The following is a 112818-nucleotide window of genomic DNA, read 5'->3' on the forward strand; positions in this document are numbered from 1 at the left end:
GAAGCCCTTCTTTCTGATCACTGGGTCAGAATTGCTCTTTAACAATTCGGATGAGATTGAAACACGAGATTGATTCTTCTAGTTCAGAGTCAATCTCAGCGATAACGATCAAGCGTTATCCGGTGTGTCGTTGAAGTGGTTGTTTATAGCTTCAGTCGGCTGTCTCTGAAAGCCATCCTTAACAGGATGATGACCTGGCTTGCCAGGGCATCGTTCGATTTAGGTTGGTGAACAGGTCAGTTGTCTTGGGGTTATATAGTCAAGCAACTAAGCGCATACGGTGGATGCCTTGGCAGTCAGAGGCGATGAAAGACGTGGAAGCCTGCGATAAGGCTCGGGGAGCTGGCAAACAAGCTGTGATCCGGGCATCTCTGAATGGGGAAACCCACCGACTTTCGGGTCGGTATCTTACACTGAATCCATAGGTGTAAGAGGCGAACCGGGGGAACTGAAACATCTAAGTACCCCGAGGAAAAGAAATCAACCGAGATTCCCTTAGTAGCGGCGAGCGAACGGGGACCAGCCCTTAAGCTGGACGACTGGTAGGAGAAGGTTCTGGAAAGGACCGCCATAGTGGGTGATAGCCCCGTATCCGAAACCTGAGTTCAGTGAAATCGAGTAGGACGGGTCACGTGTAATCCTGTCTGAACATGGGGGGACCATCCTCCAAGGCTAAATACTCCTGACTGACCGATAGTGAACCAGTACCGTGAGGGAAAGGCGAAAAGAACCCCTGTGAGGGGAGTGAAATAGACCCTGAAACCGTATGCGTACAAGCAGTCGGAGCCCCTTCGTGGGGTGACGGCGTACCTTTTGTATAATGGGTCAGCGACTTATGTTCAGTGGCGAGGTTAACCGTGTAGGGGAGCCGTAGGGAAACCGAGTCTGAATAGGGCGACTTAGTCGCTGGGCATAGACCCGAAACCGGGCGATCTATCCATGAGCAGGGTGAAGGTGCCGTAACAGGCACTGGAGGCCCGAACCCACTGTCGTTGAAAAGCCAGGGGATGACTTGTGGATCGGAGTGAAAGGCTAATCAAGCCCGGAGATAGCTGGTTCTCCCCGAAAGCTATTTAGGTAGCGCCTCGGACGAATACCACTGGGGGTAGAGCACTGTTTCGGCTAGGGGGTCATCCCGACTTACCAACCCGATGCAAACTCCGAATACCAGTGAGTACTATCCGGGAGACACACAGCGGGTGCTAACGTCCGTTGTGGAGAGGGAAACAACCCAGACCGCCAGCTAAGGTCCCCAAGTACCAGTTAAGTGGGAAACGATGTGGGAAGGCTCAGACAGCTAGGAGGTTGGCTTAGAAGCAGCCATCCTTTAAAGAAAGCGTAATAGCTCACTAGTCGAGTCGGCCTGCGCGGAAGATGTAACGGGGCTCAAACTGGTCACCGAAGCTGCGGCTGCATACGCAAGTATGCGGGGTAGGGGAGCGTTCTGTAAGCCTGCGAAGGTGTGCCGAGAGGCATGCTGGAGGTATCAGAAGTGCGAATGCTGACATGAGTAACGATAATGGGGGTGAAAAACCCCCACGCCGGAAGACCAAGGGTTCCTGCGCAACGCTAATCGGCGCAGGGTGAGTCGGCCCCTAAGGCGAGACCGAAAGGTGTAGTCGATGGGAAACGGGTTAATATTCCCGTACCTTGGGTAGCTGCGATGGAGAGACGGAGAAGGCTAGGTGAGCCGGGCGACGGTTGTCCCGGTTTAAGCGTGTAGGAAGGGGACTTAGGCAAATCCGGGTCCTCAATTCCGAGACGTGACGACGACTGCCCTTTCAGGGCGGGAAGTCATTGATGCCAGGCTTCCAGGAAAATCTTCTAAGCTTCAGGCTACTCGGGCCCGTACCCCAAACCGACACAGGTGGTCAGGGTGAGAATCCCAAGGCGCTTGAGAGAACTCGGGTAAAGGAACTAGGCAAAATGGTGCCGTAACTTCGGGAGAAGGCACGCCGGCGTTAGGTGAAACCCCTGCGGGTGGAGCCGAGGCCGGTCGAAGATACCAGGCCCCTGCGACTGTTTATTAAAAACACAGCACTGTGCTAACACGAAAGTGGACGTATACGGTGTGACGCCTGCCCGGTGCCGGAAGGTTAATTGATGGGGTTAGTCCTCGGACGAAGCTCTTGATCGAAGCCCCGGTAAACGGCGGCCGTAACTATAACGGTCCTAAGGTAGCGAAATTCCTTGTCGGGTAAGTTCCGACCTGCACGAATGGCGTAACGATGGGGGCGCTGTCTCTACCCGAGACTCAGTGAAATTGAAATCGCCGTGAAGATGCGGTGTATCCGCGGCTAGACGGAAAGACCCCGTGAACCTTTACTATAGCTTCACAGTGAACTTTGAGCATGTTTGTGTAGGATAGCTGGGAGGCTTTGAAACCGGGACGCCAGTTCCGGTGGAGCCAACCTTGAAATACCAGCCTGACATGTTTGAGGTTCTAACTTGGTCCCCTGATCGGGGATGAGGACACTGTGTGGTGGGTAGTTTGACTGGGGCGGTCTCCTCCCAAAGCGTAACGGAGGAGCACAAAGGTGGGCTAAGCATGGTCGGACATCATGCGGTTAGTGTAATGGCACAAGCCCGCTTAACTGCGAGACAGACACGTCGAGCAGGTACGAAAGTAGGTCATAGTGATCCGGTGGTTCTGTATGGAAGGGCCATCGCTCAACGGATAAAAGGTACTCCGGGGATAACAGGCTGATACCGCCCAAGAGTTCACATCGACGGCGGTGTTTGGCACCTCGATGTCGGCTCATCACATCCTGGGGCTGAAGCCGGTCCCAAGGGTATGGCTGTTCGCCATTTAAAGTGGTACGCGAGCTGGGTTTAGAACGTCGTGAGACAGTTCGGTCCCTATCTGCCGTGGACGTTGGAGATTTGAGGAAAGCTGCTCCTAGTACGAGAGGACCGGAGTGGACGAACCTCTGGTGTTCGGGTTGTCACGCCAGTGGCACTGCCCGGTAGCTATGTTCGGACGGGATAACCGCTGAAGGCATCTAAGCGGGAAGCCCCTTCCAAGATGAGATCTCCCCGGGCCCTCGAGGCCCCTGAAGAGCCGTTCAAGACCAGGACGTTGATAGGCCGGGTGTGTAAGCGCTGCGAGGCGTTGAGCTAACCGGTACTAATTGCTCGTGCGGCTTGACTATATAACACCCAAGACAACTGCGATAACCTTGATCGTAAAGCACTTCAATCTCATCCATCCCAGTGATCAACCGTTTTGCCTGACGACCATAGCGGTCTGGAACCACCTGATCCCATCCCGAACTCAGCAGTGAAACAGACCAGCGCCGATGGTAGTGTGGCGTTGCCCATGCGAGAGTAGGTCATCGTCAGGCTCTTAATCCCAAAACCCCGACAGCTAACGCTGCCGGGGTTTTTTATTGGCCGTTAGAAAGAGATGACCTACGAGAGTGTGAGCCTCGGTGCCCGACAGGGCAGGCGACGCGCAGCGTTGCCAGGGGCGAACGCCCGGAGCGTCTCGCGAAGGGCCGGGTCATCGTCGCAGCCCGAAGGGCTGCCGGTATCAGGTCACTTCGGATTCCAATTATGCGGTCCCAGGCCCGCTGACCGTGGAGCCTGAGCCGACGCGGTAAGGGGGGGCAGGACACGCCCGGCAAGTACATCCCAGGCCGATTCTTGCTCCTGCAACATCGGCATTTCCGCCATCCATGGCGGTCATAGAGCTCGACGAGCGCCTTCCCTGACGCTCGACGGTCCTGAAACCTCTTCCCCCGCCAGCTCTTCCAATCTTTTGAGATAACGCAACATCCAGAAAATAAAAAGCCCCAACACCAACCGGCATCAGGGCTTTACACTCCGTTAAAAGCAGCCTCTCAGTCCCGCAATCCCCCAAACCGCTTGTAAAAGCCCTCATTGGGCCCGGGCAACGGTCCTGAGGCATTCTCCAGGGTCTCGTCCAGCCAGGCTTCCGCTCTTTCATAGAGCTGCCGATAGAGGTTGCGACACAGTTGCCTGGCGCTTCGGCCTTCCCAATCACCGGGCAGCAGGGCGTCGGGCAGCAGTGGATCCCTCAGCAGGATCTTGCGGTACTCGTGGATCAGGAGTGTACGGGCGATGAGGCATTCCTCGGGCGAAAGGTTGTCTTCGTCCTTGAGTTCCTGCCAGAGGGGGCGGAACTGGTTCAGGAACCGTCGATAGCGCCCGCCCAGTTCATCCAGATTCCAGCTTTCTCGGACTTCCCGGCGCATGGCCCTTGAGCTTAGTGGTTCCACCGGATGGGTCTGCATCACGATGGTGTCATCGAACGCCTCCCATTCCTGGAGCAGAGGCAGGAGCTCCTCCCGGCGGATTCTGGGGTGAATCATCACGCCCTGTCCTATACTTCCAAAACTCAACCATTTCAGCTCTTCGCGAACCCGTCGTCGAGTGTCGCTGTCGAGCTGGGTCAGTAGTACCAGGGTCCAACTGCCGGTCCATTCCAGGCTGGACATGTCGTAGACGTTCTTGAAGGCCTGCTCAAACCGGCGTAGCCCCGGCCCTGTCAGGCTGTAATAGCTGCAACGACCGATCTTCTCCGCCTGCAGCCAATGCTCCTTGACCAGCCGATAGACGGACGTGCGGACCAGTCGCTCGTTGATACCGACGGGTTCAAGCAGACGGGCGAGGCTACCAAGCCATACGGTGCCGCCGCGGGGCACGATGGAGTCACCGTAAAGGGTGATGATAAGGGAGCCGGCCCGGATCGGGCGTTTTTTCTGGAACTGGTCAACCAACTGATCAAGCTGTTTTGTCGCGGACATAGGCTGGCACTGTGCTCAAGGGAAACTATGGCGAATTGGGTGCTTATTATCCTTATCTACCGGCCGCAGGTAAAACAGCCTCTTACCGATGGCCCTGATACGTCAGGTCTGAAACCGGTTGACACAAAGAATACGATACAATAACGTTAATTGTAAGTCTTGATATGTGTCAGGTATAGCAGGGGCCGAGTTGATCAGCATGCTTATTGGTATCTGGCAACTGACAAACAGGGCAATCTGTTTCAGGGCACCGCTGGGACTTTCTGGTGAGGAAAGTGAATCATAATTACAACCACAAAATCCTCATTCGGTAACAAAAACAAACCGGAGCATATGCTGCTCTAAAACCTGGGAGAAAAACAATGGCCAAGAAAAGCCTCTTGCGTCGTGCTGGTGTGTTGGCGGCTTCGCTGGCAACCAGTCTGCTTGTGTCCGCACAGGCCGCTGAACCCATCAAGATTGGTACGTTCCTGTCTGTAACCGGTCCTGCGTCGTTTCTCGGCGATCCCGAACTCAAAACCCTTGAGATGTACGTCGAGAAGATCAACGAAGACGGCGGCGTACTCGGTCGTCCCCTGGAGCTCGTTCACTATGACGATGTGGGGGATGCCTCCAATGCCCGTAACTTCGCGGGGCGCCTGATCCGTTCCGATCGGGTGGACATCATCGTCGGGGGGAGCACCACCGGAGCCACCATGGCGGCCGCACCGCTGGTGGAACAGGCCCAGATTCCCTTCATTTCCCTGGCGGGCGCCGTCACTATCATCGATCCGGTAAAGAAATGGGTGTTCAAGACCCCTCAGTCGGACCGCATGGCCGCCGAGCGTATCCTGTGGGATATGAAGCGTCGCGGTTTTGACAAGATCGGGTTGATCTCCGGCACCGGTGGCTTCGGGGCGTCCGGTCGCACCCAGACCCTGGCAGTGGCTGATGAGTATGGCATCGAGGTGGTTGCCGACGAGACCTATGGCCCGTCCGATTCGGACATGACCGCCCAGTTGACCAATATCCGCAACACCGAGGGTGTGGATGCCGTGCTTAACTTCGGCTTTGGCCAGGGCCCGGCTATCGTGACCAAGAACTACGCCTCGCTGGACATTCAACTGCCGTTCTACCAGTCCCACGGTGTTGCCTCCGATGCTTTCCTGGATCTGGCAGGCTCCGCCGCCGAGGGGCTGAGGTTGCCGGCGTCACCCTTGCTGGTGCCGGGCTCCCTGCCGGACGATGATCCCCAGAAGCCGGTCGTACAGGGCTACAAGGAAGCCTATGAGGCTCGCTGGGATTCCAAGGTATCCACGTTCGGCGGCTACGCCTATGACGGTCTGATGCTGGCTGTCCAGGCTATCGAAACCGCAGGTTCCACCGACAAGGCGGCGGTTCGTGATGCCCTGGAGGACATCGTGGGATACGTGGGCGTTACCGGTATCTACAACCTGGGGCCGGACGACCACAATGGCCTGACTCCGGAGTCCTTCCGCATTCTGGAAGTCAAGGATGGCGACTGGATGCTGGTCGAGTAACACCCTGACCAACCCTCAACCCCGGTTCCGGTCATGGGGCCGGGGGTGCCCGACGGTACGAATCCTATGCTCTCAGAATTCCTTCAATACCTGTTCACCGGTATCACCATCGGTGCCACCTACGCGTTGGTGGCCCTTGGTTTTACCATCATCTACAACGCCAGCCATGTCATTAACTTCGCCCAGGGCGAGTTCCTGATGATTGGCGGTATGGGAACCGTGGCCTTCATGGGCCTGGGCATTCCCATGTTCTTTGCGATCGTACTGGCCGTACTGCTGGCCTGCGCGGTGGGGGTTGCCCTGCAGCGACTGGCGATCGCTCCGGCCAAAAATGCCGATGTGGTGACTCTCATCATCATTACCATTGGTGCGTCCATCTTCATCCGTGGTATCGCACAGGTGATCTGGGGCAAGGATTACCATGTGGTGCCGCCGTTCAGTGGCGACGAGCCCATCCGCCTGTGGGGTGCCGTGCTTAACTCCCAGAGCCTCTGGGTGCTGGGGATTGGCGCCGTCCTGGTGGTGGCGCTGATTCTGTTCTTCACCCGGACCCTGGTGGGCCGGGCCATTCTCGGGACTTCCATGAACAAGCTGGCCGCCCAGCTCGTCGGTGTAAAAACCCAGATGGTATTAATGCTGGCGTTCGGGCTGTCCGCCCTGCTGGGCTCCGTTGCCGGGGTGACCGTGGCTCCGATTACATTTACTTCCTATGACATTGGCATCCTGCTGGCGCTCAAAGGTTTCGTGGCGGCGGCCATGGGTGGTCTCGGCAGCGGTCTGGGTGCCGTGGTAGGCGGCCTGCTGCTGGGCATCGTGGAAGCCATGACTGCCGGTTACATCTCTTCTGAGTACAAGGATGCCGTTGCCTTTTCAATGATTCTTCTGGTGCTGTTCTTCATGCCTCGTGGTCTGTTCGGTGCCCGTACCGTGGAGCGTGTGTAATGCTGGATCGATTCCTGAACTGGCGAATGAACTACGTGGTGGTTATCGCCATTGTGGTGTTCGTTCTCCCGCTGATGATGGAGAACCCGTTCTACTATGACATGGCAACGCAGATTGCCCTGATTGCCGCCACCGTGGTGGGCCTGAACCTGCTGGTGGGCTACGCCGGACAGATCAGCCTCGGGCATGCGGGGTTCTATGGCCTGGGCGCCTATTTCAGCGCCATTGCCACCGGCACCTATGGCTGGCCATCGCTGCTGGCGCTGGTGGTGGGCGCCGCCCTGGTAGGGTTGATCGCCTTTATCGTCGGGCGTCCCATCCTGCGGCTGAAGGGGCACTACCTGTCTATGGCGACCCTGGCGGTGGGCTTTATCATCGCCATTATCCTCAACAACGAGGCCGGGCTGACCGGTGGTCCCGATGGCATGCCGGTGCCGTCGCTGTCCCTGTTTGGGTGGGAGCTGAGTATCTTTGGCATGTATTCCGTGCTCGGCATGGAAGTGCCCGGGCATGTAGCCTGGTACCTGGTGGCGGGCGTGGTGTTGCTGGTGGCGGTCGTCCTCGCCCAGAACATCATTGACTCGCCCATCGGCCGTGCCTTGCGTTCCATCCACGGTTCCGAGATCGCCGCCCGCACCGTTGGGGTGGACACCGCCCGTTACAAGAGCATGGTGTTCGTCATCTCGGCAGTATTTGCCAGCGTGATGGGCAGTCTGTTCGCCCATTTCAGTGGCTTTATCACGCCGGCCATTGCCAGCTTCGATCATTCGATTGTGCTGATTACCATGGTGGTCCTTGGCGGCATGGCGAGCCCTCTGGGGGTTATTATCGGTGCCATCGCGCTCAAGCTGCTGCCGCAGTTGCTGTCCGGTTTCCATGAATACGAGACCGCGGTGTTCGGCTTTATTCTCATGGCCACGATGATCTTCATGCCCAAGGGTTTCTACCCGACCGTGTCCGGATTTGTCCGGAGCAAACTGGCCAGGCAATCCGGAGGTGGGGCATGAGTGCCATGATCGATGTGAAAGGGCTCGACAAGGAGTTCGGCGGTGTCCATGCCATCGAGGGTCTGGAATTCTCCGTGGAACAGGGCCAGGTCTATTCGGTGATCGGGCCCAACGGGGCCGGTAAGACCACCCTGTTCAACCTGATCACCGGGTTCTATACCCCCACCCGGGGGGAGATTACGCTCAATGGCGAGAGTGTTGTGGGCATGGATCCCAACCGGCTTGCGGAGCGGGGCATGTGCCGTACCTTCCAGCAGATGCAGGTCTGCATGAATATGACGGCATTGGAAAACGTTATGCTCGGCCGCCATCTGCAGATCCGTAGTGGCCTGCTGACGTCCATGTTCCGATTGCCCCGGCTCTACCGGGAAGAGCGGGCCTGCCGGGAGCGCTGCCGGGAACTGATGGAGTTTGTCGGGTGTGGTCAGTACCTGGAAACCGACGCGTCGGCCATGTCCTACGGCGCGTTGAAGCGACTGGAAATCGCCCGGGCCCTGGCCGCAGACCCCAGGATCCTGTTGCTGGATGAGCCGGCGGCGGGCCTGAACGCCACCGAAACCGCCGAGCTGGAGGAACTGATCCGCCGGGTGGCCAAAGAGGGTGTGACCGTGATGCTGGTTGAGCACGACATGAAGCTGGTCATGGGTATTTCTGACCGCCTGCTGGTGATCAACTACGGCCGCAAGCTGGCCGAGGGTACTCCCGAGGAAATCCGCAATAATCCGGACGTGATCGCTGCCTACCTGGGTGGCTGAGTGCAAGGGCTAGTCTTATGAATGAACAGAATCAAGGCAAGGTGCCTGCCCGGTCGCGCGGCGAGCAGGCGGTGGGCATTATCATCCGTGAACACCAGGGGTTGTGGCGGGTGCTCGACCTGCTGGATCAGCTCCAGCAGGATATGAATGTGAACGATCAGCGCCCGGATGAGGTGCTGTTCAGTACCATCTTCGACTACATCCAGCACTTCTCCAACCGGGTGCACAGCCAGCCCACGGAGATCGTGCTGTATCGGAAGGTGCGGGAAAAGTCCCCGGAAACCGGTCCGCTGCTGGACAAGCTGGAACGGGGTTACGTTATCGGGCATCAGAAGCTGAGCGAACTGCGGGAGCTGCTGGCCACCTGCATCGACCACTGGCCCGAGGGCCGGGAAGCGTTCAGCCACGCCCTGAGCCGATTCATCCAGGCCCTTCGCAAGCACATCAAGAAGGAAGAGGGCGTGGTGATTCCCCGTGCCAAAGAGGTGCTGGGCGAAGTTGACTGGCAGCAGATTGCCGATGCCCGTGACCAGCAGAACGATCCCCTGTTCGGTGATCGGGTGCGGGAGGAATTCCGGGAGCTTCGTCACCGGATTGTCAGCTACACCCCTGAGCAGTATGGAGGTCTGGGGCTGAGTCATGCCACCAGTAAGCCGGAAACCGGCCAGGAGATGTTGTCTTTATCCGGCCTGGTGTCGTCCTATGGTCAGATCGAGGTGCTGCACGATATCGACCTGACTATCCGTTCCGGCGAGATTGTGTCCCTGGTGGGCGCCAATGGTGCTGGCAAATCCACCCTGCTGATGGCGATTTCCGGTCTCCAGCCGCTGGACAGTGGGGAGATGGTCTTCGAGGGTCGGAATCTCCGGAAGATGTCTCCGGACAAGCGGGTATCCAGCGGGATTGTGCAGGTACCGGAAGGCCGGCAGGTGTTCAAGGATCTGAGTGTCCACGACAACCTGCGCCTGGGAGCCTATACCCGCAAGCAGGGGCCCGAGGTGCAGTCGGATTTGCAGAAGGTGTACGGCCGGTTCCCGATCCTGGAGCAGAAGCGCCACAATTTGGCCGGTGAGCTGTCCGGTGGGCAGCAGCAGATGCTGGCCATCGGGCGGGCACTGATGGCCAGGCCCCGGCTGTTGTTGCTGGATGAGCCTTCCATGGGGCTGGCGCCTTTGATTGTGGAGGAGATTTTCGGGATTATCCGGGAGCTCAAGGAGGAGGGGATTACCGTCTTCCTGGTTGAGCAGAATGCGTCCCAGGCTTTGGCTTTGGCGGATCGCGGGTATGTGCTGGAGACGGGCCGTGTGGTGCTTGAGGGTACCGGGCGGGAGTTGCTCAGCAATGAGAAGGTTCGGGAAGCGTACTTGGGTATGTGATCTCTAATGGGCCTGCTGATCCCTGCCTATGAACCTCTTAGATATCTCAACAAAAAGCCGGGCTGGGTTCTCCAGTCCGGCTTTTTTATTTGCGGCTCGCACATCCCAGTCCCCTCTCCCCTTGCGGGAGAGGGTTAGGGAGAGGGGAAGCGGTTAACTCCCCAACCCACTACTCACTGCTTCTTAGCCACCAACGTCAGAATGTCATAGCTGGCCACGAGCTCGTCGTTCTGGTTGGTCACTTCCACATCCCACATGACCACGCCCTGGGGATGGCCCTCGGGCGAGGTGCGGCCCTGGTCGATCTTGCGTTTGCAGGTCAGGCGGGCACGGATAGTGTCGCCCGGGGCCACCGGGGTGATGAAACGCAGGGTGTCCAGGCCGTAGTTGGCCAGTACGGGGCCTTCGCCCGGGTAGACGAACAGGCCGGCTGCGGCGGACAGCACGAAGTAGCCGTGGGCGATGCGCTGGCCGAACTGGGTTTTCTTCGCCGCAATCTCGTCGAAGTGCATGTAGAAGTGGTCGCCGGAGAGGCAGCCGAAGTTGGTGATATCGGCTTCGGTCACGGTACGGCGGTGGGTGAGCAGGGATTCGCCCACCTGCAGGTCGTCGAAGGTGCGACGGAACGGGTGGATATCGTTTTCGATCACTTTCGCGCCACGGACGTACTCGCGGGTGACCGCAGCCACCATGGTGGGGGAGCCCTGGATGGCGGTGCGCTGCAGGTAGTGGTGCACCGCACGGATGCCGCCCAGTTCCTCACCGCCACCGGCACGACCCGGGCCGCCGTGCTTGAGCATCGGCAGGGGGGAGCCGTGGCCGGTGGATTCCTTCGCCGCTTCCGCGTCGAGGATCTGCAAACGGCCGTGCTGGGCCGCCAGTACCGGGATCATCTCGGCGGCGATGGCGGGGTCCTTGGTGGTCAGGGTGGTGACTAGGCTGCCCTTGCCCTTGGCGGCAATGGTCAGAGCCTGCTCGATGCCGTTGTATGGCATCAGGGTGGCCACCGGGCCGAAGGCCTCGATGTCGTGGGCGCCGCCGTCTTCCATCGGGTTCCGGCTGAGCAGCAGGTGGGGGGCGATAAACGCGCCCTTGTCGGTACCGGCACCCACCGGCTTGAAGCCGCTGTCCCTGCCGAACAGGCAGTCACTGGTTTCCAGCAGGCGGTCGATGGATTCGGTTACGTCGCGGAGCTGATCCTGGGATGCCAGGGCGCCCATACGCACGCCTTCCTCGTTGGGGTCGCCGGCCTTGAGTTTGCCCAGGCGCTCCTTGATCCGTTCGGCGAGGGCGTCCACCTGGCCTTCAGGTACCAGTACCCGGCGGATGGCGGTGCATTTCTGGCCGGCCTTGGCGGTCATTTCCTTCACCACTTCCTTGGCGAAGATGTCGAACTCCTCGTCATCCGGCGTTACGTCCGGGGCCATGATGGCGCTGTTGAGGGAATCCGCTTCTGCGTTGAAGGGGATGCTCCTCGCCATGATGTTGGGGTGGTTCTTCAGCTTCCGGGCAGTGCTGGCCGAGCCGGTGAAGGTGACGAAGTCCTGTTCCTCCAGCCGGTCCAGAAGGTCGCCGGTACCGCCGATGACCAGTTGCAGGGCGCCTTCCGGCAGCAGGCCGGAATCGTTGATCACCCGTACCGCCGCTTCGGTCAGGTAGCTGGTGGCCGTGGCCGGTTTGACGATGCAGGGCATGCCTGCCAGGAAGGCCGGGGCGAACTTCTCCAGCATGCCCCAGATCGGGAAGTTGAAGGCGTTGATATGAACGGATACGCCACGCCTGGGCACCAGGATATGGGTGCCGTTGAAGTGGTTGTCCTTGCCCAGTTGCGTGACCGGGCCTTCGTGGGCGACGTTGCCGGAGGGCAGTTCCTTGCGACCGGTGGAGGCGTAGGTGAACAGGGTGCCGAAGCCACCGTCGATGTCGATCCAGGAATCGGCCTTGGTGCAACCGGTGTGATGGGAGATGGCATATAGCTCATCCTTGCGACCCTGGATATGGATCGCGAGCTCCTTGAGGATGGCGGCACGCTGCTGGAAATCCAGCGTCAGCAGGTTCTTCACGCCGGTGTTGCGGGCGTAGGCAACGGCTTCGCCGAAGTCGATGGTTTCCTCATGGGTATGGGCCACGGTCTCGCCGTTGATGGCGCTGGGCAGCGCTTTCGCTGCGGTCTCGCCGAACCACTGGCCGGCGATGTAACTCTGAAGGACTGACATTGAGCGTTCTCCCGGTAAACGTTGTTGTTAAGATGAACGAAGCCGGTCTCACGGGACCGGCTTTGCTGCAGGGGACTGGTTGCGTTTACATCTCGTCGAAGTCGAGCACGACTTTCTCGCTGACGGGATAGCACTGGCAGGACAGCACATAACCCGCCTCGACCTCGTAATCCTCGAGGGCGTAGTTGGCGTCCATTTCCACATCGCCCTCCACCACCTTGGCCTTGCAGGTGGAGCAGACGCCGGCCTTGCACGAGAAGGGCAGGTCGGCGCCCATGTCGTTGCCGGCATCCAGGATGCTCTTGGTGTTGCGGGTCAGGTCGAAGGTGAGGGCGCGTCCGTCGGCCCTGACGGTGACTTCGCTCACCGCCTCCGGGTCCACCCGGGTTTCGGTCCGGTCCTGGCGTGGGGCGGGGGCGCCACCGGCCGGCGTGAACAGTTCGTAGTGGATTTTGCTCTTGTCCATGCCATGGCTGAGCAGCGACTCGCGGACCGTTTCGGTCATTACCTGGGGGCCGCAGATGAAGGCAGCGGTCAGGGTGTCGACACTCACCCAGTGATCGAACAGGGCGTCGCACTTGCTGCCGTCGATGCGGCCGTTGTACAGGTCGATGTCCTGCTCCTCACGGCTGAACAGGAACACCAGGTTGAAACGACCCATAAACCGGTTCTTCAGGTCTTCCAGTTGCTCGCGGAACATGGTGTCGGCGGTGGACCGGTTGCCATAGAACAGGGTGACCCGGCTCTTCGGCTCGGTTTCCAGGGTGGTCTTGACGATGGACATGATCGGCGTGATGCCGCTGCCAGCCGCCACTGCCAGGTAGTCGCCCTCCCGCTGGGGATCCAGTTCCACGTAGAAGTGCCCCTGGGGTGGCATGACTTCCAGGGTCTGGCCGGGCTTGAGGCGCTCGTTGGCCAGGGTGGAGAAGCGTCCGCCGGGCACTTTCTTGATGGCGATGCGCAGCTCCCGGTCACCCACCCCGGTGCAGATGGAGTAGGAGCGGCGCACTTCCTCGCCGTCCAGCTCGGTCCGCAGGATCAGGTGCTGGCCCTGGTGGTAGCTGAACTGGTCCTGCAGGTCGTCCGGCAGGTCAAAACACAGTGAGACAGCGTCCCGGGTTTCTGACCGGACTTCGCGAATGGTGAGGGGATAGAACTTGTTCATATTGGTTCCGCTCTAGATACATTTGAAGTAGTCAAAGGGCTCGCGACAGTCCAGGCATCGGTACAGGGCCTTGCAGGCGGTGGAGCCGAATTCACTGAGCCGTTCGGTGTGGTCGCTGTCGCAATGGGGGCAACGGATGGTTTCGTCCACACCCTTGAGCGTCAGCTTGCTGGCGCTGCCCACGGGCGGGGCGATGCCGAACGCCTGGAGTTTTTCGCGACCGGCATCGGTGATCCAGTCGGTGGTCCAGGCCGGGGTCAGTACCCGCTGGACCCGGCCGTTACGGATGCCCGCCAGGCCCAGGGCCTCGGCGATGGCGTCCTCAATCATTTCTGTGGCCGGGCAGCCGGAGTAGGTGGGGGTGACGTCCACAACCCACTCGCCGTTTTCCTCGGCAATGCGTCGTACCATGCCCAGTTCCACAACGCTGACCGCCGGCACCTCCGGGTCTTTCACCTCGTCCAGGAGGTCCCAGAGTTCCTCCGCCGTGATCGGCTTTGACCGGTCGCGGGCGGGAAGGCGGTCGCTGGCGATCACCGGCTGGTCGTCCAGCAGGGATCGCGGTTCGGGTCTACCAGGTCGTTGCATCCGGATACGCCCTTTGCAGGAACTGCATCTCGGCCAGGATGAAGCCCAGGTGCTCGGTGTGGTGTCCCACCTTGGCGCCCTTGTACATCCAGGCATCTTCCGGCGGCGGGGTCAGGGTGGCCTCGGTGAGCACTTCGTTCACCAAGCCCTTCCAGTCCGCGGCCAGCTGTTCGGGATCGGGGCCGATGCCGGCCTGGAACAGTTGCTGCTCCACGGCATCCGCCTCGATCATCTCGCCGGTGAAACGCCACAGATCATCCACGGCGGTCTGCATGCGCTGATGGCTTTCCTCGGTACCGTCACCAAAGCGTTTGACCCACTCGGAGGAGCGGCGCAGGTGATACTGCACCTCTTTGGCAGCCTTGGCAGCGATGCTGGCGATGCGCTCGTCCGGCGCATTGACCAGCGCGGCGATGGTGAAGTAGTGCCAGGCGTCGAAGAAGAACTGGCGGCCCATGGTGACGGCATAGTCCCCGTTGGGCTGCTCCACCAAGAGGGCGTTACGGTAGTGCTGGGCGTCGCGGCGGAAAGCGAGGTCGTCCGCGCTGCGGCCGTCGTCCAGCAGTTCGGCGGCATACTCATACCAGTTACGGGCCTGGCCCACCAGGTCGAGGGCCACGTTCATCAGCGCCATTTCTTCCTCAAGTGCCGGCGCCTTGCCGCACAGTTCGCACAGGCGCTGGCCCAGGATCATGTCGGAATCCGCCAGGCGCAGCAGGTATTCCTGCAGTGCCTCTTTCTGTGTCATAGCCTTGCTCATGTGGCTCTCCCGTTACATATGGCCGACTTCGTCGGGCAGCTTGTAGAAGGAGGCGTGGCGATACACCTTGTCGTCCGACGGATCGAACAGCACTTCCTTCTCATCGGGGGATGAGGCGGTAATGGCGGAAGAGGGCACCACCCAGATCGACACGCCTTCGCTGCGACGGGTGTACAGGTCACGGGCATTTTCCATGGCCATGGCGGCGTCAGCGGCGTGCACGCTGCCGACGTGCTTGTGATTCAGGCCATGCTTGCTGCGTACAAAAACTTCGTAAAGGGGCCAGTCAGCCATAACTCTTCTCCTGTCAGGCAGCGTTCTGCTGTTTCTTTTGCTGTTTCTCGGCGTAGGCCCTGGCGGCCTCCCGTACCCAGGCGCCACCGTCGATGGCGTTCTTGCGGGTTTCGACACGCTCCTTGTTGCAGGGGCCGTTGCCCTTGAGCACGTCGTAGAACTCCTGCCAGTCGATCTCACCGAAATCGTAGTGGCCGCGCTCCTCGTTCCATTTCAGCTCCGGGTCCGGGGCGGTGCAGCCCAGGAACTCGAGCTGGGGAACAGTCTGGTCGATGAACATCTGGCGCAGTTCGTCGTTGCTCTTGCGCTTGATCTTCCAGGCCATGGATTGCTGGGAGTTGGGTGACTGGTCGTCGGACGGGCCAAACATCATCAGCGACGGCCACCAGAACCGGTTGATGGAGTCCTGCACCATCTGCTTCTGCTCCTCGGTGCCTTCCCGCATCAGGTCCAGCAGGATCTGGTAGCCCTGGCGCTGGTGGAAGCTCTCTTCCTTGCAGATGCGGATCATGGCCCGGGAGTAGGGGCCGTAGGAGGTGCGCTGCAGGATGACCTGGTTGACGATGGCCGCGCCGTCCACCAGCCAGCCCACGGTGCCCATGTCTGCCCAGCTCAGGGTCGGGTAGTTGAAGATGGAGGAGTACTTCACCTTGCCTTCGTGAAGCTTGTCGATCTCCTCGTCGCGATCCGCGCCCAGGGTTTCCATGGCGCTGTACAGGTACAGGCCGTGACCGGCCTCGTCCTGGATCTTGGCCATCAGCTGGAGTTTGCGCTTGAGGTTCGGCGCGCGGGTGACCCAGTTGCCTTCCGGCAGCATGCCCACCACTTCCGAGTGTGCGTGCTGGGAAATCTGGCGGACCAGGGTCTTGCGATAGCCCTCGGGCATCCAGTTCTTGGGCTCGATCTTGGTTTCCGCGTCGATCTTGAGCTGGAACTCGCGCTCCTCCGGAGACATTTCCTCCAGGGACTTGAGGCGCTTGGCGCCGGTTTCTACGAGTTGTGCGTACATGGTGTACCTCCGGTAAATAGGTTCTTGTTCCCGGGCAGGGTGGCTCCTTCTCGGGCTCACCGCGTTCCTGTGCCCACAAGACCTGCTGGACGATGACTCAATTATTTATGATACCTTATCAAATATCAAGTGGTTTGATTCTGTATCATGTTGTTTGTCGGATCATCTCCGAATAAGCAGCAATTCTTTAGTCCTGGTATGCCTAATGTGGCCCTTAGGCGTTGTCTTGATGATGGTTTTGACGCGATACGCCAGAAAGCATGATTTCCATTTACTGTGTTTATCGGTTTGAGTTCCGGGACGAAAAAAGCCCCGTAAAAACGGGGCAAGGGCTGTAGAGCTACCGATGGTCGCTCTTCTCCACGATGAAGCTTTACCGGTGCTTATTTGCGCCGGTCGAAGACCCGCTTCGCCTTGCCTTCGGAACGGGCCAGCCGTCCCGGCTCGGTAATGTCGATGCGGGTGCTGATACCAATGAAGGACTTGATGTTGTGGGCCAGCGTCTTGCTGATTGCCTCGCGCTGGTTGCTGTCGGCGCTGCTGTTGTCCGGTTTCAGTTCGCAGCGGATATCGATGCAATCCAGGTTGCCGTCCCGGTAGACCTCGATCTCGTAGTGCGGAGACAGTTCGTCCACCCGCAGGATCTGCTCCTCGATCTGGCTGGGGAACACGTTAACGCCACGGATGATCAGCATGTCGTCGCTGCGGCCGGTGATCCTGTCGATCCGGCGCATGGGGCGGGCGGTGCCCGGCAGCAGGCGGGTCAGGTCGCGGGTGCGGTAACGGAGAATGGGCAGCCCCTCCTTGGTAAGGGTGGTGAAGACCAGTTCGCCGTACTCACCGTCCGGCAGGACCTCGCCGGTGTCCGGGTTGATAATCTCCGGATAGAAGTGATCCTCCCAGATGGTCGGGCCGTCCTTGGTTTCAATGCACTCCATGCCCACACCCGGGCCCATGACCTCGGACAGGCCGTAGATGTCCAGTGCATCGATACCCAGGCGTTCCTCGATTTCCTGGCGCATGGCGTTGGTCCAGGGTTCGGCGCCGAAAATGCCCAGGCGCAGGGGCAGATCATGGGGGTTGATGCCCTGGCGCTCGATCTCGTCCGCCAGGTTGAGCATGTAGGACGGCGTCACCATGATGATGTCCGGCTGGAAGTCCTTCAGTAGCTGGACCTGTTTCTCGGTCTGGCCGCCGGACATGGGGATGACGGTGCAGCCCAGCTTCTCGGCGCCATAATGGGCGCCCAGGCCGCCGGTGAACAGGCCGTAGCCGTAGGCCACGTGGACCCTGTCACCGGCATGGCCGCCCCCGGCGCGGATGGACCGTGCCACCACGCTGGCCCAGGTATCGATGTCCTTCTGGGTGTAGCCCACCACGGTGGGCTTGCCGGTGGTGCCGCTGGAGGCGTGCACCCGGACAATCTGCTCCATGGGAGTGGCGAACATGCCGAAGGGGTAGTTGTCCCGCAGGTCGTTCTTCATGGTGAACGGAACCTTGGCCAGATCCTCCAGGCTGTTGATGTCCATTGGCTTCAGGCCGATGTCGTCAAACGCCTTCCGGTAGAAGGGCACATTGGTATAGGCGTGATTGATGCTCCAGCGCAGGCGCTGTAACTGCACATGGCGCAGTTCATCGAGGCTGGCGGTTTCCAGGGGGTCGAGGGGGCCGATTTTCTGCATGGGTATTGTCATGTTTGTTTTCCCGCTGTTGGACTTGTTAACAAATTCTGCTGGTCCGTCTGGCGTTTATTCCTGTGGATCGCCGGTATCGCGAACGCTGCCCTGGACCTGGTGGGACTTGCCCCGGAAGAGGGCGACGGTCCGGCCGTCCTGGTTGGTGATCTCGATGTCGTAGACTCCGGTGCGACGGCCCCGGGCCCGTTCGATCGCCCGGGCGGTCAACTGGTCGCCCTTGCGGGCGGAGGCCATGTACTCGATGCTGCAACCGGCGGCCACGGTGGCCAGGTCATAGGTGTTGCAGGCGAACGCGAAGGCGGAGTCGGCCAGGGTGAACATGTAGCCGCCGTGGCACATGCCATGGCCCTGGATCATGCGGTCGTCCACGGTCATGGTCAGGGTGGCCGTGCCCGGCCCGATGGCGACGATCTCCATGCCCAGGTTCTGGCTGGCGTAGTCCCGGCTGAACATGGCATCGGCGCATTCCCTGGCCAGGGTCTGGGGATCGGGTTGAGTCATTGTTCTGTGTCCCGTTGGTGCTTGTGGGCCCGCTGGCGGGGCTGTTGATTCGTCCGGGTGGGCGGATCAGCGCCCCTTGAACTCCGGCTGGCGCTTCTCCATAAAGGCGGCGACGCCCTCACGGTAATCCTCGCTCTGGCCTGCCTGGCGTTGCAGGTCCCGCTCCAGGTCCAGTTGTTCGTCCCAGGTATTGGTGGTGCTGGCGTTGAGTGCCTGCTTGATCAGGGCGAGGCCGGCGGTGGGCTGACTGGCAAAATGGGTGGCCAGCATATCGGTCTCCTCGGTGAGGGCTTCGTCATCCACGCAACGCCAGATCAGCCCCCAGTCTTCCGCCTGTTCGGCCCGGATTTTCTCCCCAAGCAGGGCCATGCCCTTGGCACGGGCCATGCCCGCCAGCCTGGGCAGGATCCAGGTGCCGCCGGAGTCCGGTACCAGTCCAAGCTTGCAGAAGGCCTGCACGAAGCTGGCCGAACGGGCGGCGAGCACAATGTCGCAACTCAGGGCGATATTGGCGCCAGCGCCGGCGGCAACGCCGTTGACGGCGCAGATGACCGGAACCGGCAGGTCCTTCAGGGTGCGGATCAGCGGGTTGTACCAGGTGTCGATGGAATGGCCGAGATCGGGGGCGTTGTCGCCGGGCGCCACATTGCGGTCACCCAGGTCCTGGCCGGCGCAAAATCCCCGGCCTGCGCCGGTGAGTATCAGTACCCGCACGGAGTCATCCCCCCTGACTGTATCGAGGGCCCTGCGCAGGGCTTCATGCATGTCGGCATTGAAGCTGTTGAGGCTCTGGGGGCGGTTGAGGGTGATGGTGGCTACCCCCTGCTCGATGGCAAGGAGGATGCTGTCTTCTGGCATGGTGTGCTCCGATTGTTCTTGTGGCTTTATACAAGCGCAGTATGTTTCTCAGTATAGGTCCTAATTGACACTAGTCAATAATCTTGAATCGAGATTGCGTATCGCTTTTGCTCTTAGTGTGTGGTTTTGATAATCGTCAGGAATAACAGGGGTTCCTTTAAAAGTGATTTTAAAACAATGACCTACGCTTCCATGGGTGAGGGCTTGTTCAGGGCGCTCAATGAGTTCGTGATACAGTATTGTGATCTTATTTTTGGTTACTGGTTGTTGTTTTCGGGAGTGGCGGGAGGGGTAACGGTGGACGGAGGGCGCTGCTATACTGATGGGCTGTTTCACGGCGTTGGTCGGCGTCGGACTGTTTGCGCCAGCGTCCCGGGGACACTGGACCAGGCGTATTGAGGAGCGAGGAATGAACGAAGCCCAGCGACAGTTTGCCATGGGAGTGGCCGGAGTCAGGCTCTGGTACGCCCGTGCGCCGTTGCCGGGGGCGGCCCCCAGTCCGGATTTCGACTTCGATGAACCGGGTGGGATCGCGATAGACGTGCCGGAGGCCGTGTCGGAGACACCGGTTGCCCGAGCAACCCGGCCCGCTTCGGAGGTATCCCGCCAGGGGCTGGCACGCCTGCAGGGGTTGATGGCGGATACGGCCAGTCGCCCTGGCGCCAGGACCGATAATGACAGCGCCCCTGCTGTTGATGGGGGAGCCGGGGTTGCGGCGGATTCCGGCGGGGAAGTGATCCGTCAGGAGGCTGACGCCGGACCGCAGGCTGATGCACCCGAGGAGCAGGCGTCACGGCACCAGGCCGGCGATGCCCTCGCCGGAGAGGCGGTCGCCTTCCACTGGCGATTCTGGCTGGGTGGTCAGTGGTTGCTGGTCAGTCGTTGCCCTGATAATGCCAGTCGCGCCCTGGAAGACCGGCTGGCGACCAACATCCTCAAGGCCCTTGGCGAGGACGTTGCGGGCCGGGAGGAAGTTCGCTGGCCGGTGTTCAGTAACCCGGCGGTGCCCGGGAACGATGCGGCCGGAGCGGTGGATGTGCTGTCGGCAATGGCTGAAACCGTGGCGCGGCCAAGGCAGGTATGGCTGGGGCTGGTGCCGGAGGACTCTGCCCAGGCGGCAACGGGTGTATGGGATAAGCTTTGCGCGCCGCTTGGCCAGGCGGCGGTGTCCTTTCCCCTGAGTCTGGCGGCCCTGTCATCGGATCCCGACGGCAAGCGGCGGCTATGGCAGGCCCTGCAACAGATCGGGCGGGCGTAATGTCCGCCCTGGTGCAGACCCTCGGCGATATGCTCCGCATGAGTGAGGGGGTGAGGGCTCTGACCGAGTCGGATGTGGACGATATCCTCGAGATCGAGCGTCTCGGCTATGCCAGCCCATGGGGCGAGGGTGTTTTCCGGGATAGTTTCCGTTCCGGCTACGCCATACTGGGTATCGAACGGGAAGGCCGGCTGGAGGGCTATGGGGTGCTTGCCGTGCTCCATGATGAGGCCCACCTCCTGAACCTGTGCGTGCGTCCTGCCAGTCGCGGTCGTGGCCTGGCCCGCAAATTGTTGCGGGTATTGCTCAGGGGCGCCAGTGAGCAGGGGCTGCAACGGGTGGTGCTCGAGGTACGGGTCAGTAATCAGGTGGCCCGTGGGCTCTACCTTTCCGAGGGATTCCAGGTGGTTGGCAAGCGCCCGGGCTACTATCCGGACGGCGTTGCCCGGGAGGATGCTCTGGTCATGGCCCTGGGGTTGGCCGGGCCAGCCAATCCGGTTGCCTGAAGCGTTTGTATCCTGGTGCCTGATCGGCGAAAATGCGCGCCTTTTGACCAGCTCCGGAAGTTCCGGTCTCTATTCCAGAATCACCCGTTAACGCAAGTGTGAGGCTATGTCCGACAGTAAGATTGCCAGCGAAGTATCAAACCGGCGCACGTTTGCCATTATCTCGCACCCGGATGCCGGTAAGACCACCATTACCGAGAAGGTGTTGCTGTTTGGCGAGGCGATCCAGAAGGCGGGCACGGTCAAGGGCAAGAAATCCGGCCAGCACGCCAAGTCGGACTGGATGGAAATGGAGAAGGAGCGGGGCATCTCCGTGACCACCTCGGTCATGCAGTTCCCCTATGGCGGTCGCCTGGTCAACCTGCTGGATACGCCGGGGCACGAGGATTTCTCCGAGGACACCTACCGTACCCTCACGGCCGTGGACTCCTGCCTGATGGTGATTGATGCGGCCAAGGGTGTCGAGGACCGGACCATCAAGCTTATGGAGGTCACCCGCCTGCGGGATACGCCCATCCTCACCTTCATGAACAAGCTGGACCGGGATACCCGCGATCCGGTGGAGCTGATGGATGAGGTGGAGGACGTGCTGAAGATCGCCTGCGCCCCCATTACCTGGCCCATTGGCATGGGCAAGAGCTTCAAGGGCGTCTATCACCTGCTGCGGGATGAAGTGATCCTTTATCACACTGGCCAGGGGCACACCATCCAGGAGAAGCGCGTTATCTCCGGTCTGGATAATCCGGAACTGGATGAGGTGCTTGGCAGCTACGCGGACGACCTGCGGGACGAAATCGAGCTGGTGAAGGGGGCGTCCAACGAGTTCGACCATGAGATGTTCATGGCCGGACAACTGACCCCGGTCTTCTTCGGTACCGCCCTGGGCAACTTCGGTGTCGATCATATGCTGGACGGGCTGGTGGAGTGGGCGCCGTCGCCGCTGCCCAGGGAAACCGACAGCCGCACCGTGGAGCCCGCCGAGGACAGCTTCTCCGGTTTTGTGTTCAAGATCCAGGCGAACATGGATCCCCAGCACCGGGACCGGGTGGCCTTCCTGAGGATCGTCTCCGGCAAGTACGCCCAGGGCATGAAGGCAAGGCATGTACGCATCGGCAAGGAGGTGCGGTTTTCCGATGCCCTGACCTTCATGGCCGGTGACCGGGCCCATGCCGATGAGGCCTTCGCTGGCGATATCATCGGGCTCCATAACCATGGCACCATCCAGCTCGGCGATACCTTTACCGCTGGAGAAGACATGAAGTTCACCGGTATTCCGAACTTTGCGCCGGAGCTGTTCCGCCGCATCCGCCTGAAGGATCCGCTGAAGACCAAGCAGTTGCAGAAGGGGCTCATCCAGTTGTCCGAGGAAGGTGCCGTTCAGGTATTCCGGCCCATGCGCAACAACGACCTGATTGTCGGCGCCGTAGGTGTGCTGCAGTTTGATGTGGTGGTTGCCCGGCTGAAGAGTGAGTATAAGGTGGATGCCATCTATGAGCCGATCAACGTGGCCACCGCCCGCTGGATAACCTGCGACGACCCCCGCAAGCTGGATGAATTCGAGCGCAAGGCCAACGACAACCTGGCGCTGGACGGGGCGGACCGGCTGGCCTACATTGCTCCCACCATGGTCAACCTGCAACTGGCCCAGGAGCGGCACCCGGACGTCCGGTTCCACAAGACCCGGGAACACTGATAGCGGCAACCACGCAATCCGGAGGGATGCATGCGACTGGTGGATGCCCACTGCCATTTCGATTTTCCGGCGTTTGACGGGCGCAGGTACGGGGTCTGGGAGCGGGCCCGTCGGGCGGGAGTTGAGCGGCTGGTGATCCCTGGCGTCCGTCGCGCCGACTGGGACCGGGTTATCCGGGTGGCGGCGGAGTGCGACCAGTGGTGGTGCTGCCTGGGTATCCATCCATGGTTTGTGGGTGAGCATGACCAGGCCGCCATGGACGACCTGGAGCGTCGTCTGCGTCAGGCCGAAACTGGTTGCATCGCCGTGGGGGAATGTGGCCTTGATCGTCTGCACGGGGATCTGAATAGCCAGATGCCGTGGTTCGAAGCCCAGGTCGACCTGGCGAAATCCCTCGATATGCCCCTGGTTATCCATTCCGTCCGTACCCATGACGAGGTGGCTGCCGTCCTCAGGCGCCGGCGCCCGGATGTGCCGGTGCTCGTACATGGCTTCTCCGGCAGCTATGAACAGGGGAGGGCGCTGGTGGACCTGGGCTGTTTCCTGGGTATCGGTGGGGTGATCACCCACGACAGGGCCCGCAAGACCCGTGATGCGGTGGCCCGGTTGCCCGTGGATCGCCTGGTTCTGGAGACGGATGCGCCGGACATGGCGCCGGCTGGTGTCGGCAAGGATCGGAACGAGCCCGCTAACCTTCGGCAAATACTGACAGCCCTGGCGGGTCTCGTGGGCCAGCCGGAGGTGTCGCTGGCCGCGGCCTTAACGCGCAACACCGGTCGGCTCTATCGGTGGTCTGGCTATTGCGGAGAGGCTCCCTAAAGGCTTGGAATCGGCAACAGGTTCGTATATACTCCGCGCCCTGGCTTTTCATGGGGATAATGTCGGCTCAGCCCCGAACGACATTGTCCCGGTCCGGGAGCGCCCAAGGCGCCCCGGCCAACAGGTATAAAACCTTGTCTGGCGTCACTCCCACATCGCCGGCATAGAGGTTTTTAAACGTTTATTTTTGTAGCGTTCAAGGCGGATTCAATGAAGACTCTGAGTGCGAAACCAGAAACCGTAACGCGTGACTGGTACGTTGTAGACGCAGCCGGCAAGACGCTGGGTCGTCTGTCAACCGAGATCGCCCGTCGTCTGCGGGGCAAGCATAAGCCTGAGTACACCCCTCATGTCGATACTGGCGATTACATCGTGGTGATCAACGCCAGCCAGATCCAGGTCAGTGGCAGGAAGGCTCAGGCCAAGATGTACTACAGCCATACCGGCTTCCCCGGTGGTATCAAGTCCATCAACTTCGAGAAGCTTGTAGACAAGGCGCCGGAGCAGATTATCCAGAAATCTGTGAAGGGTATGCTGCCGAAGGGTCCCCTCGGCCGCGCCATGTTCAAGAAGCTGAAAGTCTATGCCGGTGCTGAGCATCCCCATGCAGCCCAGCAGCCCAAAGAACTCGACATCTAACGGAAGGCGGATATGTCTGTAACACAAAATTACGGTACTGGTCGCCGCAAGAACTCCACGGCTCGCGTCTTTATCAAGCCGGGAAGCGGTAACATTACGATCAATGGTCGTACCATTGAGCAGTTCTTCGGTCGTGAGACCCTGCGCATGATCGTTCGTCAGCCGCTGGTAGTGGCTGAGTCCACCGATCGCTTCGATATCCAGATCACCGTTGCCGGTGGCGGCACCAGTGGTCAGGCCGGCGCGATCCGTCACGGGCTGACCCGTGCGCTGATGGATTACGACGAGACCCTGCGTCCGGCACTACGCAAGGCCGGCTACGTTACCCGTGATGCCCGTCAGGTAGAGCGGAAGAAAGTGGGTCTGCGCAAGGCGCGTAAGCGTCCGCAGTACTCCAAGCGTTAAATCCGGTCCACGGATTTTTCGGAAAAACCCGGTCCCGTGCCGGGTTTTTTTATGGTTGGTCGAGAGCAGGTGCTAGCATGGCTGCAGGCTGGCTTTGTGGCCTGGCTGCCGGTTATCCGCTTGTAAGGTGCGGGTAATTTCATTACCATTTGTGCGCTTATAATTTTGGGTTGTGAAGTCCTTTTTCAATGTGTGAGCGGCCTGAAGGGCGGTAATCGCATTGCCTGATGGGAGAAAACCATAATGAACAATGGCGACGTTAGCCAGGGCCGACGCCGTTTCCTGATCGGCGCGACTTCGGTGGTTGGGGGTGTCGGCGTCGTCGGTGCGGCCGTTCCGTTTGTGGCGTCCTGGAATCCCAGTGCCAAGGCGGAAGCTGCTGGCGCACCGGTCACCGTCAATGTCAGCAAGCTTGAGCCTGGTCAGCAGATGACCGTTGAATGGCGTGGCAAGCCGGTCTGGGTTGTCCGCCGCACCGATGAGATGATCGAGCAAATCCGCGAAATGGACGACCGGGTCAAAGACCCGCTGTCCGAGGATGCCGCTCAGCCAGACTATATCGAGGGAGAACTCCGCTCCCTGAAAGATCAGTACTCCGTGCTGGTTGGCATCTGTACACACCTGGGTTGCTCTCCCCAGTTCCGTCCGGAAGTGGCTCCGGCCGATCTGGGGGAGAACTGGCTCGGCGGTTACTACTGTGCCTGTCACGGTTCCCGGTACGACCTCGCCGGTCGGGTTTATCCCAACCAGCCGGCTCCGGCCAACCTGGAGGTGCCGCCCCATCGTTTTGACGACGAAAACACCCTGACCGTCGGTCTGGATCCAGAGGGGGCTGCGTAATGAATAAGCTAATCAACTGGGTCGACGAGCGTCTTCCGGTCGTCGAGGCGTGGAACAAGCACCTGGCAAAGTACTACGCCCCCAAGAACTTCAATATCTGGTACTTCTTCGGTTCACTGGCCATGCTCGTGCTGGTCAACCAGCTTGTTACCGGTATCTGGCTCACCATGAGCTACAACCCCTCTGCGGAGGGCGCCTTCGCCTCCGTCGAGTACATCATGCGTGATGTGGAGTGGGGCTGGCTGCTCCGCTACCTGCATTCCACCGGTGCGTCGGCCTTCTTTGTGGTGGTGTACCTCCACATGTTCCGTGGCCTGATGTACGGCTCCTACCAGAAGCCCCGGGAACTGATCTGGATCTTCGGTATGCTGATCTACCTGGTGCTGATGGCCGAGGCCTTCATGGGCTACCTGCTGCCCTGGGGGCAGATGTCCTACTGGGGGGCCCAGGTCATCGTTAACCTGTTTGGCGCCATCCCCGTGATCGGCGACGACCTGTCCCTGTGGATTCGTGGTGACTACCTGATCTCCGGTATCACCCTGAACCGCTTCTTCGCCCTGCACGTGGTGGCGCTGCCGATCGTCCTGCTGGGGCTGGTGGTCCTGCACATCCTGGCGCTGCATGAAGTGGGTTCCAACAACCCTGACGGTATCGACATCAAGAAGAACAAGGACGAGAACGGCGTGCCTAAAGATGGTATTCCTTTCCATCCTTACTACACCGTTCACGACCTGCTTGGTGTTGCCGTGTTCTTCTTTGTCTTCTTTGTGGTGGTGTTCTTCTTCCCGGAGATGGGAGGGCTCTTCCTGGAAAAGCCGAACTTTGAGCCGGCCAACGCTCTGAAGACACCGGATCACATCGCCCCGGTATGGTACTTCACGCCGTTCTACGCCATGCTGCGTGCGGTAACCGTGGACCTGTTCGGTCTGGATGCCAAGTTCTGGGGTGTGGTCGTGATGGGTGCCGCCATTGCCATCCTGTTTGTGCTGCCGTGGCTGGACCGCAGTCCCGTGCGCTCCATCCGTTACAAGGGCTGGATCAGCAAGGTTGCCCTGATCATCCTGGCGGTAAGCTTCATTATCCTGGGCTATCTGGGCATCGTGCCGGCTACTGAAGGCCGTACGATGGTGGCACAACTGCTGACCACTCTGTATTTCCTCTACTTCATTCTCATGCCGTTCTACACGCGTTGGGAAAAAACCAAGCCAGTACCAGAGAGGGTGACAGGATGAAAAAACTGATTCTGGGTCTTTTCATGACAGTCCTGCCGGCTCTGTCGCTGGCCGCCGGCCCCAGTGTACCTCTGGACACGATGGAGCCGGATCATACCAATGATGCCTCCCTGCAGCGGGGTGCAGCCATGTTTATGAACTACTGCATGGGCTGCCACTCCCTGGAGTACGGTCGCTATAAGCGGGTTTCCGATGATCTGGGCATTCCGGCGGAACTGATGGAGGAGAACCTGATCTTCACCGGTGCCAAGATCGGCGAGCTGATGGAAATCGGTATGGACAAGGACGCTGCTGCCGACTGGTTCGGGAGTGCTCCGCCTGATCTGACCCTGGTGTCCAGGGTTCGGGGTGAGGACTGGCTCTACTCATATTTCCGTGCCTTCTACAAGGACGACACCCGGCCGCTGGGTGTGAACAATGCCGTTTTTGAGAACGTGGGTATGCCCCACGTGCTGGTGGACCTGCAGGGTCTCTGCGCCGTGCCGCCTAAAGTCGGTACCAACGCCAGTGTTGATCCGCTCAGCGGTAACGTCCGTGGCACCGATATCTGCGACGATTGGGCCATCGAAGGTAGCATGGAGCCCGCCGAGTTCAATCGGGCCATGTACGATCTGACCAACTTCCTGTCCTACATGGGTGATCCGGTCAAGGTCGAGCGTGAGCGTCTGGGTATTCTGGTTCTGATCTTTGTGGCGGTGTTCTTTATCTTCGCCTATCTGCTGAACCGTGAGTACTGGAAAGACGTGCACTGACGTTTTAGCGTATAATTGACGCTGACAAGACCCAGCGGGCCAAATTCTGGCCCGCTGGTTTTTTGCGTTCAGCAGTCGCTATCTGTCTTATTATCTTGGAGTCGTTCTATGGGCGTTGTGACCAAGAGGTCATCAATGACGTTTTTCTCGGACCCTGCCAGCCATTACAGCCATCGGGTTCGTATCGTGCTCGCGGAAAAGGGTGTCACCGTCGACGTTGTGGATGTAGATCCGGACAACCCGCCGTCAGAGCTCGCGGACCTGAATCCGTACAATGCCCTGCCGACCCTGGTGGACCGTGACCTGGTGCTTTATGAGCCCAACATCATGATGGAGTACCTGGATGAGCGTTTCCCGCATCCACCACTGCTGCCAGTGTACCCGGTGGCCAGGGCAAACAGCCGATTGATGATTCATCGCATCCAGAAGGACTGGTGTGGCCTGGTGGACCAGATCCTGGCAGAGCCTTCGGCGAAATCATCGGATCCGGCCCGCAAGGAGTTGCGGGAGAGCCTGCAAGCCACCGCGCCGCTGTTCGGCGAAATGCCGTTCTTCCTGTCCGAGGAATTCACTATCGTCGATTGCTGCATTGCACCGATCCTCTGGCGATTGCCGTCACTGGGTATTGAGCTGGATGCCAAGCAGGCGAAGCCGATTACCAAGTACATGGACCGGATCTTTGCCCGTGAAGGGTTCAAGGCAAGTCTGTCGGACCTGGAAGAAGACATCCGCAGTTAATGGACGGGTACGCCGCCAATGGTGTCGTACCCCGAAAGCCGGGAGAGCAATGTGTCTGAACACAAGGTGACAATGACGTCCAGCCGTCCCTATCTGGTCAGGGCTTTCAACGAGTGGATACTGGATAATCACTGCACGCCTCATATCGTGGTGGACGCCAGTATCCAGGGAGTGCAGGTTCCCGCTGACCATGTGGCGAACGGGCAGATTGTGCTCAATATCAGCCCATCGGCTGTAAAGGCGCTGGCTATCGGTGATGAGGCCCTGGAGTTCAGTGCCCGGTTTGGTGGCGTGCCGATGCAGGTCTACATCCCGCTGCCGGCAGTGATGGCCATCTATGCCCGGGAAAACGGTGAGGGTATGGTCTTTGGCAGTGAGCCGGGATCACCCGACCCGGATGGAGGCAAGTCCCGGGAGTCTGAACGCGATACAAAAGATGATTCCGGGCGCCCCAGCGGTCGGCCCAGCCTCAAGGTCGTCAAATAGGCGAACCTCTCTTTGCTGACTGGCTGGCGTTCCGGCCGGTCAGCCACTCCCCCTTTTTCTAACCGCCGAACAGGTTCTGTTCGACCAGGCGGCACAGCGCGCCGGTGATCAGTATCATGATCGGTGTGGCGGCGACTGGGTCCAGATCGTTGAGGGTGATTTCCAGGTCCTGGGCCTGCAGCAGTGAGCTGATGTCCGTCTTGTCCTTGGCGCTGATGACGATAACGCCGATCTCGCGGTCGTGGGCCGCCTGGATGGCCTGGATCAGATTCGCCTTGTGGCCGTCATCCACGAACACCACGAGAGTGTCGCCGGGTTTGCCTATGGCTGTTACCTGGCGAGCGAAGGTGTCATTGAACCGGTTGTCCCGGCAGATGGCGGAATAGGTGGTGGCATCGGCCCCCAGGTTGATGGCCGGTAAGCCCGGCCTGTCCTGGTTCAGGCGCCCCAGTAGTGCCGTGCAGAAGTACTGGGCAATGGTGTTGGCGTTGCCATTGGCACAGGCCAGGATCTTGCCATCACCCAGAAGCGTCCTGACCAGGGCGTCCGCCACGTCAGGGATAAGGGGCGTGGCCAGGCTGGCAGCCATGGCCGTGTGCTCCATGTGGTCAGCAAACCACTGACTGACATCGTCTTCGCTGTTACTCATGGTTCTGCCTGAATAGCATTCCTGATCCACTGAATCCGGTACTTGTGGGTATCGCCCGGGGCGATGGACACGACATCGATCCGGCTGTCGTGATTCCAGAGTCCGTGACGGTGAAGGTAGTAGGTGGCCGCCCTTACCAGGCGTTGCTGCTTGCGCCAGCCGATGGAGCCGGCGCCGTCCGTCAGGCCGCCCCGTTTCCGGAACCTTACCTCGAAAAACACCAGCGTCCGGTCATCCCAGCCGATCAGGTCGATCTCACCACCACGACTGTGTACATTGCGATCCACGATGGTAACGCCGCGACTGGTCAGGTAGCGTGCGGCCACGCCTTCAGCCTCGTGGCCCTGCTGCTTGCGGGTGCTGGCCGCTCCCTGTCGTTCCTGCTTGCCTTCCCTGGCCGTCATTTCAGTTTATCACGCTGTCCGTTTCTTCTCCGGTTTCAGGCTCGCTATCGTCCTCGTCCTGTTCGGAGGCGATAACGGGCTCCCCTTCGTCGAACACGCCCCACATCTGATGGCGGTGAACCCGGTTGTTGGCATCGAGCCAGAGCTCACCTGTATGACCGGTTACCCGGCTGTCGGCTATCTGCTGCATCAGCGGCAGGTTGATGCTCAGGGTCCAGGCGTCGGCTCCCATGGCAAAGAGCCTGCCCAGAGGGCCGTCCAGATTGTCGAACGACTCGTAGGCCTGCTGGCGGAACTCGGGTTCCCGGTCCAGTATCCAGGGCAGGTCGGTGAAGTAGACGCCATTGATATCCCGGTCACGAGCCGGGGAGGGACGTCCGCTGTAGATGATGGACGGGGAGAACACTGGCACATCGTTGGCGTAGTAGAAGGAGAACAGGGGCTTGAACTGCCGCGCGATCATCGGTTCCGCCACCATGATAATGGATTCCGCGTCCTGGCGACGACGGGGTTCGAACTCGATGTTCAGGCCCATGGTCCGCTCCAGTTCAATAGCCCGTTCGCGGCTGATATTAATGCCCAGCAGCTCGGCGCTCACATCCCGGAAGTTGTCTTCCTCCGAGTAGCGTTCCATATCCAGGATAATACCACCGAGTTCCTGCATGCGTTCTTCCAGGGCCGATGCGATTCGGTCTCCCCAGTCGCCTTCGGGAATCAGCACCAGGGCCTGGCCGACACCATCCTCGACAATCCGCTCGGCAATCTGGCGGGCCTCGTCCTCCACCGACAGGCCGAACTGGAACAGTTGCGCCGGTGTGGGGCCGTCCTGCTCGGGTGCGTAGTTCAGGGCCAGTACCGGCACGGGGAGATCGGAGCGGCTGGCCAGGGCCGCGACCTCATCCTTGGCCAGGGGGCCCACGATCAGGTCGGGGTCGCTGGCCAGCAATTCCGGTAGGACCTCCTCGAAGGGGCGGCCATTGGTGTCCACGATGGTAATGGACGTGTTTGACGGGGTGGCCGGCTCGGGGGGCTGTGCGCGGCGGTTTCCTTCATCCCCCTCCAGGGCGGTGTCCTGGTCGCTGCTGCTTTCATTGTTTCTGGTTGCGGTCACCTGGGCACCGTTGCCGGCACTGTCGTTGGTGGTGACTGCTGCCTGGGCACTTTCCTGTTCGGCGGCATAGTAGGCAGCCAGGAAGCCCTCACGAACCATATTACCGGCGGCGGACAGTGGTCCGGACAGGGGGAGCGCCAGGGTAATGCGCTCCGGGCGCTGCTCCAGTACCTGGGTCAGCAGGGCCAGCTCGGTGGGGACGGTTTCGGCACCGGGGTGGCCTGACCAGTTGAAGCGCCAGTTACGCACGGCGTGACCCTGGGCCTCCAGGCTCATGCCTGGCTGCCGGAGGGTGGCCGCCAGTTCGTACCAGCCCTGGTTTTCGAAGCCGATGGCGGATGTGGCGGTGTCATTCAGGGCGGCGTCCGGGGTTTCCTTCAGGGTCTGCCAGATGCGGTCGTTCAGTTGCTGGCGGTCAATGCCCAGCAGTTCCGGCTGGATGTTCATCAGGAACCGGGCTGATGGTAGCGGAGCCTGGGCCAGGCTGTAGGCGTCGTCCTGAAGCTGGGCAGCCCTGGCCTGGAGGTCCTCCGGGTACTGCTGGTACTGGGTTTCGGGCATGGCGGCCACCAGGTCGGCAGCCCACTCCCGGTCCTCAAGTGCCACGGCGCTGTCCATGCTCAGCAACAGGTACTGGTCGGCCACCTCCGGTGCGGGCTCGTCAAAGGCCGTGCTGAGCAGTACCTCGCGGGCATATTCGTGCTCGCCACGCTCCTGGAAGGTGGCGGCTGACCGTAGCAGGAAACGCTGGGTTTCCAGTCCGGCGGAGAGTTCCTGGGCCGCCGACAGGGCATCGCCCGCAGACTGCAGGGAACTGTCCTGCAACTGGATGGGTGTGCATCCACTGGCCAGCAGGGCAGTCAATGTGGATGCCACGGCAAGGCGACGCAGGTTCGGGAGGTGACAACGCATATCAGGCAGGGCTCCTTGAGGTGCCGGCACGGTGCCGGCATAGTGTCTCTCTAATTGGTCGTGTCAGGGGCTGCAAGTTTACCAGCTTGGCGGCCATTTCACAGTTTCATAGCGGGGATTTTGGGTTGGAAGCGGATCAAGCGACATTGACGCCCGTCGGTACACTTTTCATCGTGGCAACACCCATCGGCAACCTGGATGACCTCACCGCCCGCGCGGGGCAGGTGCTGGGGCAGGTTGACCTGGTGGCAGCGGAGGATACCCGCCATAGCGGCCGGCTGCTGCAGCACCTGGGTATACACAAACCCATGTGGGCCCTGCATGACCACAATGAGCGGGAGCGGGCGTCGGCACTGTTGGACCGTATCGGACAGGGGGAATCGGTAGCGCTGATATCTGATGCCGGTACGCCGCTGATTTCCGATCCCGGCTATGTGCTGGTCAGGGAGGCGCGGCAGCGGGGTATCCGGGTCAGCCCCGTGCCGGGGGCCTGCGCCATGGTGGCGGCCCTGAGTGCGGCCGGATTACCCACGGACAGGTTCCTGTTCGAGGGCTTCCTGCCCGCCAAGGCGTCTGGCCGGCGCAAGGCGCTGGCTGCCCTGTCCCGGGAGACTGCGACCCTCGTGTTCTATGAATCGCCCCGCCGTATTCGCGATCTGCTGTCGGATATGGCGCAGGTCTTCGGTGGCGACCGGGAGGTAGTGCTGGCGCGGGAGCTGACCAAGACCTTTGAAACCTTCTACCCGGGGCAGGTGGCGGATGTTCTCGTCAGGCTTGAGGGTGACCCCAATGCAGGCAAGGGGGAGTATGTGGTCATGGTGGCTGGGGCTCCGCCCGTGCAGGAAGAGGGTTCCGCTGTTGATGCCGACCAGGTGCTGGCCCTTCTGTTGCCGGAGCTGCCGGTAAAGAAAGCGGCCAGGATTACCGCGGAACTGACGGGGCGCTCCCGCAACGAATTGTACCAGCGGGCCCTGGAACTCCGTGATTCCCGATAAATCCCTTGCGCCGCTCCCGGTGCGGGGGTATGGTCTCGCCTGAGCTCGCCAGACAGTCGCCGCCGGTATCGCCGGGGGAGGAAAGTCCGGGCTCCGCAGGGCAAGGTGCCAGGTAACGCCTGGGCGGCGCGAGCCGACGGAAAGTGCAACAGAAAGTATACCGCCTAAGCGCCTTCGGGCGCCGGTAAGGGTGAAATGGTGCGGTAAGAGCGCACCGCGTGGCTGGCAACAGTCCACGGCGATGGTAAACCCCACCTGGAGCAAGACCAAATAGGAGTCCTATGGCGTGGCCCGCGCTGGACTCGGGTAGGTTGCTTGAGGTCTGTGGCAACGCAGGCCCTAGATGAATGACTGTCCACGACAGAACCCGGCTTATCGGCGAGCTCTCCTTTCCTTTTTTCATTAAGATATTGTCAGCCCTGTCGTAATGTGGGATGTGTAGTTTTACGACAGGATTTTATATAGCAAAAAAATCTTAGACTTCGTTCATTTTCTCCGAAAGTTTTTGCAGGCTTTTGATTTGCCGGAAGTTCTCCCCCGTCTCTTTCCGTATATCCTTTTTGTTCCCCGCTAACCCCTTGTCATTAAAGAAACTTTCGTAATGTGCGCGCTCTTTTTAGCGCTTGCATTGTGGTAGGCGTGTTCCTATAGTGTGCAGAAGTGGGAAAAAGTGGAAAATCGTGGTTTGTGGTGGTTCAGCAGTGGTGGCCGGTGGGTCATGGTGTGAGAACTCACCAGCGGGAAGTCACATAACAGGCAGGAGCGGCAGCAGGGTCTGCACCTTGAGCGATGAGCAACTTTCTTGGCAGTCACGCAATCAACATGGACGCAAAGGGTCGCCTGGCGATTCCTGCCCGTGTGCGTGAAGAACTCCAGGATGAGTGCAATGGTCGCATCGTGCTCACAGCCAATGCCGATGAGGAGCGCTGTCTTCTTATCTATCCCGAGCCGGTCTTCGAGAATGTGCGCTCCCAGGTGCTCGCGCTTCCCAACATGAACCGGAAGGCCCGCCGACTTCAGCGGCTGATCCTCGGCCATGCCACTCCCCTTGAACTGGATTCCGCCGGTCGTGTGCTGGTGCCACCCACGCTGCGTTCCTACGCGCGACTGGAGAAGAAACTTATGTTGATTGGTCAGGGCAAGAAGCTGGAGCTCTGGAGTGAGGAGCGCTGGTTCGCCTGGCTGGATGAGTCCGATGATGACGATGAAATGCCGCCGGAAATGGAGGCCCTGTCGCTATGATCGACGGGCGCTCCTTCGACCCGGAGGCGGGGCAGTCGCTTCATCGTTCCGTGTTGCTGGACCAGGCGGTGGACCTGCTGGTGGTTCAGCCCGGGGGGCGTTTTATCGATGGCACCTTCGGTCGCGGTGGTCACAGTCGGTTGATATTGAAGCGGTTGGAGGGCGATGGCCGGCTGATCGGCATCGACAAGGACCCGGAGGCGGTCCGGTTTGGTGAAGCTCTGGCGGCCGAAGACGGCCGCTTCGTCGTTTATCACGGTTCATTCGCCGATATGGATGACGCAGCGTCCGGGCAGGACTGGGAAGCCGGGTCCGTGACCGGGGTGTTGCTGGATCTGGGCGTATCGTCGCCCCAGCTGGATGACGCGGAACGCGGCTTCAGCTTTATGAGTAACGGCCCCCTGGATATGAGGATGGACACGTCCCGAGGGCCCAGTGCGGCGGAATGGCTGAACACTGCGGCGGAGAAGGAGATTGCCGACGTGATCTGGCGCTTCGGTGAGGAACGTTTTTCCCGCCGCATTGCCAGGGTCGTGGTCCAGCAACGGGCCGAGGAGCCACTGGCCACTACACGCCAGTTTGCGGAGCTGGTCCGGAAGGCGGTTCCGAAGAAGGAAAAGCACAAGCATCCGGCGACGCGGAGCTTCCAGGCGGTGCGGATCTTCATCAACCGTGAGCTGGAAGACCTGGAGTCAGGCCTGGAAAAGGCCGTGCAACTGTTGGCGCCGGGTGGTCGGCTGGTAGTGATCAGTTTCCATTCCCTGGAGGACCGGATCGTCAAGCGGTTCATGAGGGATCTGTCCCGCGGGCCGCAGTTGCCTCGCGGGTTGCCGGTGCGGGCGGAAGAGGTGGAGCCGCCCTATCGGACCGTGGGCAAGGCCCTGAAGGCCAGTGAGCCCGAGATACAGGAAAATGTCCGTGCACGTAGCGCCGTGATGAGGGTTCTTGAGCGCCGTGCCGACGATAAGGGAGTGGCATCGGAATGAGTGCAGTCACACTGGAAAAGCCGGCAAAGGCGCCGGTACTGACCCGGGACAACGTGCGTACGCGGGTGTCCGACGCGCTGAAACTGTCCGCGCGGATTTTTCACGCTCTGTCAGAGCCCCGGGTGGTGGTCACCCTGGGTCTGGCGGCGCTGCTGATCGGTTCGGCCATTGGCGTGGCGGTCAGCGCCCACCAGAACCGGGAGTTGTACAACACCCTGGCGGAACTACAGGCACAGCGGGACGGTTACCAGCGGCAGTGGAGTCAGCTGCTGCTGGAGCAAAGTGCCCTGAGTGCTCACGGCCGGATTGAGCATAAGGCCGTGGAGGAACTGGATATGGTCGTGCCCGGCCAGGAACACATAGTACTGGTGCCCTATGCCAGCACTGGATCGGCGATAGCCGCAGGTAGATAGAGTCGATCATGGCCCGGAATCAGGAATCCGTCACACTCATGCAGAAAGTCGCCGCCGGGCTCCAGGCCTGGCGGTTTGGCTGTGTACTGGGGGTATTCCTGATGGTGACAGCGGTGCTGGGATGGCGGCTGGTGGACCTGCATGTGGTGGACCAGGAATTCCTGCGTCAGCAGGGGGATGTCCGCACCATCCGCGTGGACAGTATTGATGCCCACCGTGGCATGATCACCGATCGCTATGGTGAGCCCCTGGCGGTCAGTACGCCGGTGGAGACCCTGTGGGCCAACCCCGGCGAGGTGGACCCGGACGACCCTCGCCTTACCACGGCGGCCAGCCTGCTGGGTATCAACGAGGCACGGCTGCGCCAGCGCCTGCGGGACTATTCCTCGCGGGAGTTTATCTATGTCCGTCGCAAGATCCAGCCGTCCCTGGCACGGGAGGTCCTGGGGCTGGAAATTCCGGGGCTGTACAGTCGTCAGGAGTACAAACGGTACTATCCAACCGGTGAGGTCGCCGCGCATCTAGTGGGCTTTACCAATATTGATGAACAGGGTCAGGAAGGTATCGAGCTGTCGTATAATGATTGGCTCAGTGGCGTTCCCGGGCGCAAGCGCGTGCTTCGGGACAACCGCGGCCGCCTGATCCGGGACCTGTCTCTGATCCGTGATGCCAAGCCCGGGAAGGACCTGACCCTAAGCCTTGACCTGCGCCTGCAGTACCTGGCTTACCGTGAGCTCAAGGCGGTGGTTCAGGCCCATGATGCCCGGGGCGGAACCCTGGTCATGCTGGACGTGTCCACGGGTGAGGTTCTGGCCATGGTTAACCAGCAATCCTACAACCCCAACGATCGGGCATCCCTGAGCCCCGAGAAGCTGCGCAACAAGGCGCTCACGGACCTCTTCGAACCCGGTTCCACCATGAAGCCTCTGGCCATGGCGGCGGCTCTGGAGTCCGGGGAGTACCAGGTCGATTCAATGATCGATACGTCGCCGGGCTACCGTCGCTTCGGGCGTTTTACCATCCGTGATCATCGCAATTACGGACAGCTGTCCATGACAGGGATCATCTCCCGTTCCAGCAACGTTGGCATCAGCATGATCGCCAATGATATCGGGGGGGATGTGATCAGGGACTTCTATTTTCATCTGGGCCTCGGCCAGCCTACCGGTATCGGTTTCCCCGGTGAGGCGGTCGGGGTGTTGCCCATGACCAGCGACTGGCGTCCCGTGGAGGAGGCCACCCTGTCCTATGGCTATGGCATGAGCGTGAATGCCCTGCAACTGGCCCAGGCCTACATGGTGGTGGCCAACGGCGGCACCCGCTACCCGGTGACACTGAACCGCCGGGACGAGCCCGCTGTCGGGCAGCGTGTGATGTCGGAAACCGTGGCCGCCCAGGTCCGTGACATGCTGCAGGAAGTGGTGGAGAACGGCACCGGAAAGCGTGCCAACCCGGCGCTCTACACGGCTGGCGGCAAGACCGGCACCGTGCACCTGGTGGGCGCACACGGCTATGAGGACAGCCAGTACAAGGCCATCTTTGCCGGCATGGCGCCCATGGACAACCCGCGAATTGTGACTGTGGTGGCCGTGGACGCCCCGCAGGGAGGAGATTACTACGGTGGTGAAGTCGCCGCACCGGTGTTCGCCCGCGTTATGAGCGATGCCCTGCGGCTGCTGAATGTGAGACCAGAGCTGACCGCTGTGGAAGCGGCCGCCCAGACGCCCGGCCAGTCCGGGGAGCGAGGGTAGGTTCATGTGCATGACGTCACTGAGTACGCTGATGCAGGGCATTGTTGAGGTGCCTTCGGTCTTTGATGTCACCATCCATGGTTTGCGAACGGACAGCCGGCAGGTGGCCAAGGGCGATGCCTTCGTGGCCCTGTCCGGCAGTCGAACGCCGGCGGATCACTATGTTGACGACGCCATCCGCGCCGGCGCTATCGTGGTTATCCTGGAGGTTGCGGAGCCGGCCCCCTGCTACGAGTACCAGGGGGCGTTGGTGGTTCCGCTGCCCTCCCTGCGCCGGAACCTGGGGCGCATTGCCGACCGCTTCTATGAGCATCCGTCCCGGCGAATGCGGCTGGTTGGCGTCACCGGAACCAACGGCAAGACATCCGTCAGCCACTTCATCGCACAATTGCTGAACGCCGCGGACATTCCCTGCGGCGTGCTTGGCACCCTGGGCTATGGTATGCCCGGCAACCTGACCACATCGACCCACACCACCCCCGATGTGGTGGAGGTGAACCGGGCGCTGTTCGATATGGCGCGCAAGGGGGCAAGAGCCGTGGCCATGGAGGTGTCTTCCCACGCTCTGGACCAGGGGCGTATCGATGGTGTCACCATGACCGGTGCGGTGTTCACCAACCTGACCCGGGATCACCTGGATTACCACGGCTCCATGGAGGCCTATGGCCAGGCCAAGGCCTCGCTGTTTGCGCGGGAAGGGCTGCATTTCGCCATCATCAATATCGATGATCCGTTCGGTCGCCAACTGCACGAACAAACGGATGGTCTCTGTGACCGGGTTCGATACAGTCTTCACGAATCCCAGACAGAACTGTGGCTGACCCGCTTCGTGCCGTCCCCCGACGGTTTCGAGGCGGATGTCGATGGTCAGTGGGGGAGCTTCTCCGTATCCGCGCCCCTGATGGGCAGCTTTAATGCCAGCAACCTGTTGGCGGCCATGGCGGCGGTGTTGAGTCTGGGGGTGTCCGTGGACACCGTGACCCAGGCCGTAAGCCGCCTTGAACCACCACCTGGTCGTCTGGAGAGCTTTGCCGGTCCTGCTGGCGTGCGGGTGGTGGTGGATTACGCCCACACCACGGATGCCCTGGCCAATGCCCTGGCGGCACTGCGACCCCACACCTCAGGCCAGTTGATCTGTGTGTTCGGCTGCGGCGGTGACCGCGACACCGGCAAGCGACCTGAGATGGCCCGCGAAGCGGAACGTGTCGCGGACCGGATCATCATCACGGATGACAACCCCCGTACCGAATCTCCCGAGACCATTGTGGGGGACATCCTCCGGGGGCTGGAAAACCGGGAATCCGCCACGGTCATCCACGATCGTGCCGACGCCATCCGCACTGCCATTGATATGGCCAGGCCAGGCGATGTCGTATTGGTGGCGGGCAAGGGCCATGAGGCCTGGCAGGAGCGCAACGGCAAGCGCACGCCCTTCAGTGATGTGGCCCATGTACAGGAGGCCCTCGGTCTCAATGGGGGTGCTGCATGATGCGGGCGTTGTCCCTGGCGGAGATCGCCCGGGTGCTGGGTGTCAAGGCGCCTGCGGCTGCCGGTTCGGCCCGTGATATCTGCACCGATACCCGGGCGTTGCAGCCGGGAGACCTGTTTGTTGCCCTGCGGGGCGAACGATTTGACGGCCACGGCTTCCTGGAAACCGCCCGGGAGGTGGGCGCCGTCGCGGCGGTGGTTGATACCGCCGATGCGAAAGTGGCGCTGCCGCAACTGGTGGTGCCGGACACTATCCAGGCACTGGCGGATCTGGCCCGCCGCAACCGGGAGCTCAGCGACGCCCGGGTAATTGCGGTCACCGGTAGCAGCGGCAAGACCACACTCAAGGAAATGCTGTCGGCCATCCTCTCCAATGAGGGTGCAACACTCGCCACCCTGGGGAACCTGAACAATCACATCGGCGCACCGCTGACCTTGTTCCGGCTGTCGCCGAAGCACCGTTACGCGGTCATCGAGCTGGGCGCCAGTGGTGTGGGTGAGATCACCCATACCGTTGCTGCCACACGTCCTGAAGTGGCGGTGATCACCAATGCCGGCGAGGCCCACCTGGAGGGCTTCGGCAGTTACGAGAACATCGTCCTGGCCAAGGGCGAGATTATCGATGGCGTCGTTGACGGCGGCACGGTAGTACTCAACCGGGACGACCCGGCCTTCGGCACCTGGAAAAAGCGCGCCGGAAACCGTCGGGTGGTGTCCGTCAGTGCCCGGGGGGACGCTGCGGATTACCGGTGCATCGGTTACCGGTTCGGGGACGGTGCCTACACCATCCAGGTGGAGACGCCGGACCATGGTGAGCGCTCGCTGGTCCTGAAACTGCCGGGTGAGCACAACATCTGCAACGCGTTGCTGGCCATGGCCGCTGCCGAGGCGGTTGGTGCCGGTGACACCGCCGTTCGTCAGGGGCTGGAGGCAGTGCGGCCCGCCGCCGGTCGGCTTGAGCGCAAGCGCCTCAATGACCGCGTGACCGTGATCGATGACAGTTACAACGCCAACCCGACCTCCATGAAGGCGGCCCTGGATGTCCTGGCCCGGGAGGCTTCCACCCGTGTCGCGGTACTGGGCGGCATGGCCGAGCTTGGTCCGGAGGGTGATCGCCTGCATCGGGAGGTGGGAGAGCACGCCCGCAACCAGGGTATCGAACAGCTGCTGGTGGTGGGTACGACGGAAGGGTGCGATGCACTGGTTTCGGGTTTCGGTGACGACGCCCGTCGGTTTGACACACACCAGCAGGCCGTGGAATGGCTGCTGGCCCATATGACCGGGCCCATGACTGTACTGGTCAAGGGATCCCGCAGTTCTGCCATGGACCAGGTAGTAAAGATGTTACAAGAAAAGGTGAACAATCCATGCTGCTCTGGCTGACAGAACTGCTATCGCCATACATCACCGAACTGACGGTGTTCCAGTACCTGACGCTGCGGGCCATCCTCGGCATCCTCACGGCGCTGGTTATCTCCCTGCTGATCGGTCCCATGATGATCCGCAAGCTGAGCCAGTACCAGATTGGGCAGGCAGTGCGTGACGATGGCCCCCAGACCCATCTCAGCAAGGCCGGTACCCCGACCATGGGGGGGGCGCTGATCCTGGTGGCGGTGGCCGTCACCACTTTGCTGTGGGCGGACCTGGACAACCGTTACGTCTGGATCACCCTGGCGGTAACCATGGGCTTTGGTGCCATCGGCTGGGTGGATGACTATCGCAAGGTGGTGGAGCGCAATCCCCGGGGCCTGCCGGCCCGCTGGAAGTATTTCTGGCAGTCGGTGATCGGCGCGACAGCGGCGGTGGCCCTGTTCTACAGCTCGTCGCTGCCCCAGGAAACATCGCTCTATTTGCCGTTCTTCAAGAATGTCTCCCTGACCCTGGGGCCGGTCCTGTTCATCCTGCTGACCTATTTCGTGATTGTCGGCAGCAGCAACGCGGTCAACCTGACCGACGGCCTGGACGGGCTGGCGATCATGCCCACGGTGATGGTGGGGGGCGCGCTGGCGGTATTCGCCTACGTGTCCGGCCACTCGCAGTTTTCCGACTACCTGCTGATTCCCCACTTGCCGGGCAGCGGGGAGCTGATTGTGTTCTGTGGCGCCCTGGTAGGCGCGGGCCTGGGCTTCCTGTGGTTCAACACCTATCCGGCCCAGGTGTTCATGGGCGATGTGGGGGCCCTGGCATTGGGGGCGGCGCTCGGGGTGGTGGCGGTCATCGTCCGCCAGGAGATCGTGCTGTTCATCATGGGGGGCGTCTTCGTGATGGAGACCATTTCGGTGATCCTGCAGGTGGGGTCCTACCGGCTGACCGGCCGGCGGATCTTCCGCATGGCGCCCCTGCATCATCACTTTGAACTCAAGGGCTGGCCGGAGCCCCGGGTGATTGTCCGCTTCTGGGTGATCACCGTGATTCTGGTACTGATCGGGCTCTCGAGCCTGAAACTGCGATAGGAACGGGAACAAGCATGGCTGTAATCGCATCGGATCGTCGCACACTGGTGGTTGGCCTGGGTAAGACCGGGCTCTCCTGCGTGCGCTATCTGACCGACCTCGGGCGCGAGGTATCGGTGGCGGACAGTCGTGCCCAGCCGCCGGGAATGGACGAATTGCGCGCCGACTACCCCGACATCGAGGTGCGTACCGGCGAGTTCGACAGCGACTGGTTCCGCACCTTCAACGAACTGGTGGTCAGCCCGGGCATTGCCGTTGCCGAGCCGGCCATCGCTGCGGCTGCGGAGCAGGGTGCCCGTATCCGGGGCGACATCGATCTGTTTGCCGAGGCGGCGCAGGCGCCGATTATTGCCATCACCGGCTCCAACGGCAAGACCACGGTAACCACCCTGGTGGGCGAACTGGCGGCGGCCTGTGGGGTCAGGGCCGCCGTGGGCGGTAACATTGGTACACCGGCGCTGGAACTGCTGGCGCAGACGCCGGACATGTACATCCTGGAACTGTCCAGTTTCCAGTTGGAAACTACCCACGAACTGAACGCCGAGGTGGCCACGGTCCTCAACGTCAGCGACGACCATATGGACCGCTATCCCTCCAAGATGGCGTACTACCAGGCCAAGCAACGCATCTTCCGGGGCGCCCGCAATGCGGTGGTCAACCTGGACGATGCCCTGAGCACGCCCATGGCCCGGGACACCCTGAACTTCATCTGTTACGGCTTCCACCGGGTGAACCCGGAGACCTTCAGCACCCGCGAGGACGAGCATGGGCTGTGGATCACCTGGGGTCTGGACAATCTGCTGAACACCGCCGACCTGAAACTGGCGGGGCTGCACAACGTCAGCAACGTTATGGCGGCCCTGGCCATCGGCCTGGCCGCCGGCTGGTCGCTGGAGACCATGGTACGGGCGGTCCGTGACTTCCGGGGACTGCCCCATCGCTGCGAACCGGTCCGGACGGTGAACGGCGTCGAGTACATCAACGACTCCAAGGGCACCAACGTGGGGGCCACCGTGGCGGCCCTGGACAGCCTGGCGCCCGCCTGCAACCGGATCGTCCTGATTGCCGGTGGTGATGGCAAGGGTGCGGACTTCAGCCCCCTGGCACGGCCGGTGTCCGAACATTGCCGGGCCGTGGTGCTGATTGGGCAGGATGCCGGACGACTCCGCGAGGTGCTGGCTGGCGGCATGAAGGTGATCACCGCCCATTCCATGGCTGAGGCGGTCACCCTGGCCTCCGACCTGGCCCATGAGGGCGACCGGGTGCTGCTGTCCCCGGCCTGCGCCAGTTTCGATATGTTCACCGGCTACGAGGACCGTGGTGAGCGGTTCCGTCTGGCCGTGGAGGGCTTGTGATGCAGGCGGCGAACATTCATCCGGCAAGGGTTTATCGGGGGCTCTGGTCCCAGCCGCTGCCGTGGCTGGTGGTCAGTGCTGGCACCCTGCTCATGCTGGGTGTGGTGATGATCGCGTCCGCCTCCATGGACACCGCTGCCGCCAACCTGGGCAACAGCTACCACTATGCCGTGCGTCAGTTGCTGTTTGCAGGCCTTGGTTGTGCCCTGGCACTGGCTGCCGCCAACGTGCCGGTGTCCTGGTGGTATCGCAGTGGCTGGCTGTTGCTGGCCATTGGTATGGCGTCCCTGTTGCTGGTACTTACCCCCCTGGGCAAGACCGTCAATGGTTCCACCCGCTGGATCCCGCTGGGGCTGTTCAACGTGCAGGTATCCGAGGTGGCCAAGCTGTGCCTGATTGCCTACCTGGCGGGGTATGTGGTGCGCCGCCGGGACGAACTGGTGAACACCTGGTGGGGATTCGTCAAGCCGGTGCTGGTGCTAGGCCTGGCGTCGGCCCTGCTGGTAATACAGCCGGACTTTGGCGCCACCGTGGTATTGATGACGGCGGCCCTGGGCATGATCTTCCTCAGCGGGGTCCGGCTGAGCCGGTTCATGCCGTTGATCGCCGTGTGCGTGATCCTGGGGGCTGCACTGGTGGTTACACAGCCCTACCGACTCAAGCGGGTGGTGAGTTACCTGGATCCCTGGCAGGACCAGTACAACTCCGGCTACCAGCTTACCCAGTCACTGATCGCCTTCGGGCGCGGCGAGTGGTCCGGCGTGGGCCTGGGCAACTCCATCCAGAAGCTGTTCTACCTGCCGGAAGCCCACACCGATTTCATCTTCGCCATCACGGCGGAAGAGTTCGGTCTGTTGGGGTCCATGGCGGTGCTGGCGCTGTTCGCGGTGTTGGTGCTGTCAGGCTTTGCCATCGCCCGCAAGGCGGAAAAGCAGGGCATGGGGTTCGCCGCCTGCTTCGCCTATGGCCTGACCCTGCTGTTGGGCCTGCAGGCGATGATCAATATAGCGGTCAATACCGGGCTGCTGCCCACCAAGGGCCTGACCCTGCCGTTGATGAGCTACGGCGGATCCAGCCTGATTGTGGTCTGTATCAGCATCGGCATCCTGGTGCGCATTGAAATGGAGCGTCAGCAGCAACTGTCACCCGATACGGACGACAAAACGGTAGCCCCGCGGCCGAGGGGGGCATCATGACCCCACGGCGTTTCCTCGTCATGGCCGGTGGTACCGGCGGCCACGTGTTCCCGGCCCTGGCAACCGCCCGCCGGCTCCAGGAGCTGGGGCATGAGGTGCAGTGGCTGGGCTCCGCCGGTGGTATGGAGGAACGGCTGATTGCCGACACCGATATCCCGCTGTCGGTGATCAGCGTATCCGGCCTCCGGGGCAAGGGGCGCCTGGCGCTGCTGTTGGCACCATTCCGGTTGATCCGGGCGCTGTGGCAGGCGCTCCGGGTGATGAACCGGGTAAAGCCGGACTGCGTGATCGGTATGGGCGGTTTTGTCACCGGGCCGGGTGGCCTGTCCGCCTGGCTGACCCGCCGGCCGCTGCTGGTCCATGAACAGAACGCCATTGCCGGCATGACCAACCGGATCCTGGCGCGTCTGGCCGAGACCGTGATGGAAGCCTTCCCGGGGAGTTTCGGTGAAGGCGTCGTGACCCGGTGTACCGGCAATCCGGTCCGCTCCGATGTGGCGGCCATACCTGTCCCCGATGAGCGTATGGCGGATCGCACCGGCAGGATTCGTATCCTGGTGGTGGGGGGAAGCCTGGGCGCCCAGGCGATCAATGAAAAGATGCCGGCCGCCTTGGCCCGACTACCCGGGGAACAGCGCCCGGAAGTCCGCCACCAGTGTGGCGAGCGCAACCATGAGGCGGCGCTGGCGGCCTACGAGAGCGCCGGTGTGGAGGCGTCCGTAGAGACCTTCATCAAGGATATGGCGGAAGCCTATGCCTGGGCCGACCTGGTGGTCTGCCGGGCCGGGGCGCTGACTATATCGGAGCTTTGCGCGGCGGGCATCGGTGCGTTGCTGGTGCCGTTCCCCCATGCGGTGGACGACCACCAGACCCGCAATGCGGATTACATGGTCAAGGCCGGGGCGGCCCTGCTGATGCCCCAGCGCAAACTGACCGATGACTTGCTGGCAGATACCCTGGCGGACCTGCTGGGGAGCCGCGAACACATTATTGACATGGCACGTGCAGCCCGTACGCTGGCGCGCCCCGATGCAACGGAGAGAGTCGTGAATTACTGTCTGGAGGCTGCCCATGTCTGAGGTAACCAACCCGCCCCTGGTCTACCAGGTGCCGGAAATGCGCCGCATCCGCCACATCCACTTCGTTGGCATTGGCGGTGCCGGCATGTGCGGTATTGCCGAAGTGCTCCGCAACCAGGGCTATGACGTGTCCGGTTCCGACCTCAGGGAAAGCCCGGTCACGGATCGCCTGAAGGGGCTGGGCGTGACGATCCATATCGGTCATCGGGAAAGTAACAGCGACGCGGCGGACGTGGTCGTGGTGTCCACGGCGGTCGGTTCCGACAATCCGGAAGTGACCTCGGCCCGCAGCCGGCGGGTGCCCATCGTGCCCCGGGCGGAGATGCTGGCGGAAATCATGCGCTACCGCCACGGCATTGCGGTGGCCGGTACCCATGGCAAGACCACCACCACCAGCCTGATTGCCTCGATCCTTGGCGAAGCGGGCCTGGATCCCACGTTCGTGATTGGTGGCAAGCTCAACAGCGCCGGCACCAATGCCCAGCTTGGCGACAGCCGCTATCTGGTGGCGGAAGCGGATGAGAGCGACGCCTCCTTCCTGCACCTGACGCCGGTGATCTCGGTGGTGACCAACATCGAGGCGGACCACATGGACACCTACGGTGGCGATGTGGCGCAGCTCAAGAAGACCTTTGTGGAGTTTCTCCATAACCTGCCGTTCTATGGCGTCGCGGTGATGTGCCTGGACGACCCCTACGTGGAGGAAATCCTGCCCCGGATTTCCCGGGCCATCATCACCTACGGCATCGATCGGGAAGACGCCGACTACCGTGCCGTCGATATAGAGACTGACGGTCTCAGCACCCGTTTCCTGGTGAAGCGTCCTGGTGGCCTCAGTGACCTCAAAGTGAAGTTGCGCATGCCCGGGCGCCATAACGTACTCAACGCCCTGGCGGCCATTGCCGTGGCCACTGACGAAGGCGTGGCGGACGCCGCTATCTGCCGTGGCCTGGCCGGTTTTGCCGGTGTTGGCCGCCGGTTCCAGGTCTACGGTGACTACCCCATGGGCAAGGGCAGCGTGACCCTGGTGGACGACTATGGCCACCATCCCACGGAAGTGGAGGCGGTCATCCGCGCCGCCCGGGACGCCTGGCCGGGCCGGCGTCTGGTCATGCTGTACCAGCCGCACCGGTATTCCCGTACCCGGGACCTGTATGAGGACTTTGTGCGGGTACTGTCGGACGTGGACACCCTCCTGATGATGGACGTGTATTCGGCGGGGGAAAGCCCAGTGCCCGGCGCGGATGCCCGCTCCCTGTGCCGGAGTATCCGGCAGCGGGGGCAGGTGGACCCGATCTTTGTCGAGGATGCCAGCGAACTGGAGGGGGTGCTCAGGAATATCCTGCAGGAGGGGGATATCCTTATGACCCAGGGCGCCGGCGATATCGGCGGAGTATCAGCAAAACTGGCAGCAAACGGAGTGATTGGACGTGGCTGAGTCCCGGTACCGTAACTACAAGGTCAGCGCAGAAACCCGCGAACGGCTGGGGCGTGTGGCTGTCTTCATGGGTGGGGATTCCGCCGAGCGGGAAGTTTCCCTCAAGAGCGGTCAGGCGGTGACCCGCGGCCTGCAGGATGCCGGTGTCGATGCGTTCTCCGTGGATGTGACCGGGTGCCTGCTGAAAGCCGTGGAAGATGCCGACTTCGACCGGGTATTTATCGCCCTCCATGGCCGTGGCGGCGAGGACGGTACCCTGCAGGCCATCCTGTCCCAGGCCGGTATTCCCTATACCGGCAGCGAAATGCTGGCATCGGCCCTGGCCATGGACAAACTGCGGACCAAGTTCGTGTTTGCCGGTTGCGGTCTGCCGACGCCTGCCTTCCGGGCCATGAACGGTGAAGACGAGGCCGGTGCCATCGTGTCGGACCTCAGGTTCCCGCTGAGCGTGAAGCCGTCCCGGGAAGGCTCCAGCATCGGCGTGCGCAAGGTCCGCAACCGGGATGAACTGGTCGCGGCCTACCGGGAAGCGGCCACCCATGATCCGCTGGTACTGGTGGAGGAGTGGATCGAAGGGCCGGAATACACCGTCAGCATCCTGCAGGATAAGGCCCTGCCGGTGATCGGCCTGAGCACCGATCACGATTTCTATGATTACGATGCCAAGTACCTGGCCGACGACACCCAATACCGGGTGCCCTGCGGGCTGGACGAGTGGCAGGAGACCCTGATCCAGAACCTGGCGGTGGAGGCCTTCCGGGTGATTGGCGGCCGTACCTGGGGCCGTGTCGACATCATGGAAGACGAGGAAGGGCGTTTCTGGTTGCTGGAGGTGAATACCGTACCGGGCATGACGGACCACAGCCTGGTGCCGATGGCGGCCCAGGCAGCGGGTATCGGCATGTCGGAGCTGGTGGTGAGGATCCTGCTGGACACCCTGGAAACCGGAGAGGGCGACGATGCTTGAGCAGATGCTGCTGAGAGGCCGGTTTGTACCGTCGGAGCCGCCGAAACGGCGCGGGGCGACGTCTGCCGAGCCTGATCAGGGTCTGCTGGATGTACTGGCACAGCTGTTTGGCAGTGTGCCCTGGACAAAACTTGGGCTGGGCATGGCGGTGGTGCTGGTCACCGCCATGGTGCCCTGGGGAACGGGCCAGCTCCTGGCCGCTATGGACCGTCAGTTCATGCACGTGGAGGTGGTCGGGGCCCTGAAGGGCGAGAGTCGCAATGCCCTGGAGCGCCACACCGGTGAGTGGTTGGGCAAGAGCTTTTTTACCACCGACCTGGCCGACATCAAGGTGTCGCTGGAGCAGCGCCCCTGGGTGGAGAGCGCGGCCGTAAGGCGGGAATGGCCCGACCGGCTGGTGGTGGAAGTGCGTGAACACAAGCCGCTGGCCTACTGGAATGACCGGGCGTTGATCAGTCGCACCGGCGAAGTCTTCCGGCCCGGCAACCGTGACGTGGCGGGGGGGCTACCCAGGCTGCGGGGCCCGGAAGGGCGGTCACGGGAGGTGATCGATATGGGCCGCACCATGGCGAATGCGCTGGAGGCCCGGGGCATGGGTTTCGCCGGGATTGCGCTGGAGGAACGGGGGGCCTGGACCCTGACCCTGGCCAACGGCATCGAAGTGGCGCTGGGCCGTGACCAGGTTGAACAACGGTTTGAACGCTTCCTGACCGTATACGGCGAGCGACTGGCCAGCCGGGCGGATCAGGTGGAACGAATTGACGCCCGCTACACCAATGGGGTGGCGGTCCGGTGGAAACCGCTGGCCCAGGCGTCGGACAACAATTCATGAATGGCTATTGGTGAACTGCATGTCATCGGTTGATACGGAAAACATGATTGTCGGCCTGGATATTGGCACCTCCAAGGTGGTGGCCATTGTCGGCAAACGCAAGCTGGATGGAACCATCGAGGTGGTGGGCATTGGTTCCCATGCCTCCCGAGGACTCAAGCGGGGGGTGGTGGTCAATATCGAAACCACTGTGCAGGCCATACAGCGGGCCGTGGAGGAAGCCGAGCTGATGGCCGGTTGTCGCATCCACTCCGTCTATGCGGGCATCGCGGGCAGCCACATCAAGAGCCTCAACTCCCACGGCATCGTGGCCATCCGCGACCGGGAAGTGACCCAGGCGGATATCGACCGGGTCATCGACGCGGCCCAGGCGGTGGCGATTCCGGCGGACCAGAAGATCCTGCATATCCTGCCCCAGGAGTTCGTGATCGATAACCAGGAGGGCATCAAGGAACCCATGGGCATGTCCGGTGTGCGCCTGGAAGCGAAGGTCCACCTGGTGACCTGTGCGGTGAACGCGGCCCAGAACATCGAGAAGTGTGTTCGCCGCTGTGGCCTGGATGTGGACGACATCATCCTGGAGCAACTGGCCTCGGCCCACTCGGTACTGACAGAGGACGAGAAGGAGCTGGGGGTCTGCCTGGTGGACATCGGCGGTGGCACTACCGACATCGCGGTATTTACCGGCGGCGCCATCCGCCACACCTCGGTGATTCCGATCGCCGGTGACCAGGTCACTAATGACATCGCCATGGCCCTGCGCACACCGACGCAGAACGCCGAGGATATCAAGATCAAGTATGCCTGCGCCCTGACCCAACTGGCCGGGGCGGACGAGACCATCAAGGTGCCCAGCGTGGGTGACCGGGCGCCACGCAACCTGTCCCGTCAGGCGCTGGCGGAAGTGGTGGAGCCCCGTTACGAGGAGCTGTTCACCCTGGTGCAGTCGGAACTGCGCCGTAGCGGGTTCGAGGACATGATCCCCGCGGGCATCGTTGTTACCGGCGGTTCCTCCACCATGGAAGGGGTGGTGGAACTGGCCGAAGAGATCTTCCACATGCCGGTACGGCTTGCCTCGCCGCAGGCCGTTTCCGGCATGACGGAGGTGGTCAACAACCCGATCTACGCCACTGGCGTCGGGTTGCTGATCCATGGCTTCCGCCAGATGGATCTGGGACAGGGGCCCGTTCTTAGGGGAGAGGATGCACCCTCCCTGCTGGAACGTATGAAAGCCTGGTTTACCGGGCATTTCTGAAGACAGGTGCATCACACGAAGGTATCTCGAAAAGAACAATCAGCCGGGAACTGGCTGAACATCTGCACGAAGGAGAAGGGGAAATGTTTGAACTAGTCGATAATGTCCAGCAGAGCGCTGTGATCAAGGTTATCGGTGTTGGCGGTGGCGGCGGCAACGCCGTGCGGCACATGCTCAACAGCGACGTGGAAGGCGTGGAATTCATCTGCGCCAATACCGACGCCCAGGCGCTTCACGACCTGGACGCCAAACAGATTATCCAGCTTGGTGGCAATATCACCAAAGGCCTGGGTGCCGGTGCCAATCCGGAAATCGGTCGTCAGGCAGCAATGGAAGATCGCGATCGTGTTGCGGATGCCATCAAGGGCGCTGATATGGTCTTCATCACCGCTGGCATGGGTGGCGGAACCGGTACCGGCGCCGCGCCCATTGTGGCGGAAGTGGCCCGTGAGATGGGTATCCTGACGGTGGCGGTAGTGACCAAGCCGTTCCAGTTCGAAGGCGGCAAGCGCATGAGCGTTGCCGAGACCGGACTGAGAGAGCTGGAAGAGAGTGTGGACTCGCTGATCACCATTCCCAACGAAAAGCTGCTGGCGGTCATGGGCAAGAAAACCAGCCTGCTGGATGCCTTCGCGTCAGCCAACGATGTACTGCTGGGGGCGGTCCAGGGTATTGCTGACCTGATTACCCGCAACGGCATGATCAACGTCGACTTCGCCGACGTGAAGACGGTGATGTCCGAGATGGGCATGGCCATGATGGGTACCGCCCGCGCCACCGGTGAAAACCGGGCCAGGGAAGCTGCCGAGGCCGCTGTTCGCAGCCCGCTGCTCGAGGATATCAACCTGCAGGGCGCCAAGGGTATCCTGGTTAATATCACCGCCGGTATGGACCTCAACCTGGGCGAGTTCTCCGAGGTTGGCGACATCGTCCGGGAATTCGCCTCCGACTCTGCTACCGTTGTAGTTGGTACCGTGATCGATCCGGACATGACCGACGAGTTGAAGGTCACTGTGGTGGCTACCGGCCTGGGTGGCGACCGGGAGAAACCCACCAAGGTGGTGGACAACACCCGTACCCTGGATGGCACCACGGATTACAACCAGCTTGATCGCCCGGCGGTACTGCGTCGTCGTGCCGTATCCCAGGGGAATGTGGCGGTTGACCAGAGTCGGGACTCCGACGAACAGGATGTGGATTATCTCGATATTCCCGCATTCCTGCGCCGTCAGGCCGACTGATATTCTGGGTGCATGTGCGGTTAACAGGATGCGGGCCCAAGGGCCCGCTCTGTGACCCAAAACTCACGAACGACGAGACTTGGGGCGATAATGTCATTGTATCGCTGGTCAAATGGTATTCAGTCTCGTCCTCTGGTATCATCGGCGCAGTTTTTTGCATGATGATATCGTTCCTTTGTGAAGGAAATATGTACCGATGATCAGACAACGGACGCTTAAAAATACCATTCGTGCTACCGGCGTTGGCCTTCATTCCGGGGAAAAGGTGTACCTGACCCTGCGGCCGGCCCCGGTGGAAACGGGGATTGTTTTTCGCCGTACTGACCTTGACCCGGCGGTCGAGATCCGTGCCTGTGCGGAAAACGTGGGCGAAACCATGCTGTCGACAACATTGGTCAAGGATGGCGTCCGGGTTGCAACCGTAGAGCATCTGCTTTCGGCGATGGCGGGCCTGGGTATCGACAACTGTTTCGTGGAACTCAGTGCCGCCGAAGTGCCGATTATGGATGGCAGTGCCGGTCCTTTCGTGTTCCTGCTGCAGTCAGCGGGTATTGCGGAGCAGGAAGCGGCCAAGCGCTTCATCCGGATCAAGCGTGAAGTGACGCTGGAAGAAGGTGACAAGAAGGCGACCTTCCTGCCTTTCGAGGGCTTCAAGGTCAGCTTCGGCATCGACTTCGACCACCCGGTATTCAAGGGCCGCGCCCAGACCGCCACGGTGGATTTCTCCAGCACCTCGTTTGTGAAGGAAGTCAGCCGTGCCCGTACCTTTGGTTTCATGCGTGATATCGAGAAGTTGCGCGCCATGAACCTGGCCCTGGGCGGCAGCGTTGACAACGCCATCGTGGTGGATGACTACAAGATCCTCAACGAGGACGGTCTTCGGTACGATGATGAATTTGTAAAGCACAAGGTTCTGGACGCGATCGGCGACCTCTACCTGCTGGGCAACAGCCTGATTGGCGAGTTCCGCGGGGTTAAGTCCGGTCATGACCTGAACAACAAGCTGCTGCGCAAGTTGCGGGCGGAAGAGGATGCCTGGGAAGTGGTTACCTTCGATGACGAGGCGACCGCACCCATCTCCTACATGAAGCCTGTGCTGGCTGCATCGGCCTGAGGCGGGACGCCTCAGCCGGAACGGTCGCTTGCGTGACTGGCGAGTTTTTCGAGAACCTCGCGTAAAGCTTTATCCTTCGTGTGCCCGGCCTCCTCTTCGAGGAGCCGGGCATTTTCTTTGCTGAGGGTCATCGGTGACGGCGGCTTCTTCAGTGAATAGCGTCCGGGGCGCACCTTCACCTTCAGTTTCCAGACGAATTCAAACGCTTCTTCCCGACGCAGGTCGGCCATGATTTCCTGTTGCCGGAACCGTAACTGGCTGGCCCGGGTCGCACTATCGGTCTGCAGGACCAGTTCCCCGTCCCGGTAGCTGACGAAGCGAACGCCGTTGGCGAGCTCCTCCGGTACGGACTGCAGGACCCGCTGCTCCGCCTTCTGGTGCATCGTCGCCCTGGCCACCAGTTCCCTCAGGTGGTGGGACTGCTCCTGATTGTCAGGGGTAAGGGAAAGTGATGGTCTGGTCTTCATGACGGTTTCCGAATTCGACGTGATAGCTGTGGTTTGTATACACTAGTGTCCCTTGTGGCGCAGTTCCGTGACAGTCGGTGCTAAAGTATATCCCGCGCTATGGGAGCTTTGCCTTCTGTGCAAGTATTAGCCAGTCTTCGGGTGGCAGTGATCCGCGTATCACTGACTTCAACCGGTCTCTATGGTCCGTGGCGGGCCTGGAGGCCGTTAACAAAGCGTAACAGCCTGACAGCCAAAAGGAAGACATCCTTCTCCTTTTAATGGTCACGTCCGGTTTATGATCAGGCCAGATTTCAGAGTGACGACCAACCGGGGAGGTAAACGCTTCCGGGGTCGCCAGGGAAAGGAATCGGTCGTCGGGACAGGGATTGTTCATAACACGTTATTGGTTAGAGACAATGAACATCATCCTTGTAGGTCAGAACCACGGTCGTTCGAAAGTCTTCACGCTGCATCCTGGCGGTATCCTGGTGGCTGCGGCTTTCGCACTGGCTGTCGTGGCCCTGTGTGCCTGGGCCGGTTACCAGGCGGCTATGGCACGGGTTGCCGACCGCCCGGTGGTGCCCTCCTATATCCTGGCCCAGTGGCATGAAACTCTCCAGGATCAGGAAAAGCAACTGGCGGAACTGGAGCGGGATGCCCGCGAGCAGGTGGATGCCATGACCCTGCGGCTGGGTGAAATGCAGGGCCGCCTCCTGCGGCTGGATGCCCTGGGGCAGCGCTTTGTGGACAATGGCGCCGTCGCCGCTGACGAGTTCAACTTCGATGAAGCGCCTGCGGTGGGCGGTCCGGAGGAGGAAGCCGGCACGGCCCGTTCCTTCACCACGCCCCAGTTGACGCAACTGATCAACCAGCTTGACCGGCGAATCCGCGATCGGGAGCAGCAACTGCGTCTGCTGGATACGCTGATTTCCAATCGTCGCATGGAAGACGAGCGCTTTGTGGAAGGCCGGCCCATCACCTGGGGTTGGCTGTCGTCGCCATTTGGTTATCGGACCGATCCCTTCAGTGGCAAGCGTACCTGGCACAACGGTGTGGACCTCGCCGGCAAGGACGGCAGTGACATTATCTCGGTGGCCGCCGGTGTGGTCACCTTTGCCGGTGAGCGCCATGGCTACGGCAACCTGGTGGAGGTTGACCATGGTGGCGGCCTGGTTACCCGCTATGCCCATGCCAAGACCGTGGAAGTGGAGGTTGGCCAGGTGGTCCAGAAGGGCCAGGCCATTGCCACCATGGGATCCACCGGCCGCTCCACCGGCCCCCATGTGCATTTCGAAGTCTTGCAGAATGGCAAGGCCCGCAACCCGGTGACCTATATCCAGCGGGCGTCCCGTTAGGAGACAGTGCGGCAGAAATCGCGCCCTGATGTGTCCGTGACCGGTCGATAAGTCGTCGGTCCGCCCGCTCCATGTGATCCAGCCCCGGTTTCCGGGGTATTTCCCGCCATGCCTGAAGTCGGCCGCCTTTTGTCCTCTTGCAAAATAAGGTTAGAATGCCGGCTTCCTCCGTTTAATCAAAGAAGCAGTGGTCTATGTTCACGAAGCTTGCAACGAAGATGTTCGGCAGTAAAAACGCCCGCGAGGTCAAAAGGATGCGTAAGGTGGTATCGCGCATCAACGCACTCGAGGAGTCCCTCGAAGGGCTGTCAGACGATCAGTTGCAGGCCAGGACCACGGAATTCCGGGACCGTCTGGAGAAAGGCGAGACCCTGGACCAGTTGCTTCCGGATGCCTTCGCCACCGTGCGCGAGGCCAGCCGCCGGGTCATGGGCATGCGTCACTTCGATGTGCAGCTTATTGGCGCCATGACCCTCCATGAAGGCCACATTGCCGAGATGAAGACCGGGGAGGGCAAGACCCTGGTGGCCACCGCGTCGGTGTACCTGAACGCCCTGGCCGGTCGTGGTGTCCACGTGGTGACGGTGAACGACTACCTCGCCCGCCGGGACGCCGAATGGATGGGCAAGCTCTATCGTTTCCTGGGCATGACCGTGGGCGTGGTGGTGTCCGGGCAGCCGCCGGAAGAGAAGCGTGAAGCCTACCAGGCGGATATTACCTACGGCACCAATAATGAGTTCGGTTTCGACTACCTGCGCGACAACATGGCGTTCAGCACCCAGGACAAGGTCCAGCGCCCCCTGAACTACGCCATCGTGGACGAAGTGGACTCCATCCTCATCGACGAGGCCCGCACCCCGCTGATCATCTCCGGTGCCGCCGAAGACAGCTCCAAACTGTACCGGGAAATCAACACCCTGATCCCGTCCCTGGAGAAGGGTGAGGTACCCGAGGATGAGGGTGAGCCCACCGGCGACTTCACCATCGACGAGAAGTCCAGGCAGGTGGAGCTCACCGAATCCGGCCATGAGAAAGTGGAACAACTGCTCCTGGACCGGGGACTGCTGAAGGAGGGGGACAACCTCTACTCCGCCGCCAACCTGGCCCTGCTGCACCACGTCCATTCCGCCCTGCGTGCCCATCACCTGTTCCACCGTGAGGTGGACTACCTGGTACAGAATGGCCAGGTGGTGATCGTGGATGAGCACACCGGTCGCACCATGCCGGGCCGTCGCTGGAGCGAAGGCCTGCACCAGGCCATCGAGGCGAAGGAAGGGGTCGACATCAAGGCCGAGAGCCAGACCCTGGCCTCCACCACCTTCCAGAACTATTTCCGCATGTACGACAAGCTGGCGGGGATGACCGGTACTGCCGATACCGAAGCCTTCGAATTCCGCCAGATCTACGGCCTGGATGTGGTGGTGATTCCGCCCAACAAGCCGATCCAGCGTACCGACTACAACGACCTGATCTACCTCACCCAGGAAGAGAAGTTCCACGCCATCATTGACGAAATCAAGGATGTGACCGCGGAGAACCGCCCGGTGCTGGTGGGTACCGCCTCGGTGGAGGCATCGGAGGTGCTGTCGGCACTGCTCAAGAAGGCCCGTATCGAGCACAAGATTCTCAACGCCAAGCACCACGAGAGCGAGGCCCAGGTAATTGCCCAGGCCGGTCGCCCGGGGGCCGTCACCATCGCCACCAACATGGCCGGTCGGGGTACCGACATCATGCTGGGTGGTAACTGGGAAACCGAGGTGGCTTCCCTGGAAGAGCCCACCCAAGAGCAGATCGACACCATCAAGGCGGAGTGGGAAGAGCGTCACCAGCAGGTACTGGCGGCCGGTGGCCTACACATCATTGGTACCGAACGCCACGAATCCCGCCGGATCGACAACCAGCTCCGGGGCCGCGCCGGCCGTCAGGGGGACCCGGGTTCCTCCCGTTTCTTCCTGTCCCTGGAAGACAACCTGATGCGCATCTTCGCCCCGGACCGGGTCAAGAAGCTAATGCAGGCCATGGGCATGAAGAAGGGCGAGGCCATTGAGCACCGCATGGTCACCAACGCCATCGAGAAATCCCAGCGCAAGGTGGAAGGCCGCAACTTCGACATGCGGAAGACCCTGCTGGAATACGACGATGTGGCCAACGACCAGCGGACCGTGATCTACGAGCAGCGGAACGAGGTGATGGCCTCCGAGGATGTGTCGGAAATGATCGATGGCATCCGCGCCGACGTGGTGGAAGAGACCATCAGCGAGTTTATTCCACCCCAGAGCATGCCAGAGCAGTGGGATGTGCCTGGCCTGGAAACCCACCTGGCATCAGAGATGTCCATCGAGCTGCCCATCCAGCAGTGGTTGGACGAGGACAAGAAACTTTACGAGGAAAAACTGCGCGAACGCATCCTGGAAGAGATTGTCGCCGCCTACCGGACCAAGGAAGAGGTGGTGGGCGCCGATTCCATGCGCAAGTTCGAGAAGCAGGTTTTCCTTCAGGTGCTGGACACCCTGTGGAAGGAGCACCTGTCCAACATGGACCACCTGCGTCGTGGTATCCACCTGCGGGGCTATGCCCAGAAGAATCCCAAGCAGGAATACAAGCGCGAGGCCTTCAATCTGTTTGAGGCCATGCTGGACAGCATGAAGCGTGACATTACCCGGGTGCTCTGCCATGTGAAGGTCCAGACCCGCGAGGAAATGGAAGAGGTTGAGCGCCAGCGCCGCGAGCAGTTGGAGAAGGATCTGGCCGCCGCCCGCATGCGCCACGACCAGACCAGTGCGACCCAGGCTGAGCAGGGCAGCCAGGGGCAGGGTGAAGGTGACCGGGCCAGTGGAGCCACGCCGGAAACCTATGTCCGCCAGGACCGAAAGGTGGGCCGAAACGAGCCCTGTCCGTGCGGGTCCGGCAAGAAGTACAAGCAGTGCTGCGGCAAGATCGCCTGACGCCGCACTGAACCGAACCAGAATAACCCGCACCTCCGAACCACCGGGGCTGCGGGTTTTTTTATCTTCAGACACGATTTCAGAGGGCCGGTCCCGGACCGGTCGGCAAAGGAGGAAGTTATGGCGGTAGGTCCCGTAACGTTACCAGAACCCTTCCATCCCGTGGCGGGGGTCAGGCTCGGCATCGCCAGCGCCGGCATCAAGAAGCCGGGCCGAAAGGATGTGGTGGTCCTGGAACTGGCAAAGGGCAGCCGGGTAGCCGGCATCTTCACCACCAACCAGTTCTGTGCCGCGCCGGTCCATGTGACCCGGGAGCACCTGGCGGAGGGTGAGCCCCGCTACCTGCTGATCAATACCGGCAATGCCAATGCGGGTACTGGCGCCAGGGGCCTGAAGGATGCCAATAAATGCTGTGAGGCTCTGGCAGGGGAAGCGGGTGTGAAGGCGCATTCGGTACTGCCGTTCTCCACCGGGGTCATCGGCGAACCGCTGCCCGTGGACCGGATCGTGGCGGCCCTGCCGGACGCCCTGGCCAACCTGTCCGCCAACAACTGGGCCCAGGCCGCAGCGGGCATAATGACCACCGATACCCGCCCCAAGGGTGCCACCCGGCAATTGGACATCGATGGCCGCACGGTGACGATCTCGGGCATGAGCAAAGGAGCCGGCATGATCCGCCCGAACATGGCTACTATGCTGGGCTTTATTGCCACCGACGCTTCGATATCGCCGGCGGTCCTGCAGAGGCTGAGCAGTGAGTTGGGTGAGAAGTCCTTCAATCGCATCACCATTGATGGCGACACCTCCACCAACGATGCCTGTATGCTGATCGCCACCGGCCAGTCCGGTGCTGGCGTGGCCACGATCGAAAGCGAACACTATGAGTCCCTGAGGGACGCCTTGCAGTCGGTCTACCTGGAACTGGCCCATGCCATTGTCCGGGACGGGGAGGGTGCCACCAAGTTTGTCACCATCAACGTCACCGGCGCCGCTGGCCAGCGGGAAGCGCTGGATGTGGCCTATACTGTCGCCCACTCGCCTCTGGTGAAGACTGCGTTGTTTGCCTCCGACCCCAACTGGGGTCGGATCCTGGCCGCGGTCGGCCGTGCCGGTGTCGACGGGCTCGACCTGGATGCCGTGGAGATCTTCCTGGGGGAGGTCTGTCTGGTGCGGGAAGGTGGTCGTGCCGACGACTACACCGAGGAAAGGGGCCAGGCGGTGATGGACCAGGAGGAAATCACCATCCGCATCGATCTCAAGCGTGGACGCATTGAGGAAACCGTGTGGACCTGCGACTTCTCCCATGACTATGTCACCATCAATGCGGAGTATCGCACCTGATGGCCGAAGGCACCCGTAAGCTTGTCCACGTAGCGGTGGGGGTGATCTGGCGTGATGGCCGCATCCTTATCGCCCGGCGCCCCGACGGTGCCCATCAGGGAGGCCTGCTGGAGTTTCCCGGTGGCAAGGTGGAACCTGGCGAGGGTGTTCAGCAGGCCCTGGCCCGTGAACTGCTGGAGGAAACCGCCGTCAGCGTCTCCCCGAAAAGGCTGGAACCCCTGATTCGTATACGCCATGACTACGGCGACAAGGAAGTGCTGCTGGACGTCTGGCAGACCCATGATTCCACGGGATCACCCCACGGTGTGGAGGGCCAGCCGGTATTCTGGCTGGCGCCGGAGGAACTGACGGCCAGTGACTTTCCCGCTGCCAACCGGCCCATCATCAGCGCCATCCGGCTGCCACGACAACTGGCCATCACCGGTGACGTGAGCACGGTCGGGGATGCAGTCGAGGGCTGTGTCCGGGGAGCTGGAAACAAGACACCTCCATTGGTGCTCCTGCGCCTGCCATCCCTGACATCGGAGGCGTACACTGGAGCGGTGGGGCAAGGCCTGCAGCGCCTGCCTGATACCTCCGTGATGGTGCATGACTGCCCGGAACTGGTGGCGGATCTGCCGGTGGCCGGGGTGCACCTGAGCTGGCGTCGGGCGGCCCTGCTGACGGAGCGACCGGTGCCGGATGACCGCTGGTTCGGGGTGTCCTGCCACAACGCCGAGGAACTGGCCCATGCGGCGGCCATCGGGGCGGACTACGCCACCCTGGGGCCTGTGCTTGCCACCCCCTCCCATCCGGAGGCCGAAGGCATGGGGTGGGATCGGTTCGCCGAACTGACGGACAACGCGGTACTGCCGGTCTATGCCCTGGGGGGCGTCGGCCCGGATTATCTCGACAGGGCCATACAGGCCGGCGCCCAGGGCATTGCCGGTATCTCCTGGTGGTGGATCGCACCCGACAACAGACCGGAGGCAATATGAGCAAACTGACCCACCTGGATGACCAGGGCGCGGCCCGCATGGTGGATGTGGGCAGCAAGGAGGTGACCGAGCGTGAAGCGGTTGCCGAGGGGCGGATCCTGATGGACCCGACAACCCTGGCGATGATCGTGGACGGTGAGCACCCCAAGGGCGATGTACTGGCCGTGGCCCGGGTGGCCGGCATCATGGCGGCCAAGAAGACCCATGACCTGATCCCCCTGTGCCACGCCCTGAACCTGTCCTCGGTCAAGCTGGCGTTCACGCCACAGCAGGAGCCGTCATCGGTGCATATTGAAGCCCGCTGCAAGCTGGCAGGCCAGACCGGCGTCGAGATGGAGGCGCTGACCGCCGTCAGCGTTGCGGCGCTGACCCTCTACGATATGTGCAAGGCGGTGGATCGGGGTATGGAGATTACGGCCGTACGCCTGCTGGAGAAAAAGGGTGGTCGCAGCGGGCATTGGCAGGCGGAGTAGTGCTCGCATTTTGGTGGAGGGTCAGGTACCGGGTAGGGCTTTCCGGAACACGCCGTAGATACGTCCCTGTAGGCTCTTCAAAAACGTCCCTGTTTTTGAAGGTTCCGGAAAGCCCTACCCGGTACCTGCCCTTCATGCATGTGTGTAGGCCATCCGAATTTTCCTGCTAGGCGTATCTAGAAGGGTTTTCACACTTTCCATAGGCTTTGTGGGGGTATACGGGATATCTGGAACTACGCCGACTGGCCGCCATCTGCTAGAATGCCCCGCTCATTGCATTTAGGACTCACGAGGAAACACTGTGGCTGTTCGCTACATCCAGACCTGTCGCCTGCCCACGCCTTTTGGCGTTTTTCAAATGCACGGTTTCGAGGAACCGGACACGGGCAAGGAGCATGTTGCCCTGACACTGGGAGACCTGGACAGTGACCAGCCCATGCTGGCCCGTACCCACTCTGAGTGCCTGACCGGTGATGCCCTGTACAGTATGCGGTGTGACTGTGGCTACCAGCTTGAGGAAGCCTTGAGAAGCATCGCAAAGGAGGGGCGGGGGATTCTCATGTACCTGCGCCAGGAAGGCCGTGGCATCGGGCTGCTCAACAAGATCCGCGCCTACAAGCTACAGGACGAGGGTGCCGACACGGTGGAAGCCAATGAGCGCCTGGGCTTTGCTGCTGACCTGCGGGACTACAGCATGTGCAAGGACATGCTCGATCATCTGGGCATCCGCAGCCTCCGCCTGATGACCAACAACCCCCGCAAGGTGGATTCCCTGCGTGGCCTGGGTATCGATGTTGTCGAGCGGGTTCCCCTCCACGTTGGCCGTAACCCCCACAACGAACATTACCTGGACACCAAGCAGAGCAAGCTGGGGCACTGGCTGGAGACGCACCAGGACGACGATCCGGAGTAGTTTATTTACACGCAGGAAGGCCAGGTCCGAAAGCGGCTGACTCCACAGGTCGTCTGACGGTGTCAGGGTGAGGGGAGCTTTCGGAGCGGCGACAAGGAGGTCGCGCTGCAAGGTCGGTCCAGGGACGGACCGTGAATTGCAGCGGAGAAAGCTCCCCTTACCCTGGCGCCAGCCCGCCATATCGGGATTCCATAAAGCTAGCGTCCACTTCCCCCGTCCGGGCTTACGGGGCAGCCTTCAGATCTGGTTTGCCGGCAGCCAGCCGCTTGCGAATAGACGCCTCGATGCCAGCGGCATCCAGCCCGACCTCGGTGAGCAGCTCCCCGTGCTTGCCATGGTCCACATAGCGGTCCGGCAGCCCCAGTTGTAGCACCGCCTTCGCGATCCCCTCCCGGTTCAGGAACTCCGTCACCGCACTGCCGGCACCCCCGGCAACGGTATTCTCCTCCAGGGTCACCACCACATCGTGGGACGCCACCAGCTCCGCCACCAGGCGTTCGTCCAGTGGCTTCACAAAACGCATGTCCGCCACCGTCGCATTGAACTTGTCGGCCGCCTCCAGGGCCGCGGACAGTCGTGTCCCGAAATTCAGGATGACCACCGATTCGCCTTCCCGGACCACACGGCCCTCGCCAATCGGCAGGGTCTTCAGTTCCTGCTCGATCATCGCACCCGGACCGGTCCCCCGGGGGTACCGCACGGCGGCCGGGCCGTGGTACATCAGCCCGGTGTGCAGCAACTGCCGGGTCTCATTCTCATCCGACGGCGTCATTACCACCATGTTCGGCACGCAGCGCAGGTAGCTCAGGTCGAACGCGCCGGCATGGGTCGGGCCATCCTCGCCCACCAGGCCAGCCCGGTCGATGGCAAACAGCACATCCAGATTCTGGATGGCCACGTCATGGATCAACTGGTCATAGGCCCGTTGCAGGAAAGTGGAATAGATCGCCACCACCGGCTTGGCGCCATCACAGGCCAGGCCTGCTGCCAGGGTGACCGAATGCTGCTCGGCAATGGCCACGTCGTGGTAACGGTCCGGAAAACGCTTCGAAAAGGCCAGCAGGTCGGAGCCTTCGCACATGGCCGGCGTGATGCCGACGATGCGCTCGTCCTGCTCCGCCGCATCGCACAGCCACTGGCCGAATACGTTGGCATATTTCGGCAGTTTCGGCTTGGGCTTCACCGGCTCCGGCTTGCTCGGTGGCAGCGGTTCGATCTTGTTGATGGCGTGATAGCCAATGGGGTCGTCCTCCGCTGGTGCAAATCCCTTGCCCTTGCGGGTCACCACATGGAGGAACTGGGGGCCATCCAGCTCACGGATGTTCTGCAGGGTATCCACCAGCAGCGGCAGGTCGTGGCCGTCGATGGGGCCGATGTAATTGAAGCCCAGCTCCTCGAACAGGGTGCCGGGGGCAATCATGCCCTTGAAGTGCTCCTCGGTCTTGCGGGCCAGGGCCATCAGCGGCGGTGCCGCCTGCAGCACCTTCTTGCCGCTGTCCCGCACCTGGTTGTAGGTACGGCTGGACAGCAGGCGGGCGAAGTAGTTGGACAGGCCGCCCACATTCTTGGAAATGGACATGTCGTTGTCGTTCAGGATCACGAGCATGTCTGCATCCAGGTGACCGGCGTGGTTCAGGGCCTCGAAGGCCATGCCCGCGGTCATGGCACCATCGCCGATCACCGCGATGCTGCGGCGGCCGGTCTGCTGCTGCCGGGCAGCCAGGGCCATGCCCAGGGCGGCGCTGATGGAGGTGCTGGAGTGGCCCACGCCAAAGGTGTCGTACTGGCTTTCCGACCGCTTGGGGAAGCCGGCCAGGCCGTCCTTCTGGCGGATGCTGCCCATCCGTTCCTTGCGACCGGTGAGGATCTTGTGGGGGTAGGCCTGGTGGCCCACATCCCATACCAGGCGGTCTTCCGGGGTATTGAAGACATAGTGCAGGGCTACGGTCAGCTCCAGCACACCCAGGCCGGCACCGAAATGTCCGCCAGACTGCCCAACGGTCCAGAGCAGGAACGCACGCAGTTCCCGGGCCAGTGCCGGCAGTTCTTCCTCCGACAACAGGCGTAGCTGGTCTGGCGTGTCAATCCCGTCCAGCAGCGGTGTATGGGGGCGCTGGGTGGGGATTTCCTTGAAAATATCTGATTCCTGCATCCGTCCGGGTCTTGTCTCGGTGATTGAGGGGAACGTTACGGCCATGGTCCGACTGACGTCCCACAGGCTAAAGCGTCCATTATAGGCGATGGAGGGGGCGGTTTCAGTAGCGTCGCGACACCACGAATTCCGCCATGCCCCTGAGGGCGTCCGCTTCCGGACCGAAGTCCGCCAGGGTTTCCCTGCATTGTTGCAACAGTGTGGCAAGATAGTCCCGGGCACCGTCAACCCCCATCAGCGCCGGGTAGGTAGGTTTACTACGGGCCTGGTCAGAGCCCTGGGGCTTGCCGATCACGCTGGTGTCCCCCTCGATGTCCAGCAGGTCATCCTGTACCTGGAAGGCCAGGCCGATGGCCCGGGCGTATTGGGCAAGAGGCTCCTGGTGAGGGTTCCCGGCGCTGGCGCCCGCTACGGACAGTACGCCAAGTTGCACGCTCGCCTCGATCAGGGCACCGGTCTTGCGTCGATGCATCTGCTCCAGGTCGTCCAGGGACAGCTGCTGCCCTACCGCCCCCAGGTCGATGGCCTGGCCGCCCACCATGCCGGTGCTACCGCTGGCCAAGGCGAGCCGCTGCACCATCTCCAGGCGAGCCTCTGCAGTCAGTGACGGGTCGGTGGACAGCCATTCGAAGGCGAGGGCCTGCAAGGCATCGCCGGCCAGGATGGCGGTGGCTTCGTCGTACTGGATATGGGTGGTGGGGCGCCCCCGGCGCAGCTCGTCATCGTCCATGGCCGGGAGATCGTCGTGAATCAGCGAGTAGGCGTGGATCAACTCGACGGCACAGGCGGCCATCAGCGCCTGTTGCGGTTGCCCGCCCACGGCGGTGGCGGCGGCCATGGCCAGGGCCGGACGGATGCGCTTGCCGCCACCCAGCACGCTGTAACGCATGGCACCATGAAGGCGACGGGGCTCCGTGGTGTCATCGGGCAGGCGACGGGTCAGAGCGTCGTCGGTAAGGGAGGCGCAAGTGGCAAGGAAGTCACCGGTGGAGGCGTGGTGCATTGTCAGCCCTGCTCCCCATCGTCTTCCGGCGGATTGAACGGCTGGGCCTCCAGGCTGCCGTCTTCCCGCTCCACCAGTTGCTGTACCCGTTGCTCCGCCTGTCGCAACGCCTGCTGACATTCCCGGGTCAGCCTGACACCTCGTTCAAAGGCACCCAGCGACTGCTCCAGGGACAGCTCCCCCTGCTCCAGGTCCCTGACCAGCCCTTCCAGCTCGGCGAGGGACTTCTCGAAATCGGCAATGGATGTGGTTTCCGGGGTATCAGCCATGGGGCTCTCCGTCAGCTTCACGAGGCGCGTTGGGTTGCGGCAAGTATACCAGAGCGATCATCGGGGCCGAACCTTCGCCGATGAATGTCAGCCGTTACCTGGCACTTGCCAGCAGAAATTCTGCAGGTTGTCTGGAGCGCCACCCCGCGACCAGGTCTGCTCCGTCACCCGGACCTCGCCATCACGGCCAACCGTGATTATGGTGCTGGCCCGGGTTCCGTAGAGGTCGGAACGGATAAACGGCGACGACAGGAACCGTTCCTGTTCCAGCCCGATACCGGTATCGGGCAGCAGGTGATCCGGGGCCGGTGTCGTGTCCTTCAGCTGCGTCATCAGTGTGCGGTGCAGGGCATCCGGAGCGTCCGGGTTGCACTGGGCAAGGGTTTCCCGAAGCTGTTCCCGGAGTCGTACCAGTTTCGGCCAGGGGCTCTGCAGCAGGTGGTTGCTGACACCATAGCTGCCCCGGTGCAGGTTACGGCCCGGGTGGGCGTCCCGGTTGCTGTAGTACCAACCGTAACTAGAGTACCAACCGTGACGAGAGTGCCAGCCCTGTTCCGGGGTGACCTGGATCAGGTTGAAACCGGCGTACAGGTTGCCGTTGTCGGCCAGGTATTGCTGCACCTCCTGCCTGGGTTGCTGCTGGACCATCAGGGGCAGCTTGCCCCGCGTCAGCCGCCCGGGTTCGGCACTGCCTTCCCGCACGTTGGTTACGGCGCTGACCACGCCAGCCCGCGATATCGCCAGCCAGGTGCCGCCGGAGCGGTCATCACGGCCTGCCAGCAGGTCGCTGTCCGGCCACCAGTGCATGGGCGTGGTGGGGCGGTCATGGAACTCGTCACGATTGGCGGCCAGTACCAGGGGGAAGTCGCGGTGCTGGTCAATGGCAAAGAGGATAAGGCACATAGGTTTCCGTCTGATTGCTGGAGGGGGGAAATGCTGACCCCTGATGCTTTGTGTATGATACACGCTTTGATTTTCGATGGACGGTGGTGTGCATGTCCCTGGTTCTGGTATTCGGGCTCTATCTGGCCCTTGGCGCCCTGGCCGGCATCCTGGCGGGGCTGTTCGGTATTGGTGGTGGCCTGGTGATCGTACCGGTGCTGATCTTCAGTTTCGGGTTGCAGGGCATCAGTGCCGACATCGCTGCCCACCTGGCTGTGGGTACGTCCCTGGCGACCATTGTGTTCACCTCCGTCAGTTCCATCCGCTCCCACCACCAGAAAGGCGCGGTGCGCTGGGAGCTGTTTCGTCCCATGGTGGTGGGTATCGTGGTGGGTGCGGCACTCGGTGCCTGGACGGCGTCACTGTTAAGTGGAGAAGCACTGGAACTCATCATCGGTGTGTTTGTCATCCTGGTGGGGCTGAAGATGCTGCTCGACCTCAACCCGACAACCGCCAGGCCTGAGCCCGGCAAGCCGTTGCTGTCAGTGGCCGGCACGGTCATCGGCTGGGGATCGGCCATTTTCGGCATTGGTGGTGGCACGCTGACGGTGCCCTTCCTGAGCTGGCGTAGCGTGCGGATACAACAGGCAGTGGCCACCTCGGCGGCCTGCGGCCTGCCCATCGCCATCGCCGGTGCCGCCACCAACCTCTGGACCGGCTGGGGCAACCCGTTGTTGCCGGACTATGCCGTCGGTTTTGTCTACCTGCCGGCGATGGTGGGTATCGTGGCGACCAGTGTGATCTTTGCTCGCTTCGGCGCCATCCTGGCCCACAGGCTGGATGCCAAACTGCTGAAACGTCTGTTTGCCGTTCTGTTGCTGATCGTTGGCACCCGTTTCCTTTTCTGAGGTCTGTGCATGCTCAAACACCCGCAGTTCGATCCCGTGGCCATTTCGGTCGGCCCCCTGAAGATCCACTGGTATGGCCTGACCTACCTGGTGGGATTCGCCGTGGGCTGGTGGCTGGGCAAGGTCCGCGCCCGCAAGGAGTGGACCCCGCTTAACGAGCAGCAGGTGGGTGACCTGCTGTTCTATATCGCCCTGGGCGTGATCCTCGGGGGCCGCTTCGGCTATGTGGTGTTCTACAATTTCGACCAGTTTGTCGCAGACCCGCTGTGGTTGTTGCGGGTCTGGGAAGGGGGGATGGCCTTCCATGGCGGCCTGATTGGCGTCATGCTCGCCATGTGGTGGTACGGGCGCAAACTGGGCTGCGGTTTCTTCCGCATCGCGGATTTCGTGGCGCCACTGGTGCCCGTGGGTCTGGGGGCAGGGCGCATCGGTAACTTCATCAACGGTGAACTCTGGGGGCGCTCGACGGATGTGCCGTGGGGTATGGTGTTTCCCCAGGCGCCGGATGCGCTGGCACGGCACCCGTCACAGCTTTACCAGTTTGCCCTGGAGGGCGTGGCGCTTTTTGTTATTCTCTGGCTATTCTCATCGAAACCGCGCCCGACCATGGCGGTTTCCGGGTTGTTCCTGATCCTGTACGGCTGTTTCAGGGTTATCGTTGAATTCTTCCGTCAGCCGGATTCCCAGTTGGGTTACCTGGCCTTCGACTGGCTGACCATGGGGCAGTTGCTGTCGCTGCCGATGGTCATCGCCGGTGCCCTGCTGATGGTGTTTGCATACAGAGGCGTGAAGTCATGAAAGCCTACCTTGATCTAATGAACGATGTGGTCGCCAACGGCACCGACAAGGGGGACCGCACGGGGGTGGGGACCCGATCGGTGTTCGGGCGCCAGTTGCGGTTTGACCTGGAGCAGGGCTTCCCGCTGCTGACCACCAAGAAGGTGCACCTGCGCAGCATTATCTATGAGCTGTTGTGGTTCCTTCAGGGTTCCACGGACAATAACTGGCTCAAGGAACGCAAGGTCAGTATCTGGGATGAGTGGGCGCTGGACAATGGTGACCTGGGACCGATCTATGGCAAGCAGTGGCGCAGCTGGCAGTGCCCCGATGGCCGGGTGGTGGACCAGATCAGCGAGGTGATTGAGCAGATCCGCACCAAGCCAAACTCCCGCCGCCATATCGTCACAGCCTGGAACCCGGCCGAGTTGCCGGACGAGTCCATGAGTCCCCAGGATAACGCCCGGGAGGGCCGTATGGCCCTGGCACCCTGCCACTGTCTGTTCCAGTTCTATGTGGCGGACGGCCGGCTGTCCTGCCAGCTCTACCAGCGCAGTGCGGACCTGTTCCTGGGGGTGCCGTTCAATATTGCATCCTACAGTCTGCTGACCCATATGATCGCGCAGCAGTGTGATCTGGAGGTAGGCGAGTTTGTGCACACCTTTGGTGACTGTCACCTGTACCAGAACCACCTGACCGACGACATTGTGTTTGAGCAGTTGAAACGCAAGCCTGGGCGGTTGCCTACACTTCGGATTCTGCGTAAGCCGGATTCGATCTTTGATTACGAGTATGGAGACTTTGAGGTTGAGGGGTATGAGCCTCAGGGTGTGATTAAGGCGCCTATTGCTATCTGATTTGTGTTGGTGGTCTGAGTTGGGTTGGCCCGCTTGTTTTGGTGCATGTGCACGAGCCCCCGGGGCCTTTTTCTGAAACACGCCGCAAGTACGTCCATGTAGGCTCTTCAAAAAGGTCCCTCTTTTTGAAGGTTTCAGAAAAAGGCCCTGGGCACTCGTACACCCAAAGCATTGAGTAAGCTTCTCCAGCTTTGACTACACCGCCTAATGAAACTGAATCCAGCGTTGTCCTTCGGTACTTGAGGACATCGCCATTGTTTGGGGGCAGATGCCGGGTAAGGCTTTCCGGAACCTTCAAAAACAGGGACGTTTTTGAAGAGCCTCCAGGGACGGATTTACGGCGTGTTCCGGAAAGCCTTACCCGGTAGCTGTCCATGCACCAGTCCATGAAGGCCCGCTCCAATGAGAAAAGCACTAATAGTAGCCATGTCCCGAAACCGGGTCATAGGCCGCAACAACAAACTCCCGTGGTACCTGCCGGGGGATCTGAAGTATTTCAAGCAGGCCACCATGGGCAAGCCCATCATCATGGGCCGCAAGACCTGGGAATCCATTGGCAGGGCACTGCCGGGCAGGCTCAACATCGTGGTGTCATCAAAGGAACTGGAGTTGCCCGAAGGCGTGGCCAGGGTGGCGACGCTTGAGGAGGCATTCAAAAAGGCTGAAGCCCAGGCAATGCTCGATGGCATTGATGAGGTGATGGTGATCGGGGGAGGTCAGATCTACGAGGCCGTGCTGCCGGAAACCGACCGTATCTACATTACCCAGGTCCACGCCGAGGTTGAAGGGGATGCCTTCTTCCCGGAAGTGAACCTGGAGCAATGGCAGGAACTCGGACGGGAGGATTTCTCCGCGTCCGATAACAACCCCTACGACTACAGTTTCGTGGTCTACCAGCGCCCTCAGGCGTCCTGACGGCGTTTACCGGCGGGCTTGAAACCGTCCCGCTTGCCACCGGGTTTACCGCCCGGCTTGCCGCGATAACCGCCGGGCTTGCCCGAACCACCTTTCTTGAAGTTGCCACGGGGCCGGCCCTGCCGGCCGCCGGGGCCGCCCTTGCCCTTGGGCGGACGTGCCGACGGAATCGGCAGCTCGGACGGGGTTTCCAGGGGCAGTGATCCCGGCTGGGCGGATTCCATCCAGCAGGCCAGGGCACCGGCCAGCATGGCCATGTCGATATCATTGCGCTCGGCAATATCGTCCAGCAGGCCCATGGCCTTGGCCAGCTTGCCATCCTCGGCGAAGCCCAGGAGCTGTTGTTCGAACTGTTCCTGGCGCAGTTTCTGCAGGGCGGCCGGTGTCGGCAGTTCGTAGGATTCCATGGGCGAGTTGGTGGCCCGCTCCAGGGTGCGCAGCCAGCTCCGCTCCCGGGGGGTGACCAGCAGGATTGCCTTGCCGGTACGGCCGGCGCGACCGGTACGGCCTACACGGTGGATATAGGCTTCGCTGTCGTAGGGCACGTCATAGTTGATGACGTGGGTGATCCTGGGCACATCCAGGCCCCGGGCCGCCACGTCGGTGGCGATAATGATGTCCTTCTTGCCGCGCTTGAGGTCTTCCACCGTCTGTTCCCGCTGGCGCTGGTTCAGGTCGCCATTCAGGGGGGCGACGGAGTGTCCGCGGGCGGCCAGCTTCTCGGCCAGCAGGGTGGTTTCCGCCTTGGTGCGCACGAAGATGATCGCCGCATCAATGGGCTCCACCTCCAGGATGCGGGTCAGGGCGTCCAGCTTGCGGTCACCAAAGGTGGGCAGCACGAACTGGGAAATACGCTCGACGGTGCGGGTTTCGCTCTTGATCTTCACTTCCCGGGCATCGCTCAGGTAGGTGTTGGCGACCCGGGCGATGGCCGGCGGCATGGTTGCCGAGAACAACGCGCGCTGGCAGCTATCCGGCGTGGCGGCAAGGATTGCCTCCACGTCGTCGATAAAGCCCATGCGCAGCATTTCGTCGGCTTCGTCCAGCACCAGCGCCTTGATGTTGTTCAGCTTGAGCTTGCCGCGGCGCAGGTGGTCCAGCAGGCGGCCGGGGGTGCCGACAATGACCTGGGCACCCCGGTTGAGGGCCTTGAGCTGCGGTGCGAAGTCGGCGCCGCCATAGATCGGCAGCACGTGGAGCTGGCGGAAGCCGCTGGCATAGGTGGTGAACGCTTCCGCCACCTGGATGGCCAGTTCACGGGTGGGGGTCAGCACCAGAATCTGGGCGGACAGGTCGTCGGCATCGATACGGCTCAGCAGCGGCAGCGCAAACGCGGCGGTCTTGCCGGTACCGGTCTGGGCGATGCCCAGCAGGTGATGGCCTTCCAGTAGCACCGGGATGGCCTGGGCCTGGATCGGTGACGGGGTTTCATAGCCAACGGAACGGACAGCCTCAAGCACGGCCGGGTTGAGGCCGAGTTCAGCGAAGGTTTGTTCGGACATGTAATTACCTGGTATTCGGGGTGGGGGAGCCACAAGTCTGGTATCCGGGCCTGTAACAGGTCCGGTAAAAAAGGTGCGAGGCTCCTGAAGCTACCGGCTGAGCGCGTCGGGGTAGCTTGTTAATCTCACCCCATAAACCCGGCTGGTATCGTCACGGACCAGCCGCTTACGGGAAGGGGCGTCCATGGATCTGGTCATCGTGCTGACAATGACGGGGCGGAGTATACGCGGTTGTCACAGGCATTTATAGCGCCACCAGGTAGGTAGTTGCCGGTGCGACTTGTGCCGGGGGCGGATTTGGGGCAGTCTTTTTGCCTCAGATAATACGCATCCTTATTAATTAGCCGGAGTTCAGATTGCCATGACCCTTGAGGACATCCTTGCTTCCGCTTCCCGTAACGAAGTGATCATTCCCGCCAACTGGGCGCAGGGCCGGGCCACCTTTGGTGGACTGACCGGTGCGCTGGCCTGTGAACGGATGCAGTCGGTGGTCACCCCAGGGCGCCCCATGCGTGCCATGCAGGTGTCCTTCGTGGGACCGGTGGAGCCGGGTATTCCGGTGGCCCTGGAGGTGGAACTGTTGCGGGAAGGTAAGTCGGTAAGCCAGGTGCTGTTGCGCATGGTGCAGGATGGCTCTACCCGGCTGGTTGCCCTTGGCAGCTTTGGCAGTGGCCGTGAGTCCGAAGTGTCGGTATCGCCACTGCCGGCACCGGAGGCGCCCGCCCCCGAGGACTGTGAGTCGACCCCGTTTATCGAGGGTATGATGCCCAACTTTGCCCAGTTCATTGAAATGCGTTGGTGTTTTGGCAGCCGCCCGTTCAGCGGGCAGAAGCATCGCGATATGGGGGGATGGATGCAGTTCCGGGAAGCGCCCTCAAAGCTGGACGAAGCGGCCATCATGGCATTGATTGACGCCTGGCCGCCGGTTCCCCTGTCCCACCTGACCAGCTTCGCTCCCAACAGTTCACTGACCTGGTCGGTGGAGCTGATGGACCCGCTGCCGACGGTGAAGCCGGACGACTGGTTGCTCTATCACGCCTCCATTGACCGGGCCAGCGACGGGTACGGCAACGTGCATGCGCAGATCTGGAACCGTCAGGGAGAGCTGGTGGCTATCAGCCGTCAGACCGTGGCGGTATTCGGATAGAGCTGGCGGGTGGCAGCCGGTCAGGCCGCCAGGCTTGGCCGGCAGGCATCAATGATCACCCGGGCGAAGCTGTCGGAGGCGTCCTCCTGCAGGAAGTGACCGCCTGACAGGGTGACATGGGGCTGGCCCAGTGCCCCGGGAATACGCCGTTGTAATGGCCGGTGCCCGCCGCGGGTGCCCGCATCCGAATCGCTGAAGCAGGTAATGAACGGCTTCTGCCATCCTTCCAGGAAACGCCACAGGCGCTGACGGTTCAGGTCCTTGTGATGCTGTCGCAGGGCACGGGCGAAGGACCGTGCACCGGCTTTGTAACGGTCGTCCGGGAATGGCGCGTCGTAGGCGGCCAACTCGGTCCTGCTCAGCGGTCGGGTGGTGCCTAGCTGGATCAGCTGGGGTACCGGGAACCAGGGGCTATAGCGTGCAAACAGCTGCCAGAGCCCGGAGACCGGCGCATGGTCCTGCCCGGCCCGGGGAATCACGGCGTTGGCGGCAATAATGCGCCTGAACCGTTCCGGCTGACGCATCACCAGCGCCAGGGCCAGCAGTGAGCTGCGGTTCTGGCACACCAGGGTGATGTTGTCCAGGTCCAGGGAAAGCAGCCATTTCTCCAGCCAGTCCAGGTGTTTTTCGAAAGAGTAGTCTTCCTGGCTTTCCGGCTTGTCGGATTTGCCGAAACCGATCATGTCCGGCGCCAGCACCCGCAGGCCGGCCCCGGCCAGCGACGGAATCATGTGCCGGTACAGGTAGGACCAGCCATGTTCGCCATGGAGCAGGACCACCGGGGCTGCCACGGTCGGGCCGTGGTCCACGTAGTGGAGGCGCAGGGGTGTGTCGGTGCCGACATCCGTGAATTGCGGCGGGTAAGGGAAGTCCGGCAGATCCCGGAAACGGGAGTCTTCGGTTCTCAGAATACGCATACCATCGACTGCTCTGGCTGATTGCAAGCGTGACCCCGGGTGTTCCGTCTGGTTAATGCACCGACTTCCAGCATGGCAGGCCTGCCGATGGCCTGCGTGCGCAGTGAATTAACCAGACGAAACACAGGATTGAATGGGGACAGCTTAGAGCAGATGGCGGTTTGTTGTGTGTGCTTTCAGTAACAGAGCGTTATCGATTTGAATCAGACGGCGATCCGGTTCTCGTGACGCTGCTGTTCTGCGCCCTTCATGGCTTCGTCGCAGCAGTTCACGGCACCGCAGTCGTCCGCTGAGCACAGGCCAATGGTCATGCAGGGAAGGTCATAACGGTTTTCACCGTCATTGGAAAAGATCCGGTTGGGTGACAGTATTGACCGGCAATGACCGCACAGCAGGGTTGGAACCGTGCTGTGTTCCGCCAGCCGTGCGACATAGAAATCGTGATGTTCAGTCATATTTTGCTCCTTTTCTTCGGGTGCTCCTTTCCGACGCTCACTGACTCAACGATAAATCGGACGGAACACAGGGTCCACCATACGGGGCCAATATGACAATTAAAGGTCTGACAGGTGGCCTGACAAGTACGTCAATATGCCTACGATCGGTTCACCGGCGGATAAACGACGGCCCATGGAGACCGCGTCAATTGGGCGGTGTCAGGATTCCGGTGGGGGGCGACGGTTGGAGCGCTTGTCTTCCCAGCTGAGTTCCCGGGGGTCGTACCAGTCAAGTTCCCGGCAGACCTGGTGTCGGGTGAGGTTGGACAGGGTGTCCCAGAGGGTTTCAAACTCCTCCACGGCGCGGTCCCTTTGTCGCTGTTGCCGGCTCTGCAGGCGGTTGATCAGTTGCGGCAATCGCAGTGCATCGCCCAGCTGGCCCGGCACAAGCACCTCCTGCCCCATGACCTTGCGGCGATGGGTCCGGCGCGCGAGAACCCCGGCCAGGGTCTCGGCGGCCTGCAATGCGGTTTCCTCATTAAAGCCGTTACCTGACACCGTTGTGACCTTTCCTGTGCTAACTGGTTCCGTTGCGGCCCCCAATCCGGTCATACTGTGTCGGGAGACATAGGCGGCCTTTATCGGAATTGTCCAAACCAATTACTATAACTCCATCGGGACCGTACTGGCCATGCTGCCGGCCGACCGGTCACGGGTCCCTGTCCGTCCACCTGTACAAAGGAATGATGTTCAATGAAGTACGAGAGCCTGGAGCGCTGGACCTTCCTGGCAAGCCTGCTACTGGTTTCGCTGGCTTTCCTTTTCCTCCTCAAGCCATTTACCGGGCCGATCTTCTGGGCCGTGGCCATTGCCGTGATCTTCCACCCCGTGCGTCAGTGGCTGTCGCGGCGAATTGGCGAACGGTCCGGTCTGGTGGCCTTCCTGACCCTGCTGATCTGCCTGTTCATCGTGATCATTCCGGTCATGATCCTGGTGTCCACCATGGTGGCCGAGGGGCTGGCCATCTATCAGAAAATCCAGGACGGCGATATTCGCCCCGGGCAGTACCTGGACCAGATCAACCAGTCGTTCCCGGCGATCGAGGCTTTCCTCGCCCAGTTCAATCTGGATTTCGCCGAACTGAGGGATCGTCTGGCCTCGGGGATTGCCGGCGCCAGCCAGTTCCTGGCCAAGCAGGCCCTGGGGTTGGGACAGAACACCTTCCAGTTCTTCCTTAATACCGCCCTGATGGCGTACCTGGCGTTCTTTCTGCTGCGGGACGGTTCCCGCCTGGTGGAACTGCTGATCCAGGCGTTGCCGCTGGGCGACGAGCGCGAGCGCATGCTGTTTACCAAGTTCGCCGAAGTCACCCGGGCAACGGTAAAGGGCAACCTGTTCATCGCCGTTGTACAGGGGGCGCTTGGTGGCCTGATCTTCTGGATACTCGGTATCACCGGTGCCGTGCTGTGGGGCGTGGTCATGGCGATCTTCTCGCTGCTGCCCGCCGTGGGTGCCGCGGTGGTCTGGGTGCCGGTTGCGATCTACCTGGTGGCGATCGGCGATTATGTACCGGCCACCGTACTGACGGTGTTTGGCGCTGTTGTCATTGGCCTGGCGGATAACCTGCTGCGTCCGATCCTGGTGGGGCGGGATACCAAGCTGCCGGATTACATCGTGTTGCTGTCGACCCTGGGGGGGCTGGTGATGTTCGGCATCAACGGGTTCGTGATGGGCCCCCTGGTGGCGGCGCTGTTCATGGCCTTCTGGGGACTGTTCATCCGGGAGTTCAGTGAGCAGGAGCCGGTGCAGACCAAGCCGTAGTAGTGGTCTGCAGGCCCTCTCCCCCGTCGGTGTTACAGCGCCGGGGGAGAGAGCGGAGCAGGTCAGTCCAGTTTGGTCAGGTCCCGCACCGCACCCTTGTCGGCACTGGTGGCCAGCAGGGCGTATGCCTTGAGGGCGGCCGACACCTTGCGGAGTCGGGGAGCCGCGGGCTTCCAGCCTTCCGCGTCCCGCTGCTCACGGCGGCGATCCAGTTCATGCTGGTCGATCTCCACATTGATGGTGCGGTTGGGGATATCGATGCGGATCAGGTCGCCATCCTCGATCAGACCGATGGCGCCGCCAGCGGCGGCTTCCGGTGAGGCATGGCCAATGGACAGCCCGGAGGTGCCACCGGAGAAGCGGCCATCGGTCAGCAGTGCACATTCCTTGCCCAGCCCCTTGGATTTCAGGTAACTGGTGGGGTATAGCATCTCCTGCATGCCGGGGCCGCCCTTGGGACCTTCGTAACGGATGATGACCACGTCGCCGCTCCTGACCTGGTCGCCCAGGATACCTTCCACCGCCGAATCCTGGCTCTCGAAGACCCGGGCCGGCCCTTCGAAGACATAGATGCTTTCGTCGACGCCGGCGGTTTTCACCACGCAGCCATCCAGGGCGATATTCCCGTACAGGACGGCCAGGCCGCCTTCCGATGAATAGGCGTTCTCCACTGAGCGGATACAGCCATTCTCCCGGTCACCGTCCAGGGACGGCCAGCGGGTGCTCTGACTGAACGCCTGCTGGGTGGGAATACCGGCGGGGCCGGCCTTGTAGAACTCCACCACTTCCGGGGTCGGGTTGCGCATGATGTCCCAGGTATCCAGAGCCTCGGCCATGGTCCTGCTGTGGACGGTGGGCAGGTTCGTGTTGATCAGACCACCGCGCTCCAGTTCGCCCAGGATGCCCATGATCCCGCCGGCCCGGTGCACGTCTTCCATATGGTATTTCGGGGAGTTTGGGGCCACCTTGCACAGTTGGGGGACCTTACGGGAGAGTTCGTCGATCTCGTTCAGGGTGAAAGGCACGCCGCCCTCCTGGGCCGCCGCCAGCAGGTGCAGGATGGTGTTGGTGGAGCCGCCCATGGCGATGTCCATGGTCATGGCGTTTTCAAAGGCGGCCATAGAGGCGATGCTCAGGGGCAGCACGCTGGCATCGTCCTGCTCGTAAAAGCGTCGTGCGTTGTCCACGATCTGGCGACCGGCCCATTTGAACAGGCGCTCGCGGTCGGCGTGGGTGGCCAGCGCGGAGCCGTTGCCGGGCAGCGCCAGGCCGATAGCTTCGGTCAGGCAGTTCATGGAGTTGGCGGTGAACATGCCGGAACAGGAACCGCAGGTGGGGCAGGCACTGCGTTCGTACTCTTCCACCTGCTCGTCACTGGCGTTGGGGTCGGCGGCGATAACCATGGCGTCCACCAGGTCCAGTTTGTGCTCCGACAGCTTGGTCTTGCCGGCTTCCATGGGGCCGCCGGATACAAAGATGGTGGGAATGTTCAGGCGCATGGCAGCCATGAACATGCCCGGGGTGATCTTGTCGCAGTTGGAGATGCACACCAGCGCATCAGCGCAGTGGGCGTTTACCATGTACTCGACGGAATCGGCGATGATCTCCCGGGAAGGGAGGGAGTAGAGCATGCCGTCATGGCCCATGGCGATGCCATCGTCCACGGCAATGGTGTTGAACTCCTTGGCAACGCCGCCGGCGGTTTCGATTTCGCGGCAGACGAGCTGGCCCAGGTCCTTCAGGTGAACGTGGCCGGGAACGAACTGGGTGAAGGAGTTGGCTACGGCAATGATCGGCTTGCCGAAGTCGTCGTTTTTCATCCCGGTGGCACGCCACAGTGCCCGCGCGCCCGCCATGTTGCGCCCGGCGGTGGAGGTTCGTGAACGGTAGTCTGGCATGGCTTCAATCTCTCATCATCGTTATAGCAAACCGTTGAGGATACCAGATTCCGGTCCCGTCGAATGGTTGTTTATCGCCGTCGTGTTTACAATGGTTCACAGTCAGGGCGCATTACATCAGGAAAAGGACGTTGTCGATGACCGTTCGTGAAAACGTGGATCTCAGCCAACTGAGAGCATTCCATCCCCTCAACCGCTTGTCGGATGACCAACTGGTGGTACTGATAAACCGGGCCGAACGCCGGGTCAGTCGCCCCGGCCAGAAAATACTGGAGCGTGGCGCCCGTGACGGCATGGACTTCTTTTTGCTGAAAGGAGCGGTGGAACTGACAGCGGGGGACGGTCGTCAGACCACCGTCACGGCCGGTTCCGAGCAGGCGATGAATGCCATTTCCCGACTCCAGCCGCGGATGTTTGATGTCACGGCGGTGCAGCCCTGCCAGTTCCTGGTCATCGAGCAGTCCGTGCTCAACAACCTGTTGCGGTCCGCGCCGCTGGAGCATTCCGACGACAAGGCGGGTGAGGACACGGATATGGACACAGACGAGGACCATCGCCTGCTGATGGAGTTCTACGCCGAACTGCGGTCCAACCAGGTGAGCCTGCCCAGTTTGCCTGACGTGGCCTGGAAAGTGCGACGGCTGGCGGACCGGGAGGATTCCTCGGTGGAGGATATCGGCAAGGCGATTACCGCTGATCCGGCCATGTCCGCCAAGCTGGTCCGGGCCTGCAACAGTGCGCTCTACCGTGGCTACAGTGAGGTGCGCAATGTCCACGACGCGGTGGTACGGCTGGGGGGGCGGACAACCCGGCAACTGGTGACGGTATTCGCCATGCGGGAAGTGTTCCGCAGCCGGCAGCCGGAACTCCAGAAGGCCATGGACGAACTCTGGCGGGAGGCCCGGACCGTGGGTGCCCTGGCCTATGTGCTGGCGGAGTCGGCGACGCGGGTGGCCCCGGAAGAGGCGCTGCTGGCAGGGCTACTCCACAATATTGGTGCCGTGCCCGTGCTGGTGCATGCCGAGCATCACCCCGCGTTGCTGGCCAGTCCCACTGAACTGCGCCGGGCGATGGCGGAACTGCAGTCGGACATTGGTTCCGCCATCCTGGAAACCTGGCGGTTCCCGGACACCTTTGTGGAGGCGGCACGCCATGGCGATGACTGGTTCTACGAATGTGCAAAGGACAGGCCGCAACTGGTGGATCTGGTGATCGTCTCGCGCTTGCATGCGCGCATTTCTGCTGACCAGAATGAGGGCCTGCCGGAATTCGAGCAGGTGCCGGCATACCGTCGCCTGGGAGCTCTGGAGCTGTCCGCATCCCGCAGCCTGAAACTGTTGACGGCTGCGCGGGAGCGGCTCGACCAGCTCCAGGATCTGTTATCGCCACGTTGAACATCCAGGATCGGAGAGACCATCGGTGACCCAATTACTGGACCATGTGCCGCTGTTTCCCCTGAGTACCACGGTGCTGCCGGGCGGTCGACTCCCGCTGCAGCTTTTCGAACCCCGTTACCTGGATATGCTCGCCACCTGTCTGCGGGAACAACGGGGGTTCGTGGTGCTGTTGTTGCGGGAGGGGAACGAGGCTGGCGCCGATGCCGTCTTCTACGACATTGGCACCTACGTACAGATCGTTGATTTTCAGCAACTGGACAATGGCCTGCTGGGTATTACCGTTGAGGGGCTGTGGAAGGTGGCGGTGCACCGGAGCTGGCAGGCCCCGGATGGCCTGAACGTGGGGCATGCCGAACGATTGCCGGACGAGCCGGAGGACGCCCTGCCCGCCGGTCGCTCAGAGCTGGCGTCCGTGCTGCGGGCTTTGCTTCGACACCCGGTGGTCAATCGCCTTGAGCTTGAGGTGGACTTCTCCAGCGCCCGCGAGGTGGGCTGGCGCCTGATTGAGCTATTGCCCCTCAATGGCCAGGAGAAACAGCGCCTGCTGGAATACCAGGACCCGCTTGCCAGGCTGGACAGGCTGAGCGACCTGCTGGAGGCCATGGAATGATCATCAGGTCGGGGCGTAGGCCGCCACGGCGTCCGGCCACTGCCATAGGATGTAACCCACCAGGGTGCCCAGCCATAACAGGATGATCATGGCGATGATCGGGTCCAGGGTCAGCGGCACCCGGTCGTGACGGCTGAAACTGACCCGTACCAGTCCGCAAAGGGTCAGTCCGAGCAGCAGTCCCCCCACCATGTCAGAGAACCAGTGGACGCCCAGCACCACCCGGCTGAAGGCCACCAGTATCATGGGGATGCTGAAGGTCAGGTAGACCCGCCAGCGGCTGGATGGCTTCCATTCCCTTGCCACAAAGGCGCCGGCCAGGCCGAGGAACACCGTGATGCCGGTGGCATGACCGCTGGGGAAGGCATAGCTGGCAGGAGGTAGTTCGACCAGTGGCGGGCGTTCCACCGCCAGTCCGGTTTTCATCAGTGTGACACTGGCAGACGTTAGCACCAGGGCCCCGAGTACATGGCTGGCGGCACTGTAGTAGCCGCGGAACCCCAGAGCGGCGGCCAGCATCAGGGCGCCCGTTACCAGTATTGCCGGGTCGCCGGCCAGGGTCAGGGCGATGGCGGCCGGGTCGGTCAGCGAATTGCGCAGGATTCCGCTGATGTCGGCGAAGAAACTGTCCAGCGGTGCCAGTACCGCCGTTGCCTGGCTGAGCAGGGTCCACAGTACAAGGCTGCCACCGGCGCCAAGGGTCAGGATGATAGAGGCCAGGGGAAACTCCTCCCGGCCCTGTGGCCGGCTACTGGAGAACCGCTGCCAGAGATGGTGGGTGGTACCGTAGCGAATGACTTTCCCTTCCAGCCACTGATACAGGGGACTGCGGCTGCGAAGCCCGAGTTGGAGCCGGAAGAACAGGAAATAGGCCACCAGCAACACAATCACGGCTCCGGCGGCCAGGGCATACAGGCCCGGAGGGATGGGTTCGGGGCCAACCAGTGCCATGCCCACGCTGTAACCGGGCAGCAGGTAGAACGGCGCCCAGGCAAGTGCCGAGGCCAGGTTGACCAGGGTAAAGCGGCGGACAGGCATGCCGAAGGCACCGGCCACCATCGGGATCAGCGGTCGCACCGGCCCCACAAATCGGCCGATGACCACACTCTTGCCGCCGTGGCGGACGAACAGAAGTTCCGCCCGACGGAGCATGGCCGGATGTCGGCGGAAGGGCCAGACCTGGTGCAGCCGGCCCCGGAACTGTCGCCCGAGCCAGAAGCTCAGGCCATCACCAACAATGGCGCCGGCCGCCCCCCAGGCCAGGATTTCCAGAACGGGAATGCCGGCCTTGCCGGCCAGCACCGCGGTCGCGAACAGGATGGCCACGCCGGGCACCAGGAGCCCTGCCATCGCCAGGGATTCCAGCAGTGCGGTCATGAAAATGGCTCCGGCCACCCAGCCGGGGTTGGCGGCCAGCCACGCCGTCAGCGCCTGGATAGCTTCCTGCATCAGGCTGCCCGGCGTGGATCGGCGGTAAACCAGACCCGGTCATGCCCCCGTCGGCCGGCTTCCTCCAGCGCGTCGGTGGCCCGTTGCCTGAGGCGTTCCGCCAGGGTGTCCTGGCTGATATGAGTGGTGGCTCCAATGCTCACCGTCATGCGGCCTACCTGGGGCCATTGCGCCTCTGCAATGCTGCGACGGATGCGTTCGGCCGTGACCCGGGCGCCTTCCTCATGGGTGAAGGGGAGAATCAGGCAGAACCGCCCCTTGCCCAGGAAGTAGAGGGTGTCGCCGGCCCGGATCAGGGTGAACAACTGCTCCGCCAGTCGGCGGTAGAGAGTCTGGGTCTGTTCTGTGCCAAGCAGTTCACGTACTTCGTCGTGGTGGTCGATATCCATCATCAGGATCGAGACCGGGTGGCCGGTCGCCTTGGCGCGACTGATCTCCTTGTGCAGGGTCTCGTCCAGGAAACGGGCATTGTGGGCCCCGGTGAGGGAATCGATGATCGCCAGGTCCTCGGCGGACTGGGCCATATGGTCATAGTGCCAGCTTGCCAGTCCGGCGCTGGCCACCAACAGCACAAACGCCATGATGGCCGGCAGGCTGTCGGCCAGGAGCAGGTCGAGGGCCAGCAGCAGCATCAGGAGTAGCGCGACGGGCAGGGTTACCTTGAGAGCGGCCCGCAGGGGCAGCACCAGGAACGCCAGGGCGAACACCGGGAAGCTCCAGAGGGCAGCGGTGGAGGGGCCGTCGACCCAGAGGGCGGCCAGTACGGGAAGTTCCAGCGCCACCACCAGGGGGGCATGGCCCCGGGCCCGGAGTTGATAGTTTCTCACCGCCAGGGTGTAGAGGCAGGCGCCGAGGCCAATGGCGGAGAGGCCGGCCGCCAGGTAGAACAGGCCATAGAAGCCGAACCGCAGGTTCTGCATGGCCAGTATGGCGAAGAACAGGGCGCACAGGCCATAGGCGGCGGAACTGGTGATGGTTCGCAGTCTGGTCTCGGTCACGTTACCGGGCTCCCTTCGGCGTCGCCGGGTGGAGTGTGGGTCCAGGTGCTCCAGGACTGGACACGGTTGCCCCCCTTCTTCTGGGCACTTTGCAGGGCGCTGGCCACCGACTGCTGGAGTGTGTCCGCGTCATCGCCGATGTTCAGGCCGGCGACGCCAGCGCTGACGGTCACATCCAGGCTGTAGGACTCCAGCAGCGCCATCAGGCCCAGGCGTATCTGTTCGGCCCGTTTGCTGGCACCTGCGGTAGGTACCCCGGGCAGGATGATCAGGAACTGCAGGTCGGCCACCCGGTACCAGGTGTCGAAATCCCGCAGGCGTGAGTGCAGGTAGCGGCCAATACGGGGCAGCAGCGCCTGTATATCCGTGTCGGCGTCCGGTTCGCTCAGGTGGGCGTCCAGGCCCAGCAGCACCACGGACATATCCAGGCCTTCCCGCTCACTGCGCTGGATCTCCTTGTACAGGTCAGCGGACAGATACTCCCGGCTGGCCGCCTGGGTCAGCTCATCGGAGCGTCTCAGCGGAACCAGTTGGCGTGCCTTGTGTTCCCGCAGAAGGAAGAACAGGCCGGCCAGGATGGTGGTCAGTGCCAGTGTGCTGATAATCTGGTGCCGTTGAGGATCGCCCGCCATGGATGTCAGCGCCAGGAAGACAATCACCATTGAGACGATGGTCAGGGCTGGTGCCAGCCGGGGTGGTAGCAGTCCGAGGATGATCAGGGGCAGGGCATACAGCCAGTAGGTCAGGGGTTCATCGCCGAGCCAGAGAGCCGCCCCCAGGACCAGCGCAAGCAGCAGCACCAGCAGGTGGTTGGCCAGTTGCCACAGACGCTCATGCCGGAGCCTGGGCAGGGCAGGGCTGGTCCAGACAATGCCGGCGGTCACCACTGAGGCAAGGGCCGGGAACAGCTTGCCAAGGGTCAGGCAGAATATGGCGAGTATCAGGAGTGCCAGGCTTCCCAGCCAGGCCAGTCGGCTCAGTACAAATCGCTCGGCCTTCTGGGCCATGGTGTCGTCCTTCCTGCTGTCGGTACTGGTGGCCGGGACAAACCGGTGATAAGAGCACCGGTACCTGCCGGTAACCACTGGCTGTCACAATGAATAATGATAACATCAATGTGCCAAATTCGCTGTGGTCGGGCATAATAACGCCCCGTTTCCCATTGATACAGCGCAGGGGCCGCATGGCAGGTCCCGGTCATCCGCCGGGTTACGCCAGGTGGTGATCTGTCCCCACAACCGGAGCTACCGATTCCATGGATATTGCAGCCTACATGGCCGATGTTGGTCAGCAGGCCCGTGAGGCCGCAACGGCCATCGCCCGTTCCTCGACGGCGATCCGCAACCAGGCCCTGCTGGCCACCGCGGACGCCCTTGATGCCGCCCGTGACGCCCTGGCCGGGGCCAACCGGAAAGACCTGGAGAGCGGGCGCGCCAACGGACTGGAGCCGGCCATGCTGGACCGCCTGGAGCTCACGCCCACCCGTATCGACAGCATGATCGAGGGCCTGCGCCAGGTGGCCGGCCTGCCGGACCCGATCGGTGCGATCACCGACATGGCCTACCGGCCCTCGGGCATCCAGGTGGGCAAGATGCGGGTGCCCCTGGGGGTAATCGGTATCATCTATGAGTCCCGGCCCAATGTGACCGTGGAAGCGGCCAGCCTGTGCCTGAAATCCGGCAATGCCACCATCCTGCGGGGCGGATCGGAAGCCATCCATTCCAACCAGGCCATCGCCGAATGCCTGGTGACCGGGCTGCGGGACGCCGGCCTGCCCGACACCTCAGTGCAGGTGATCCGCACCACCGACCGGGCGGCGGTGGGTGAGCTGATCACCATGCCGCAATTTGTGGATGTCATCGTGCCCCGGGGCGGCAAGGGGCTGATCGAACGCATCAGCCGCGATGCCCGGGTGCCGGTGATCAAGCACCTGGATGGCGTCTGCCACGTCTACGTGGATGCCCATGCTGATCCCGAGAAGGCGTTGAAAGTGGCGGTGAACGCCAAGACCCAGCGTTACGGCACCTGCAACACCATGGAGACCCTGCTGGTGGACCAGGAGATTGCCGAGGACATCCTGCCGCTGCTGGCAGGAGCCTTCCGCGAGCACGCTGTCGAGCTGCGGGGGTGCGACGCCAGCCGGGCCATCATCCCGGACATAGTGGCCGCCACCGAGGACGACTGGTACGAGGAATACCTGGGGCCGGTACTGGCGGTTCGAGTTGTCGACGGGCTGGACGGTGCCATTGACCATATCAACCGTTACAGCTCCCAGCACACCGACAGTATCGTCACCGAGAACTACACCCGGGCCCGTCGCTTCATTACGGAAGTGGATTCCAGCTCCGTGATGGTGAATGCCTCAACCCGCTTCGCCGACGGCTTCGAGTATGGCCTGGGGGCGGAGATTGGCATCTCCACCGACAAGATCCACGCCCGAGGGCCAGTGGGTCTGGAAGGACTGACCTCCCAGAAATACGTGGTTTTCGGCGACGGCCACATCCGGACCTGATATGCACCTAATCTACGGCGGTACCTTTGATCCCGTCCACAATGGTCACCTGAGGGTGGCCATTGAACTCCGGGAGCGCCTGGAGGTGGACTGCATCCACCTGATGCCCTGCCATATTCCACCCCACCGGGCCACCCCGGGAGGCACCAGCGAGGATCGCCTCGATCTGCTGACCCTGTCAGTAGCCGAAGAGCCCGGGCTGTCGGTGGATGGTCGTGAGCTGCGTCGGGGCGGCTCTTCCTACACCGCCGACACACTGCGTCAGCTACGCCGGGAACTGGGGCCGGATAAACCTCTGGCCATCGTGCTGGGCACCGACGCGTTCGGTGGTTTTGATCGCTGGGAGGAGTGGGAACAAATTCCGGAACTTGCCCACATCATCCTGGTCAGACGGCCCAACGCGGAACTGGAGCCCGGCTCCGTGCCGGAGCGTTTACTGGCCGAGCGTCGGGTTGAGCACCTGCACGAGATCAAATCCATGCCGGGCGGGGGAATCTATGAAATTGAACCTCCCATGCTGGACATTTCCGCTACCGGAGTGCGGGAGCGCCTGGAACAGGGGCGGTCCATAAGGTTCCTGGTGCCGGATGCGGTGGTGACGGAAATTCGCAGGCGGGGCCTCTACGGCGGTGAGCCCGGCCAATGATTGGTGATACAATAGAGCAATACCCACTCCCTGTAGCCGGCACTGGCCGGTTACACCAGACAGGATGATTATGCAGGCAGACGAGCTGAAAGCACTTGTTATTGATGCGCTTGAAGGGGTGAAAGCCCAGGATATCAGTGTTATCGATGTGACCGACCGAACCAGCGTTACCGACTACATGGTACTGGCTTCCGGCACCTCGGGGCGGCACCTCCGTTCCCTGGCGGAGGCCGTAGTCGCCGATATGAAGGAGCGTGGCATCCGGGAGGCCACGGTCGAAGGCGGTGACTCGAGCGACTGGATCCTGGTGGACCTGGGGGATGTGGTGGTTCACGTGATGATGCCGGCAACCCGTGAATTCTATGACCTGGAACGCCTGTGGCGTGACGCCCCCGGCCTCGGTGCCGCCGGCAGCGAATAGGTATGCGTCTGCGGCTGATTTGTGTCGGGCAGAAGATGCCCGGCTGGGTGACCGATGGTTATCAGGAGTATGTCCGCCGCATGCCGAGGGAAATGCCCCTGGAGCTGGTTGAGGTGCCCATGGCCCATCGGGGCAAGAACCCGGACGTGGCCCGGCTGATGCAGCAGGAAGCGGATGGGGTGCTCACCGCCGCGGGGGATCGGGACCGGGTGGTGGCCCTGGAAGTGGGTGGTCGCCCCTGGTCGACGGAGGACCTGGCCCGGCAACTGGAAAACTGGCAACTGGACGGTCGTGACGTCAGCTTTCTCGTGGGCGGCCCCGATGGCCTGCACGCCTCCTGTCGGGATCGGGCGGACCAGCAGTGGTCCCTGTCACCCCTGACGTTGCCTCATCCCCTGGTGCGCATCGTACTGGCGGAGCAACTCTACCGGGCCTGGTCGATTACCCGGAACCATCCCTACCACCGCGCTTAGGATTGATCCATGGCCTGGGGCGAATTCAAGGACACCGCCGCCGAACGGCGACTCTTCCAGCGTCGTGTCCTGGTGATGCTGGGGTTGGTGGTGGCGCTCTTTTGCGTCCTTATCGGCCGTTTCTACCAGTTGCAGGTTATTGAACACGACACCTACACCACCATTTCCGACCAGAACCGCGTGCAGGTACGCTCGGTTCCGCCCACCCGTGGCCTCATCTACGACCGCAATGGCACCCTGATCGCGGAGAACCGTCCGGTGTTCAGCGTGACGCTGGTGCCGGAGCGGGTGGAGGGCATGGACCGGACCCTGGCCAGGCTTCGGGACCTGCTGGCCATCTCCGATGAGGAGATGGAGCGTTTTCGCCGCCGCCTGCAGGAACCCCGCCGCCCGTTCCAGGAACTGCCCCTGCACTACGACCTTACCGAGAAGGAAATCGCCAGTATGGCGGTTCACCGCCACGAGCTGCCGGGCGTCGAGGTGAGTGCGGAACTGGTGCGCCACTATCCGTTCGGTGAGCTGAACGCCCATGCCCTGGGGTACGTGGGGAGAATCAACCGTGAGGAATTGCAGCGTATTGACCCGGTGAACTACGCCGGCACCAACTATATTGGCAAGTCCGGTGTCGAACGGGTCTACGAAGAGGCGTTGCACGGTCAGGTGGGCTATGAGCATGTGGAAACCAATGCCCGTGGCCGTACCCTGCGCGTACTGGAACGTGAGAACCCGGTGCCCGGCGAGGACCTGATGCTGCACCTGGACATGCGCCTGCAGCAGCGAGCCTTCGAACTGTTGGAAGGCCGTCGGGGTGCCATTGTGGCCATTGAGCCGGACACCGGCGGTATCCTGGCCCTGGCCAGCGTACCGGGATTTGACGCCAACCTGTTTGTCACCGGCATTGGCGTGGAGGAATACCGGGAACTGAGCAGTTCCCGGGACAAGCCCCTGTTCAACCGTGCCCTCCGGGGCCAGTACCCGCCGGGATCCACCATCAAGCCCATGATGCTGCTGGCAGGCCTGGACAGCGATACTTTTACCCGGGACAAGACCATCTGGGATCCCGGGTACTTTGAAATCAAGAGTGGCGGTCGTCGCTGGCGGGACTGGAAACGGGGCGGTCATGGCTGGGTTGATGGCCGGAAGGCTGTCGCCGAGTCCTGCGATATCTATTTCTATGAACTCGGTCTGGAGATGGGGGTCGATATCATGCATGACTATCTGTCCCGTTTCGGGTTCGGCATGGATGCCACCCTGGATGTGGGCGGGGCCCTGCCGGGGCTGCTGCCCTCCCGGGACTGGAAGCGGGGCATGCGGAATGAGCCCTGGTATCCGGGCGATTCGGTGAACATGAGTATCGGCCAGGGCTTCTTCCTGGCCACACCGCTGCAACTGGCCACGGCCACGTCCCTGGTGGCCAACCGGGGGGAATGGGAGCAGCCCCGCATGCTGAAGGATGTCGTGGGCGATACCGCCCTGGCGTCGGTGCTGCAGCCGGAATACCTGGACGACCTGACGGTCGACAATCAGGATACCTGGGAATACGTGGTGGATGGGATGGTGGAGGTCATGCACGGTCGTAAGGGGACCGCGCGGGGCGCGGCGGAAGGCGCAGACTACCGCATGGCGGGCAAGACCGGCACCGCCCAGGTGTTCAGCCTGGCGGAGGACGAGGAGTACGACGCCGAGGAGATCCGGGAGCGGCTGCGGGACCATGCCCTGTTCGTCGGCTTTGCGCCGGCGGATGACCCCCAGATCGTGGTGTCTGTGATCGTTGAGAACGGCGGCAGTGGCAGCGGTACCGCCGCGCCGGTGGCACGGGCCATGTTCGACGCCTGGCTCAAGGAGTTCAACGCGTCGGATGCTGTGATCAGCCAGGCGGAAGGAGAACAGCCATGATCGGCCGGTCCGCGACCGTGGAGGCCACCAGCAGCCTGCAGCGCCCGGTCAGCGTGTGGCACCGCCTGCATCTGGACCCATTGCTGTTGCTGTTGCTGTTGCTGGTATCCGGCGGTGGGCTGATTGTGCTCTACAGTGGTGCCGATGCCAGCATTGGTGTGGTTGAGGCGCAGGCCATGCGCCTGGGGGTTGCCTTTGTCGCCATGTTCGTCTTCGCCCAGTTGGATCCTTCGGTCTATCGGCGTTGGTCACCGTGGATGTATGCCGCCGGCCTGGTGGGGCTGGCAGCGGTACTGGTCATGGGGGTCGGTGCCAAGGGGGCGCAACGCTGGTTGGCATTACCTGGGTTGCCACGGTTCCAGCCATCGGAAATCATGAAGCTACTGGTACCCATGGCGGCCGCATGGTACCTGTCACGGCACTACCTGCCGCCACGGTTCCGCCATGTGGTGATCGGTGTCGGACTGGTGCTGGTGCCCATGGTGCTTATTATCCAGCAACCGGATCTGGGCACCTCGCTGCTGGTGGGGGCGGCCGGCATGTTCGTGGTGTTCTTCGCCGGCCTGAGCTGGCGGCTGATCACCGGTTTCATTGCGCTACTGGCGGTGGCGGCGCCGGCCATGTGGTTCTTTGTGATGCGGGACTATCAGAAACAGCGGGTGCTGACCCTGCTGGATCCCCAGAGCGATCCGCTGGGGGCGGGCTGGAACATCATCCAGTCCACCACCGCCATCGGCTCCGGTGGCTGGAGCGGCAAGGGCTGGCTGCAGGGTACCCAGTCCCATCTGGAATTCCTGCCCGAGAGCCATACCGACTTTATCGTTGCGGTGCTGGCGGAGGAGTTCGGTTTCGTGGGCCTGATGATCCTGCTGGCAGCCTATTTCCTGATCATCATGCGTTGCCTGTACATCGCCGTGAACGCCCAGGACTCCTTCAGCCGGTTGCTGGCGGGGGCTCTGACCATGACCTTCGTCGTCTATATCGTTGTCAATATCGGCATGGTGAGCGGCCTGCTGCCCATTGTCGGGGTGCCATTGCCGCTGATCAGCTATGGCGGTACCTCGATTGTCACCCTGATGTCCGCCTTCGGGGTACTGATGGCGATCCATACCCACCGCCGGATGATTACGGCCTAATGACCGGTAATGGTGCGTGCCTTGACCCCGTGGTAATCTCCCGGCAAACAAACTGACCCAGAAGCGCGAATGAAGCACCTGAATTCCCTGTTCTTTCTGCTGGTCCTGGTCTTTCTGCCGGCGCTCGCCCAGGCGACATCCGAAGGTTATACCGATCGCCCCGAGTTTGACGACTTTGTTGACAGCATGGTCCGTGAGCATGGGTTTGATGCGGATAAACTGAGCCAGTGGCTGGCCGAGGCCCGGCACCAGGAACGGATCATCGAACTGATCAGTTCGCCGGCCGAGCACACCCTGCAATGGCACGAGTACCGGACCATCTTTATCAAGCCGGAGCGCGTCGCGCAGGGCGTTGATTTCCTGCGGCAGCATCAGGGTGCCTTTGATCGTGCTGAAGAGGCGTTCGGGGTACCCCGGGAAGTGATTGCCGCCATCATCGGGGTGGAGACCTGGTACGGGCGTTACATGGGGTCCTACCGGGTGGTGGATGCCCTGTCGACCCTGGCCTTTGACTATCCGCCCCGGAGTCGGTTCTTCCGCAGTGAACTCGAGCAGTTCTTCCTGATGGCCCGTGAACAGGGTTTCGAACCGTCCCGACTCAAGGGGTCCTACGCCGGGGCCATGGGCTATGGCCAGTTTATTGCGTCGAGCTACCGCCACTACGCCGTGGATTTCGATGGCGATGATGTGGCCGATATCCTGGATAACCCGGTGGATGCCATCGGCAGCGTTGCCAACTATTTCAGCGAACACCGGTGGCGCCCGGGCGGCCCCGTGGCCATCCGCCTGGATGACGATATCCAGGTGCCGGAGCGCCTGATGACCCGGGAACTCCGGCCCCGGTTTACGGTCTCGGAGTTCCGTGAGGCCGGAGTGCCCTTGCCGGACTCCCTCGCCGGTGACGAACCGGCACGGATCATCCGGCTGGAAGGGGATGACGGGCCACAGTGGTGGCTGACGTGCCACAATTTCTATGTGGTTACCCGCTATAATCACAGCCATCTGTATGCCATGGCGGTACAGGAGCTTGCCGGGGAATTGGCAAAAGAGCTGGAGACCGTTGCGGAGTCAGGAGTCGGAGAATGACCGTGAAGTCACAGGACAGGTTGTCGATATTGAGCGTACTGGCGCTGCTTGCCACTTTGCTGGCGGGGTGCGCCTCTGACGGTGGTAACTCCGGGCGCTACAGCATGTCCCAGGACCGTGGCCCCGAAGCGGATGTGGATGTCAGCGGCGTGACCAATGCCGTGCCCCGGTATGAAGAACCCCGCAGCGCCGGCAACAAGTCTCCTTACACGGTCTGGGGTAAGAAATACTGGGTCATGGAGCACGCCAGTGCCGACGGTTATGTAGAAACCGGTATTGCGAGTTGGTACGGCAAGAAGTTTCATGGTCACCTGACTTCGAATGGCGAGACCTACGACATGTACAAGATGTCGGCCGCCCACAGGAGTCTGCCTCTGCCCAGCTATGCCCGGGTGACCAATCTCGATAATGGTCGTTCGGTGATCGTCCGGGTGAACGACCGCGGGCCCTTTCACGGCAATCGTCTGATAGACTTGTCCTGGGCCGCCGCCAAGAAGCTGGACTTCCTGGATAACGGCACCGCCAGGGTTGAAGTGGCGGCCATTACCGTGCGCCCGGACGGCAGCATGACCCTGGCCGGGCAACCGTGGCCAAAGGCCAGTGACGCGACTGCCGAAGCGCCCGCCGAGTCCGATGCCTCTTCGGGTGAGGCCCTGTTCGTGCAACTGGGTTCGTTCAGCCAGGTTGCACCGGCACGCCAGCTTGAGCAGGCGGTCCGTCAGCGCACCGGAGAGTCCGTACGGGTGCGCCAGATAACAACTACGTCCGGCGAGTTTCACCGGGTCCAGGTGGGCCCCTTCGGGGATTCGAAGGATGCTGAACGCGCCATGGAGCGGCTGGCCTCTGAAGGCTTCCCCCAGGCCATGGTGCTGACTGACAGTCACTGAGAACTTCGTCTTCGGGGTATTATTGGCCCCGCTGGTTCATCCATTGATCAAAACTGATGTGAACAACCTCATGACCCCTCAATACCTCTGTCGTTTCCTTGCCACACTCGTCCTGCTGGCCATGCTGCCGCTGGTATCCCAGGCCCAGCAGGTACTGATCCCGTCACCGCCGCAAATCAACGGCACCTCCTACGTCCTGATGGACCCGGCCAGTGGCAGGATCATCATGGAAGCCAACAGCGACGAGCGCCTGCCGCCGGCCAGTCTGACCAAGATGATGACCGCCTATATCGTCGAGCGGGAGCTGGATGAGGGCCGCCTGAGCCTGGATGAAATGGTGCCGATCAGCGTCAAGGCGTGGCAGACCGGCGGTTCCCGAATGTTTATCCAGGAAGGCTCGACGGTGAGTGTGGAGGAACTGCTCAAGGGCGTGATTATCCAGTCTGGCAACGATGCATCCGTGGCCCTGGCCGAGCATGTTGCCGGTTCGGAGGGGGCGTTCGCGGATGTGATGAACCAGCAGGCTCAACTGATCGGTATGGAAAATACCCGTTTCGAGACCGCCACCGGGTTGCCTCACGAGAACCAGTACTCCACCGCCTACGACCTGGCGCTGCTGGCCGCTGCCATCATCAACGACTATCCGGAAAACTATCCGCTATACGCCGAGAAGCACTTCACCTACAACAACATTCGCCAGCCCAACCGGAACTCCCTGTTGTGGCGTGATCCCTCCGTGGACGGCCTGAAGACCGGCCATACCGAGGAGGCCGGCTATTGTCTGGTGGCTTCTGCGGAGCGTGAGAACACCCGACTGATCGCCGTGGTCATGGGCACCGACAGCAGCGAGGCCCGGGCCCGTGAAGTGCAGAAGATGCTCAACTATGGTTTCCGTTACTACGAGACCGCCCGCCTGTTCGACTCTGGTGAGAGCCTGCTGGAAAGCCGCGTGTGGAAAGGTGAGCAGGACCAGCTTAACCTTGGGCTGGCGTCCGATATGGTGTTGACTATTCCCCGTGGCGCCCGTGATTCCCTGGAATCCGTGGTGGAAGTGGACTCGGTGATCGAGGCCCCGGTGTCAGCCGGCGACGAACTGGGCACGGTCACCATCAGCTTTGATGGCAAGGTACTGGCGGAGCGTCCGCTGGTGGCTATTGAGCCCGTGCCTGAAGGCGGCTTTTTCAAGCGCCTGATTGATGCCGTCAAGCTCTTCTTCCATAACCTGTTCAACTGAACCGGGCAGGAAATGCACCAGTAAGGCAGGGCCATCAGATGTCACAACCCAAAGCCCCGAAAATCGAGTTCCCCTGTGACTATGTCATCAAGGTCATTGGTCACGCCGCCCCGGATTTCACGGATTATGTGGTCTCGGTGGTGGAGGCGCATGCCCCGGGCATCCGCGAAGAGCACATATCGGTGACCGACAGTCGCAATGGCCGCTTCACATCGGTGCAGTTGACCATCGTCGCCACTGGTGAGCCCCAGCTCAAGGCACTGTTTGAGGATCTGAAGGCCAGTGGCCGGGTCCATATGGTCCTTTGATGGCGCACGCTGACATGCCGCTGGTGATCCGTGACCTGGGACTGCGTCCCTATGAGCCCGTGTGGGAGGCCATGAAGGCGTTCACCGCTGGTCGCGACCGGTCGGTGCCGGACGAGCTCTGGTCTGTGCAGCATCCACCGGTATACACCCAGGGGCAGGCTGGCAAGGCGGAGCACATCCTCGCGCCCGGCAATATTCCCGTGGTCCAGGCGGATCGTGGTGGCCAGGTGACCTATCACGGTCCGGGCCAGTTGGTGGTTTACCTGATGGTCGACCTGCCCCGGGCGGGGCTGGGTGTGCGCCAGCTGGTGGACATCATTGAGCAGTCACTGGTTTCCGTGCTGGCCACCGAGGGTATCGAGGCCGCTCCACGACCGGATGCGCCCGGTGTCTATGTGGACGGCGCGAAAATTGCGTCCCTCGGCCTGAGGGTTCGTCGGGGTTGTTCCTTCCACGGTCTGGCCCTTAACGTGGATATGGACATGGAGCCGTTCACCCGCATCAATCCCTGCGGGTTTTCCGGCATGTCCATGTGCCAGGTTCGCGATTTCAGTCCGTCCGCCAACCTGGATGCCCTGGCCATGCGGTTGACCGACACGCTCGCTGTCGCCCTTGGCCATGATACCCAGGCCGTGCAGCGTGAGCCGGATTTGCCCGGTGTCGGTCATAATCCGGCGTCCTGAGGCTGCTATCATCTGGTAGGGCAGTCCCCGGCACCGCCCGCCCAGACAGGCGCCCCGGGGCTCCTTCAAATCTTGGAACAGGGGGTGGTCGGCCACCCCTCAGGTGGACCATGTCCGGATCCCGTAAGCCAAAAACCGTTTCCCGTATCCGCACCGGCAGTTTTGAGCGCCGCCTCAGCATGACCCGTGCTGGACTGTATGCCGGTACCCGGATGGCCTCCCACATGGCCACAAGCTGGCTGTCCGGCTCCGAGCAACGGGAGCAGCGTCGCCGGGACATGCTTTCGAAGCAGGCACGTTTCCTGGTGGAGGAACTGGGTCAGCTCAAGGGCAGCGTGGTCAAGATTGGCCAGATGATGGCCCTCTACGGGGAGCATTTCCTGCCCGAGGAAGTCACCGAGGCCCTGCACACCCTGGAAGACCAGACCTCGGCACTGGAATGGAAATCGGTGGAGAAGGTCCTCAAGGAAGAGCTTGGCCCGGATCGCCTGGCCGAGCTGGAGGTGGACCCGGAGCCCATTGGTGCCGCCTCCCTGGGGCAGGTACACCGGGCCCGGCGTCTGTCCGACGGGCTGGAGCTGGTGCTCAAGATCCAGTACCCGGGCGTGGACCGGGCCGTGGACAGCGACCTGGACGCGGTCGCGCAACTGTTGAAAGTGGCCCGTCTGGTGTCCTTCGGGCCGGAGTTCCGGGACTGGCTGGAAGAAGTCCGGGAGATGATGCACCGGGAGGTGGACTACAAGCTGGAGGCATCCACCACCGAACGCTTCCGGGAACGCCTGGCCGACGATCCGCGCCTTGTCGTGCCCCGGGTACTGTGGGAATACTCCACCGCCCATATCATTGCCCAGACCTACGAGCACGGCCATTCCGTCAGCTCGGAAGCGGTACGCGCGCTGCCCGTGGAGCGACGCAGCGAACTGGGCCGGGCGGCGCTGGAACTGTTCTTCCGGGAACTGTTCGACTGGGGGGAGATTCAGACCGACCCCAACTTCGGCAACTATCGCATCCGGATCGCCGGGGAGACCGGGTCCGATTCGGCGCACGACCAGATCGTGCTGCTGGATTTCGGGGCAGTGCAGTCCTACAGCGACGAGTTCCTGGGGCCGGTCATCCAGATGATACGGGCTTCCTACGAACAGGACCTGGAGGCGGTCATCGACGGCGGTGTCAAACTGCACTTCATGAAGCGGGAATGGCCAGAGGACGTGCTGGACCAGTTTGGCCGGGTCTGCATGTCCGTGCTTGAACCCCTGGCGCCGGCCAACTACAACTGGCCCGACTACGCGGTCAATGCCGATGGCCAGTATCGCTGGAAGGAAAGTGACCTGCCGTCACGGGTCGCCCGGGAAGCGGCCCGCTCAGCCATAAGCCGCTATTTCCAGGTGCCCCCCAAGGAGTTTGTCTTCCTCAACCGCAAGCTGATCGGTGTCTACACCTTTATCGCCGTTCTGCGCGCCGAGTTCAATGGCGAACCGCTACTGCGTCAGTTCCTCTACGGCGACGACGGATCGACCTCCCGCTGAGACCTCGGTGGGCCCCTATGGTAAAGACCATCGCCGATGCCTATGATCGCCATTCAAAGCATCAACTGGGCATGCCATGACGTTGATGTCATGATTTTACGACCCTAAAACAGGTATTCCGGAGGTAACCCTTGGACAAGGTGACAATCTACGGTCGCATGAGCTGCGGCTTCTGTGCCATGGCCCGCCAACTCTGTGACCAGAAGGGCTATGAGCACGAATTCGTCGATATGCCCGCCCTGGGCATGACCAAGGAAGATGTGGCCGCAAAGCTTGGTCGCCCGGTACGCACCGTGCCCCAGATCCTGGTGGGCAACGAGTACGTAGGCGGTTTTGATGAGTTCTCGAGGTATGTGATGAGGAGTGTATAGAGAACTCCCCGGCTTCCCGCTTTAGGGAATCTTGTATATTCCGATGTTCGGGTTACCGTCAGGGCCTACCTCCTTAACGGCCACGAAGTGGCCATCGTTGCTGATGTGTTGGAATGCGTAGCCCCAACCTGTAGACCCACTCTGGGTTTTGGAAGGGGTGTATTCTTGTTGAGCTATCAGCTTCCAGGAGTTGACGTCCCAAATCTGGACATCCGTGAGTGTGGTGATAACCAGGCGATTACCTTGTGTTATCCCGACGTGGTGTACCTCACTGCTCAGATCAAATTCGGTGATGAGCTTGAAGGGGGCCAGGTCATACAGGAAGACACTTGTACCCGAGGCGATGGCAAAAACGTTCTCTTTAGGGTGCATCGCTAATTGCCGGTCGGGATTGACTGGTCCTTCAGCTGGAGTGCAGTTGCCGATGGGCTCTTGGGCCGTAACCTCCCATGCGGAACATTTGCCTTCCGCGCCGACAGCCACAATATAGTTTCTGTCTGCTGAAGGCTTCGGCAGTGGCATTAATAAATCGCTAGGCCAGGATTCCAGGCTTTGATCTGGAATGTGGAATCGGTGAATCTGCCCCTGTCGCTCCCCGAAATAGAACCAGTCATCCTGAGTCAGGCTTCCGCGTCTCGTCGGGATAGAGGGGATCTGGTGTATCTCGCCTGTCTTCCATTCGATTGCCGAGTCACCCAGCAAGAAACGGTCATTGCTTAAAGTGCCTCCAAAACGCCCGTTATAGGCTTGTGCGTTTTCTGGCTCCTCAAGGCTAAAGATATTAAGGCGTCCATCTGATGGAGGGGAGTCGTGTTCCTGCCGACTATCTCCTATAGTATCACCGTAAATAAAGAGGCGGTCATCGCTCAGAAAGCCAGCCAATTGCCGCCGGTAGGATTTTCCAAGTACATCATCAGGATTATATCGAACAGGGTTGCTGCCATCCTTGGTGTTTGAAACGAAGACTAGATGTTGAGATTCCCTTGTGTCTACATTCCAGAGTTCAATCTGTACAAGATAGCGGTCTGCGTCTTCCGAGAACTGAAGTCTTTCAATGGTAATGTATGTGTTATCAATATTTGCATCCGACACGCCTCCAAGGTTGAATGAAGACACTTTGTCCAGCGTGTTGTCAGAACTTTGTTTGGATGACTCGATAATATCATGGGGTGCTGAACAACCTGAAAGGCTGACAGCAGTAATGAGGGCAATATTGAGCAGTACATTCATGGCCCTATTTCTCCTTGGGCCTGGCCGAGACAAAGCCATGATAATATTTTGTGAATTTATCAGGTGTCATCTCGTTGATCCGGTTATTCACAGGATAGGGCTTTCCGTTGATTCCCCAACTGTGCAGGTCGAAGTCAAGAGAAGAATTGATGCTCTCTTCAATAGGTCGTGTGCCTGGGTGGGGGGGCTCTCTTTTGGTCAATCATCATCTGAGTGGTTTGGACAACCCAGTGATTTGGAATAGCTGCTGGACACGATAGTTGACGTGTGTTCTTCAATCTGTGTGAACAGTCCCGTTTCCTCGAACCAGGCTTCCAGGGCACCCGGAAACGTCATGCCTGCAATGTTTGAGCCCGGGCCATCCATACTGGCAAACAGGTTGGTGGAGTCACGGACACTGGCTAATGTTACCCAGTCTACCGGTGAAAAATTAAATCCATCATTATCGAGTAGAAGGCCATCTTTCGCATTCAGGCAGTCGTTACTGGGTTCGATAACGAGGTCACCAATCCGGCCTTTGCCATATAATGCCAGCTCCAATGCGTACCTTTCATACTGCTCCGGAAAGTGCTTTGCAATACAGTAGATGAAGGCCGCTGGTCCACAAAGCGGGGTGTTGCCTTGCCTTATGTGATAAGGATCCTGAAGCCTTTCCTGGATCTGCCGTTGGAATATCGGGCCGGAGCTGATGCATTCGAACGCAAAGTCCGACGGACCCTTGCGTTTGATGGTGGTGCGTAGTTCGTGGAGTGTTTTTCTACGGAAGGAGGACGCGGTCCGAGTGCGCTCTGCGGTAGTCATTGAATATCCCTATTCGTCTGGTCACCGGCCCTACACCTTGTGACTTCTGCTTCACTCTGAGCCGTCTTTTATTGACGAATCAAAGCTATCGAAAGTCCTGATTGATGTCCAGTCTCATTTTTTAAAGTGATGCGGAGTTCATATATTGCTCGGTGGCTACAGCAGCCCGGTAACGGTCGGTTAGGCCCCGGAACTGTGGAATAGTCCCGGGGCTTGGTAACTTTCAGATATCAAACGGCGTCTTAAGCTTCTTCTCCGCCAGGACGTTCTCCAGTTTCGCCACCTTCGGAATACCATTCTCGAACGGCGGGAAGGCCTCCCCCTCGATCAGCGGTTGCAGGTACTGCCGGCAATCGTCGGTGATGCCGAAGCCATCATCGGTGATGTAGTGGATCGGCATCTTTTTCTCCTGGTTGGCCACCTCGCTTAGCGGCGCCTCACCGATGTGCCAGCGATAGGGGCTGGACTGCTCGCGGACGATGATGGGCATGACCGCCTGCTTGCCGGCCAGGGCCATTTCCACGGCCTTCTGGCCGACGGTGTACGCCTGCTCGACGTCTGTTGCGGAGGCGATATGGCGCGCTGCCCGCTGCAGGTAGTCGGCCACCGCCCAGTGGAACTTGTAGCCCAGGGCCTGCTTGACCATGTTGGCCAGGGTGGGGGCCACGCCGCCGAGCTGGGTGTGGCCGAAGGCATCCTTGCCGCCGGCATCGGCGACAAAACGGCCGTCTTCGTACTGGGCCCCTTCGGAGGCCACCACCACGCAGTAGCCATAATCTTTCACCGACTGTTCCACCCGGGCCAGAAATGCCTCGCGCTCGAAGGGAATTTCCGGGAACAGGATGATATGGGGCGGTTCGCCCTGGCCCTTGCCGGCCAGGCCACCGGAGGCGGCAATCCAGCCCGCGTGACGCCCCATGACTTCCAGGATGAATACCTTGGTGGAGGACTCACTCATGGACTTGATGTCCAGGCTGGCTTCCAGGGTTGAGGTGGCCACGTACTTGGCCACGGAGCCAAAGCCGGGGCAGCAGTCGGTGAAGGGCAGGTCGTTGTCCACTGTCTTGGGAACGCCGATGCAGGTAATGGGGTAGCCCATCTTGTCGGCAATCTGGGACACCTTGAACGCGGTGTCCTGGGAGTCGCCGCCGCCGTTGTAGAAGAAGTAACCAATGTTGTGGGCCTGGAAGACCTCCACCAGCCGCTCATACTCGCGGCGGTTTTCGGTCAGGTTCTTCATCTTGTAGCGACAGGAACCGAAAGCCCCGCCCGGCGTGTGCATGAGGGCCCGGATGGCTTCGTCGGACTCTTCAGTGGTGTCGATCAGCTCTTCCCTGAGAGCCCCGATAATGCCATTACGACCGGCGTACACCCTGCCAATCTGCTCCGGATGTTTGCGGGCGGTTTCAATCACGCCGCAGGCACTGGCATTGATAACGGCGGTTACACCACCGGACTGGGCATAGAACGCATTCTTGATGGCCATCTTGGGCTGGCGCCTCCTGCTGGTTGGACACTGGATTCGGAAACTGGCGATCCGGTCTGTCTTCCAGACCGGTTATAGGGGCGAATGATACGTGAATCTGCCATAGTTTTCATGACACCCACCTTGACGGAACCTGACGTATACGGGAGTCTTGAGGGCCTCCGCCGACCGCGATGCAGCGGTTATGAACGGCGGGTATTCATTGGCAACAACGATCGAGGGCGTCTGGCGCACTATGCACATCCATATTCTGGGAATCTGCGGTACCTTCATGGGCAGTCTGGCGGTACTGGCCAGGGAGTTGGGGCACAAGGTGACCGGATCGGACCAGGGCGTCTATCCACCCATGAGCACCCAACTGGAAGCCCAGGGTATCGGGCTGATGGAAGGCTATGGGCCGGACAACCTCAAGCCGGCGCCGGACCTGGTGCTGATCGGCAATGCCATGTCCCGGGGTAATCCCGAGGTGGAGGCGGTGCTCAACCGCAACCTGGATTACATGTCCGGCCCGGAATGGCTGGCCCGCGAGGTACTCAAGGATCGCTGGGTGCTGGCGGTGGCCGGCACCCACGGCAAGACCACCACCACCTCCATGCTGCTGTGGATTCTGGAACAGGCTGGCTTCGAGGCCGGCTACCTGGTGGGTGGCGTGCCCAAGGATTTTCCCGTGTCGGCCCGTCTGGGCAACAGTGACTTCTTCGTGATCGAGGCGGATGAGTACGACAGTGCCTTCTTCGACAAGCGCTCCAAGTTTGTCCACTATCGCCCGCACACCTGCATCCTGAACAACCTGGAATTCGATCACGCCGATATCTTCGACAACGTGGAAGCCATCGAGCGCCAGTTCCATCACCTGGTACGCACGGTGCCGTCCAAGGGCGCGATTATCCGTCCGGCGGTGGATGAACACCTGGACCGGGCCCTGGCCATGGGGTGCTGGAGCCCGGTGCAGACCACCGCCATCGGCAGCGAGGCCGGCGCCCCGAACTGGCGGGCCGAACTGCTGGCGGACGATGGCTCCAGCTTTATGCTGATCCACCACGAGCAGCCGGTGGCTACGGTTAACTGGAACATGACCGGTCTGCACAACGTCCGCAACGCCCTGTCCGCCATCGCGGCGGCCCGTCATGTGGGAGTGACGCCGGACCATGCCGTGTCCGCCCTCAACCGGTTCGGTGGTGTCAAACGGCGGATGGAGTTGCTGGCGGACATCGACGGTGTCCGCGTCTATGACGATTTCGCCCATCACCCCACCGCCATCGCCACCACCCTGGAAGGCCTGCGAAACCGGGTGGGAAACGAATTGATCATTGCCCTGGTCGAGCCTCGCTCCAACACCATGCAGCAGGGCGTTCACCGTGAGCGGTTACTGGGCAGCGCTGACCTGGCGGACCGGGTGATCTGGGCCAACACTGGCAACGCGGAGTGGCTGACCACCCTGATGGAGGAATACCGCAGCGGTGGCGGCGACCCGGAGCGGCACCAGATTGATGAGACCATCGACGGGCTGATCCACCGGGTTCTTGGCGAGGTGTCCGAACCCTGCCACGTTGTCATCATGAGCAACGGCGGTTTTGGCGGTATCCACCAGCGCCTGGTGAGCCGCCTGGAGGAGAAGGCCGGTCATGGTCGCTGATGCCGCTGAAGCCCGCGTGATCAACCTGGCCATGACCGGGGCCTCCGGCGCCCAGTATGGCCTGCGGTTGCTGCAGTGTCTGGTGGCCCAGGATTGCCGGGTGAATGTCATGGTAAGCAAGGCCGCCCGGGTGGTACTGGCCACCGAGACTGAGATTCATTTGCCGGCGTCCACCGCCGGCGCCCTGAAAGTCCTGCAGGAATACACCGGCGCCCGGGACGGTCAGCTCACCGTGTTCGGCCACGAGGACTGGTTCGCGCCCCCGGCGTCCGGCTCCGGCGAGAAGGCGCCCCTGGTGATCTGCCCCTGCAGTACCGGCAGCCTGTCAGCCCTGGCCACCGGTGCCAGCAACAATCTGATCGAGCGGGCCGGGGACGTGGCCCTGAAGGAGCGCCGTCCGCTGATACTGGTGCCCCGTGAGGCACCGTATTCCGAGGTGCACCTGGAAAACATGCTGAAACTGACCCGCATGGGGGCGGTGATCATGCCGGCAAGCCCCGGTTTCTATCACAATCCTGCGTCGGTGGACGACCTGGTGGATTTCATCGTCGCCCGCTTGCTGGACCACCTGGGCCTGCCCCAGGCGCTGGTGCCCCGTTGGGGTGAGGGCAAACAGGAATGATCGAGCAGTTCTCGGCAGAAATCGCACAACTGAACCTGTCGATGCCGGCACTTCGCCTGCTGGGCACAACGCTCGCTCTGTTGCTGATTGTGCTGGTGGTCCGGGCGCTGCTTTCGAAGGTGATCCGCACGAGCATCCAGTCCACGGAATTGCGTCGCAAGTGGCTGGTACAGACCCGCAATGGCCTGATCCTGGTTTTCCTGCTGGGTCTGGTGATGATCTGGGGCCAGGAATTGCGCACCCTCGCCCTGTCCATCGTGGCTATTGCCGTGGCGTTCGTGGTGGCCACCAAGGAACTGATCCTGTGTTTTATGGGGTCCCTGGTGAAGGGCGGCGCCCGCTCCTTCGACATTGGCGACCGCATCCAGGTAAAAGACTTCCGCGGTGACGTGATTGACCAGAACCTGCTGGCCACCACTATCCTGGAGGTGGGGCCGGGCAAGCTGACCCACCAGCGCACCGGGCGTGCCACGGTGATCCCCAATTCCCTGTTCGTGTCCGAACCGATAATTAACGAAAGCTTCACCGAGGATTATGTGTTGCACGTATTCACCGTGCCCTTCAAGCGGGAGGATAACTGGCAGAAGGCGCAGGAGGTGTTGCTGGAAGTCACCCAGGCCCAGTGCCAGCCCTACCTGGAATCCGCTCGCAAGTACATGCGCCGGCTAGGCGACCGGCGTGGTCTGGAGGTGCCGATGGTGGACCCGAGGGTCAGTATCCAGGTGCCCTTGGCCGGGGAAATCCATCTGGTGGTGCGTTATCCCTGCCGGCCTGCGCAGCGCAGTGCCATTGAGCAGAACATTCTGGCGGAGGTGTTTGGGAAGCATGATTTCCTGCCGGCCGCCAAGAGTGCCGGGAAAGTAGATGAAAGCTCCGAAGAACAGTCGTTGGATTAGGTCTTGGGTCTGGAGTATCCGTGTGGGGGAGGTCGTTAGGATGCACGTACGAGCGACGGCTACGAACCAGCCGGTTCGATAAGATCACTTCAATATCGGGGGTGTTCCTATCTGCCACTTCCTGAGGGAGGAAGTGGTGCCGAGGAGAGGACTTGAACCTCCACGGGGTTGCCCCCACTAGCACCTGAAGCTAGCGTGTCTACCAATTTCACCACCTCGGCAGGTGACTACAACGTCTTGCTATCTTACTGAATTCGTAAATGAATTCAAGCTTTCCGTTGCCGGCTGGGGTGTGCCCCTCAACCGATGGCGCGTACTTTAATAATTCATTTGGGGTCTGTCAAACACTTTTTGAAGTCGTTCTGTAAAAAATTTCCGGGTCGTGTAGGCATGATCCCTTAAGGCGATTTCACGGCATTGTTAGGTGGCAGTGGGGGCAGGGCGTTATACTCCCGGTACATTCTGCCGGGTCTGGATGCCTTTGAATCATCTGGTCCGGGTAATTCGCCAGGGTTCTGGGTGGGTCTGACCACCAGAACGGAAGAGCTTTGCCGAATTAACCGGACAGCGGATCAAAGGTGTCCGGGCCTGGTTGCAGCCGATAATCGGCATTCAACCAGAGAAGAGAGGAATATGACTTCCAGAGAACAGACGGGTGATCCCCACGCGGATCGCGAAGCACAAAAATACGATAACCCCATCCAGAGCCGGGAATTTATCCTGGACCACCTGCGCCAGCGCGGCGCCCCCGCCACCCACGAAACCCTTTGCCAGGAACTGGGCCAGAACAGTGAGGAGGGCATCGAAGCCCTGCGTCGCCGGCTGATTGCCATGTGCCGGGACGGCCAGCTCATATGCAACCGCAAGGGCCGTTACCTGCCCATTGACGAGGCGGACCTGGTGACCGGGCGCGTGTCTGGCCACAAGGACGGCTTCGGTTTCCTGATGCCGGACGATGGCGGCTCCGACCTGTTCCTGAGTGCGCGCCAGATGCGTCAGGTTTTCCACGGTGACCGGGTAGCCGCCCGTGTCGAAAGCGTGGATGACCGGGGGCGCCGTGAAGGCAAGATCGTGGAGGTGCTGGAGCACAAAACCACCCAGACCGTGGGTCGGCTGTTCCGGGAGAATGGCATCTCCTTCGTGGTACCGGAGAATCCCCGCATCAACAACGAGATCATGGTGGCCGAGGAAGACTGCGGCAAGGGCCGTCACGGCCAGTACGTGGTGGTGGATATCCTTCGGCAGCCGACCCAGCGGGCGAAACCCACCGGTCGGGTCGTCGAGGTATTGGGCGAGCATATGGCGCCGGGTATGGAGATCGATGTGGCCATCCGCTCCTACGACATTCCCCACGCCTGGCCACCGGAAGTGGGCCGGCAGGCCGCTGGCATCGCCGAGGAAGTGCGGGACGAGGACAAGCAGAACCGGGTCGATATCCGGCACCTGCCCTTGGTAACCATTGACGGCGAGGATGCCCGGGACTTCGACGACGCCCTCTATTGCGAGCGCCGCCCCCGGGGCGGTTATCGTCTGATTGTGGCCATTGCCGATGTGTCCCACTATGTCCGCCCCGGCTCGCCGCTGGACGAGGAGGCCATCAACCGTGGTAACTCGGTGTACTTCCCGGACCATGTGGTGCCCATGCTGCCGGAGAAGCTCTCCAACGGCCTCTGCTCCCTGAACCCGGGGGTGGACCGGCTGTGTATGGTGGCGGACATGACCATCAGCGCATCGGGACGACTCAGCAGTTACAGCTTCTACCAGGCGGTGATGCACAGTCATGCCCGGCTCACCTATACCAAGGTCAGCCAGATGCTGGAGCACCCGGACACCGAGACCGGCATCGGCCTGTGCCAGCTCTATTCCGATATCCTGCCCCAGCTCCACGACCTCTACGATGTCTACAAGGTATTCCGCAAGGCGCGAACCGAGCGGGGTGCCATTGATTTCGAGACCACCGAGACGCGGGTGATCTTCGACGCCAATCGCAAGATCGAGGAGATCGTGCCGGTGGTGCGCAACGACGCCCACAAAATCGTCGAAGAGTGCATGCTGTGCGCCAACGTGGCCACGGCCCGGTTCCTGAAGAAGTACCGGGTGCCGGCCCTTTACCGCGTGCACGATGCACCGTCGGAGGAGCGCCTGCAGTCGGTCCGGCTGTTCCTGGGGGAGCTTGGCCTGCAACTGGGTGGCGGTGACAAGCCGACCTCGGCGGATTACCAGGAGTTACTGAACAGTATCAAGGACCGCCCAGATGCCCATGTGATCCAGATGGTCATGCTGCGATCCCTCAGTCAGGCGGTCTACAGCCCGGAGGAGAGCGGCCACTTCGGGCTCGGGTTTGCCAGCTATGCTCACTTCACATCGCCCATCCGGCGCTACCCGGACCTGATTGTCCACCGGGCCATCAAATCCATCGTTCACCGCGAGGAAGGGGCGAAGGACGTGGTGCACCCGCCCGAGCGTGATCCGGAACTGGCGGAGTACCCCTACGACCAGGCCCGCATGGTGCAGTTGGGTGAGCACTGCTCCATGACCGAGCGCCGGGCCGATGATGCCACCCGCGACGTTATGGCCTGGCTCAAGTGCGAGTTCCTGCGGGAGCATGTAGGCGAAACCTACGACGGTGTTATCGCCGCCGTCGTGCCCTTCGGTTTCTTCGTGGAGCTGGAGGGTATCTATATCGAAGGGCTGGTCCATATCTCCACCCTGGGGGGCGACTACTACCACCACGACTCCGCCAAGCACCGGCTGGTGGGCGAGCGTACCTCGACCAGCTTCCAGTTGGGCGACAGCGTGCGGGTCCAGGTGGTTAGAGTCGATCTGGACGACCGCAAGATCGATTTGGAGCTGATCAGCGAGCCCACCCGTCGTTCCGGTGCCAGGAAGGGCGGTCGCAAGTCGTCCGCCGCCAAGGCTCCCGCCGGTTCGGGGAAGGGCGGCAAGTCCGGTAGCCGGTCCAGGGGGCATGGTGGCAAGTCTTCGGCAAAGGACCAGCTCGTGGCTGATGCGGCCCGGGAGGCGGAGAAGAAGTCATCCGGCAAGAAGGGGGCTGGCGGTAAGGGCGGCAGCACGTCCGGCAGCAAGGCCGGTGGCGGCAAGTCCGCCACGCGCAAGGGCGGTGCCCGCGGGAAATCCGGTTCCGGTCGATAACAGGTAGGAAAGTTCAACGTGTCGGAAGAGTTTGTATTTGGCTGGCATGCCGTTGATGCCGTACTGAAGAAAGAGCCGGATCGACTCCAGCAGGTGTGGATCCAGCAGGGGCGCCAGGACCGGCGGGTGCGGCAGGTTACCGAAAGCCTGGACCAGTTGGGGGTGCGCTGGCAGGAAGTCCACCGCAAGGAGCTGGACAAGCGGGTCTCCGGTGCCCACCAGGGCGTGGTGGCCCAGGTGTCGGAAAGCCGGGAATGGAGCGAGGACGACCTGTACGCGCTGCTGGCGGCCCGTTCCGAGTCTCCCTTGCTGTTGATCCTGGACGGCGTCACTGATCCCCACAACCTTGGGGCCTGCATGCGCACGGCGGACGCGGCCGGTGTGGCCGCCGTCATCGTACCGAAAGACAAATCCGCCACCCTCAACCCGACAGCGCGGAAGGTGGCCTGTGGTGCTGCCGAAACCGTTCCCTTCGTGCGGGTGACAAACCTGGCCCGGTGCCTGCGGACCCTGCAGGAGCAGGGCGTCTGGCTGATCGGCACAGCCGGCGAGGCGGATGCCACCCTGTACCAGGCGGATTTCAACGGCCCGGTGGGGCTGGTGATGGGGGCGGAAGGCAAGGGTATGCGCCGGCTGACCCGGGAGCATTGTGACCATCTCATCAAGATTCCCATGCAGGGCCTGGTGGACAGCCTGAATGTGTCCGTGGCGACCGGGGTCTGTCTGTATGAGGCCGTGAGGCAGCGCCGCAGTATGTAGTTTTCGGCGTTGTGGCTTGCTTCTGTCGACGCGGGTGGTATATTTGCCGTCGCTTGCTGATAGGCAGGCATTTCTACATCCAATCGTCCATGGAAGGAGTCTGTATATGAGGCAGTTTCGTGTCTATCACCATGCCGATCGTGGCGCTGAAGCCGTTAAGGTCGGGTTTTCATGGCCCTGTCTGCTCTTTGGCCTGATCTGGCTGCTCGTTAAGAAACTCTGGAACGCTGCGGCAATTGTCGCCTCTCTCGTCGCCGCTTCACTGGTCGTCGATGTCATGACGGCCCAGGTTGGGCAACCAAACCCGGTTGGCCTGCTGTTGAACGCGGCATTCCTGATCGGCTGGCTGATTTTCTCGACCAAGGCCAACGAATATCGTGAGACAGTGTTGCAGCAGCGGCAGTATGAGTTGCTGGGACAGTTCGAAGCGGACACTCCCCAGCAGGCTGTCAGCCTGGCCCTGACCCAATCCGGCGGGGCGTCGGATGCGGGAGAAGGCGTCCTTTCCGGCTAAGCAGGCCCGTCCCCCCGATGGGGTCGGTTGCATCCTGATGAATTCAGTCATAGAATACCGCACCCCTTTTCCAAGGGTCGGGGTGCTATTGCCTGAAAACCGGTGGTAATACCGGTTTGGGCCATTACCCCAGAAACCGGCAGCCTGGCTGCCGACTCCTTGCTTTCCGCAGAGATAATACGCCTGCGGGAGGCTGTTCAAACCGTAGGGAGAAAACATGCGTCACTACGAAATCGTATTCATGGTGCATCCCGATCAGAGCGAGCAGGTGCCCGCCATGATCGAGCGTTACACCGGCCTCATCACCGATGATGGCGGTAAGATTCATCGCCTTGAGGACTGGGGACGTCGTCACCTGGCCTACCCGATCAACAAGATCCACAAGGCCCACTACGTCCTGATGAACGTCGAATGTTCTCAGGCAGCCCTTGACGAGCTGGCTCACAACTTCCGCTTCAACGATGCGATCATCCGTGAAATGGTGATCCGTCGTGATGGTCCGGATACTGAAATGTCTCCGATGAAGGCTGCTGAGTCCCGGGAAGACCGTCGTTCCGACGACCGTCCGCGCCGCAACACTGAAACCAGTGAGCGCCGTGAGGACCGTCAGGAAAAGTCGTCCCAGGACGAAGAAGAGTAATCACCCCATCCGGAGTTGAGGAGTTAATCAATGGCTCGTTTTTTCAGACGTCGTAAGTTCTGTCGCTTCACGGCAGAGGGTGTCAAGGAGATCGATTACAAGGATCTGGACACCCTGAAAGGTTACATCACCGAAACCGGCAAGATCGTGCCCAGCCGGATCACCGGCACCAAGGCCCGTTACCAGCGTCAGCTGTCGACCGCCATCAAGCGCGCTCGCTACCTGGCCCTGCTGCCGTACACGGACAGCCACGACAACTAAGATCGTTCAGGACCCGGGACCATGCGTGCACTGGCTCAGTATGTAATGCGCGGTCCCCTGCAAGCGGGCGGCGTTGCTGCCCTGGCAACCGCGATTCCCTACCTGTCATGGATCGGGGCTGCGGTTGTCGGCCTGGTGGTACTCAGGCTCGGGCCCGTTCAGGGGCTGAATATCGGCCTCTGGGCCCTGCTGCCGGCCCTTGGCTGGGCCTGGTTCGGCAACGAGCCGTCGGTTATCGCGGTCTTGTTGCTGGTCTACCTGATGGCGGCGGTGCTTCGCGGCACCATGTCCTGGGAGCGCAGCCTGCTGGCAGGCTCCGCCCTTGGCCTGGTCATCGGGCTGCTGCTGCCAAGCCTGTTTTCCGACATGCTGGCGGCCGTTACGGATGCTTTCCTGGAAATCTACCAGTGGGCCTATCCGGACATGGCGGCCCAGCTCGGTGAAGACTTCAGGCCGGCGGTACGCAGTATGGTGAATGGTCTTATGCCCGGTACCTATCTGGGCATGGCGGTGGCCGTGATCATGCTGTCCAGGTACTGGCAGGCAGCGTTGTACAATCCGGGTGGATTCCGCCGTGAGTTCCACGGTTTCCGCCTCTCCAGGGGCGTGGCAGCGGTCTGTGTCCTGCTGCTCCTGGTGGCCCCGATGGCCGGGATCAACCCGTTGCTGCTGGGGTGGGTGGCCGGTCTGCCGCTGCTGGTGGCCGGCATCGCGCTGGTTCATGGCGTGGTTGGCTTGAAGAAGGCCAGCAACCTGTGGCTGGTGGCGTTCTACGCCTTGCTTGTGGTTCAGGGTTTTACGATCAGTCTGTTGTTAATGCTGTTGGCAATTGTGGATAGCTGGCTGGATATCCGGAGACGCATCCGTCCTGCCGGGCCGGCTGAATAAAGCGCGAAGAGGTTAACGAGATGGAAGTTATTCTGCTCGAGAAAGTTGCAAACCTGGGTTCCCTGGGTGACAAGGTCAAGGTAAAGGCCGGTTACGGTCGTAACTTCCTGCTGCCATATGGCAAGGCGGTTGCCGCGACCGAGGAAAACCTGAAGGCGTTCGAAGAGCGTCGTGCAGAACTGGAAAAAGCGGCCGCCGATAAGCAGGCTGCCGCCCAGAGCCGCGCCGAAGCGCTGGAAGGTCAGTCCTTCACCATCAGCTCCAAGGCCGGTGACGAAGGCAAGCTGTTCGGCTCCATTGGTGTTCGCGATATCGCTGATGCCATTACGGCTGCCGGTACCGAAGTGGAGAAGAGCGAAGTCCGTCTGCCGGAAGGCCCGATCCGGGTGACCGGCGAGTACGAGATCGAGCTTCAGCTGCACACCGACGTAACCGTGACCGTTCAACTGGCCGTTGTCGCCGACTGATCCGGATTTCACCGTTATGTCTTGAGGGCCGGGCGGAGGTTTTCCGTTGGGTTCTCAGTTTCACAGGCCCGGGCTGCCTAGGCAGCTTCCGGGCCTGTGTGTTTCTGGTATCCTAGGAAAATATCTGGCAAATCTGGTCCCCGGCAATCGCCCGGATTCCGGCCCGTCGCCACCAGTCGTCTCTGTTTCAGCATCCGAGAGTTTGCATGGCCACCAGCAGTTTCAAGGCATCCAGCGCCGACCTGGAAACCTCCAGGATCAAGATTCCCCCCCATTCCGTGGAAGCGGAGCAGGCCGTGTTAGGTGGCCTGATGCTGGACAACCGTCGTTTTGACGAGGTGGCCGAGACTATCTCGGCGTCGGACTTTTACCGGCAGGATCACAGGCTGATCTACGCTGCGGTCGAGCGTCTGGCCTCGGAAAGCGAGCCACTGGACGTTGTAACTCTGGCGGAATATCTGGAGCGGGCGGGGGATATCGAGGATGCCGGCGGCCTGTCCTACCTGGCGGAACTGGCGGAGAAGACTCCCAGTGCCGCCAATATCCGGGCCTACGCTCAGATCGTGGCCGAGCGTTCCATCCTGCGGCAGTTGATCGAGGTGTCCGGCGGCATTGTCGACTCCGCTTTCAATCCCCAGGGGCGCACCAGTGCCGACCTGCTGGATGAGGCCGAGCGCAATGTGTTCCGTATTGCCGAGTCCCGCACCAAGGAGGGCTCGGGCCCCAAGCCTATCAACCCGATCCTGACCCAGGCACTGACCCGTATCGAGGAGCTGTTCGAGTCCGGTGAAAAGGTTACCGGTGTGACCACGGGCTTCACCGACCTGGACGAGTGGACCTCAGGCATGCAGCCGTCGGACCTGCTGATCGTGGCGGGGCGGCCGTCCATGGGTAAGACCACCTTTGCCATGAACATCGTCGAGAACGCGTTATTGTCCACCGGCGAGCCTGTGCTGGTGTTCAGTATGGAGATGCCGGCGGACTCCATCGTCATGCGGATGCTGTCGTCCCTGGGGCGGATCGACCAGACCCGCATGCGTAGCGGCAAGCTGGAGGAGGACGACTGGCCCCGGCTGACGTCGGCGGTCAGCCTGCTCAAGGACAAGCCCCTGTACATCGACGATACCCCGGGCCTGAGCCCCACCGAGATGCGCTCCCGGGCCCGCCGTGTGGCCCGGGAGAACGGCGGCAAGCTCAGCCTGATTATGGTGGATTACCTGCAGTTGATGCGGGTACCGGGCAACACCGAGGGCCGTACCGCCGAAATCTCGGAGATCTCCCGTTCCCTGAAGGGCCTGGCGAAGGAACTGAGTTGCCCGCTGGTGGCCCTGTCGCAGCTTAACCGGAGCCTGGAGCAACGGCCCAACAAGCGCCCGGTGAACTCGGACCTGCGGGAATCCGGCGCCATCGAGCAGGACGCCGACGTGATCATGTTCGTCTACCGGGACGAGGTCTACAACGAGGACACCCAGGATAAGGGCATTGCCGAGATCATCATCGGCAAGCAGCGGAACGGTCCCATCGGGACGGTGCGGCTGGCCTTCATCGGCAAGTACACCAAGTTTGAGGATCTGGCCCACGGTGACTACGGCGGGGATTACTGATGCCGCGCGAGACCGTTGCCCGCATTAACCTGGACAGCCTGAGGCACAATTTCCGCATCGCCCGTGAACGGGCGGGCGGTGCCCGGGCCATGGCGGTGGTCAAGGCCGATGGCTATGGCCACGGTATCGAACGGGTGGCCCTGGCCCTGGCCGGGGAAACAGACCACTACGCCGTCGCCTGCCTGGAGGAAGCCGTGGCGCTCCGGGAGGCGGGGCTGACCCAGCCGGTGTTGCTGATGCAGGGGGTGCACCAGGCGTCCGACCTGGCGTTGTGTGAAGCCGAGGGCTTTACCGTGGTGGTGCACCACGAACACCAGGTTGAATGGCTGGAATCCGGCGGTGCCCGCCCCCGGGTATGGCTCAAGGTCAATTCCGGCATGAACCGCCTGGGCTTTGCGCCGGGGGAGGTCGCGGCGGTGTGCCAGCGGCTGCAACGCAGCGGTATCCGGGTGACCGGCGCCATGACCCATTTTGCCTGCGCCGACGACGACACCAGCGACCGCACCGCCGAACAGACCGCCCTGTTTGACGAGGCCACGGGGCCCCTGGGGCCCATTGCCCGCAGTGTGGCCAATTCAGCGGCCCACTTTCGGCCGGGGCAGCGGATGTATGACTGGACCCGCCCCGGCATCATGCTCTATGGCTCGTCCCCCATGCTGGGGCATCATGGGCCCGAACTGGGCCTGAAATCGGTGATGACACTGGAATCGCGGCTGATTGCCCTCCGCCACCTGGGGCCGGGGGAGGCCGTGGGTTACGGCGAGACCTGGCGCGCCACCCGGCCAACGGTCATGGGTATGGTCTGTGCCGGATATGGCGATGGTTACCCCCGCCATGCGGTCAACGGCACCCCGGTGGGGGTGCGGGGAACACGGGCCTCCCTGATCGGCCGGGTGTCCATGGACATGCTGGCGGTGGACCTGACAGGTGTCGACGATGCCACCGTGGGTGATCCGGTGGAGCTCTGGGGACCGAATATTCCTATTGACGAGGTAGCGGCCTGCGCCGGTACGATCAGCTATGAACTGCTGACAGGCGTGACCGGGCGGGTACCCCGGGTGGCGCTGGACAGTGGGTCCACAGGCGGGATGACGGGATCGGATTCGTGAATGTACTGGTAGTCCATAACAACGGGGTATTGGGGCGCCTGCTTCTGAAGCGGCTGGCCCGCACCCATCTTGAGGTGACACCGCTGCTGATCAGTGACCTGTCGCATCTGGACCTGTCCGGGGTACCGCAATGGATACCGGAGGGCACGGATGTAATCGTCAACGCCATGTGGCTGACCGATCCAGAGCCTGCCGAGGCAGATCCGGAACAGGCTCGCACCAAGGCTTTCTCACTGCCTATGGCCCTGGCGGAGTACGCTGCTGCAAAGGATATGATCCTGGTACAGCTATCCACCTCCTACGTCTTTGACGGCCGCAAGCAGAGCGCTTACCTGTCTTCCAATCCCGGCAATCCGATTGGCCAGCTTGGTATCTGGCAGTGGGAGTGCGAGCAAGTGCTGCGAACGGTCCTTCCCCGGCACATCCTGCTGCGCACCGGCTGGGGGCTGCAGCGGTTTATCCGCAAGGTGGTGGAGTCGGCGCGGCAGGGGGAATCCCTGTGCCTGTCGAGTCGGCACCGGGGGCAACCGGTGGCCGCCAGTGACCTGGCGCGGGTGATCAGTGCCATCCTGATGCAACTGGACTGTGGCGCCGAGGTCTGGGGCACCTACCAGTACGCTGGCGCCGAGGAAATCAGCCAGTATGAACTGGGCCTCGCCATTGCCGACAGGCCGGAGGTGAATGGCGACGGTGACGAGAAGGCGGTCCATGTGATGGATGAGCAGCCGGACTGGAGCGCCGTGGAACCGGAAAACGCCACGCTGGGCTGCACCAAGATACGCAATACCTTTGGCGTCAAGCAGCAACCCTGGCGGATCGCCCTGACCGAGGAGCTTGAGCTGTCAGGCCTGGGCGTTGCCCAGGGCCATGGCCTGAAGGGCCTCAATGTTGACTAGTTCGATGTCCCGACCGCGGGCCCGTATCAGGCCCTGATTCTGGAACCGGGTGAACACCCGGCTGACCGTCTCCACCGCCAGGCCGAGGAAGTTGGCGATGTCGTTGCGGGCCATGGGCAGGTTGAAGTGGGTGGGCGACAGCTTGCGGCGATGGAAACGGGTGGACAGGGACAGCAGCAGTGCCGCGATGCGTTCCTCCGCCGTATTCTTGCTTAGCAGCACCGATAGCTGATGGCTGTTGCGGATCTCCTGGCTCATCAGGTGCAGGATGTGGTGTTGCAGGCCCGGCATGATATGGACCAGTTTCTCCAACTGGTCCACCGGTATCTCGCAGACACTGGTGCGTTCCAGAGCCTTGGCCGAGGATGCGTGGGTGTCGTCACTCATGCTGTCCAGCCCCACCAGGTCGCCAGGCATGAAGAACCCGGTGATCTGCTCTTCCCCGGATTCGGTCACCACCGATGTCTTGATGGCCCCGCTCTTGACGGCAAAGCAGGAACGGAAGGGCGCATTCTGGGTAAACACCTGTTCACCCCGGTTGATGATGTGATCACGGTTGACCACGTCGTCCAGCCGGTTCATCTCACTGCTGTCCAGTGCCAGCGGCAGGCACAGGTTGCTCAGGCTACAGTACTGGCAGGAGGTCCTGGACTTGGCGGAGGCTTGGCGGACGTGTATGGGCTGATTCATGGCGAACCCTGGTAGCTGGTGACTGGTCCGTAATACTGACCCTCATTAAGCGACACATTAATACCTGCCGCGAGGTTTGCCAATGCCCGTGAGGCCAACAGGCCCCGGAAATATCGTTCCGGGGCCCGGGTGCTGCTGCTCGGATATTCACACTTTGCTGAAAACCAGCGATGCGTTGGTGCCACCAAAGCCGAAGCTGTTCGACATCACTCTGTTCAGGCTCTGCTCTCGGGCATCCGGGCCGACGATGGGCATCCCGGCCAGTTCCTCGTCCGGGTTCTCCAGGTTGGCGGTGCCGGCGATAAAGCCATTCTGCAGCATCAGCAGGGAGTAGATGGCCTCCTGTGCACCGGTAGCACCCAGGGAATGCCCGGTCAGCGACTTGGTGGAGGAAATCGCGGGTACCCTGTCCCCGAACACATTGCGAACTGCCTTCATCTCGGCCACATCCCCCACCGGCGTGCTGGTGCCGTGGGCATTGATGTAGTCGATGTCACCCTCTACGGTTGCCATGGCTTGCTGCATGCACCGGGCGGCGCCTTCGCCGGACGGGGCCACCATGTCGTAGCCGTCGGAGGTGGCGCCATAACCGGTCAGCTCCGCAATAATGTTGGCGCCGCGTTTACGGGCGTGCTCCAGTTCCTCCAGCACCAGCATGCCACCACCGCCGGCGATCACGAAGCCGTCGCGACCAGTATCGAACGGGCGGGAGGCCGCCTCGGGGGTGTCATTGTACTTGAAGGACAGGGCGCCCATGGCGTCGAACAGCATGGTCAGGCTCCAGTCCTCTTCCTCGCCGCCACCGGCGAAGACGATGTCCTGTTTGCCGTTCTGGATCTGCTCCATGGCGTGGCCGATGCAGTGGGCGCTGGTGGCGCAGGCCGAGGACATGGAATAGTTCACGCCACGGATCTTGTAGGCAGTTGCCAGGCAGGCGGATACGGTGGAGGTCATGATGCGCGGTACCATGAACGCGCCGATACGCTTGACCCCTTTCTCCCGCATGATATCGGTGGCTTCCACCTGGCTGGAGCAGGAGGCGCCGCCGGAGCCGGCAATCAGGCCGGTACGGTCGTTGGAGATCATATCCGGTGTCAGACCGGACTGCTCAATGGCCTGCTCCATGGACAGGTAGGCATACATGGCGGACTCGCCCATGAACCGTCGAAGCTTGCGGTCGATAACCGAGGTGTCCACGTCCACGGTACCGCAGATCTGGCTGCGAAAGCCGAGTTCCTTGTAGGTTTCGTTAAAGCGGATGCCGGACTTGCCCTGTCGCAGGCTGTCGGTCACCTCGTCGGTGGAGTTGCCAAGGCAGGACACGATGCCCATGCCGGTTACCACTACCCGTCTCATACAGTTCTCCTTGATGTCAGTCCGGCCCGTTCTTGGTGACCGGCCCTGAGGATGTTCCGGCGGATCCGGATTGCCCGCCCCTTCAATTCTGGTGTGGGAGTCTAGGCAATTTGCACGCTGATTGGTATTTGACCTTTGTCATGTTCGACCGTTCCCCAATCCGGGGAAAGGGGTTACCGGCGGCGTTTGCGGTTGGTCTTGCGCTCTTCCTTCCGGGTCGCTTCCTGTTCCTGGCGAAGCACTTCCCGGGCCTGCTCGGTTTCCACCATGGCCGGTGTTTCCAGGGATACCGTGCCGAGAGTGCCGGCCCGGAGTTCATTGAGCAGCACTTCCGAGACCTTGTGCAAGTCCGGGACACCGCCCCGGGCAAAGAAGCGGCGCCTGGCGGCGATGGCGTCCATCAGGGCCAGGCCGTCTTCCGGCGCCCCGTCCAGGCCATACCGTTCACAAACGCGCTCAGGGTAGGCCTGGAGCAGGTAATCCGCTGCGAACAGGGCCACATCCTCGTACTCAATGACGGCAGCACGTATGGC

Annotated in this window: 105 protein-coding genes, 1 tRNA gene, 2 rRNA genes, 1 other RNA gene and 1 pseudogene (1 of these 110 only partly in view); 77 read left to right on the forward strand and 33 right to left on the reverse strand. The window is 61.6% G+C overall.

Translation table 11 applies throughout. From position 1 onward, the window contains the following. The first annotated feature begins 257 nt into the window (after nt 1–257). A 23S ribosomal RNA gene (locus ACJO2E_RS01670) occupies nt 258–3152 on the forward strand. 77 nt (nt 3153–3229) lie between these two features. After that, nucleotides 3230–3344, forward strand: a 5S ribosomal RNA gene (rrf, locus tag ACJO2E_RS01675). Between the two features lie 498 nt (nt 3345–3842). On the opposite strand, the gene paaX is transcribed toward rrf, so the two are convergent. Further along, a complete protein-coding gene (paaX, locus tag ACJO2E_RS01680; protein ID WP_406961236.1) occupies nt 3843–4769 on the reverse strand; it encodes a phenylacetic acid degradation operon negative regulatory protein PaaX in 927 nt (308 codons plus the stop codon). Between the two features lie 362 nt (nt 4770–5131). Here paaX and ACJO2E_RS01685 point away from each other — a divergent pair, with 362 nt between their 5' ends. The 6 genes and pseudogenes from ACJO2E_RS01685 to ACJO2E_RS01710 all read left to right on the forward strand — a co-directional run bounded on the left by ACJO2E_RS01685 (nt 5132) and on the right by ACJO2E_RS01710 (nt 10369). After that, a complete protein-coding gene (locus ACJO2E_RS01685; RefSeq protein ID WP_406961238.1) occupies nt 5132–6289 on the forward strand; it encodes an ABC transporter substrate-binding protein in 1158 nt (385 codons plus the stop codon). Between the two features lie 66 nt (nt 6290–6355). Further along, on the forward strand, nt 6356–7231 hold the full coding sequence (locus ACJO2E_RS01690) for a branched-chain amino acid ABC transporter permease (protein ID WP_406961239.1): 876 nt from the start codon (nt 6356–6358) through the stop codon (nt 7229–7231). Further along, nucleotides 7231–8238, forward strand: coding sequence for a branched-chain amino acid ABC transporter permease (locus ACJO2E_RS01695; RefSeq protein ID WP_406961241.1), 1008 nt, complete (start codon nt 7231–7233; stop codon nt 8236–8238). The genes ACJO2E_RS01690 and ACJO2E_RS01695 overlap by 1 nt, the downstream gene beginning before the upstream one ends. After that, a complete protein-coding gene (locus ACJO2E_RS01700) occupies nt 8235–8993 on the forward strand; it encodes an ABC transporter ATP-binding protein (protein WP_406961243.1) in 759 nt (252 codons plus the stop codon). Before ACJO2E_RS01695 ends, ACJO2E_RS01700 begins: the two co-directional genes overlap by 4 nt. A gap of 17 nt (nt 8994–9010) precedes the next feature. Continuing rightward, a pseudogene (locus ACJO2E_RS01705) lies at nt 9011–9460 on the forward strand (hemerythrin domain-containing protein); the annotation flags it as partial. A gap of 204 nt (nt 9461–9664) precedes the next feature. Continuing rightward, complete coding sequence (locus ACJO2E_RS01710; protein ID WP_406962355.1) at nt 9665–10369, forward strand: ABC transporter ATP-binding protein; 705 nt, start codon at nt 9665–9667, stop codon at nt 10367–10369. A 173-nt stretch (nt 10370–10542) separates the two neighbouring features. Here ACJO2E_RS01710 and paaZ read toward each other — a convergent pair whose 3' ends face one another. From paaZ to paaG, 9 genes are all read right to left on the reverse strand, one after another. Continuing rightward, nucleotides 10543–12585 carry a phenylacetic acid degradation bifunctional protein PaaZ gene (paaZ, locus tag ACJO2E_RS01715; RefSeq protein ID WP_406961245.1) on the reverse strand — a complete coding sequence of 681 codons (2043 nt, stop codon included), beginning with the start codon at nt 12583–12585 and terminating at the stop codon, nt 10543–10545. 85 nt (nt 12586–12670) lie between these two features. Beyond that, on the reverse strand, nt 12671–13750 hold the full coding sequence (gene paaE, locus ACJO2E_RS01720; protein ID WP_406961247.1) for a 1,2-phenylacetyl-CoA epoxidase subunit PaaE: 1080 nt from the start codon (nt 13748–13750) through the stop codon (nt 12671–12673). Nucleotides 13751–13762: 12 nt separating this feature from the next. Beyond that, entirely contained in the window at nt 13763–14338 is a 576-nt protein-coding gene (gene paaD / locus ACJO2E_RS01725) for a 1,2-phenylacetyl-CoA epoxidase subunit PaaD (RefSeq protein ID WP_406961249.1), read from the reverse strand. Continuing rightward, complete coding sequence (paaC, locus tag ACJO2E_RS01730; RefSeq protein WP_406962357.1) at nt 14322–15086, reverse strand: 1,2-phenylacetyl-CoA epoxidase subunit PaaC; 765 nt, start codon at nt 15084–15086, stop codon at nt 14322–14324. Before paaC ends, paaD begins: the two co-directional genes overlap by 17 nt. Before the next feature lie 24 nt (nt 15087–15110). Beyond that, nucleotides 15111–15392, reverse strand: coding sequence for a 1,2-phenylacetyl-CoA epoxidase subunit PaaB (paaB, locus tag ACJO2E_RS01735; RefSeq protein WP_406961250.1), 282 nt, complete (start codon nt 15390–15392; stop codon nt 15111–15113). Between the two features lie 13 nt (nt 15393–15405). Next, the gene (paaA, locus tag ACJO2E_RS01740) at nt 15406–16401 is read right to left on the reverse strand and encodes a 1,2-phenylacetyl-CoA epoxidase subunit PaaA (RefSeq protein WP_406961252.1); all 996 of its coding nucleotides are present in this window, start codon (nt 16399–16401) and stop codon (nt 15406–15408) included. A 383-nt stretch (nt 16402–16784) separates the two neighbouring features. Then, nucleotides 16785–18095, reverse strand: a complete 1311-nt coding sequence (paaK, locus tag ACJO2E_RS01745; protein WP_406961254.1) for a phenylacetate--CoA ligase PaaK — start codon at nt 18093–18095, stop codon at nt 16785–16787. 54 nt (nt 18096–18149) lie between these two features. After that, nucleotides 18150–18599, reverse strand: a complete 450-nt coding sequence (gene paaI / locus ACJO2E_RS01750) for a hydroxyphenylacetyl-CoA thioesterase PaaI (protein ID WP_406961256.1) — start codon at nt 18597–18599, stop codon at nt 18150–18152. Between the two features lie 66 nt (nt 18600–18665). Next, nucleotides 18666–19457, reverse strand: a complete 792-nt coding sequence (paaG, locus tag ACJO2E_RS01755) for a 2-(1,2-epoxy-1,2-dihydrophenyl)acetyl-CoA isomerase PaaG (protein ID WP_406961257.1) — start codon at nt 19455–19457, stop codon at nt 18666–18668. Nucleotides 19458–19866: 409 nt separating this feature from the next. On the opposite strand from paaG, the gene ACJO2E_RS01760 reads away from it, so the two are divergent. From ACJO2E_RS01760 to ACJO2E_RS01810, 11 genes are all read left to right on the forward strand, one after another. Further along, nucleotides 19867–20715, forward strand: coding sequence for a hypothetical protein (locus tag ACJO2E_RS01760; RefSeq protein ID WP_406961259.1), 849 nt, complete (start codon nt 19867–19869; stop codon nt 20713–20715). Continuing rightward, nucleotides 20715–21221: a ribosomal protein S18-alanine N-acetyltransferase gene (gene rimI, locus ACJO2E_RS01765; protein WP_406961261.1), complete on the forward strand. Its 507-nt coding sequence runs from the start codon at nt 20715–20717 to the stop codon at nt 21219–21221. The genes ACJO2E_RS01760 and rimI overlap by 1 nt, the downstream gene beginning before the upstream one ends. Before the next feature lie 106 nt (nt 21222–21327). Continuing rightward, the gene (gene prfC / locus ACJO2E_RS01770; protein WP_406961263.1) at nt 21328–22914 is read left to right on the forward strand and encodes a peptide chain release factor 3; all 1587 of its coding nucleotides are present in this window, start codon (nt 21328–21330) and stop codon (nt 22912–22914) included. A gap of 30 nt (nt 22915–22944) precedes the next feature. After that, entirely contained in the window at nt 22945–23733 is a 789-nt protein-coding gene (locus ACJO2E_RS01775) for a TatD family hydrolase (RefSeq protein WP_406961265.1), read from the forward strand. 210 nt (nt 23734–23943) lie between these two features. Beyond that, nucleotides 23944–24372 carry a 50S ribosomal protein L13 gene (gene rplM / locus ACJO2E_RS01780; RefSeq protein ID WP_406961267.1) on the forward strand — a complete coding sequence of 143 codons (429 nt, stop codon included), beginning with the start codon at nt 23944–23946 and terminating at the stop codon, nt 24370–24372. A gap of 12 nt (nt 24373–24384) precedes the next feature. Then, nucleotides 24385–24777, forward strand: coding sequence for a 30S ribosomal protein S9 (gene rpsI / locus ACJO2E_RS01785; protein WP_406961269.1), 393 nt, complete (start codon nt 24385–24387; stop codon nt 24775–24777). Nucleotides 24778–25020: 243 nt separating this feature from the next. After that, nucleotides 25021–25617, forward strand: a complete 597-nt coding sequence (gene petA / locus ACJO2E_RS01790; RefSeq protein ID WP_406961271.1) for a ubiquinol-cytochrome c reductase iron-sulfur subunit — start codon at nt 25021–25023, stop codon at nt 25615–25617. Continuing rightward, entirely contained in the window at nt 25617–26849 is a 1233-nt protein-coding gene (locus tag ACJO2E_RS01795) for a cytochrome b (RefSeq protein WP_406961273.1), read from the forward strand. Before petA ends, ACJO2E_RS01795 begins: the two co-directional genes overlap by 1 nt. Further along, nucleotides 26846–27601 (forward strand): cytochrome c1, encoded by a 756-nt coding sequence (locus ACJO2E_RS01800; protein ID WP_406961275.1) that lies wholly within the window; start codon nt 26846–26848, stop codon nt 27599–27601. The genes ACJO2E_RS01795 and ACJO2E_RS01800 overlap by 4 nt, the downstream gene beginning before the upstream one ends. A gap of 108 nt (nt 27602–27709) precedes the next feature. Beyond that, nucleotides 27710–28339: a glutathione S-transferase N-terminal domain-containing protein gene (locus tag ACJO2E_RS01805; RefSeq protein WP_406961277.1), complete on the forward strand. Its 630-nt coding sequence runs from the start codon at nt 27710–27712 to the stop codon at nt 28337–28339. A 72-nt stretch (nt 28340–28411) separates the two neighbouring features. Next, nucleotides 28412–28825: a ClpXP protease specificity-enhancing factor gene (locus tag ACJO2E_RS01810; protein ID WP_406962359.1), complete on the forward strand. Its 414-nt coding sequence runs from the start codon at nt 28412–28414 to the stop codon at nt 28823–28825. A gap of 58 nt (nt 28826–28883) precedes the next feature. On the opposite strand, the gene ACJO2E_RS01815 is transcribed toward ACJO2E_RS01810, so the two are convergent. The 3 genes from ACJO2E_RS01815 to ACJO2E_RS01825 are packed head-to-tail and all read right to left on the reverse strand — an operon-like array spanning nt 28884 to nt 31901. Beyond that, nucleotides 28884–29474 (reverse strand): SIS domain-containing protein, encoded by a 591-nt coding sequence (locus ACJO2E_RS01815; RefSeq protein ID WP_406961279.1) that lies wholly within the window; start codon nt 29472–29474, stop codon nt 28884–28886. Beyond that, nucleotides 29471–29878, reverse strand: a complete 408-nt coding sequence (locus ACJO2E_RS01820; protein ID WP_406961281.1) for a YraN family protein — start codon at nt 29876–29878, stop codon at nt 29471–29473. Before ACJO2E_RS01820 ends, ACJO2E_RS01815 begins: the two co-directional genes overlap by 4 nt. Nucleotide 29879: 1 nt before the next feature. Further along, the gene (locus ACJO2E_RS01825) at nt 29880–31901 is read right to left on the reverse strand and encodes a penicillin-binding protein activator (RefSeq protein ID WP_406961283.1); all 2022 of its coding nucleotides are present in this window, start codon (nt 31899–31901) and stop codon (nt 29880–29882) included. A gap of 173 nt (nt 31902–32074) precedes the next feature. Here ACJO2E_RS01825 and rsmI point away from each other — a divergent pair, with 173 nt between their 5' ends. From rsmI to lpxC, 18 genes are all read left to right on the forward strand, one after another. Continuing rightward, nucleotides 32075–32896, forward strand: coding sequence for a 16S rRNA (cytidine(1402)-2'-O)-methyltransferase (gene rsmI / locus ACJO2E_RS01830; RefSeq protein ID WP_406961285.1), 822 nt, complete (start codon nt 32075–32077; stop codon nt 32894–32896). A gap of 40 nt (nt 32897–32936) precedes the next feature. Beyond that, nucleotides 32937–33287, forward strand: an RNA gene (gene rnpB / locus ACJO2E_RS01835) — RNase P RNA component class A. Between the two features lie 398 nt (nt 33288–33685). Continuing rightward, entirely contained in the window at nt 33686–34138 is a 453-nt protein-coding gene (gene mraZ, locus ACJO2E_RS01840) for a division/cell wall cluster transcriptional repressor MraZ (RefSeq protein ID WP_406961287.1), read from the forward strand. Next, nucleotides 34135–35124: a 16S rRNA (cytosine(1402)-N(4))-methyltransferase RsmH gene (rsmH, locus tag ACJO2E_RS01845; protein WP_406961289.1), complete on the forward strand. Its 990-nt coding sequence runs from the start codon at nt 34135–34137 to the stop codon at nt 35122–35124. The genes mraZ and rsmH overlap by 4 nt, the downstream gene beginning before the upstream one ends. Next, entirely contained in the window at nt 35121–35537 is a 417-nt protein-coding gene (ftsL, locus tag ACJO2E_RS01850) for a cell division protein FtsL (protein ID WP_406961291.1), read from the forward strand. Before rsmH ends, ftsL begins: the two co-directional genes overlap by 4 nt. A gap of 8 nt (nt 35538–35545) precedes the next feature. Further along, a complete protein-coding gene (locus ACJO2E_RS01855; RefSeq protein ID WP_406961293.1) occupies nt 35546–37288 on the forward strand; it encodes a peptidoglycan D,D-transpeptidase FtsI family protein in 1743 nt (580 codons plus the stop codon). Nucleotides 37289–37292: 4 nt separating this feature from the next. Beyond that, nucleotides 37293–38777, forward strand: coding sequence for a UDP-N-acetylmuramoyl-L-alanyl-D-glutamate--2,6-diaminopimelate ligase (locus ACJO2E_RS01860; protein ID WP_406961295.1), 1485 nt, complete (start codon nt 37293–37295; stop codon nt 38775–38777). Next, nucleotides 38774–40159 (forward strand): UDP-N-acetylmuramoyl-tripeptide--D-alanyl-D-alanine ligase, encoded by a 1386-nt coding sequence (locus tag ACJO2E_RS01865; RefSeq protein WP_406961297.1) that lies wholly within the window; start codon nt 38774–38776, stop codon nt 40157–40159. Before ACJO2E_RS01860 ends, ACJO2E_RS01865 begins: the two co-directional genes overlap by 4 nt. Beyond that, entirely contained in the window at nt 40144–41229 is a 1086-nt protein-coding gene (gene mraY, locus ACJO2E_RS01870) for a phospho-N-acetylmuramoyl-pentapeptide-transferase (RefSeq protein ID WP_406961299.1), read from the forward strand. Before ACJO2E_RS01865 ends, mraY begins: the two co-directional genes overlap by 16 nt. A gap of 14 nt (nt 41230–41243) precedes the next feature. Then, entirely contained in the window at nt 41244–42584 is a 1341-nt protein-coding gene (murD, locus tag ACJO2E_RS01875) for a UDP-N-acetylmuramoyl-L-alanine--D-glutamate ligase (protein WP_406961301.1), read from the forward strand. Then, a complete protein-coding gene (ftsW, locus tag ACJO2E_RS01880; protein ID WP_406961303.1) occupies nt 42584–43780 on the forward strand; it encodes a putative lipid II flippase FtsW in 1197 nt (398 codons plus the stop codon). Before murD ends, ftsW begins: the two co-directional genes overlap by 1 nt. Beyond that, entirely contained in the window at nt 43777–44859 is a 1083-nt protein-coding gene (murG, locus tag ACJO2E_RS01885) for an undecaprenyldiphospho-muramoylpentapeptide beta-N-acetylglucosaminyltransferase (protein WP_406961304.1), read from the forward strand. Before ftsW ends, murG begins: the two co-directional genes overlap by 4 nt. Beyond that, complete coding sequence (gene murC, locus ACJO2E_RS01890) at nt 44852–46297, forward strand: UDP-N-acetylmuramate--L-alanine ligase (RefSeq protein WP_406961306.1); 1446 nt, start codon at nt 44852–44854, stop codon at nt 46295–46297. Before murG ends, murC begins: the two co-directional genes overlap by 8 nt. Beyond that, a complete protein-coding gene (locus tag ACJO2E_RS01895; RefSeq protein ID WP_406961308.1) occupies nt 46290–47264 on the forward strand; it encodes a D-alanine--D-alanine ligase in 975 nt (324 codons plus the stop codon). Before murC ends, ACJO2E_RS01895 begins: the two co-directional genes overlap by 8 nt. After that, the gene (locus tag ACJO2E_RS01900; protein ID WP_406961310.1) at nt 47257–48096 is read left to right on the forward strand and encodes a cell division protein FtsQ/DivIB; all 840 of its coding nucleotides are present in this window, start codon (nt 47257–47259) and stop codon (nt 48094–48096) included. Before ACJO2E_RS01895 ends, ACJO2E_RS01900 begins: the two co-directional genes overlap by 8 nt. A gap of 19 nt (nt 48097–48115) precedes the next feature. Then, nucleotides 48116–49351, forward strand: coding sequence for a cell division protein FtsA (ftsA, locus tag ACJO2E_RS01905; protein WP_406961312.1), 1236 nt, complete (start codon nt 48116–48118; stop codon nt 49349–49351). An 83-nt stretch (nt 49352–49434) separates the two neighbouring features. Continuing rightward, nucleotides 49435–50592, forward strand: coding sequence for a cell division protein FtsZ (gene ftsZ, locus ACJO2E_RS01910; RefSeq protein ID WP_406961313.1), 1158 nt, complete (start codon nt 49435–49437; stop codon nt 50590–50592). A 196-nt stretch (nt 50593–50788) separates the two neighbouring features. Beyond that, the gene (lpxC, locus tag ACJO2E_RS01915; RefSeq protein WP_406961315.1) at nt 50789–51706 is read left to right on the forward strand and encodes a UDP-3-O-acyl-N-acetylglucosamine deacetylase; all 918 of its coding nucleotides are present in this window, start codon (nt 50789–50791) and stop codon (nt 51704–51706) included. An 11-nt stretch (nt 51707–51717) separates the two neighbouring features. Here the strand turns inward: lpxC and ACJO2E_RS01920 are convergent, their stop codons facing one another. Next, a complete protein-coding gene (locus ACJO2E_RS01920) occupies nt 51718–52173 on the reverse strand; it encodes a DUF721 domain-containing protein (RefSeq protein WP_406961316.1) in 456 nt (151 codons plus the stop codon). Between the two features lie 398 nt (nt 52174–52571). On the opposite strand from ACJO2E_RS01920, the gene ACJO2E_RS01925 reads away from it, so the two are divergent. The 6 genes from ACJO2E_RS01925 (at nt 52572) to ribA (ending at nt 60159) form a co-directional block, all read left to right on the forward strand. Next, the gene (locus ACJO2E_RS01925; protein WP_406961318.1) at nt 52572–53510 is read left to right on the forward strand and encodes a M23 family metallopeptidase; all 939 of its coding nucleotides are present in this window, start codon (nt 52572–52574) and stop codon (nt 53508–53510) included. Between the two features lie 194 nt (nt 53511–53704). Next, the gene (secA, locus tag ACJO2E_RS01930; protein WP_406961320.1) at nt 53705–56455 is read left to right on the forward strand and encodes a preprotein translocase subunit SecA; all 2751 of its coding nucleotides are present in this window, start codon (nt 53705–53707) and stop codon (nt 56453–56455) included. 120 nt (nt 56456–56575) lie between these two features. Continuing rightward, entirely contained in the window at nt 56576–57796 is a 1221-nt protein-coding gene (argJ, locus tag ACJO2E_RS01935; RefSeq protein WP_406961322.1) for a bifunctional glutamate N-acetyltransferase/amino-acid acetyltransferase ArgJ, read from the forward strand. Continuing rightward, nucleotides 57796–58773: a Nudix family hydrolase gene (locus tag ACJO2E_RS01940; protein WP_406961324.1), complete on the forward strand. Its 978-nt coding sequence runs from the start codon at nt 57796–57798 to the stop codon at nt 58771–58773. The genes argJ and ACJO2E_RS01940 overlap by 1 nt, the downstream gene beginning before the upstream one ends. Next, entirely contained in the window at nt 58770–59246 is a 477-nt protein-coding gene (moaC, locus tag ACJO2E_RS01945) for a cyclic pyranopterin monophosphate synthase MoaC (protein ID WP_406961326.1), read from the forward strand. Before ACJO2E_RS01940 ends, moaC begins: the two co-directional genes overlap by 4 nt. Nucleotides 59247–59547: 301 nt before the next feature. After that, entirely contained in the window at nt 59548–60159 is a 612-nt protein-coding gene (ribA, locus tag ACJO2E_RS01950) for a GTP cyclohydrolase II (RefSeq protein WP_406961328.1), read from the forward strand. A 223-nt stretch (nt 60160–60382) separates the two neighbouring features. On the opposite strand, the gene dxs is transcribed toward ribA, so the two are convergent. The 4 genes from dxs to ACJO2E_RS01970 form a co-directional block, all read right to left on the reverse strand. Next, a complete protein-coding gene (gene dxs, locus ACJO2E_RS01955; protein ID WP_406961330.1) occupies nt 60383–62311 on the reverse strand; it encodes a 1-deoxy-D-xylulose-5-phosphate synthase in 1929 nt (642 codons plus the stop codon). Between the two features lie 103 nt (nt 62312–62414). Next, complete coding sequence (locus ACJO2E_RS01960) at nt 62415–63314, reverse strand: polyprenyl synthetase family protein (RefSeq protein WP_406961332.1); 900 nt, start codon at nt 63312–63314, stop codon at nt 62415–62417. A 2-nt stretch (nt 63315–63316) separates the two neighbouring features. Continuing rightward, complete coding sequence (locus ACJO2E_RS01965; RefSeq protein ID WP_406961334.1) at nt 63317–63583, reverse strand: exodeoxyribonuclease VII small subunit; 267 nt, start codon at nt 63581–63583, stop codon at nt 63317–63319. Between the two features lie 87 nt (nt 63584–63670). After that, on the reverse strand, nt 63671–64486 hold the full coding sequence (locus ACJO2E_RS01970; protein ID WP_406961336.1) for an NRDE family protein: 816 nt from the start codon (nt 64484–64486) through the stop codon (nt 63671–63673). Between the two features lie 92 nt (nt 64487–64578). Between ACJO2E_RS01970 and ACJO2E_RS01975 the strand changes: the two genes are divergently transcribed. From ACJO2E_RS01975 to ACJO2E_RS01990, 4 genes are all read left to right on the forward strand, one after another. Continuing rightward, the gene (locus tag ACJO2E_RS01975) at nt 64579–65373 is read left to right on the forward strand and encodes a sulfite exporter TauE/SafE family protein (protein ID WP_406961338.1); all 795 of its coding nucleotides are present in this window, start codon (nt 64579–64581) and stop codon (nt 65371–65373) included. A 9-nt stretch (nt 65374–65382) separates the two neighbouring features. After that, a complete protein-coding gene (gene lgt, locus ACJO2E_RS01980; RefSeq protein ID WP_406961339.1) occupies nt 65383–66171 on the forward strand; it encodes a prolipoprotein diacylglyceryl transferase in 789 nt (262 codons plus the stop codon). Beyond that, nucleotides 66168–67007: a thymidylate synthase gene (locus ACJO2E_RS01985; protein WP_406961341.1), complete on the forward strand. Its 840-nt coding sequence runs from the start codon at nt 66168–66170 to the stop codon at nt 67005–67007. Before lgt ends, ACJO2E_RS01985 begins: the two co-directional genes overlap by 4 nt. 402 nt (nt 67008–67409) lie before the next feature. After that, the gene (locus ACJO2E_RS01990; protein ID WP_406961343.1) at nt 67410–67922 is read left to right on the forward strand and encodes a dihydrofolate reductase; all 513 of its coding nucleotides are present in this window, start codon (nt 67410–67412) and stop codon (nt 67920–67922) included. Here the strand turns inward: ACJO2E_RS01990 and ACJO2E_RS01995 are convergent. Continuing rightward, nucleotides 67910–69424 (reverse strand): DEAD/DEAH box helicase, encoded by a 1515-nt coding sequence (locus ACJO2E_RS01995; RefSeq protein WP_406961345.1) that lies wholly within the window; start codon nt 69422–69424, stop codon nt 67910–67912. The genes ACJO2E_RS01990 and ACJO2E_RS01995 overlap by 13 nt on opposite strands. 361 nt (nt 69425–69785) lie before the next feature. Between ACJO2E_RS01995 and ACJO2E_RS02000 the strand changes: the two genes are divergently transcribed. Then, nucleotides 69786–70571 carry an acyl-CoA thioesterase gene (locus ACJO2E_RS02000; RefSeq protein WP_406961347.1) on the forward strand — a complete coding sequence of 262 codons (786 nt, stop codon included), beginning with the start codon at nt 69786–69788 and terminating at the stop codon, nt 70569–70571. A 20-nt stretch (nt 70572–70591) separates the two neighbouring features. Here the strand turns inward: ACJO2E_RS02000 and ACJO2E_RS02005 are convergent, their stop codons facing one another. From ACJO2E_RS02005 to ACJO2E_RS02015, 3 genes are all read right to left on the reverse strand, one after another. Next, nucleotides 70592–71488 carry a haloalkane dehalogenase gene (locus ACJO2E_RS02005; protein WP_406961349.1) on the reverse strand — a complete coding sequence of 299 codons (897 nt, stop codon included), beginning with the start codon at nt 71486–71488 and terminating at the stop codon, nt 70592–70594. Nucleotides 71489–71691: 203 nt separating this feature from the next. Next, nucleotides 71692–71943 carry a hypothetical protein gene (locus ACJO2E_RS02010; protein ID WP_328189402.1) on the reverse strand — a complete coding sequence of 84 codons (252 nt, stop codon included), beginning with the start codon at nt 71941–71943 and terminating at the stop codon, nt 71692–71694. Between the two features lie 201 nt (nt 71944–72144). Then, entirely contained in the window at nt 72145–72483 is a 339-nt protein-coding gene (locus ACJO2E_RS02015) for a hypothetical protein (RefSeq protein WP_406961352.1), read from the reverse strand. A 195-nt stretch (nt 72484–72678) separates the two neighbouring features. On the opposite strand from ACJO2E_RS02015, the gene ACJO2E_RS02020 reads away from it, so the two are divergent. Then, nucleotides 72679–73746 carry an AI-2E family transporter gene (locus ACJO2E_RS02020; RefSeq protein WP_406961354.1) on the forward strand — a complete coding sequence of 356 codons (1068 nt, stop codon included), beginning with the start codon at nt 72679–72681 and terminating at the stop codon, nt 73744–73746. Nucleotides 73747–73808: 62 nt separating this feature from the next. Here the strand turns inward: ACJO2E_RS02020 and ilvD are convergent, their stop codons facing one another. Beyond that, nucleotides 73809–75644: a dihydroxy-acid dehydratase gene (gene ilvD / locus ACJO2E_RS02025; protein ID WP_406961355.1), complete on the reverse strand. Its 1836-nt coding sequence runs from the start codon at nt 75642–75644 to the stop codon at nt 73809–73811. Between the two features lie 137 nt (nt 75645–75781). Here ilvD and ACJO2E_RS02030 point away from each other — a divergent pair, with 137 nt between their 5' ends. Together ACJO2E_RS02030 and ACJO2E_RS02035 are read left to right on the forward strand one after the other, a co-directional pair. Further along, the gene (locus ACJO2E_RS02030) at nt 75782–77038 is read left to right on the forward strand and encodes an HDOD domain-containing protein (RefSeq protein ID WP_406961357.1); all 1257 of its coding nucleotides are present in this window, start codon (nt 75782–75784) and stop codon (nt 77036–77038) included. A 25-nt stretch (nt 77039–77063) separates the two neighbouring features. Continuing rightward, on the forward strand, nt 77064–77651 hold the full coding sequence (locus ACJO2E_RS02035) for an LON peptidase substrate-binding domain-containing protein (protein WP_406961359.1): 588 nt from the start codon (nt 77064–77066) through the stop codon (nt 77649–77651). Nucleotides 77652–77654: 3 nt separating this feature from the next. On the opposite strand, the gene ACJO2E_RS02040 is transcribed toward ACJO2E_RS02035, so the two are convergent. The 3 genes from ACJO2E_RS02040 to ACJO2E_RS02050 are packed head-to-tail and all read right to left on the reverse strand — an operon-like array spanning nt 77655 to nt 81105. Then, on the reverse strand, nt 77655–79100 hold the full coding sequence (locus ACJO2E_RS02040) for a bifunctional DedA family/phosphatase PAP2 family protein (protein WP_406961361.1): 1446 nt from the start codon (nt 79098–79100) through the stop codon (nt 77655–77657). Then, nucleotides 79100–80098 carry a GGDEF domain-containing protein gene (locus ACJO2E_RS02045; RefSeq protein ID WP_406961363.1) on the reverse strand — a complete coding sequence of 333 codons (999 nt, stop codon included), beginning with the start codon at nt 80096–80098 and terminating at the stop codon, nt 79100–79102. Before ACJO2E_RS02045 ends, ACJO2E_RS02040 begins: the two co-directional genes overlap by 1 nt. Next, on the reverse strand, nt 80095–81105 hold the full coding sequence (locus tag ACJO2E_RS02050; protein ID WP_406961365.1) for a GGDEF domain-containing protein: 1011 nt from the start codon (nt 81103–81105) through the stop codon (nt 80095–80097). The genes ACJO2E_RS02045 and ACJO2E_RS02050 overlap by 4 nt, the downstream gene beginning before the upstream one ends. A gap of 248 nt (nt 81106–81353) precedes the next feature. Between ACJO2E_RS02050 and ACJO2E_RS02055 the strand changes: the two genes are divergently transcribed. The 13 genes from ACJO2E_RS02055 to ACJO2E_RS02115 all read left to right on the forward strand — a co-directional run bounded on the left by ACJO2E_RS02055 (nt 81354) and on the right by ACJO2E_RS02115 (nt 93277). Beyond that, entirely contained in the window at nt 81354–82610 is a 1257-nt protein-coding gene (locus tag ACJO2E_RS02055; RefSeq protein WP_406961367.1) for a glutamate-5-semialdehyde dehydrogenase, read from the forward strand. A 1-nt stretch (nt 82611) separates the two neighbouring features. Beyond that, nucleotides 82612–83256 (forward strand): nicotinate-nucleotide adenylyltransferase, encoded by a 645-nt coding sequence (gene nadD, locus ACJO2E_RS02060; RefSeq protein WP_406961369.1) that lies wholly within the window; start codon nt 82612–82614, stop codon nt 83254–83256. A 70-nt stretch (nt 83257–83326) separates the two neighbouring features. After that, nucleotides 83327–83677: a ribosome silencing factor gene (gene rsfS, locus ACJO2E_RS02065; RefSeq protein ID WP_406961371.1), complete on the forward strand. Its 351-nt coding sequence runs from the start codon at nt 83327–83329 to the stop codon at nt 83675–83677. A 2-nt stretch (nt 83678–83679) separates the two neighbouring features. Next, nucleotides 83680–84150 carry a 23S rRNA (pseudouridine(1915)-N(3))-methyltransferase RlmH gene (gene rlmH / locus ACJO2E_RS02070; protein ID WP_406961373.1) on the forward strand — a complete coding sequence of 157 codons (471 nt, stop codon included), beginning with the start codon at nt 83680–83682 and terminating at the stop codon, nt 84148–84150. Between the two features lie 9 nt (nt 84151–84159). Beyond that, on the forward strand, nt 84160–86046 hold the full coding sequence (gene mrdA / locus ACJO2E_RS02075; protein WP_406961375.1) for a penicillin-binding protein 2: 1887 nt from the start codon (nt 84160–84162) through the stop codon (nt 86044–86046). After that, nucleotides 86043–87182, forward strand: coding sequence for a rod shape-determining protein RodA (gene rodA / locus ACJO2E_RS02080; RefSeq protein WP_406961377.1), 1140 nt, complete (start codon nt 86043–86045; stop codon nt 87180–87182). Before mrdA ends, rodA begins: the two co-directional genes overlap by 4 nt. 69 nt (nt 87183–87251) lie before the next feature. Next, nucleotides 87252–88268, forward strand: a complete 1017-nt coding sequence (gene mltB / locus ACJO2E_RS02085) for a lytic murein transglycosylase B (RefSeq protein WP_406961379.1) — start codon at nt 87252–87254, stop codon at nt 88266–88268. Beyond that, the gene (locus ACJO2E_RS02090; protein WP_406961381.1) at nt 88265–89155 is read left to right on the forward strand and encodes a septal ring lytic transglycosylase RlpA family protein; all 891 of its coding nucleotides are present in this window, start codon (nt 88265–88267) and stop codon (nt 89153–89155) included. Before mltB ends, ACJO2E_RS02090 begins: the two co-directional genes overlap by 4 nt. A gap of 70 nt (nt 89156–89225) precedes the next feature. Then, nucleotides 89226–90389 carry a D-alanyl-D-alanine carboxypeptidase family protein gene (locus ACJO2E_RS02095; RefSeq protein ID WP_406961383.1) on the forward strand — a complete coding sequence of 388 codons (1164 nt, stop codon included), beginning with the start codon at nt 89226–89228 and terminating at the stop codon, nt 90387–90389. 38 nt (nt 90390–90427) lie between these two features. Further along, on the forward strand, nt 90428–90697 hold the full coding sequence (locus ACJO2E_RS02100; protein ID WP_406961385.1) for an HP0495 family protein: 270 nt from the start codon (nt 90428–90430) through the stop codon (nt 90695–90697). 14 nt (nt 90698–90711) lie between these two features. Continuing rightward, nucleotides 90712–91380, forward strand: a complete 669-nt coding sequence (lipB, locus tag ACJO2E_RS02105; RefSeq protein WP_406962361.1) for a lipoyl(octanoyl) transferase LipB — start codon at nt 90712–90714, stop codon at nt 91378–91380. A 110-nt stretch (nt 91381–91490) separates the two neighbouring features. Continuing rightward, a complete protein-coding gene (locus ACJO2E_RS02110) occupies nt 91491–92906 on the forward strand; it encodes an ABC1 kinase family protein (RefSeq protein ID WP_406961386.1) in 1416 nt (471 codons plus the stop codon). Between the two features lie 140 nt (nt 92907–93046). After that, nucleotides 93047–93277 (forward strand): glutaredoxin domain-containing protein, encoded by a 231-nt coding sequence (locus tag ACJO2E_RS02115; protein ID WP_406962363.1) that lies wholly within the window; start codon nt 93047–93049, stop codon nt 93275–93277. A 21-nt stretch (nt 93278–93298) separates the two neighbouring features. Here the strand turns inward: ACJO2E_RS02115 and ACJO2E_RS02120 are convergent, their stop codons facing one another. From ACJO2E_RS02120 to ACJO2E_RS02130, 3 genes are all read right to left on the reverse strand, one after another. Next, complete coding sequence (locus ACJO2E_RS02120) at nt 93299–94507, reverse strand: WD40 repeat domain-containing protein (RefSeq protein WP_406961387.1); 1209 nt, start codon at nt 94505–94507, stop codon at nt 93299–93301. Nucleotides 94508–94705: 198 nt separating this feature from the next. Next, a complete protein-coding gene (locus tag ACJO2E_RS02125) occupies nt 94706–95308 on the reverse strand; it encodes a hypothetical protein (protein ID WP_406961389.1) in 603 nt (200 codons plus the stop codon). A gap of 223 nt (nt 95309–95531) precedes the next feature. Continuing rightward, nucleotides 95532–96794: a 6-phosphofructokinase gene (locus tag ACJO2E_RS02130; protein ID WP_406961391.1), complete on the reverse strand. Its 1263-nt coding sequence runs from the start codon at nt 96792–96794 to the stop codon at nt 95532–95534. A gap of 235 nt (nt 96795–97029) precedes the next feature. Between ACJO2E_RS02130 and mpl the strand changes: the two genes are divergently transcribed. The 3 genes from mpl to ACJO2E_RS02145 are packed head-to-tail and all read left to right on the forward strand — an operon-like array spanning nt 97030 to nt 99948. Further along, entirely contained in the window at nt 97030–98430 is a 1401-nt protein-coding gene (mpl, locus tag ACJO2E_RS02135) for a UDP-N-acetylmuramate:L-alanyl-gamma-D-glutamyl-meso-diaminopimelate ligase (protein WP_406962365.1), read from the forward strand. Next, nucleotides 98420–99052 carry a flavin prenyltransferase UbiX gene (locus tag ACJO2E_RS02140; RefSeq protein ID WP_406961393.1) on the forward strand — a complete coding sequence of 211 codons (633 nt, stop codon included), beginning with the start codon at nt 98420–98422 and terminating at the stop codon, nt 99050–99052. Before mpl ends, ACJO2E_RS02140 begins: the two co-directional genes overlap by 11 nt. Next, on the forward strand, nt 99049–99948 hold the full coding sequence (locus tag ACJO2E_RS02145; RefSeq protein WP_406961395.1) for a mechanosensitive ion channel domain-containing protein: 900 nt from the start codon (nt 99049–99051) through the stop codon (nt 99946–99948). The genes ACJO2E_RS02140 and ACJO2E_RS02145 overlap by 4 nt, the downstream gene beginning before the upstream one ends. Nucleotides 99949–100082: 134 nt before the next feature. On the opposite strand, the gene ACJO2E_RS02150 is transcribed toward ACJO2E_RS02145, so the two are convergent. Then, nucleotides 100083–100169: transfer RNA gene (locus ACJO2E_RS02150), tRNA-Leu, on the reverse strand. Nucleotides 100170–100581: 412 nt separating this feature from the next. Between ACJO2E_RS02150 and rnr the strand changes: the two genes are divergently transcribed. The 10 genes from rnr (at nt 100582) to ACJO2E_RS02200 (ending at nt 110239) form a co-directional block, all read left to right on the forward strand. After that, nucleotides 100582–103101 carry a ribonuclease R gene (gene rnr / locus ACJO2E_RS02155; protein WP_406961397.1) on the forward strand — a complete coding sequence of 840 codons (2520 nt, stop codon included), beginning with the start codon at nt 100582–100584 and terminating at the stop codon, nt 103099–103101. A gap of 18 nt (nt 103102–103119) precedes the next feature. Further along, entirely contained in the window at nt 103120–103860 is a 741-nt protein-coding gene (rlmB, locus tag ACJO2E_RS02160) for a 23S rRNA (guanosine(2251)-2'-O)-methyltransferase RlmB (protein ID WP_406961399.1), read from the forward strand. A 106-nt stretch (nt 103861–103966) separates the two neighbouring features. Next, nucleotides 103967–104374, forward strand: a complete 408-nt coding sequence (locus ACJO2E_RS02165) for a DUF2628 domain-containing protein (protein ID WP_406961401.1) — start codon at nt 103967–103969, stop codon at nt 104372–104374. A gap of 217 nt (nt 104375–104591) precedes the next feature. Continuing rightward, nucleotides 104592–105014, forward strand: a complete 423-nt coding sequence (rpsF, locus tag ACJO2E_RS02170; RefSeq protein WP_406961403.1) for a 30S ribosomal protein S6 — start codon at nt 104592–104594, stop codon at nt 105012–105014. A 30-nt stretch (nt 105015–105044) separates the two neighbouring features. After that, entirely contained in the window at nt 105045–105275 is a 231-nt protein-coding gene (gene rpsR, locus ACJO2E_RS02175; RefSeq protein ID WP_328189536.1) for a 30S ribosomal protein S18, read from the forward strand. Nucleotides 105276–105296: 21 nt separating this feature from the next. Continuing rightward, nucleotides 105297–106163: a YybS family protein gene (locus tag ACJO2E_RS02180; protein WP_406961405.1), complete on the forward strand. Its 867-nt coding sequence runs from the start codon at nt 105297–105299 to the stop codon at nt 106161–106163. A gap of 20 nt (nt 106164–106183) precedes the next feature. Further along, nucleotides 106184–106630, forward strand: coding sequence for a 50S ribosomal protein L9 (gene rplI / locus ACJO2E_RS02185; protein WP_406961407.1), 447 nt, complete (start codon nt 106184–106186; stop codon nt 106628–106630). A 206-nt stretch (nt 106631–106836) separates the two neighbouring features. Continuing rightward, nucleotides 106837–108234 (forward strand): replicative DNA helicase, encoded by a 1398-nt coding sequence (gene dnaB / locus ACJO2E_RS02190; protein WP_406961409.1) that lies wholly within the window; start codon nt 106837–106839, stop codon nt 108232–108234. After that, a complete protein-coding gene (gene alr / locus ACJO2E_RS02195; RefSeq protein ID WP_406961411.1) occupies nt 108234–109343 on the forward strand; it encodes an alanine racemase in 1110 nt (369 codons plus the stop codon). Before dnaB ends, alr begins: the two co-directional genes overlap by 1 nt. After that, nucleotides 109340–110239 carry a sugar nucleotide-binding protein gene (locus tag ACJO2E_RS02200; protein ID WP_406961413.1) on the forward strand — a complete coding sequence of 300 codons (900 nt, stop codon included), beginning with the start codon at nt 109340–109342 and terminating at the stop codon, nt 110237–110239. The genes alr and ACJO2E_RS02200 overlap by 4 nt, the downstream gene beginning before the upstream one ends. On the opposite strand, the gene fnr is transcribed toward ACJO2E_RS02200, so the two are convergent. The 3 genes from fnr to ylqF form a co-directional block, all read right to left on the reverse strand. Next, nucleotides 110186–110929, reverse strand: coding sequence for a fumarate/nitrate reduction transcriptional regulator Fnr (gene fnr, locus ACJO2E_RS02205; RefSeq protein WP_406961415.1), 744 nt, complete (start codon nt 110927–110929; stop codon nt 110186–110188). The two genes, ACJO2E_RS02200 and fnr, sit on opposite strands and share 54 nt — an antisense overlap. Before the next feature lie 147 nt (nt 110930–111076). After that, the gene (gene fabB / locus ACJO2E_RS02210; RefSeq protein ID WP_406961417.1) at nt 111077–112285 is read right to left on the reverse strand and encodes a beta-ketoacyl-ACP synthase I; all 1209 of its coding nucleotides are present in this window, start codon (nt 112283–112285) and stop codon (nt 111077–111079) included. Nucleotides 112286–112458: 173 nt separating this feature from the next. Then, nucleotides 112459–112818 carry the final stretch of a ribosome biogenesis GTPase YlqF gene (ylqF, locus tag ACJO2E_RS02215; RefSeq protein WP_406961419.1) on the reverse strand. Its footprint extends 561 nt past the window's final position, so only the last 360 of its 921 coding nucleotides appear in the window; its start codon lies beyond the right edge, outside the window; its stop codon occupies nt 112459–112461.

Source organism: Marinobacter shunpengi, assembly GCF_045449695.1.
In the GTDB taxonomy this organism is placed as follows: domain Bacteria; phylum Pseudomonadota; class Gammaproteobacteria; order Pseudomonadales; family Oleiphilaceae; genus Marinobacter.

Excerpts from the sequence above, each read along its gene's own strand:
- paaX (WP_406961236.1), bottom strand. The coding sequence starts at position 4,769 with ATGTCCGCGACAAAACAGCTTGATCAGTTGGTTGACCAGTTCCAGAAA.
- ACJO2E_RS01685 (WP_406961238.1), top strand. The coding sequence starts at position 5,132 with ATGGCCAAGAAAAGCCTCTTGCGTCGTGCTGGTGTGTTGGCGGCTTCG.
- ACJO2E_RS01690 (WP_406961239.1), top strand. The coding sequence starts at position 6,356 with ATGCTCTCAGAATTCCTTCAATACCTGTTCACCGGTATCACCATCGGT.
- ACJO2E_RS01695 (WP_406961241.1), top strand. The coding sequence starts at position 7,231 with ATGCTGGATCGATTCCTGAACTGGCGAATGAACTACGTGGTGGTTATC.
- ACJO2E_RS01700 (WP_406961243.1), top strand. The coding sequence starts at position 8,235 with ATGAGTGCCATGATCGATGTGAAAGGGCTCGACAAGGAGTTCGGCGGT.
- ACJO2E_RS01710 (WP_406962355.1), top strand. The coding sequence starts at position 9,665 with ATGTTGTCTTTATCCGGCCTGGTGTCGTCCTATGGTCAGATCGAGGTG.
- paaZ (WP_406961245.1), bottom strand. The coding sequence starts at position 12,585 with ATGTCAGTCCTTCAGAGTTACATCGCCGGCCAGTGGTTCGGCGAGACC.
- paaE (WP_406961247.1), bottom strand. The coding sequence starts at position 13,750 with ATGAACAAGTTCTATCCCCTCACCATTCGCGAAGTCCGGTCAGAAACC.
- paaD (WP_406961249.1), bottom strand. The coding sequence starts at position 14,338 with ATGCAACGACCTGGTAGACCCGAACCGCGATCCCTGCTGGACGACCAG.
- paaC (WP_406962357.1), bottom strand. The coding sequence starts at position 15,086 with ATGACACAGAAAGAGGCACTGCAGGAATACCTGCTGCGCCTGGCGGAT.
- paaB (WP_406961250.1), bottom strand. The coding sequence starts at position 15,392 with ATGGCTGACTGGCCCCTTTACGAAGTTTTTGTACGCAGCAAGCATGGC.
- paaA (WP_406961252.1), bottom strand. The coding sequence starts at position 16,401 with ATGTACGCACAACTCGTAGAAACCGGCGCCAAGCGCCTCAAGTCCCTG.
- paaK (WP_406961254.1), bottom strand. The coding sequence starts at position 18,095 with ATGACAATACCCATGCAGAAAATCGGCCCCCTCGACCCCCTGGAAACC.
- paaI (WP_406961256.1), bottom strand. The coding sequence starts at position 18,599 with ATGACTCAACCCGATCCCCAGACCCTGGCCAGGGAATGCGCCGATGCC.
- paaG (WP_406961257.1), bottom strand. The coding sequence starts at position 19,457 with ATGCCAGAAGACAGCATCCTCCTTGCCATCGAGCAGGGGGTAGCCACC.
- ACJO2E_RS01760 (WP_406961259.1), top strand. The coding sequence starts at position 19,867 with ATGAACGAAGCCCAGCGACAGTTTGCCATGGGAGTGGCCGGAGTCAGG.
- rimI (WP_406961261.1), top strand. The coding sequence starts at position 20,715 with ATGTCCGCCCTGGTGCAGACCCTCGGCGATATGCTCCGCATGAGTGAG.
- prfC (WP_406961263.1), top strand. The coding sequence starts at position 21,328 with ATGTCCGACAGTAAGATTGCCAGCGAAGTATCAAACCGGCGCACGTTT.
- ACJO2E_RS01775 (WP_406961265.1), top strand. The coding sequence starts at position 22,945 with ATGCGACTGGTGGATGCCCACTGCCATTTCGATTTTCCGGCGTTTGAC.
- rplM (WP_406961267.1), top strand. The coding sequence starts at position 23,944 with ATGAAGACTCTGAGTGCGAAACCAGAAACCGTAACGCGTGACTGGTAC.
- rpsI (WP_406961269.1), top strand. The coding sequence starts at position 24,385 with ATGTCTGTAACACAAAATTACGGTACTGGTCGCCGCAAGAACTCCACG.
- petA (WP_406961271.1), top strand. The coding sequence starts at position 25,021 with ATGAACAATGGCGACGTTAGCCAGGGCCGACGCCGTTTCCTGATCGGC.
- ACJO2E_RS01795 (WP_406961273.1), top strand. The coding sequence starts at position 25,617 with ATGAATAAGCTAATCAACTGGGTCGACGAGCGTCTTCCGGTCGTCGAG.
- ACJO2E_RS01800 (WP_406961275.1), top strand. The coding sequence starts at position 26,846 with ATGAAAAAACTGATTCTGGGTCTTTTCATGACAGTCCTGCCGGCTCTG.
- ACJO2E_RS01805 (WP_406961277.1), top strand. The coding sequence starts at position 27,710 with ATGGGCGTTGTGACCAAGAGGTCATCAATGACGTTTTTCTCGGACCCT.
- ACJO2E_RS01810 (WP_406962359.1), top strand. The coding sequence starts at position 28,412 with ATGACGTCCAGCCGTCCCTATCTGGTCAGGGCTTTCAACGAGTGGATA.
- ACJO2E_RS01815 (WP_406961279.1), bottom strand. The coding sequence starts at position 29,474 with ATGAGTAACAGCGAAGACGATGTCAGTCAGTGGTTTGCTGACCACATG.
- ACJO2E_RS01820 (WP_406961281.1), bottom strand. The coding sequence starts at position 29,878 with ATGACGGCCAGGGAAGGCAAGCAGGAACGACAGGGAGCGGCCAGCACC.
- ACJO2E_RS01825 (WP_406961283.1), bottom strand. The coding sequence starts at position 31,901 with ATGCGTTGTCACCTCCCGAACCTGCGTCGCCTTGCCGTGGCATCCACA.
- mraZ (WP_406961287.1), top strand. The coding sequence starts at position 33,686 with ATGAGCAACTTTCTTGGCAGTCACGCAATCAACATGGACGCAAAGGGT.
- rsmH (WP_406961289.1), top strand. The coding sequence starts at position 34,135 with ATGATCGACGGGCGCTCCTTCGACCCGGAGGCGGGGCAGTCGCTTCAT.
- ftsL (WP_406961291.1), top strand. The coding sequence starts at position 35,121 with ATGAGTGCAGTCACACTGGAAAAGCCGGCAAAGGCGCCGGTACTGACC.
- ACJO2E_RS01855 (WP_406961293.1), top strand. The coding sequence starts at position 35,546 with ATGGCCCGGAATCAGGAATCCGTCACACTCATGCAGAAAGTCGCCGCC.
- ACJO2E_RS01860 (WP_406961295.1), top strand. The coding sequence starts at position 37,293 with ATGTGCATGACGTCACTGAGTACGCTGATGCAGGGCATTGTTGAGGTG.
- ACJO2E_RS01865 (WP_406961297.1), top strand. The coding sequence starts at position 38,774 with ATGATGCGGGCGTTGTCCCTGGCGGAGATCGCCCGGGTGCTGGGTGTC.
- mraY (WP_406961299.1), top strand. The coding sequence starts at position 40,144 with ATGCTGCTCTGGCTGACAGAACTGCTATCGCCATACATCACCGAACTG.
- murD (WP_406961301.1), top strand. The coding sequence starts at position 41,244 with ATGGCTGTAATCGCATCGGATCGTCGCACACTGGTGGTTGGCCTGGGT.
- ftsW (WP_406961303.1), top strand. The coding sequence starts at position 42,584 with ATGCAGGCGGCGAACATTCATCCGGCAAGGGTTTATCGGGGGCTCTGG.
- murG (WP_406961304.1), top strand. The coding sequence starts at position 43,777 with ATGACCCCACGGCGTTTCCTCGTCATGGCCGGTGGTACCGGCGGCCAC.
- murC (WP_406961306.1), top strand. The coding sequence starts at position 44,852 with ATGTCTGAGGTAACCAACCCGCCCCTGGTCTACCAGGTGCCGGAAATG.
- ACJO2E_RS01900 (WP_406961310.1), top strand. The coding sequence starts at position 47,257 with ATGCTTGAGCAGATGCTGCTGAGAGGCCGGTTTGTACCGTCGGAGCCG.
- ftsA (WP_406961312.1), top strand. The coding sequence starts at position 48,116 with ATGTCATCGGTTGATACGGAAAACATGATTGTCGGCCTGGATATTGGC.
- ftsZ (WP_406961313.1), top strand. The coding sequence starts at position 49,435 with ATGTTTGAACTAGTCGATAATGTCCAGCAGAGCGCTGTGATCAAGGTT.
- lpxC (WP_406961315.1), top strand. The coding sequence starts at position 50,789 with ATGATCAGACAACGGACGCTTAAAAATACCATTCGTGCTACCGGCGTT.
- ACJO2E_RS01920 (WP_406961316.1), bottom strand. The coding sequence starts at position 52,173 with ATGAAGACCAGACCATCACTTTCCCTTACCCCTGACAATCAGGAGCAG.
- ACJO2E_RS01925 (WP_406961318.1), top strand. The coding sequence starts at position 52,572 with ATGAACATCATCCTTGTAGGTCAGAACCACGGTCGTTCGAAAGTCTTC.
- secA (WP_406961320.1), top strand. The coding sequence starts at position 53,705 with ATGTTCACGAAGCTTGCAACGAAGATGTTCGGCAGTAAAAACGCCCGC.
- argJ (WP_406961322.1), top strand. The coding sequence starts at position 56,576 with ATGGCGGTAGGTCCCGTAACGTTACCAGAACCCTTCCATCCCGTGGCG.
- ACJO2E_RS01940 (WP_406961324.1), top strand. The coding sequence starts at position 57,796 with ATGGCCGAAGGCACCCGTAAGCTTGTCCACGTAGCGGTGGGGGTGATC.
- moaC (WP_406961326.1), top strand. The coding sequence starts at position 58,770 with ATGAGCAAACTGACCCACCTGGATGACCAGGGCGCGGCCCGCATGGTG.
- dxs (WP_406961330.1), bottom strand. The coding sequence starts at position 62,311 with ATGCAGGAATCAGATATTTTCAAGGAAATCCCCACCCAGCGCCCCCAT.
- ACJO2E_RS01960 (WP_406961332.1), bottom strand. The coding sequence starts at position 63,314 with ATGCACCACGCCTCCACCGGTGACTTCCTTGCCACTTGCGCCTCCCTT.
- ACJO2E_RS01965 (WP_406961334.1), bottom strand. The coding sequence starts at position 63,583 with ATGGCTGATACCCCGGAAACCACATCCATTGCCGATTTCGAGAAGTCC.
- ACJO2E_RS01970 (WP_406961336.1), bottom strand. The coding sequence starts at position 64,486 with ATGTGCCTTATCCTCTTTGCCATTGACCAGCACCGCGACTTCCCCCTG.
- ACJO2E_RS01975 (WP_406961338.1), top strand. The coding sequence starts at position 64,579 with ATGTCCCTGGTTCTGGTATTCGGGCTCTATCTGGCCCTTGGCGCCCTG.
- lgt (WP_406961339.1), top strand. The coding sequence starts at position 65,383 with ATGCTCAAACACCCGCAGTTCGATCCCGTGGCCATTTCGGTCGGCCCC.
- ACJO2E_RS01985 (WP_406961341.1), top strand. The coding sequence starts at position 66,168 with ATGAAAGCCTACCTTGATCTAATGAACGATGTGGTCGCCAACGGCACC.
- ACJO2E_RS01990 (WP_406961343.1), top strand. The coding sequence starts at position 67,410 with ATGAGAAAAGCACTAATAGTAGCCATGTCCCGAAACCGGGTCATAGGC.
- ACJO2E_RS01995 (WP_406961345.1), bottom strand. The coding sequence starts at position 69,424 with ATGTCCGAACAAACCTTCGCTGAACTCGGCCTCAACCCGGCCGTGCTT.
- ACJO2E_RS02000 (WP_406961347.1), top strand. The coding sequence starts at position 69,786 with ATGACCCTTGAGGACATCCTTGCTTCCGCTTCCCGTAACGAAGTGATC.
- ACJO2E_RS02005 (WP_406961349.1), bottom strand. The coding sequence starts at position 71,488 with ATGCGTATTCTGAGAACCGAAGACTCCCGTTTCCGGGATCTGCCGGAC.
- ACJO2E_RS02010 (WP_328189402.1), bottom strand. The coding sequence starts at position 71,943 with ATGACTGAACATCACGATTTCTATGTCGCACGGCTGGCGGAACACAGC.
- ACJO2E_RS02020 (WP_406961354.1), top strand. The coding sequence starts at position 72,679 with ATGAAGTACGAGAGCCTGGAGCGCTGGACCTTCCTGGCAAGCCTGCTA.
- ilvD (WP_406961355.1), bottom strand. The coding sequence starts at position 75,644 with ATGCCAGACTACCGTTCACGAACCTCCACCGCCGGGCGCAACATGGCG.
- ACJO2E_RS02030 (WP_406961357.1), top strand. The coding sequence starts at position 75,782 with ATGACCGTTCGTGAAAACGTGGATCTCAGCCAACTGAGAGCATTCCAT.
- ACJO2E_RS02040 (WP_406961361.1), bottom strand. The coding sequence starts at position 79,100 with ATGCAGGAAGCTATCCAGGCGCTGACGGCGTGGCTGGCCGCCAACCCC.
- ACJO2E_RS02050 (WP_406961365.1), bottom strand. The coding sequence starts at position 81,105 with ATGGCCCAGAAGGCCGAGCGATTTGTACTGAGCCGACTGGCCTGGCTG.
- ACJO2E_RS02055 (WP_406961367.1), top strand. The coding sequence starts at position 81,354 with ATGGATATTGCAGCCTACATGGCCGATGTTGGTCAGCAGGCCCGTGAG.
- nadD (WP_406961369.1), top strand. The coding sequence starts at position 82,612 with ATGCACCTAATCTACGGCGGTACCTTTGATCCCGTCCACAATGGTCAC.
- rsfS (WP_406961371.1), top strand. The coding sequence starts at position 83,327 with ATGCAGGCAGACGAGCTGAAAGCACTTGTTATTGATGCGCTTGAAGGG.
- rlmH (WP_406961373.1), top strand. The coding sequence starts at position 83,680 with ATGCGTCTGCGGCTGATTTGTGTCGGGCAGAAGATGCCCGGCTGGGTG.
- mrdA (WP_406961375.1), top strand. The coding sequence starts at position 84,160 with ATGGCCTGGGGCGAATTCAAGGACACCGCCGCCGAACGGCGACTCTTC.
- rodA (WP_406961377.1), top strand. The coding sequence starts at position 86,043 with ATGATCGGCCGGTCCGCGACCGTGGAGGCCACCAGCAGCCTGCAGCGC.
- mltB (WP_406961379.1), top strand. The coding sequence starts at position 87,252 with ATGAAGCACCTGAATTCCCTGTTCTTTCTGCTGGTCCTGGTCTTTCTG.
- ACJO2E_RS02090 (WP_406961381.1), top strand. The coding sequence starts at position 88,265 with ATGACCGTGAAGTCACAGGACAGGTTGTCGATATTGAGCGTACTGGCG.
- ACJO2E_RS02095 (WP_406961383.1), top strand. The coding sequence starts at position 89,226 with ATGACCCCTCAATACCTCTGTCGTTTCCTTGCCACACTCGTCCTGCTG.
- ACJO2E_RS02100 (WP_406961385.1), top strand. The coding sequence starts at position 90,428 with ATGTCACAACCCAAAGCCCCGAAAATCGAGTTCCCCTGTGACTATGTC.
- lipB (WP_406962361.1), top strand. The coding sequence starts at position 90,712 with ATGCCGCTGGTGATCCGTGACCTGGGACTGCGTCCCTATGAGCCCGTG.
- ACJO2E_RS02110 (WP_406961386.1), top strand. The coding sequence starts at position 91,491 with ATGTCCGGATCCCGTAAGCCAAAAACCGTTTCCCGTATCCGCACCGGC.
- ACJO2E_RS02120 (WP_406961387.1), bottom strand. The coding sequence starts at position 94,507 with ATGAATGTACTGCTCAATATTGCCCTCATTACTGCTGTCAGCCTTTCA.
- ACJO2E_RS02125 (WP_406961389.1), bottom strand. The coding sequence starts at position 95,308 with ATGACTACCGCAGAGCGCACTCGGACCGCGTCCTCCTTCCGTAGAAAA.
- ACJO2E_RS02130 (WP_406961391.1), bottom strand. The coding sequence starts at position 96,794 with ATGGCCATCAAGAATGCGTTCTATGCCCAGTCCGGTGGTGTAACCGCC.
- mpl (WP_406962365.1), top strand. The coding sequence starts at position 97,030 with ATGCACATCCATATTCTGGGAATCTGCGGTACCTTCATGGGCAGTCTG.
- ACJO2E_RS02140 (WP_406961393.1), top strand. The coding sequence starts at position 98,420 with ATGGTCGCTGATGCCGCTGAAGCCCGCGTGATCAACCTGGCCATGACC.
- ACJO2E_RS02145 (WP_406961395.1), top strand. The coding sequence starts at position 99,049 with ATGATCGAGCAGTTCTCGGCAGAAATCGCACAACTGAACCTGTCGATG.
- rnr (WP_406961397.1), top strand. The coding sequence starts at position 100,582 with ATGACTTCCAGAGAACAGACGGGTGATCCCCACGCGGATCGCGAAGCA.
- ACJO2E_RS02165 (WP_406961401.1), top strand. The coding sequence starts at position 103,967 with ATGAGGCAGTTTCGTGTCTATCACCATGCCGATCGTGGCGCTGAAGCC.
- rpsF (WP_406961403.1), top strand. The coding sequence starts at position 104,592 with ATGCGTCACTACGAAATCGTATTCATGGTGCATCCCGATCAGAGCGAG.
- rpsR (WP_328189536.1), top strand. The coding sequence starts at position 105,045 with ATGGCTCGTTTTTTCAGACGTCGTAAGTTCTGTCGCTTCACGGCAGAG.
- ACJO2E_RS02180 (WP_406961405.1), top strand. The coding sequence starts at position 105,297 with ATGCGTGCACTGGCTCAGTATGTAATGCGCGGTCCCCTGCAAGCGGGC.
- rplI (WP_406961407.1), top strand. The coding sequence starts at position 106,184 with ATGGAAGTTATTCTGCTCGAGAAAGTTGCAAACCTGGGTTCCCTGGGT.
- dnaB (WP_406961409.1), top strand. The coding sequence starts at position 106,837 with ATGGCCACCAGCAGTTTCAAGGCATCCAGCGCCGACCTGGAAACCTCC.
- alr (WP_406961411.1), top strand. The coding sequence starts at position 108,234 with ATGCCGCGCGAGACCGTTGCCCGCATTAACCTGGACAGCCTGAGGCAC.
- fnr (WP_406961415.1), bottom strand. The coding sequence starts at position 110,929 with ATGAATCAGCCCATACACGTCCGCCAAGCCTCCGCCAAGTCCAGGACC.
- fabB (WP_406961417.1), bottom strand. The coding sequence starts at position 112,285 with ATGAGACGGGTAGTGGTAACCGGCATGGGCATCGTGTCCTGCCTTGGC.